This is a genomic window from Brevundimonas sp. NPDC058933, from assembly GCF_049315965.1.
GTDB lineage: Bacteria > Pseudomonadota > Alphaproteobacteria > Caulobacterales > Caulobacteraceae > Brevundimonas.
In genome coordinates this window covers 717,985-826,860 of the sequence record NZ_JBMOSL010000001.1, presented here as the reverse complement: position 1 = coordinate 826,860, position 108,876 = coordinate 717,985, and the positions used below count along the sequence as shown (strand labels likewise).

The 108,876-nt window shown below is 66.8% G+C and carries 116 protein-coding genes and 4 tRNA genes (1 of these 120 only partly in view); 78 read left to right on the top strand and 42 right to left on the bottom strand.

What is annotated here, in order from left to right; genetic code table 11:
- A protein-coding gene (locus ACOZBP_RS04015; protein ID WP_422675152.1) for a YjfI family protein crosses the window boundary here: on the bottom strand, window positions 1-207 show its 5' end (the start). It extends 489 nt beyond the left edge of the window; only the first 207 of its 696 coding nucleotides appear in the window; the start codon lies at window positions 205-207; its stop codon lies off the left edge, out of view.
- Between the two features lie 135 nt (window positions 208-342).
- Here ACOZBP_RS04015 and ACOZBP_RS04010 point away from each other — a divergent pair, with 135 nt between their 5' ends.
- From ACOZBP_RS04010 to ACOZBP_RS04000, 3 genes are read left to right on the top strand one after another with little or no spacing between them, the layout of a single operon-like run.
- Entirely contained in the window at window positions 343-990 is a 648-nt protein-coding gene (locus tag ACOZBP_RS04010; protein ID WP_422675151.1) for a DUF2491 family protein, read from the top strand.
- Between the two features lie 23 nt (window positions 991-1,013).
- Window positions 1,014-1,427 carry a DUF350 domain-containing protein gene (locus ACOZBP_RS04005; RefSeq protein WP_114816733.1) on the top strand — a complete coding sequence of 138 codons (414 nt, stop codon included), beginning with the start codon at window positions 1,014-1,016 and terminating at the stop codon, window positions 1,425-1,427.
- A 5-nt stretch (window positions 1,428-1,432) separates the two neighbouring features.
- On the top strand, window positions 1,433-2,050 hold the full coding sequence (locus tag ACOZBP_RS04000; protein WP_422675150.1) for a DUF1190 domain-containing protein: 618 nt from the start codon (window positions 1,433-1,435) through the stop codon (window positions 2,048-2,050).
- A 6-nt stretch (window positions 2,051-2,056) separates the two neighbouring features.
- Here the strand turns inward: ACOZBP_RS04000 and ACOZBP_RS03995 are convergent, their stop codons facing one another.
- From ACOZBP_RS03995 to ACOZBP_RS03980, 4 genes are all read right to left on the bottom strand, one after another.
- Window positions 2,057-3,826 carry an amidohydrolase gene (locus ACOZBP_RS03995; RefSeq protein ID WP_422675149.1) on the bottom strand — a complete coding sequence of 590 codons (1,770 nt, stop codon included), beginning with the start codon at window positions 3,824-3,826 and terminating at the stop codon, window positions 2,057-2,059.
- Between the two features lie 94 nt (window positions 3,827-3,920).
- A tRNA-Val gene (locus ACOZBP_RS03990) sits at window positions 3,921-3,995 on the bottom strand.
- An 85-nt stretch (window positions 3,996-4,080) separates the two neighbouring features.
- The gene (locus tag ACOZBP_RS03985; RefSeq protein WP_422675148.1) at window positions 4,081-5,370 is read right to left on the bottom strand and encodes a dicarboxylate/amino acid:cation symporter; all 1,290 of its coding nucleotides are present in this window, start codon (window positions 5,368-5,370) and stop codon (window positions 4,081-4,083) included.
- Window positions 5,371-6,575: 1,205 nt separating this feature from the next.
- Window positions 6,576-7,262 carry an HAD-IA family hydrolase gene (locus tag ACOZBP_RS03980; protein ID WP_422675147.1) on the bottom strand — a complete coding sequence of 229 codons (687 nt, stop codon included), beginning with the start codon at window positions 7,260-7,262 and terminating at the stop codon, window positions 6,576-6,578.
- A 73-nt stretch (window positions 7,263-7,335) separates the two neighbouring features.
- Between ACOZBP_RS03980 and glmU the strand changes: the two genes are divergently transcribed.
- The gene (gene glmU, locus ACOZBP_RS03975; RefSeq protein ID WP_422675146.1) at window positions 7,336-8,703 is read left to right on the top strand and encodes a bifunctional UDP-N-acetylglucosamine diphosphorylase/glucosamine-1-phosphate N-acetyltransferase GlmU; all 1,368 of its coding nucleotides are present in this window, start codon (window positions 7,336-7,338) and stop codon (window positions 8,701-8,703) included.
- The gene (gene rpiA, locus ACOZBP_RS03970; RefSeq protein ID WP_422675145.1) at window positions 8,700-9,383 is read left to right on the top strand and encodes a ribose-5-phosphate isomerase RpiA; all 684 of its coding nucleotides are present in this window, start codon (window positions 8,700-8,702) and stop codon (window positions 9,381-9,383) included. Before glmU ends, rpiA begins: the two co-directional genes overlap by 4 nt.
- 50 nt (window positions 9,384-9,433) lie before the next feature.
- Here rpiA and ACOZBP_RS03965 read toward each other — a convergent pair whose 3' ends face one another.
- Complete coding sequence (locus ACOZBP_RS03965; protein ID WP_422675144.1) at window positions 9,434-10,387, bottom strand: hypothetical protein; 954 nt, start codon at window positions 10,385-10,387, stop codon at window positions 9,434-9,436.
- Between the two features lie 80 nt (window positions 10,388-10,467).
- Window positions 10,468-11,406 (bottom strand): hypothetical protein, encoded by a 939-nt coding sequence (locus tag ACOZBP_RS03960; protein ID WP_422675143.1) that lies wholly within the window; start codon window positions 11,404-11,406, stop codon window positions 10,468-10,470.
- Between the two features lie 180 nt (window positions 11,407-11,586).
- On the opposite strand from ACOZBP_RS03960, the gene gor reads away from it, so the two are divergent.
- From gor to ACOZBP_RS03880, 16 genes are all read left to right on the top strand, one after another.
- The gene (gor, locus tag ACOZBP_RS03955; RefSeq protein ID WP_422675142.1) at window positions 11,587-12,975 is read left to right on the top strand and encodes a glutathione-disulfide reductase; all 1,389 of its coding nucleotides are present in this window, start codon (window positions 11,587-11,589) and stop codon (window positions 12,973-12,975) included.
- A 75-nt stretch (window positions 12,976-13,050) separates the two neighbouring features.
- Complete coding sequence (locus tag ACOZBP_RS03950; RefSeq protein ID WP_422675141.1) at window positions 13,051-13,794, top strand: class I SAM-dependent methyltransferase; 744 nt, start codon at window positions 13,051-13,053, stop codon at window positions 13,792-13,794.
- 74 nt (window positions 13,795-13,868) lie between these two features.
- Entirely contained in the window at window positions 13,869-14,768 is a 900-nt protein-coding gene (mmsB, locus tag ACOZBP_RS03945; RefSeq protein WP_422675140.1) for a 3-hydroxyisobutyrate dehydrogenase, read from the top strand.
- Window positions 14,765-15,943, top strand: coding sequence for a sialidase family protein (locus ACOZBP_RS03940; RefSeq protein ID WP_422675139.1), 1,179 nt, complete (start codon window positions 14,765-14,767; stop codon window positions 15,941-15,943). The genes mmsB and ACOZBP_RS03940 overlap by 4 nt, the downstream gene beginning before the upstream one ends.
- Before the next feature lie 133 nt (window positions 15,944-16,076).
- Window positions 16,077-17,303, top strand: coding sequence for a 5-aminolevulinate synthase (gene hemA, locus ACOZBP_RS03935; RefSeq protein ID WP_422675138.1), 1,227 nt, complete (start codon window positions 16,077-16,079; stop codon window positions 17,301-17,303).
- Window positions 17,261-17,485: a DUF6898 family protein gene (locus ACOZBP_RS03930; protein ID WP_422675137.1), complete on the top strand. Its 225-nt coding sequence runs from the start codon at window positions 17,261-17,263 to the stop codon at window positions 17,483-17,485. The genes hemA and ACOZBP_RS03930 overlap by 43 nt, the downstream gene beginning before the upstream one ends.
- 81 nt (window positions 17,486-17,566) lie before the next feature.
- A complete protein-coding gene (gene glyA, locus ACOZBP_RS03925) occupies window positions 17,567-18,850 on the top strand; it encodes a serine hydroxymethyltransferase (RefSeq protein WP_422675136.1) in 1,284 nt (427 codons plus the stop codon).
- A 12-nt stretch (window positions 18,851-18,862) separates the two neighbouring features.
- Window positions 18,863-19,342 (top strand): transcriptional regulator NrdR, encoded by a 480-nt coding sequence (gene nrdR, locus ACOZBP_RS03920; protein ID WP_422675135.1) that lies wholly within the window; start codon window positions 18,863-18,865, stop codon window positions 19,340-19,342.
- Entirely contained in the window at window positions 19,342-19,974 is a 633-nt protein-coding gene (gene ribD / locus ACOZBP_RS03915; protein ID WP_422675134.1) for a bifunctional diaminohydroxyphosphoribosylaminopyrimidine deaminase/5-amino-6-(5-phosphoribosylamino)uracil reductase RibD, read from the top strand. The genes nrdR and ribD overlap by 1 nt, the downstream gene beginning before the upstream one ends.
- A 60-nt stretch (window positions 19,975-20,034) precedes the next feature.
- Entirely contained in the window at window positions 20,035-20,637 is a 603-nt protein-coding gene (locus tag ACOZBP_RS03910) for a riboflavin synthase (RefSeq protein ID WP_422675133.1), read from the top strand.
- Window positions 20,637-21,770, top strand: coding sequence for a 3,4-dihydroxy-2-butanone-4-phosphate synthase (gene ribB / locus ACOZBP_RS03905; RefSeq protein ID WP_422675132.1), 1,134 nt, complete (start codon window positions 20,637-20,639; stop codon window positions 21,768-21,770). The genes ACOZBP_RS03910 and ribB overlap by 1 nt, the downstream gene beginning before the upstream one ends.
- Window positions 21,764-22,228 (top strand): 6,7-dimethyl-8-ribityllumazine synthase, encoded by a 465-nt coding sequence (gene ribH, locus ACOZBP_RS03900; RefSeq protein WP_409360106.1) that lies wholly within the window; start codon window positions 21,764-21,766, stop codon window positions 22,226-22,228. Before ribB ends, ribH begins: the two co-directional genes overlap by 7 nt.
- Before the next feature lie 41 nt (window positions 22,229-22,269).
- Window positions 22,270-22,764, top strand: a complete 495-nt coding sequence (gene nusB / locus ACOZBP_RS03895) for a transcription antitermination factor NusB (RefSeq protein ID WP_422675486.1) — start codon at window positions 22,270-22,272, stop codon at window positions 22,762-22,764.
- Entirely contained in the window at window positions 22,751-23,740 is a 990-nt protein-coding gene (gene thiL, locus ACOZBP_RS03890) for a thiamine-phosphate kinase (protein WP_422675131.1), read from the top strand. Before nusB ends, thiL begins: the two co-directional genes overlap by 14 nt.
- Before the next feature lie 38 nt (window positions 23,741-23,778).
- Window positions 23,779-24,204 (top strand): hypothetical protein, encoded by a 426-nt coding sequence (locus tag ACOZBP_RS03885; RefSeq protein WP_422675130.1) that lies wholly within the window; start codon window positions 23,779-23,781, stop codon window positions 24,202-24,204.
- 180 nt (window positions 24,205-24,384) lie between these two features.
- A complete protein-coding gene (locus ACOZBP_RS03880) occupies window positions 24,385-26,535 on the top strand; it encodes a sodium-translocating pyrophosphatase (RefSeq protein WP_422675129.1) in 2,151 nt (716 codons plus the stop codon).
- A gap of 109 nt (window positions 26,536-26,644) precedes the next feature.
- Here ACOZBP_RS03880 and bamE read toward each other — a convergent pair whose 3' ends face one another.
- On the bottom strand, window positions 26,645-27,124 hold the full coding sequence (gene bamE, locus ACOZBP_RS03875; RefSeq protein WP_422675128.1) for an outer membrane protein assembly factor BamE domain-containing protein: 480 nt from the start codon (window positions 27,122-27,124) through the stop codon (window positions 26,645-26,647).
- A gap of 87 nt (window positions 27,125-27,211) precedes the next feature.
- On the opposite strand from bamE, the gene ACOZBP_RS03870 reads away from it, so the two are divergent.
- The 7 genes from ACOZBP_RS03870 (at window position 27,212) to ACOZBP_RS03840 (ending at window position 31,360) form a co-directional block, all read left to right on the top strand.
- Window positions 27,212-27,739 (top strand): ubiquinol-cytochrome C chaperone family protein, encoded by a 528-nt coding sequence (locus ACOZBP_RS03870; protein WP_422675127.1) that lies wholly within the window; start codon window positions 27,212-27,214, stop codon window positions 27,737-27,739.
- Window positions 27,736-28,269 carry a YceD family protein gene (locus tag ACOZBP_RS03865; RefSeq protein ID WP_422675126.1) on the top strand — a complete coding sequence of 178 codons (534 nt, stop codon included), beginning with the start codon at window positions 27,736-27,738 and terminating at the stop codon, window positions 28,267-28,269. The genes ACOZBP_RS03870 and ACOZBP_RS03865 overlap by 4 nt, the downstream gene beginning before the upstream one ends.
- Before the next feature lie 96 nt (window positions 28,270-28,365).
- Window positions 28,366-29,439, top strand: a complete 1,074-nt coding sequence (gene plsX, locus ACOZBP_RS03860) for a phosphate acyltransferase PlsX (RefSeq protein WP_422675125.1) — start codon at window positions 28,366-28,368, stop codon at window positions 29,437-29,439.
- A complete protein-coding gene (locus ACOZBP_RS03855; protein WP_422675124.1) occupies window positions 29,436-30,413 on the top strand; it encodes a beta-ketoacyl-ACP synthase III in 978 nt (325 codons plus the stop codon). The genes plsX and ACOZBP_RS03855 overlap by 4 nt, the downstream gene beginning before the upstream one ends.
- Window positions 30,414-30,484: 71 nt before the next feature.
- Window positions 30,485-30,793 carry an integration host factor subunit alpha gene (locus ACOZBP_RS03850; RefSeq protein WP_292033855.1) on the top strand — a complete coding sequence of 103 codons (309 nt, stop codon included), beginning with the start codon at window positions 30,485-30,487 and terminating at the stop codon, window positions 30,791-30,793.
- Between the two features lie 5 nt (window positions 30,794-30,798).
- Window positions 30,799-31,212: a MerR family transcriptional regulator gene (locus ACOZBP_RS03845; protein ID WP_422675123.1), complete on the top strand. Its 414-nt coding sequence runs from the start codon at window positions 30,799-30,801 to the stop codon at window positions 31,210-31,212.
- A 71-nt stretch (window positions 31,213-31,283) separates the two neighbouring features.
- Window positions 31,284-31,360: transfer RNA gene (locus ACOZBP_RS03840), tRNA-Pro, on the top strand.
- A gap of 64 nt (window positions 31,361-31,424) precedes the next feature.
- On the opposite strand, the gene ACOZBP_RS03835 is transcribed toward ACOZBP_RS03840, so the two are convergent.
- Both ACOZBP_RS03835 and ACOZBP_RS03830 read right to left on the bottom strand, forming a co-directional pair.
- The gene (locus ACOZBP_RS03835) at window positions 31,425-31,631 is read right to left on the bottom strand and encodes a DUF2842 domain-containing protein (protein WP_422675122.1); all 207 of its coding nucleotides are present in this window, start codon (window positions 31,629-31,631) and stop codon (window positions 31,425-31,427) included.
- Window positions 31,631-31,885 carry a transglycosylase gene (locus tag ACOZBP_RS03830; protein ID WP_422675121.1) on the bottom strand — a complete coding sequence of 85 codons (255 nt, stop codon included), beginning with the start codon at window positions 31,883-31,885 and terminating at the stop codon, window positions 31,631-31,633. Before ACOZBP_RS03830 ends, ACOZBP_RS03835 begins: the two co-directional genes overlap by 1 nt.
- A 131-nt stretch (window positions 31,886-32,016) precedes the next feature.
- Between ACOZBP_RS03830 and ACOZBP_RS03825 the strand changes: the two genes are divergently transcribed.
- Complete coding sequence (locus ACOZBP_RS03825) at window positions 32,017-33,084, top strand: COX15/CtaA family protein (protein WP_422675120.1); 1,068 nt, start codon at window positions 32,017-32,019, stop codon at window positions 33,082-33,084.
- Here the strand turns inward: ACOZBP_RS03825 and ACOZBP_RS03820 are convergent.
- From ACOZBP_RS03820 to ACOZBP_RS03810, 3 genes are all read right to left on the bottom strand, one after another.
- A complete protein-coding gene (locus tag ACOZBP_RS03820; RefSeq protein WP_422675119.1) occupies window positions 33,053-34,462 on the bottom strand; it encodes an alkaline phosphatase PhoX in 1,410 nt (469 codons plus the stop codon). The genes ACOZBP_RS03825 and ACOZBP_RS03820 overlap by 32 nt on opposite strands.
- A gap of 112 nt (window positions 34,463-34,574) precedes the next feature.
- A complete protein-coding gene (cobS, locus tag ACOZBP_RS03815) occupies window positions 34,575-35,579 on the bottom strand; it encodes a cobaltochelatase subunit CobS (protein WP_422675118.1) in 1,005 nt (334 codons plus the stop codon).
- A gap of 59 nt (window positions 35,580-35,638) precedes the next feature.
- Complete coding sequence (locus tag ACOZBP_RS03810; RefSeq protein ID WP_422675117.1) at window positions 35,639-36,067, bottom strand: organic hydroperoxide resistance protein; 429 nt, start codon at window positions 36,065-36,067, stop codon at window positions 35,639-35,641.
- Between the two features lie 132 nt (window positions 36,068-36,199).
- On the opposite strand from ACOZBP_RS03810, the gene ACOZBP_RS03805 reads away from it, so the two are divergent.
- Window positions 36,200-36,463, top strand: coding sequence for a hypothetical protein (locus tag ACOZBP_RS03805; RefSeq protein ID WP_422675116.1), 264 nt, complete (start codon window positions 36,200-36,202; stop codon window positions 36,461-36,463).
- On the opposite strand, the gene ACOZBP_RS03800 is transcribed toward ACOZBP_RS03805, so the two are convergent.
- Entirely contained in the window at window positions 36,423-37,094 is a 672-nt protein-coding gene (locus tag ACOZBP_RS03800; protein ID WP_422675115.1) for a J domain-containing protein, read from the bottom strand. The genes ACOZBP_RS03805 and ACOZBP_RS03800 overlap by 41 nt on opposite strands.
- 45 nt (window positions 37,095-37,139) lie before the next feature.
- Here ACOZBP_RS03800 and ACOZBP_RS03795 point away from each other — a divergent pair, with 45 nt between their 5' ends.
- From ACOZBP_RS03795 to ACOZBP_RS03775, 5 genes are all read left to right on the top strand, one after another.
- Window positions 37,140-37,442, top strand: coding sequence for a BolA family protein (locus ACOZBP_RS03795; RefSeq protein ID WP_422675485.1), 303 nt, complete (start codon window positions 37,140-37,142; stop codon window positions 37,440-37,442).
- A gap of 102 nt (window positions 37,443-37,544) precedes the next feature.
- Entirely contained in the window at window positions 37,545-39,353 is a 1,809-nt protein-coding gene (locus ACOZBP_RS03790) for an ATP-binding protein (protein WP_422675114.1), read from the top strand.
- 72 nt (window positions 39,354-39,425) lie between these two features.
- On the top strand, window positions 39,426-40,349 hold the full coding sequence (locus ACOZBP_RS03785) for a mechanosensitive ion channel family protein (protein WP_422675113.1): 924 nt from the start codon (window positions 39,426-39,428) through the stop codon (window positions 40,347-40,349).
- 3 nt (window positions 40,350-40,352) lie between these two features.
- Window positions 40,353-41,369: a threonine aldolase family protein gene (locus ACOZBP_RS03780; protein ID WP_422675112.1), complete on the top strand. Its 1,017-nt coding sequence runs from the start codon at window positions 40,353-40,355 to the stop codon at window positions 41,367-41,369.
- A 49-nt stretch (window positions 41,370-41,418) separates the two neighbouring features.
- Complete coding sequence (locus ACOZBP_RS03775; protein ID WP_422675111.1) at window positions 41,419-43,305, top strand: ABCB family ABC transporter ATP-binding protein/permease; 1,887 nt, start codon at window positions 41,419-41,421, stop codon at window positions 43,303-43,305.
- Here the strand turns inward: ACOZBP_RS03775 and ACOZBP_RS03770 are convergent.
- The 6 genes from ACOZBP_RS03770 to ACOZBP_RS03745 all read right to left on the bottom strand — a co-directional run bounded on the left by ACOZBP_RS03770 (window position 43,293) and on the right by ACOZBP_RS03745 (window position 46,874).
- The gene (locus tag ACOZBP_RS03770) at window positions 43,293-43,775 is read right to left on the bottom strand and encodes a chemotaxis protein CheE (RefSeq protein WP_422675110.1); all 483 of its coding nucleotides are present in this window, start codon (window positions 43,773-43,775) and stop codon (window positions 43,293-43,295) included. The two genes, ACOZBP_RS03775 and ACOZBP_RS03770, sit on opposite strands and share 13 nt — an antisense overlap.
- A complete protein-coding gene (locus tag ACOZBP_RS03765; RefSeq protein ID WP_422675109.1) occupies window positions 43,772-44,347 on the bottom strand; it encodes a response regulator in 576 nt (191 codons plus the stop codon). Before ACOZBP_RS03765 ends, ACOZBP_RS03770 begins: the two co-directional genes overlap by 4 nt.
- Window positions 44,348-44,435: 88 nt before the next feature.
- Entirely contained in the window at window positions 44,436-45,386 is a 951-nt protein-coding gene (locus ACOZBP_RS03760; protein ID WP_422675108.1) for an acetyl-CoA carboxylase carboxyltransferase subunit alpha, read from the bottom strand.
- 83 nt (window positions 45,387-45,469) lie between these two features.
- Window positions 45,470-45,664: a type II toxin-antitoxin system HicA family toxin gene (locus tag ACOZBP_RS03755; RefSeq protein WP_422675107.1), complete on the bottom strand. Its 195-nt coding sequence runs from the start codon at window positions 45,662-45,664 to the stop codon at window positions 45,470-45,472.
- Between the two features lie 65 nt (window positions 45,665-45,729).
- On the bottom strand, window positions 45,730-45,954 hold the full coding sequence (locus ACOZBP_RS03750) for a DUF1902 domain-containing protein (protein WP_422675106.1): 225 nt from the start codon (window positions 45,952-45,954) through the stop codon (window positions 45,730-45,732).
- A 17-nt stretch (window positions 45,955-45,971) separates the two neighbouring features.
- A complete protein-coding gene (locus ACOZBP_RS03745; RefSeq protein ID WP_422675105.1) occupies window positions 45,972-46,874 on the bottom strand; it encodes a site-specific tyrosine recombinase XerD in 903 nt (300 codons plus the stop codon).
- A gap of 60 nt (window positions 46,875-46,934) precedes the next feature.
- Between ACOZBP_RS03745 and ACOZBP_RS03740 the strand changes: the two genes are divergently transcribed.
- The 3 genes from ACOZBP_RS03740 to ACOZBP_RS03730 are packed head-to-tail and all read left to right on the top strand — an operon-like array spanning window position 46,935 to window position 49,209.
- Window positions 46,935-47,516: a shikimate kinase gene (locus ACOZBP_RS03740; RefSeq protein WP_422675104.1), complete on the top strand. Its 582-nt coding sequence runs from the start codon at window positions 46,935-46,937 to the stop codon at window positions 47,514-47,516.
- Window positions 47,513-48,631, top strand: coding sequence for a 3-dehydroquinate synthase (gene aroB / locus ACOZBP_RS03735; RefSeq protein ID WP_422675103.1), 1,119 nt, complete (start codon window positions 47,513-47,515; stop codon window positions 48,629-48,631). The genes ACOZBP_RS03740 and aroB overlap by 4 nt, the downstream gene beginning before the upstream one ends.
- Entirely contained in the window at window positions 48,628-49,209 is a 582-nt protein-coding gene (locus ACOZBP_RS03730; RefSeq protein WP_422675102.1) for a GNAT family N-acetyltransferase, read from the top strand. The genes aroB and ACOZBP_RS03730 overlap by 4 nt, the downstream gene beginning before the upstream one ends.
- On the opposite strand, the gene ACOZBP_RS03725 is transcribed toward ACOZBP_RS03730, so the two are convergent.
- Window positions 49,206-49,622, bottom strand: a complete 417-nt coding sequence (locus tag ACOZBP_RS03725) for an MliC family protein (RefSeq protein ID WP_422675101.1) — start codon at window positions 49,620-49,622, stop codon at window positions 49,206-49,208. The two genes, ACOZBP_RS03730 and ACOZBP_RS03725, sit on opposite strands and share 4 nt — an antisense overlap.
- A 30-nt stretch (window positions 49,623-49,652) precedes the next feature.
- Window positions 49,653-50,111: a tRNA adenosine(34) deaminase TadA gene (gene tadA, locus ACOZBP_RS03720; protein WP_422675100.1), complete on the bottom strand. Its 459-nt coding sequence runs from the start codon at window positions 50,109-50,111 to the stop codon at window positions 49,653-49,655.
- A gap of 12 nt (window positions 50,112-50,123) precedes the next feature.
- Between tadA and ACOZBP_RS03715 the strand changes: the two genes are divergently transcribed.
- From ACOZBP_RS03715 to ACOZBP_RS03705, 3 genes are read left to right on the top strand one after another with little or no spacing between them, the layout of a single operon-like run.
- Window positions 50,124-51,926 carry a pseudouridine synthase gene (locus ACOZBP_RS03715; protein ID WP_422675099.1) on the top strand — a complete coding sequence of 601 codons (1,803 nt, stop codon included), beginning with the start codon at window positions 50,124-50,126 and terminating at the stop codon, window positions 51,924-51,926.
- A 21-nt stretch (window positions 51,927-51,947) separates the two neighbouring features.
- On the top strand, window positions 51,948-52,520 hold the full coding sequence (rsmD, locus tag ACOZBP_RS03710; protein WP_422675098.1) for a 16S rRNA (guanine(966)-N(2))-methyltransferase RsmD: 573 nt from the start codon (window positions 51,948-51,950) through the stop codon (window positions 52,518-52,520).
- 18 nt (window positions 52,521-52,538) lie between these two features.
- Window positions 52,539-53,558 carry a Kelch repeat-containing protein gene (locus tag ACOZBP_RS03705; RefSeq protein WP_422675097.1) on the top strand — a complete coding sequence of 340 codons (1,020 nt, stop codon included), beginning with the start codon at window positions 52,539-52,541 and terminating at the stop codon, window positions 53,556-53,558.
- On the opposite strand, the gene ACOZBP_RS03700 is transcribed toward ACOZBP_RS03705, so the two are convergent.
- Window positions 53,548-54,018: a low molecular weight protein-tyrosine-phosphatase gene (locus ACOZBP_RS03700; RefSeq protein ID WP_422675096.1), complete on the bottom strand. Its 471-nt coding sequence runs from the start codon at window positions 54,016-54,018 to the stop codon at window positions 53,548-53,550. The genes ACOZBP_RS03705 and ACOZBP_RS03700 overlap by 11 nt on opposite strands.
- 171 nt (window positions 54,019-54,189) lie before the next feature.
- Entirely contained in the window at window positions 54,190-56,103 is a 1,914-nt protein-coding gene (gene mutL / locus ACOZBP_RS03695) for a DNA mismatch repair endonuclease MutL (protein WP_422675095.1), read from the bottom strand.
- A 180-nt stretch (window positions 56,104-56,283) separates the two neighbouring features.
- On the opposite strand from mutL, the gene ACOZBP_RS03690 reads away from it, so the two are divergent.
- The 12 genes from ACOZBP_RS03690 (at window position 56,284) to ACOZBP_RS03635 (ending at window position 67,645) form a co-directional block, all read left to right on the top strand.
- The gene (locus ACOZBP_RS03690; protein ID WP_422675094.1) at window positions 56,284-56,991 is read left to right on the top strand and encodes a YceI family protein; all 708 of its coding nucleotides are present in this window, start codon (window positions 56,284-56,286) and stop codon (window positions 56,989-56,991) included.
- 157 nt (window positions 56,992-57,148) lie between these two features.
- Entirely contained in the window at window positions 57,149-58,438 is a 1,290-nt protein-coding gene (locus ACOZBP_RS03685) for a YceI family protein (protein WP_422675093.1), read from the top strand.
- Between the two features lie 227 nt (window positions 58,439-58,665).
- The gene (gene serS, locus ACOZBP_RS03680) at window positions 58,666-60,123 is read left to right on the top strand and encodes a serine--tRNA ligase (protein WP_422675092.1); all 1,458 of its coding nucleotides are present in this window, start codon (window positions 58,666-58,668) and stop codon (window positions 60,121-60,123) included.
- Window positions 60,123-60,911, top strand: a complete 789-nt coding sequence (surE, locus tag ACOZBP_RS03675; protein ID WP_422675091.1) for a 5'/3'-nucleotidase SurE — start codon at window positions 60,123-60,125, stop codon at window positions 60,909-60,911. The genes serS and surE overlap by 1 nt, the downstream gene beginning before the upstream one ends.
- On the top strand, window positions 60,908-61,552 hold the full coding sequence (locus ACOZBP_RS03670; RefSeq protein ID WP_178827828.1) for a protein-L-isoaspartate(D-aspartate) O-methyltransferase: 645 nt from the start codon (window positions 60,908-60,910) through the stop codon (window positions 61,550-61,552). The genes surE and ACOZBP_RS03670 overlap by 4 nt, the downstream gene beginning before the upstream one ends.
- An 80-nt stretch (window positions 61,553-61,632) precedes the next feature.
- A complete protein-coding gene (locus ACOZBP_RS03665; RefSeq protein WP_422675090.1) occupies window positions 61,633-61,962 on the top strand; it encodes a GIY-YIG nuclease family protein in 330 nt (109 codons plus the stop codon).
- Window positions 61,963-62,112: 150 nt separating this feature from the next.
- Window positions 62,113-63,189 carry a peptidoglycan DD-metalloendopeptidase family protein gene (locus ACOZBP_RS03660; protein ID WP_422675089.1) on the top strand — a complete coding sequence of 359 codons (1,077 nt, stop codon included), beginning with the start codon at window positions 62,113-62,115 and terminating at the stop codon, window positions 63,187-63,189.
- Between the two features lie 148 nt (window positions 63,190-63,337).
- Window positions 63,338-63,652: a preprotein translocase subunit YajC gene (yajC, locus tag ACOZBP_RS03655; protein ID WP_422675088.1), complete on the top strand. Its 315-nt coding sequence runs from the start codon at window positions 63,338-63,340 to the stop codon at window positions 63,650-63,652.
- 41 nt (window positions 63,653-63,693) lie between these two features.
- Window positions 63,694-65,292, top strand: a complete 1,599-nt coding sequence (secD, locus tag ACOZBP_RS03650; protein ID WP_422675087.1) for a protein translocase subunit SecD — start codon at window positions 63,694-63,696, stop codon at window positions 65,290-65,292.
- Window positions 65,292-66,263, top strand: a complete 972-nt coding sequence (gene secF / locus ACOZBP_RS03645; protein WP_422675086.1) for a protein translocase subunit SecF — start codon at window positions 65,292-65,294, stop codon at window positions 66,261-66,263. The genes secD and secF overlap by 1 nt, the downstream gene beginning before the upstream one ends.
- A 94-nt stretch (window positions 66,264-66,357) precedes the next feature.
- Window positions 66,358-66,978: a hypothetical protein gene (locus ACOZBP_RS03640; RefSeq protein WP_422675085.1), complete on the top strand. Its 621-nt coding sequence runs from the start codon at window positions 66,358-66,360 to the stop codon at window positions 66,976-66,978.
- A 40-nt stretch (window positions 66,979-67,018) separates the two neighbouring features.
- Window positions 67,019-67,645 carry a squalene/phytoene synthase family protein gene (locus tag ACOZBP_RS03635; protein WP_422675084.1) on the top strand — a complete coding sequence of 209 codons (627 nt, stop codon included), beginning with the start codon at window positions 67,019-67,021 and terminating at the stop codon, window positions 67,643-67,645.
- Here ACOZBP_RS03635 and ACOZBP_RS03630 read toward each other — a convergent pair.
- The gene (locus ACOZBP_RS03630; protein ID WP_422675083.1) at window positions 67,642-68,133 is read right to left on the bottom strand and encodes a MarR family winged helix-turn-helix transcriptional regulator; all 492 of its coding nucleotides are present in this window, start codon (window positions 68,131-68,133) and stop codon (window positions 67,642-67,644) included. The two genes, ACOZBP_RS03635 and ACOZBP_RS03630, sit on opposite strands and share 4 nt — an antisense overlap.
- 68 nt (window positions 68,134-68,201) lie before the next feature.
- Here ACOZBP_RS03630 and ACOZBP_RS03625 point away from each other — a divergent pair, with 68 nt between their 5' ends.
- Window positions 68,202-69,407, top strand: a complete 1,206-nt coding sequence (locus ACOZBP_RS03625) for an MFS transporter (RefSeq protein WP_422675082.1) — start codon at window positions 68,202-68,204, stop codon at window positions 69,405-69,407.
- Between the two features lie 19 nt (window positions 69,408-69,426).
- Here ACOZBP_RS03625 and trmFO read toward each other — a convergent pair whose 3' ends face one another.
- Entirely contained in the window at window positions 69,427-70,824 is a 1,398-nt protein-coding gene (gene trmFO / locus ACOZBP_RS03620; RefSeq protein WP_422675081.1) for a methylenetetrahydrofolate--tRNA-(uracil(54)-C(5))-methyltransferase (FADH(2)-oxidizing) TrmFO, read from the bottom strand.
- 104 nt (window positions 70,825-70,928) lie between these two features.
- On the opposite strand from trmFO, the gene ACOZBP_RS03615 reads away from it, so the two are divergent.
- Both ACOZBP_RS03615 and ACOZBP_RS03610 read left to right on the top strand, forming a co-directional pair.
- Window positions 70,929-71,855 carry a hypothetical protein gene (locus ACOZBP_RS03615; RefSeq protein WP_422675080.1) on the top strand — a complete coding sequence of 309 codons (927 nt, stop codon included), beginning with the start codon at window positions 70,929-70,931 and terminating at the stop codon, window positions 71,853-71,855.
- 21 nt (window positions 71,856-71,876) lie between these two features.
- The gene (locus ACOZBP_RS03610) at window positions 71,877-72,764 is read left to right on the top strand and encodes a hypothetical protein (RefSeq protein ID WP_422675079.1); all 888 of its coding nucleotides are present in this window, start codon (window positions 71,877-71,879) and stop codon (window positions 72,762-72,764) included.
- Window positions 72,765-72,788: 24 nt separating this feature from the next.
- Here the strand turns inward: ACOZBP_RS03610 and uvrA are convergent, their stop codons facing one another.
- Window positions 72,789-75,728 carry an excinuclease ABC subunit UvrA gene (gene uvrA, locus ACOZBP_RS03605; protein ID WP_422675078.1) on the bottom strand — a complete coding sequence of 980 codons (2,940 nt, stop codon included), beginning with the start codon at window positions 75,726-75,728 and terminating at the stop codon, window positions 72,789-72,791.
- 100 nt (window positions 75,729-75,828) lie between these two features.
- A complete protein-coding gene (locus tag ACOZBP_RS03600) occupies window positions 75,829-76,353 on the bottom strand; it encodes a group III truncated hemoglobin (protein ID WP_422675077.1) in 525 nt (174 codons plus the stop codon).
- A 125-nt stretch (window positions 76,354-76,478) separates the two neighbouring features.
- Here ACOZBP_RS03600 and ACOZBP_RS03595 point away from each other — a divergent pair, with 125 nt between their 5' ends.
- Both ACOZBP_RS03595 and ACOZBP_RS03590 read left to right on the top strand, forming a co-directional pair.
- Entirely contained in the window at window positions 76,479-76,616 is a 138-nt protein-coding gene (locus ACOZBP_RS03595) for a hypothetical protein (protein WP_422675075.1), read from the top strand.
- Window positions 76,582-78,183 (top strand): ABC-F family ATP-binding cassette domain-containing protein, encoded by a 1,602-nt coding sequence (locus tag ACOZBP_RS03590; protein ID WP_422675074.1) that lies wholly within the window; start codon window positions 76,582-76,584, stop codon window positions 78,181-78,183. The genes ACOZBP_RS03595 and ACOZBP_RS03590 overlap by 35 nt, the downstream gene beginning before the upstream one ends.
- A 71-nt stretch (window positions 78,184-78,254) precedes the next feature.
- On the opposite strand, the gene ACOZBP_RS03585 is transcribed toward ACOZBP_RS03590, so the two are convergent.
- From ACOZBP_RS03585 to ACOZBP_RS03570, 4 genes are read right to left on the bottom strand one after another with little or no spacing between them, the layout of a single operon-like run.
- Window positions 78,255-79,844, bottom strand: coding sequence for an EAL domain-containing protein (locus tag ACOZBP_RS03585; RefSeq protein ID WP_422675073.1), 1,590 nt, complete (start codon window positions 79,842-79,844; stop codon window positions 78,255-78,257).
- Window positions 79,845-79,891: 47 nt separating this feature from the next.
- Window positions 79,892-80,332: a flagellar basal-body protein FlbY gene (locus ACOZBP_RS03580; RefSeq protein ID WP_422675072.1), complete on the bottom strand. Its 441-nt coding sequence runs from the start codon at window positions 80,330-80,332 to the stop codon at window positions 79,892-79,894.
- Entirely contained in the window at window positions 80,329-80,628 is a 300-nt protein-coding gene (locus tag ACOZBP_RS03575) for a rod-binding protein (protein WP_422675071.1), read from the bottom strand. Before ACOZBP_RS03575 ends, ACOZBP_RS03580 begins: the two co-directional genes overlap by 4 nt.
- The gene (locus tag ACOZBP_RS03570; RefSeq protein ID WP_422675070.1) at window positions 80,628-81,746 is read right to left on the bottom strand and encodes a flagellar basal body P-ring protein FlgI; all 1,119 of its coding nucleotides are present in this window, start codon (window positions 81,744-81,746) and stop codon (window positions 80,628-80,630) included. Before ACOZBP_RS03570 ends, ACOZBP_RS03575 begins: the two co-directional genes overlap by 1 nt.
- Before the next feature lie 181 nt (window positions 81,747-81,927).
- On the opposite strand from ACOZBP_RS03570, the gene ACOZBP_RS03565 reads away from it, so the two are divergent.
- From ACOZBP_RS03565 to gltX, 3 genes are all read left to right on the top strand, one after another.
- Window positions 81,928-82,353 (top strand): flagellar assembly protein FliX, encoded by a 426-nt coding sequence (locus ACOZBP_RS03565; RefSeq protein ID WP_422675069.1) that lies wholly within the window; start codon window positions 81,928-81,930, stop codon window positions 82,351-82,353.
- A 186-nt stretch (window positions 82,354-82,539) separates the two neighbouring features.
- Window positions 82,540-82,974, top strand: coding sequence for an RNA polymerase-binding protein DksA (dksA, locus tag ACOZBP_RS03560; protein WP_292037571.1), 435 nt, complete (start codon window positions 82,540-82,542; stop codon window positions 82,972-82,974).
- Between the two features lie 84 nt (window positions 82,975-83,058).
- Window positions 83,059-84,393 carry a glutamate--tRNA ligase gene (gene gltX, locus ACOZBP_RS03555; RefSeq protein ID WP_422675068.1) on the top strand — a complete coding sequence of 445 codons (1,335 nt, stop codon included), beginning with the start codon at window positions 83,059-83,061 and terminating at the stop codon, window positions 84,391-84,393.
- Between the two features lie 81 nt (window positions 84,394-84,474).
- Here the strand turns inward: gltX and ACOZBP_RS03550 are convergent, their stop codons facing one another.
- Both ACOZBP_RS03550 and ACOZBP_RS03545 read right to left on the bottom strand, forming a co-directional pair.
- Window positions 84,475-84,771 (bottom strand): CC_3452 family protein, encoded by a 297-nt coding sequence (locus tag ACOZBP_RS03550; RefSeq protein ID WP_422675067.1) that lies wholly within the window; start codon window positions 84,769-84,771, stop codon window positions 84,475-84,477.
- A 115-nt stretch (window positions 84,772-84,886) separates the two neighbouring features.
- Window positions 84,887-85,492 (bottom strand): TIGR00730 family Rossman fold protein, encoded by a 606-nt coding sequence (locus ACOZBP_RS03545; RefSeq protein WP_422675066.1) that lies wholly within the window; start codon window positions 85,490-85,492, stop codon window positions 84,887-84,889.
- A gap of 81 nt (window positions 85,493-85,573) precedes the next feature.
- Here ACOZBP_RS03545 and ACOZBP_RS03540 point away from each other — a divergent pair, with 81 nt between their 5' ends.
- A complete protein-coding gene (locus ACOZBP_RS03540) occupies window positions 85,574-86,314 on the top strand; it encodes a hypothetical protein (RefSeq protein ID WP_422675065.1) in 741 nt (246 codons plus the stop codon).
- A gap of 151 nt (window positions 86,315-86,465) precedes the next feature.
- On the opposite strand, the gene ACOZBP_RS03535 is transcribed toward ACOZBP_RS03540, so the two are convergent.
- Window positions 86,466-87,254, bottom strand: a complete 789-nt coding sequence (locus ACOZBP_RS03535) for a TSUP family transporter (protein ID WP_422675064.1) — start codon at window positions 87,252-87,254, stop codon at window positions 86,466-86,468.
- A 172-nt stretch (window positions 87,255-87,426) separates the two neighbouring features.
- Window positions 87,427-87,501, bottom strand: a tRNA-Asn gene (locus tag ACOZBP_RS03530).
- 110 nt (window positions 87,502-87,611) lie between these two features.
- Between ACOZBP_RS03530 and ACOZBP_RS03525 the strand changes: the two genes are divergently transcribed.
- Together ACOZBP_RS03525 and ACOZBP_RS03520 are read left to right on the top strand one after the other, a co-directional pair.
- Window positions 87,612-88,421: a TrmH family RNA methyltransferase gene (locus ACOZBP_RS03525; RefSeq protein ID WP_422675063.1), complete on the top strand. Its 810-nt coding sequence runs from the start codon at window positions 87,612-87,614 to the stop codon at window positions 88,419-88,421.
- A 66-nt stretch (window positions 88,422-88,487) separates the two neighbouring features.
- Window positions 88,488-88,667 (top strand): hypothetical protein, encoded by a 180-nt coding sequence (locus ACOZBP_RS03520; protein WP_422675062.1) that lies wholly within the window; start codon window positions 88,488-88,490, stop codon window positions 88,665-88,667.
- Between the two features lie 65 nt (window positions 88,668-88,732).
- Here ACOZBP_RS03520 and ACOZBP_RS03515 read toward each other — a convergent pair.
- Window positions 88,733-88,806, bottom strand: a tRNA-Cys gene (locus ACOZBP_RS03515).
- 134 nt (window positions 88,807-88,940) lie between these two features.
- On the opposite strand from ACOZBP_RS03515, the gene ACOZBP_RS03510 reads away from it, so the two are divergent.
- The 5 genes from ACOZBP_RS03510 (at window position 88,941) to ACOZBP_RS03490 (ending at window position 95,597) form a co-directional block, all read left to right on the top strand.
- Window positions 88,941-89,570 (top strand): protein-L-isoaspartate O-methyltransferase family protein, encoded by a 630-nt coding sequence (locus tag ACOZBP_RS03510; protein WP_422675061.1) that lies wholly within the window; start codon window positions 88,941-88,943, stop codon window positions 89,568-89,570.
- A gap of 134 nt (window positions 89,571-89,704) precedes the next feature.
- On the top strand, window positions 89,705-91,237 hold the full coding sequence (locus ACOZBP_RS03505; RefSeq protein WP_422675060.1) for a TolC family outer membrane protein: 1,533 nt from the start codon (window positions 89,705-89,707) through the stop codon (window positions 91,235-91,237).
- A gap of 170 nt (window positions 91,238-91,407) precedes the next feature.
- On the top strand, window positions 91,408-91,977 hold the full coding sequence (locus ACOZBP_RS03500; protein WP_422675059.1) for a DUF2497 domain-containing protein: 570 nt from the start codon (window positions 91,408-91,410) through the stop codon (window positions 91,975-91,977).
- A 126-nt stretch (window positions 91,978-92,103) separates the two neighbouring features.
- Window positions 92,104-94,866: a valine--tRNA ligase gene (locus tag ACOZBP_RS03495; RefSeq protein WP_422675058.1), complete on the top strand. Its 2,763-nt coding sequence runs from the start codon at window positions 92,104-92,106 to the stop codon at window positions 94,864-94,866.
- The gene (locus ACOZBP_RS03490) at window positions 94,863-95,597 is read left to right on the top strand and encodes a TlyA family RNA methyltransferase (RefSeq protein WP_422675057.1); all 735 of its coding nucleotides are present in this window, start codon (window positions 94,863-94,865) and stop codon (window positions 95,595-95,597) included. The genes ACOZBP_RS03495 and ACOZBP_RS03490 overlap by 4 nt, the downstream gene beginning before the upstream one ends.
- A 73-nt stretch (window positions 95,598-95,670) precedes the next feature.
- Here the strand turns inward: ACOZBP_RS03490 and ACOZBP_RS03485 are convergent, their stop codons facing one another.
- Window positions 95,671-96,309 carry a glycine zipper 2TM domain-containing protein gene (locus tag ACOZBP_RS03485; protein WP_422675056.1) on the bottom strand — a complete coding sequence of 213 codons (639 nt, stop codon included), beginning with the start codon at window positions 96,307-96,309 and terminating at the stop codon, window positions 95,671-95,673.
- Between the two features lie 156 nt (window positions 96,310-96,465).
- On the opposite strand from ACOZBP_RS03485, the gene ACOZBP_RS03480 reads away from it, so the two are divergent.
- Together ACOZBP_RS03480 and ACOZBP_RS03475 are read left to right on the top strand one after the other, a co-directional pair.
- Window positions 96,466-97,710, top strand: coding sequence for a class I SAM-dependent RNA methyltransferase (locus ACOZBP_RS03480; RefSeq protein WP_422675055.1), 1,245 nt, complete (start codon window positions 96,466-96,468; stop codon window positions 97,708-97,710).
- Between the two features lie 14 nt (window positions 97,711-97,724).
- Window positions 97,725-98,888: a M24 family metallopeptidase gene (locus ACOZBP_RS03475; protein ID WP_422675054.1), complete on the top strand. Its 1,164-nt coding sequence runs from the start codon at window positions 97,725-97,727 to the stop codon at window positions 98,886-98,888.
- Here ACOZBP_RS03475 and ACOZBP_RS03470 read toward each other — a convergent pair.
- Window positions 98,885-99,952 (bottom strand): PA0069 family radical SAM protein, encoded by a 1,068-nt coding sequence (locus ACOZBP_RS03470; protein WP_422675053.1) that lies wholly within the window; start codon window positions 99,950-99,952, stop codon window positions 98,885-98,887. The genes ACOZBP_RS03475 and ACOZBP_RS03470 overlap by 4 nt on opposite strands.
- 327 nt (window positions 99,953-100,279) lie before the next feature.
- On the opposite strand from ACOZBP_RS03470, the gene rplM reads away from it, so the two are divergent.
- The 5 genes from rplM (at window position 100,280) to msrB (ending at window position 103,230) form a co-directional block, all read left to right on the top strand.
- Window positions 100,280-100,756 (top strand): 50S ribosomal protein L13, encoded by a 477-nt coding sequence (gene rplM, locus ACOZBP_RS03465; protein ID WP_178827784.1) that lies wholly within the window; start codon window positions 100,280-100,282, stop codon window positions 100,754-100,756.
- 2 nt (window positions 100,757-100,758) lie between these two features.
- Window positions 100,759-101,244, top strand: a complete 486-nt coding sequence (rpsI, locus tag ACOZBP_RS03460; RefSeq protein WP_422675052.1) for a 30S ribosomal protein S9 — start codon at window positions 100,759-100,761, stop codon at window positions 101,242-101,244.
- 75 nt (window positions 101,245-101,319) lie between these two features.
- Complete coding sequence (locus ACOZBP_RS03455; RefSeq protein WP_422675051.1) at window positions 101,320-101,754, top strand: hypothetical protein; 435 nt, start codon at window positions 101,320-101,322, stop codon at window positions 101,752-101,754.
- A gap of 11 nt (window positions 101,755-101,765) precedes the next feature.
- A complete protein-coding gene (gene argC / locus ACOZBP_RS03450; RefSeq protein WP_422675050.1) occupies window positions 101,766-102,701 on the top strand; it encodes an N-acetyl-gamma-glutamyl-phosphate reductase in 936 nt (311 codons plus the stop codon).
- Between the two features lie 31 nt (window positions 102,702-102,732).
- Complete coding sequence (gene msrB, locus ACOZBP_RS03445) at window positions 102,733-103,230, top strand: peptide-methionine (R)-S-oxide reductase MsrB (protein WP_422675049.1); 498 nt, start codon at window positions 102,733-102,735, stop codon at window positions 103,228-103,230.
- Window positions 103,231-103,236: 6 nt separating this feature from the next.
- On the opposite strand, the gene ACOZBP_RS03440 is transcribed toward msrB, so the two are convergent.
- The 3 genes from ACOZBP_RS03440 to phaC are packed head-to-tail and all read right to left on the bottom strand — an operon-like array spanning window position 103,237 to window position 106,381.
- On the bottom strand, window positions 103,237-104,046 hold the full coding sequence (locus tag ACOZBP_RS03440; protein ID WP_422675048.1) for a rhamnogalacturonan acetylesterase: 810 nt from the start codon (window positions 104,044-104,046) through the stop codon (window positions 103,237-103,239).
- On the bottom strand, window positions 104,043-104,420 hold the full coding sequence (locus ACOZBP_RS03435) for a hypothetical protein (protein WP_422675047.1): 378 nt from the start codon (window positions 104,418-104,420) through the stop codon (window positions 104,043-104,045). The genes ACOZBP_RS03440 and ACOZBP_RS03435 overlap by 4 nt, the downstream gene beginning before the upstream one ends.
- Window positions 104,417-106,381 (bottom strand): class I poly(R)-hydroxyalkanoic acid synthase, encoded by a 1,965-nt coding sequence (phaC, locus tag ACOZBP_RS03430; protein ID WP_422675046.1) that lies wholly within the window; start codon window positions 106,379-106,381, stop codon window positions 104,417-104,419. Before phaC ends, ACOZBP_RS03435 begins: the two co-directional genes overlap by 4 nt.
- Window positions 106,382-106,445: 64 nt before the next feature.
- On the opposite strand from phaC, the gene ACOZBP_RS03425 reads away from it, so the two are divergent.
- Both ACOZBP_RS03425 and recJ read left to right on the top strand, forming a co-directional pair.
- Entirely contained in the window at window positions 106,446-106,910 is a 465-nt protein-coding gene (locus ACOZBP_RS03425; protein ID WP_422675045.1) for a hypothetical protein, read from the top strand.
- Between the two features lie 65 nt (window positions 106,911-106,975).
- Complete coding sequence (recJ, locus tag ACOZBP_RS03420; RefSeq protein WP_422675044.1) at window positions 106,976-108,778, top strand: single-stranded-DNA-specific exonuclease RecJ; 1,803 nt, start codon at window positions 106,976-106,978, stop codon at window positions 108,776-108,778.
- Window positions 108,779-108,876: the final 98 nt, after the last annotated feature.

Here is a 108,876-nt window from a genome sequence, read left to right as displayed (position 1 = left end):
GCGCGCCCGGCCGGCAAGGTCTCGTCCGGCGAGATGGGGGCCGCGGGTCGAATCGGTGATGATGGCGCGGACGGCCGCCTTGACGTCGTCGCGTGCGGCCTCGGGCACCCAGAGCTCCAGCTTGACCAGTCCGGCCTCGCGACGCGCCTGACGCCACGCACGAATGCGATCGGTCGCGGCGGAGGGAGGGGCGGGGGGCTTGGTCATGTTTCATGTAACGCGTAACATGAACGCTTGACATCGAGCAATGCAGGACGGAATTTCAGACCATGACCCGCATCATTCGGTCGCACCGTCTGTGTTCGCTCGCAGTCGGCTCGCGGCAGGCCTAGATAGTCGCCCATGTTCAAGAAGCTTTTCGGACAGTCGGACAAGGCCGCGCCCGCATCGCGGCTGGCGACGGTGCGCAACATCACCGTGGGCCGCACCGTGGCGCTGGACCCGCTGGCCTGGCGTCGGCTGGGCGACGAGACCCATTTCACCCTGGATCGCGACGTCCTGGATATCACGGCCCAGGGTCTGGTCACGCTGGACGGTGGGCAGTTCGTCCACCGCTTCTATACCGACGACCACGTCATGCTTCAGGCCATGAGCGACGACGAGGCGGGGGCCGAAAGCTACGACTTCAGCCTGTTCATCCCCTGGACCTCGGCCTATCCGCCGGGCGAGCGCGAACGCCGTATCTGGCGCGACCGCCTGTCGGCGCCGGTGTTTCATGGCGCGGCCGAGGAACTGCCCGACTATCCGCGCTTCTGGTTCGCCGAGAGCGACGCCGTCCAGCCGCCCGTCACTCTGTGGGAGACCATCTGGGACGACCGCACGGCGGTTACGCCCTATGCGAAGATCTTCCAGACCTGCATGCTGTACGGCCGTGATCTGGCGGGCGGACGCGAACTGATGATCGCCCTGGAGCAGCAGCCCGAGGGCGGCGAGACGACACACGAAATCATCATCGGCATTCCGCTGGAAATGGCCGAGTTTCGCGCCTGACGGCGCCTGGGGAGATGCAGCAGATGTTCGACTGGTTCACGTTTCAGCAGGGGGCGATCGCCTTCCTGATCGCCTTCGCCATGGCCGGGGTCTTCACCCTGGCGTTCAAGCTGATCTACCAGTGGGTCACGCCCTATCACGAGCATACGCTGATCCGGGAAGGCAACACCGCCGCTTCCATTGCTCTCGGGGGCGCCCTGATCGGATATGTCCTGCCCTTGGCCTCGGCCCTGTCGCACACCGTCAGCCTGATGGAGTTCGCCGCCTGGGCCCTGCTGGCGGGTGTCATCCAGATCCTGGTCTTCGTCACCATCAGCCGCATGGCCTTCCGCAACCTGGTCGTCCGCATCGAGGCGGGCGAGATCGCCGCTGCCGTCTATCTGGCCGCCATCTCTATCTGCGTGGGCTTGCTCAACGCCGCCTGCATGACGGCGTGACCGCGATGACCGATCCCAAGGACCTGCCGAAGACCGCAACGATGCGCCGGATGAAGCGCTCGCGCGTCCTGCACGTCAGCAGCCTGATGGCCACCGCCAGCTTCTCTCTGGCCGCCTGCGGGTCGCCCCAGCGCGTGGCCGGCCCCGAGCCTGAGCCCACCCCGGTCTATACCTCGCTGGACGAGTGCCGCGCCGCCAACGACATTTCGGACGCCGAATGCGACGCCGCCCAGGCCGCCGCCCAGAAAGCCGCCGCCGAGACCGCGCCGCGCTACGCCACCCAGTCCGAATGTGAAGGCCAGTGGGGCCCGTCCCAGTGCCAGCCGAACAACAGCGGCGGCGGCTCCTTCTTCACGCCGCTGCTGGCCGGCTTCGTCGTCGGCCAGATGCTGAACGGCGGCGGCTATCGCGGCGGCGGCCCGGTGTACCGCGACCGCGACAACCAGTATTCCAACGGCTACGGCGGCGGTTACGCCTATCGCGACTATCGCACGGGCAAGACCCTGACCAACGGCCGGGAATATGGCGACGTGGCCCGTCAGGCGCCCAGCCGGGTGCAGAGCCGCACCACGGTCGTTTCGCGCGGCGGCTTCGGCGGCGGCGGACGCGGCTACGGCGGCTAGGCCAGTCTAGCGGCGCCAGACCTCGCGGCCTTCTTTCCAGGTGGCCTGGACCTTGATCCCGGCCAGCCTGTCGGGATCGATGGTCATGGGGTTGTCGCCTAGCAGGGTCAGATCGGCCAGCTTGCCGACGGCCAGCGACCCCTTCCGGTCGTCCTCAAAGTGCTGCCAGGCGGCCCACAGGGTCATGGCCTTCAGGGCGACGTCGACCGGCACGCGCTCGTCGGGACCGAGAATATCGCCAGAGCGGGTGCGGCGGGTGACGGTGGCCGACAACACCCGCATGGCGTCCGGATTGGCCACCGGCGCGTCGTGGTGGGTGGTGAAGCGCATCCCGCGACGGATGGCGGAATGGCAGGGCGAGATGATCTCGGCACGGCGCGGTCCCAGCACCGAGTCCCTGTGGTAGTCGCCCCAGTAGAAGGTGTGCATGGGGAACAGCGACGGCACGATGCCCAGCGTCTTCAGCGCGTCCAACTGGTCCATCCGCGTGGTCTGACCGTGGATCAGGACCGGGCGGCGGTCCTTGACGCCAAGCTTGTTCGTCGCCTCGCGCACCGCGCCGATCAGCAGGTCGATGGCGGCGTCGCCGTTGGCGTGGACCTCGATCTGCCAGTCGTTTCTGAAGGCCAGTTCGACGGCGTCCAGAGCCTGTTGCTCGGACACGGCGGGATAGCCGCGATAGGAGGCGGGCTTGCCTTCGGGCGGGATGTAGTAGGGCTGCGACAGCCAGGCCGTCTTGCCCTGGGGCGAGCCGTCCAGCGTCAGCTTGACCCCGCCGATGCGGAACTTGCCGACATAGGTCTTGCGATACAGCGGCGTCGCCATGACGTCGGTGGAGGTCAGGATGTCGGGAAAGGACAGGATGTCGATGGGCAACTCGCCGCGCTCGGCCATGCCGGCCATCAGCTGACAGGTTCCGGTCGAGGACCGCCCGTCCTGGGCTGTGGTGTAGCCGAAGCTGGAATAGAAGCGGGCGCCTTCGCGGACCATCTCCATATTGGCCTGGGCGTCGAGGCGGGTGAATAGGGCGCCCATGACCGCAAACAGGGCGGTTTCCTCCATCACGCCGTCGGGCTGTTGCGAGCCGTCTTCCCGGCGAAAGGCGCCGCCGTCGGGATTGGGCGTCGAGGCGGTCACGCCCGCCGCCGCCAGCGCCGCGCTGTTGGCTGAACCCAGATGGCCGGACTGGTGCAGGAACAAGATCGGCACGCTGTCGGAGATGGCGTCCAGTTCTTTGCCGGTCGGGTGGCGACGCTCCTTCAACTGCGAGTCGTCATAGCCGAAGCCGATGACCAGCTGGGTCTCGCGGACCAGTTGCTCGTGCGCCTTCATCCAGCCGCGCGTGATGCCTTGCAGGGCCGGGATGTCGTCGCCCTGACCGTCAGGCGCGGGCAGCAGGTTGGCGTAGCGCGCCTGCAGCCCGACCATGGAGACATGGCCGTGCGGATCGAAGAAACCCGGCAGTAGTGTGCGCCCGTCCAGGTTCACCGTCTGGGCGCCACGGCCCACCGCAGCGCGTGCCGCATCCAGCGAGCCGACAGCGACGATGACGCCGTTCCGCACCGCCACCGCCTCGGCGGTCGGGGCGGCGTCCTCCATCGTCAGGATCGGCCCGCCGGTGAAGATGATGTCCTGGGACGCCTGCGTGGTCTGGGCCATGACGCTGCGGCCACCCAGCAAGGCGGCGCCGGCCGCCATGCCTGCTCCGGAAAGCAGGTGGCGACGACTGGTGGTCGAGCGGTCGATCAGACCCGCCCTGAGAACGCCAGAACCCATGGTCCGCTCCTCTCCTGCGCGCAGGCTACGCCGAAACCGCGAGGCCCGATAGCGCAGTCGCCGAGAGCGGCGCTGTTCAGTAGAAGGGAAGGGATGGTGGACGCGACAGGGATTGAACCTGTGACCCCCTCGGTGTGAACGAGGTGCTCTCCCGCTGAGCTACGCGTCCAGCGCAGAACGGCCAAATCGAAAAGGCTTGGGCCGTCGGGAGGCGCGATGTAGCCCGCGATTCCGACGACGGCAAGCCCATTCGATCAAATACCGGCGGCGCGCACCCCTTCCGGCGTTTCCGCCTCGGGATCGCCCGGCAGCCAGGCGACGTGCCCGTTATAGATGTCCTCGTTCAGGATGCCTTCCTCCTTGGCGACCAGGACGGGGACCAGCATCTGGCCGGTGACATTGGTGGCCGTACGCATCATGTCGATGATCCGGTCGATGGCGACGATATAGCCGATGCCCTCCAGCGGCAGGCCTGCCGTCGACAGGGTCAGGGTCAGCATGACGATACTGGTTCCCGGGACCCCCGCCGTCCCCAGCGACCCCAGCACCGCCGTCAGGCCGATCAGGACATACTGGGTCAGGCTCAGGTCGATGCTGAAATACTGGGCGATGAAGATCGAGGCGATGGCCGGATAGATGGCCCCGCAGCCGTCCATCTTCACATTGGCCCCCAGAGGCACGGCGAAGGCGGCATAGGCCTGCGGCACGCCCAGACGCTCGACCGTCTGGCGCAGGGTGATGGGCAGGGTGCCCAGCGACGAAGAGGTGGCGAAGGCCGTCTGCTGGGCCGCAAACGCTCCGCGGAAGAAGCTGGTGATCTTCAGCCCGTGCAGCTTCAGCAGCCCCGAATAGACGATCAGGATGTGGAACAGGCAGGCCGCGTAGATGGCGAAGATGAACTTGCCCAGCGGCAGCAGCGCCTCCCAGCCATAGCCGCCGACGACCGAGCCGATCAGGCCGAACACCCCGAAGGGCGTCAACTGGATCACCCAGCGGGTGATGCGAAACACCAGGGCCGCGCCTTCATCGATCAGCCGTCGCGCCGTCTGCGCCCGGTCGCCCAGCGCCACCAAGGCCGCGCCCATCAGGGCCGAGAAGAAGATGATCTGCAGCACCTTGCCTTCGCTCAGCGCTGCAAAGGGGTTGGTCGGCACTATGCCCAGCAGGACGTCCAGCGGCGTCGGGATCACCCGCTCCTTCACCTCGCCCAGCGGCAGGTTGGACAGGCCCACCCCCGGATTGATCAGATGCCCGAACGCAAAGCCGACCAGCACCGCCAGCAGCGAGGTTATGGCGAACCAGACCAGGGTCCGCACCCCCAGCCGCACCGCGCCGACCCCTTCGCCCAGCTTGGCGATCGAACTGGCGATGGTGAACAGCACCAGGGGCGCCACCACCATGCGGATCAGGTTCAGATAGACATCGCCGATCGGCTGCAGCCAGACCGTCGCCTGCTCCCGCAGGATCAGGCCGGCGATGATGCCCAGGGCGAAACCGGCGGCGGTCCGCTGCCAGAGCGGGATAGCGAAGAAGCGACGAAGCATGACGACCTTTGGGGAGGAGCGGTCAATCTATGTGTTTCGCGGGCAGGCGGACGGCAACCGCGACGGGCGCGATTGAAGGTTAGAAGTTCTGGTCGGTCATTTAGTTTTTCTGTTGCCTCAACCCGATCATCCCGGCGACGGCCGGGATCCAGATTATAGGACGCTGCGTCAGAACGCTGTCGCGGTTGGACGATTTCAAAGCCGCCGGTTGAGCTTGCTTTTTTGCCGTCTGAAAAACGTCTGGAAGGCACGCGGAAGGCAAAGGCTGCTCAGCCAGTGTCGGAACTATAGATGGGTAGGACTAGGCACCCTAACCCACACGACAACGGATCATTTTCGTGCAAGCGTCAGCGATCTGTCGGTATGCACGACGATAATGGGGTGGGAGAGGTCGGTGGCTTACTGGCTTGGCGTCCTTGTGGGCGCGATGATTTTCGTCTTCTTGTGGACCCGTCTTTGGCTCTGGCTCTTCAAGAAGTTCAGAAAAGCGCCTGAGTCGAAACGCGTCTTGCAAGCCTATGCGGTCGCGTATGTCACGGCTATAATCCTAGGCGGGGCAGGTTTCGCCGACGGTGGTCCTTGGGACGGTGGAACGGCCTTCCTGCATTATACTCCAGCCTTCATATTATGGGCGATCTTTGATCTGATCCGTCTGGGGCAACGTCGATGAACTGGCGTGAAGGGTTGCGTCGGATCGTAAAGGCTATCGGAATTGTCTATTGGGCAGGCGCTGCTTTGGTAGCGGGTATGATCTGGTACGACGAGATGCAGACATACTACCTGACCCGAGGATCAGTCTGGGAGTGGAACAACTTCTCCGACGCATTCAGGGCAGGATGTGTTGTTCTGGCTTGGGCGTTCGTTTGGTATCTCGTCGGCGTAGCTATAGTTCGCGGCGCTCGATGGATCAGCCAGGGCTTTGCAAAGGAGCCCTAAACGCCGCCAGTTTCTGGTTGAATTCACGCCGAACTACTTCGGTAATCTGGGCGACCTGCGTTGCTAGGGTCCTATCAATCTTGGGCCCCGGCGAGAACCGCGCAGCCAGCCAGCAGGGGCGTCTTGAGCTAAGGGTCAATTATTCGGGCCTGAGCCCCAAAGTGCCCTAAACACCCCCAGCCGAACTTCAGAGCGTCCGCTTCCGGGCCGCGTTCGGCATCTGGCCCGGTCTTCGCCGGGATGAGCGATGGAGGGGCGGGCGAGGGGCCTTAGCCCATCACCTGAGCCAACGCCGCCTCGAACCCGTCGTAGTGGTCGATCACCACGTCCCCGCCCAGCTGTTCGCGCGGCACGTCGTTGTAGCCAAAGCCGACGACGATGCAGGCCACGCCCGCGTCCTTGGCCGCCTTGGTGTCGGTGGTGCTGTCGCCGACCATGACGCAGCGGACCGGATCCCCGCCCGCCTTCTGCACCGCCTCATGAATATGCGCCCCGCTCGGCTTTCGCGCCGACACCGCGTCCGGCCCGGCGACGAAGGCAAAGTACCGCGTCAGGTCCAGCGCCTCGATCAGGGCGACCGAAAGGTCGGTGCGCTTGTTGGTCGCCACGCACAGGATGGCCCCGCGCGCGGCCAGCCGCTCCAGCGCCGGGACCACGCCGTCGAACACGGTGCTCTCGTCGGCGATGTGGGCCAGATAGTCCTCGATGAAACGCTCGAACAGGCCGGGCGCATGGGCCTCGTCCCAGGCCGCGCCCGCCTCCATGAAGCCATGACGCAGCAGGGCCATGGCCCCATGTCCGACCAGATGACGGGCCGAGGACAGGGGCACGGGCGGCAATTCATACTGGGCCAGCATCCGGTTCAGCGTGCCGATCAGATCGGGCGCCGAGTCCACCAGGGTCCCGTCCAGGTCGAAGGCGATGGTCCAGCCTTCCAGATCGCGTTCGATGCTCACTCTTGTCTCCCGGCTCGCGCAGACCCCGGCAATGGGCTAGATCGCGCAGGACGACAAGCCGCCGGATCGATTCATGACCGCACCACATCCCCAGACTCATCCCAGGGCCGCCATCATCCTCGCCGCAGGCCAAGGCACGCGGATGAAGTCGCCCCTGCCCAAGGTGCTGCATCCGGTGGGCCAGCGCGCCATGCTGGATCACGCCATCGACGCCGCCGAGGCCCTGGGCTGCGAGCGCATCGTCGTCGTCGTCGGTTCTCATTCGCCGGAAGTCCGCGACCACGTCGTCCGCCGTCTGGGCGAAGACTCCATCGCCGTTCAGGACCCGCCGCTGGGCACCGGCCACGCCGTGCGCGCCGCCGAGACCGTGCTGGGCGACTTCATCGGCCATGTGGTCGTGACCTATGGCGACGTGCCGTTGCTGAAGGCCGCCGACATCGAGCCGGTCTTCGCTGACATACACGAAGGCGTCACCGTCATCGGCTTCGAGGCCCGCGATCCCGGCGCCTATGGCCGTCTGATCCTGCAAGGCGACGACCTTCTGGCCATCACCGAGGCCAAGGAGGCTTCAGCCGAGGTTCTGGCTATCACCGCCTGCAACTCCGGCGTCATGGCCGCGCCGGTCGGCCTGCTCTTCGACCTGCTGGCCGAGGTGAAGAACGACAACGCCAAGGGCGAATACTACCTGACCGACGTGGTCGAGCTGGCCCGCAAGCGCGGCGCCCCGACCCGCGCCGTCTTCGCCGCCGAGGACTCTGTCATGGGCGTGAACGCGCAAGGCGAACTGGCGCAGGCCGAGGCCTTGTTCCAGCAAACCCAGCGCGAGCACTTCCTCGCGGCGGGCGTGACCATGTCGGCTCCCGACACCGTCCATTTCGCCTGGGACACGCAAGTCGGCGCCGGCACGACCATCGAGCCCTTCGTCGTCTTCGGCCCCGACGCCGTCGTGGCCGAGGGCGCGCGTATCCGCAGCTTCAGCCATATCGAGGGCGCCAAGATCGCCAGCGGCGCCGAGATCGGCCCCTACGCCCGCCTGCGCCCCGGCGCGGACCTGGGCGAGGGCGTCAAGATCGGCAACTTCGTCGAGGTCAAGAACGTCCGCATGGACGCCGGCGCCAAGGCCAACCACCTGGCCTACCTCGGCGACGGCCATGTGGGGGCCAAGGCCAACATCGGCGCCGGCACGATCTTCTGTAACTACGACGGCTTCTTCAAACACCGCACCTCGGTGGGCGAGGGGGCCTTCGTCGGCTCCAACTCGGCGCTGGTCGCGCCTGTGACCATCGGCGCGGGCGCCATGGTCGGCTCCGGCTCGGTGGTGACCAAGGACGTGGCGCCCGGCGATCTGGCGCTCGGCCGCGCCGAACAGACGACCAAGCCGGGCTGGGCCGCCCGTTTCATGGACACGATGCGCGCAAAGAAGGCGGCGAAATCCCAATGAGCGACCTGCAGAAGAAGAACGCCGGCGAAGCCGCCGCCGCCCATGTCGAGGCCGGCATGGTGGTCGGTCTGGGCACCGGCTCCACCGCCGCCTGGTTCGTCAAGGCGCTGGCGGCGCGCAACCTGCCGGACCTGCGCTGCGTCCCGACGTCCGAGCGCACGGCTGATCTGGCGCGCGAGCTGGGTCTGACCCTGTCGACGCTGGAGGACACCCCCCGTATCGACCTGACCGTCGACGGCGCCGACGAGATCGGTCCAGGTCTGGCCCTGATCAAGGGCGGCGGCGCGGCCCTGCTGCGCGAGAAGCTGGTGTGGGAGGCGTCTGAACGCTGCATCTGCATCGCCGACGCGGCCAAGGTCGTGCCGGTGCTGGGGACCTTCCCCCTGCCGATCGAGGTCGTCGCCTTCGGCCACAAGACCACCGCCAACCGCATCGCCGACGTCCTGGCCGACCACGACATCCCCATGCCCGCCCGCGTCCGTCAGGCCGACCGCGGCCTGATCCGCACCGACGGCGGCAACCTCATCTACGACGCGGCCTGCAAGGTCATCGCCGATCCGGCCCGCCTCGCCGCCGACCTGAAAAGCCTGACCGGCGTGGTCGAACACGGCCTGTTCCTCGACCTCACCGACCTGGCCATTATCGGCACGGACGAGGGGTTCGAGACGCTGAATCCCTGACCCGGGGCCTGCTCACCGACGACCGAAGCCGTCGGTGAGCGCGTTGGACCTCAGTCCTCGGTGTCCGAGGTCAGGCGGCCATGGGTGCGATGGATCGACGCGGCGATTTCGGTGTGCCCGGCGCGCACGCTCCTCAGGGTGCGCTGTGCGTCGTAGAGGCCGCCGAGATAGGCCTTGTCCCATTCTGTGAGCCCAGTCGATGCCGCCTGCGGGTCAGCGAACAGGTTGAGGATCGACGTGTAGCGGCTGGTGTCGGCCCTAGGGTCGATCTGGGCGAACGACACCATGGCGATGTAATCCGCGAGTTGGTCAATCGTGAGACCGTTCATCTTGTTGAGATCGACCAACACGAAGGTACGGAAGAGGTTGTCATGGACCTGGGTCGTCAGGCGAGATCCACTACGCATTTGCGTGTGGGGCGCATAGTTGACGCTTTGACCGCCCGCTCCATTGTCGTGACCGTCTCCGGGAAGACGGGTGGCTCGCATGCCGGTCACAGAATCGAAGGCCATGCTAACCTGCCACCAGCGGACCGGCATGTCTGACTGCGCGAAGCGTTGCAGTTCCGCACCGCCGCGATCCATGCCAGCGCCGTTCATGCGGAAGGCCCGGGGGCTTCGGTCGATCATGGCCTGGGCGAGTTGATCGGCATCATCCGTAGCGACAATGATGATGTTGGGCGCGCAGCCTGGCGTCCCGGGCCTGAGTCCGAGATCGTCGGCGACGGTGGACACGCGGTCCACCAGATATTGGGCGGCGTCATTCGAAAGATTGGCCGCTCCCACGCATACCGACCCTGACCAGCGTGCCAGCCCGCGGTTCCGGTTTGGCGCCGCCACCTCGTCGATAAAGCTGCGGATCATGGTGTCGAGACGGCGGCCGGTGACCTCGACGTCTTCAAGGCGAACCGCGCTCTCGACTTCCGGCGATGACGGCGGGGTGACGGTCAGCGGAGTCTGGCTGGGCGTGGACGCCAGCATGGCGGCGAGAGCAAAGGCCAACATTTCGAACACCTTTCCATATCTTCGTTACACGACGTTGGCCGCGCTGATCTGAAACGTCAGGTTTTCTGAATTTTCCGGCGTCAATCCGGCTGATCGGATTGCGATTGTTCGTGGGCCCGATGGATCGAGGCTGCGATCTCTGACTTGCCGGCGCGCAGGCTTTTCCGGGTTCGTTCCGCGTCATAGAGGCCGGCGAGATAGGCCCGGTCCCAGTCGGTCAGCCAGGCTGCGCCGTCCGGTTCGGCGAAGACGTTCAGAATCGAGGCGTAGGCGCTGGTGTCCGCGTCTGGGTTGATCTGCGCCAGCGACACCATGGCGATATAGTCCGCCAACTGGTTGATGTTCACGTCGCCCGTCTGGCTCACGTCCACGATGACGATGGTGCGGAAGATGTTGTCGACGATCTGGGTGGACAGGCGCGAAGCGGCGAAGACATTGATGGTTGGCGCAAAGTCAGACAGCGTCGTGCAGGCGTTGGTGCACTCACCCGGAATCCGGGTCGCTCGCATGCCGGTCTCAGAATCAATCGGCATGCTGACCTGCCACCAGCGCACCGGCCGATCCGTTTCCTGAAACCGGCGCAGGGCGGCGCCGCCTTGATCCATGCCCGATCCGCCCATGCGAAGCGCGCCCTTGTGCTGCTGGACCAGTTCCGCGGCCAGGGCACCGCCGTCTTCCGTGGCGATGATCATCAGGTTGGGCTTGCAGCCCGGCGCGCCCGGGGTAAGGCCGACGTCCTCGGCCACTGTCGAGACCCGGTCGACGAGATACTGCGCCGCCTCGCCGCGAAGATTGGCGACGCCCACGCAAAGACGCGTGTCCCACCGCGCGATGCCCCGGTTCGGATTGGGCGCGGCGACTTCATCGACGAAGGAGCGGATCAGCGAGTCCAGCCGACGTCCGGTCACTTCGACGTCTTCAAGCCGCACGGCGTCGGATGTTTGATCGGGCGTGACGGCGGCCGTCTGTTCCTGCGGAGCGACGGCGATCGCGAGGGCGGCGAGCAGCGAGGCGAACATGAACGCCTCCTTTCGTGAAATGTTGTTCGCCGAGGTTGAGCGTAATCGAGGGGCAGGTCAAATCCGCTTCGGCTTGCGCGGCGCGGCGCTCCTGCCTAACTGCGATGCTTGTGCGGGCGCGCCGATGCCTGGATGCGCCCCTTTGACTGACGCGCCGACGCGGCGCCCGGAGCTTGCGGAATGGCCGACGCTTACGACTACGACCTCTTCGTCATCGGCGCCGGTTCGGGCGGGGTGCGCGCGGCGCGCCTGACCGCTCTGGGCGGCAAGAAGGTGGCTGTGGCCGAGGAGTATCGGGTCGGGGGCACCTGCGTCATCCGCGGCTGCGTGCCCAAGAAGTTCATGGTCATGGCCTCCGAGGTCAGCCACGCGCTGGAGATCGCAGAGGGCTACGGCTGGTCCTTCGATAATGCGAAATTCGACTGGCCGACCTTCCTGGAGGCCAAGGACGTCGAGATCGCCCGCCTGTCGGGCATCTACGCCGCCAACCTGGGCAAGGCGGGCGTTGATCTGGTCCACGGCCGCGCCGTGATGAAGGACGCTCACACCGTCGAGATCGTCGGCAAGAACCAGACCTTCACCGCCGAGAAGATCCTGATCGCCACCGGCGGCCGCCCGTGGAAGCCCGAGGACCTGCCCGGCGTCGAACACGCCATCACCTCGGAAGAAGCCTTCCACCTGCCGGAACTGCCCAAGCGCATCATGATCGCGGGCGGCGGCTATATCGCGGTCGAGTTCGCAGGCATCTTTGCAGGGCTCGGCGTCGAAACCACCCTGATCTATCGCGGCCCGAACATCCTGCGCGGCTTCGACGACGACGTGCGCGCCCATCTGGCGGGCGAGATCGAAAAGCGGGGCATCAAGGTCATCCTGGGCTGCCAGCATACCTCGATCGAGAAGACCGAAACCGGTCTGGTCAGCCACCTCGGCAACGGCATGACGCTGGAGCATGACGTGATCATGTTCGCCACCGGCCGCGTCCCCCACGTCAAGGGACTGGGGCTGGAGAAGGCGGGCGTCGAGCTGAACGACGAGGGCGCCATCGCCGTCGATCCCTTCTCGAAGACCTCGGCGGACAACATCTGGGCCATCGGCGACGTGACCGACCGGATGAACCTGACCCCGGTCGCCATCCGCGAGGCCGTCGCCTTCCATGAGACGGTCTACAAGAACAACCCGCAGCATTTCGACTACGAGGCCGTCGCGACCGCCGTCTTCAGCCAGCCGCCGGTCGGCGTCGTCGGCCTGTCCGAGCATGACGCGCGTCGCGCCTGTTCGAACGGCGTCGATGTCTATGTCACTCGCTTCCGGCCGATGAAGTACGCCTTCACTGGCTCGGACGAGCGGGTGCTGATGAAGCTGGTGGTCGACGCCGAAAGCCAGCGCGTCGTCGGCGTCCACATCGTCGGCCCCGAAAGCCCGGAGATGATCCAGCTGGCCGCTATCGCCGTGAAGGCCGGCCTGACCAAGGCCCAGTGGGACGCCACCTGCGCCGTCCACCCGACCATGGCCGAGGAACTGGTGACGCTGAAGGAGAAGCAGTCCCCGGCGTCGATGTCGGCGGGCTGATCTTTACGGCAAGAGGCGGCTTGTCAGTCGCCTCTTGCACGCGCCTTATGCAGCCAGCTTTTCGGAGGTCGCCCCATGAAGTCCTGCCTGCTCGCCGCCGCCCTGTCGGCCCTGATGCTTGCCGGTTCGCCGGCCCTCGCACAGACCGCGCCGTCGTCTCTGGTCCAGAGCGCCGTCGCCGACACCCTGCGCCCTGCTGATGAGGTCGCCCGCGACCCCCTGCGTCATCCCGCCGAAATCCTGGCCTTCGCCCAGGTTCAGCCGGGCCAGCGCGTGGCCGACATCCGCCCGGGCGCCGGCTATTTCACCCGCCTGTTCTCGCGCGTGGTGGGCGAGGGCGGCCACGTCTACGCCTTCGTGCCGAACAAGACCGCCGAACGCGAGAACCCGCGCGCCGACGCCCTGGTCGCCGCCTATCCCAACGTCAGCCGCGTCAACGGCGACCTGGACGCCATGACCTTCGATGCGCCGCTGGACCTGGTCTTCATGAGCCAGGAATACCACGACTTCCACATCCCCCGTTTCGGCGTGGACGTGACCAAGATGAACGCGGACATCTTCAAGGCGCTGAAGCCCGGCGGCCTGTTCGTGGTCATCGACCATCAGGCCGCGCCCGGCGCCGGCAACACCGCCGTCGAGACCCTGCACCGCATCGAGGGCGCGCAACTGCGCCGTGAGGTCGAGGCCGCCGGCTTCGTCTTCGACGGCGAAACGTCGGCTGTCGCCAACCCGGCCGACGATCACAGCCTGAACGTCTTCGACGAGGCCATTCGCGGCAAGACCGACCAGTTCGTCTATCGCTTCAAAAAGCCGGGCTGAGTGTCGAACTGGTGACTGGCGAAGCGGGGCAGGGGGCGCTAACCCTGCCGCAAAATCCATAAGGGAACGCTCAGATGACTCGCATCGCCTTCATCGGTCTCGGCAACATGGGCGGGGGCATGGCCGCCAATCAGGCTAAGGCCGGGCATGACGTCGCCGCCTTCGACCTGTCGCCCGCCGCGCTGGAACGCGCCGCCGATGCCGGGTGCCGTGCCGTCAGCTCGGTCGCCGAGGCGGTCAAGGACGCCGAGATCGTCATCACCATGCTGCCCGCCGGACCGCACGTGCTGAGCGTCTATTCCGATCAGATCATCGGCGCGGCGCCCTCCAGCGCCCTGCTGCTGGACTGCTCGACCATCGACGTAGAGACGGCGCGCAAGGTCGCAGGCCTCGCCAAGGAGGCCGGCTACGCCTTCGCCGACGCCCCCGTCTCGGGCGGCACCGCCGCCGCCGACGCCGGCACCCTGGCCTTCATGGTCGGCTGCGACGAGGCCGACTTCGCCCGCGTCGAACCGGCCCTCGATCCCATGAGCCGCATCACCATCCGCGCGGGCGGCCACGGCGCCGGTCAGGCGGCCAAGATCTGCAACAACATGTTGCTCGGCATCTCCATGGTCGGCACCTGCGAAGCCATCGCCCTGGCCGAGAAACTCGGTCTGGACCCGGAGCGCTTCTTCGAGATCGCCTCCAAGTCCTCGGGCCAGTGCTGGAGCGTCAGCAGCTACTATCCGTGGGCCGGGCCGGTCCCGGCCGCCCCGTCGAACCGCGACTACGAAGGCGGCTTCGCCACCGCCATGATGCTGAAGGACCTGAAGCTGGCCCAGGACGCCGCCGCCAAGGCGGGCGCCACGACCCCGCTGGGCGCCCAGGCCGAGGCCCTCTACGCCCTGTTCAACGGCCTCGGCTATGGCGGCAAGGACTTCTCGGCCATGGTCCAGATGCTTCGCGGCCGTCTGGATACGCTGGCCCAGTGAGGCGGCTTTCGCTGCTGGTTGGTCTGGCGGCGGTCGGTCTGATCGCGGCCGCTCCGGCTGATCCGCCCTATCGTATAGCCCCGGGCCTGTTCCAGGCGGATGCGCCGGATCTGGGTCTCCAGCCCGCTGCCGGAACCCAGACCTTCACCGTCTTTGCCCCCAACGAAGCAACCGACCGGTTCAGCAACGGCGTGGTGCTGATGCCCTTCAAGGGGCGGCTCTACGCCCAGTGGCAAAGCTCCGCCCGCGACGAGGATGCGCCCGATACCTGGGTCGCCTGGAGCGTCAGCGACGACGGCGCGACCTGGTCTGCGCCGACCGTTCTTGCCCGTGCGGGCGAGGGCGGGCTGATGCGTTCCAGCGGCGGCTGGTGGACGGACGGCGAGACGCTGGTCGCCTACGTCAACGTCTGGCCCGACGGCTTCCAGTCGGGAGCCGGCGGCTATGCCGAATACCGCCTGAGCCGCGACGGCGAGACCTGGAGCGAGCCGCAACGCGTCATGGGCGCCGACGGCCGACCCGTCGAAGGCGTCATCGAACAGGACCCGCATCTGATCGACGGGCGGCTGATGACCGGCTTCCACATGCGGCCGGGCATGATCGCGGGACCGTTTTACACTGACGACCCGCTGGGCTTGTCGGGATGGACCGCCGGGCGGATGCAGAACCTGCCGCGCGACGCCAGCGGCGCGGCGGCCGAGCACGAAAAGCGCCTCAGCCGCGAGATCGAGCCCAGCCTGTTTCAGCGCGGCGACTGCGCCGTCATGGTCTTCCGCGACGAGGAGCTGAGCTTCCGCCAACTGGCGTCCGAAAGCTGCGACCAGGGCGTCACCTGGACCACGCCGGTCCTGACCGACATGCCAGACGCCCGCGCCAAGCAGAGCGCGGGCAATCTGCCCGATGGAACCGCCTATCTGGTCAATGCCCCGAACTCGGCTCGCCCAAGGATGCCGCTGGCCGTGACGCTCGGCCGCGACGGGACCATGTTCGACCGCAGCTTCCTGTTGCGCGGGGCGGGGGACCTACAGCCCTTGCGCTACGAAGGCCAGTACAAGCGGCCCGGCTATCACTATCCGAAGAGCATCCTGTGGAACGGCTGGCTCTACGTCGGCTATGCGACCAACAAGGAGGATGTGCAGGTGACGCGCGTCCCACTGTCGTCTCTGGTTCCATAACTAGCGGGTGTCGTTTCTGAGAACCGTTATCAATTAAGGGGTTGAGACGTTTTGTCCGGCTCTGAACATGGACAAGGCTGAGCGGCGAGCGCAATTAGGCCCGGAAAGCTGTATAAGCGAAAGAACTACCGTCTTGTTCGACTATAAGTCCGCCTTTCAGAGCTCGGTAGAGCAGGTCCGCAGCGAAGGCCGCTATCGCGTCTTCGCCGATCTGAAACGCGTGCGCGGCCAGTTCCCGCAGGCGGTCCGCCGCCGCGAGGACGGCTCCGAACAGGACGTCGTGGTCTGGTGCTCCAACGACTATCTGGGCATGGGTCAGCATCCCCTGGTGCTGGACGCCATGAAGGCCGAGATCGACGCCGTGGGCGCCGGGGCCGGCGGCACGCGCAACATTTCCGGCACCACCCGTTCGGCGGTCGATCTGGAAGCCGAGCTGGCCAGCTGGCACCAGAAGGAAGCGGCTTTGCTGTTCACCTCGGGCTATGTGGCCAATGAGGCGACGCTGGCGACGTTGCAGAAGATCCTGCCGGGCCTGATCATCTTCTCGGACGCCCTGAACCACGCCTCCATGATCGAGGGCATCCGCCACGGCGGCGGCCCGCGTCACATCTTCCGCCACAACGATCTGGAACACCTCGAGGAACTGCTGGCCGCCGCGCCGTTGGCCGCGCCCAAGCTCGTCGCCTTCGAGAGCGTCTATTCGATGGACGGCGACATTGCCGACATCGCCGGCACCATCGCCCTGGCCAAGAAGTATGGCGCCATGACCTATCTGGACGAGGTCCACGCGGTCGGCCTGTATGGTCCGACCGGCGCGGGCGTGGCCGAGCGCGACGGCCTGCTGGCCGGCGTCGACATCGTCGAATGCACCCTGGGCAAGGCCATCGGCGTCATGGGCGGCTACATCGCCGCCGACGCGGTGATCGTGGACGCGGTCCGCAGTTGGGCCTCGGGCTTCATCTTCACCACCAGCCTGCCGCCGGCGCTGACCGCCGGGGCCCTGGCCTCGGTCCGTCATCTGAAGGCCCACCCCGAACTGCGCGACGCCCATCAGGAGCGCGCCGAAACCCTGAAGCGCCGCCTGACCCAGGCCGGCATCCCGGTCCTGCCCAGCGTCAGCCACATCGTGCCGGTGCACGTCGGCGATCCGGTGCACTGCAAGATGATCTCGGACATGCTGCTGGAAGACTTCGGCATCTACGTCCAGCCGATCAACTACCCCACCGTGCCCAAGGGCACCGAGCGCCTCCGCTTCACCCCTTCGCCCAACCATGACGACGGCATGATCGACGCGCTGGTCGACGCGATGGACAAGCTGTGGTCGCACTGCAACGTGGCCCGGCAGCCGGTCGCCGCCTGATGCAGGACGCCGAGCTGGGTGAGGTGATCATCGAGCTCGTTCGCAACGGGACCTATGTGAAGTGCTCGGCCATCCATACGGCTACTGGCGTCGAGGTCTCGGCCATGGGCCCGGCGCTGGAGCCGCGGGCCGTCGAACGGGTGGCGATCGCCAAACTGAAACGAGCGTTATCACAGCGCTGACCCCCTAGATGTTGTGGTGTTCGGCGACGCGGCCTAGATAGGTCCCGCCGTTTCAGCCTCCAGCCTTCGGGATGCCCGCCAGTGACCGCCTTCACCCACGACTCCTACTTTTCCAAGAGCCTCGCCGATGCTGATCCGGCGATTTTCAAGGGCATCCAGGGCGAGCTTGGCCGCCAGAAGGAGCAGATCGAGCTGATCGCTTCCGAGAACATCGTCTCCCAGGCGGTGCTGGACGCGCAGGGCTCGGTCCTGACCAACAAGTACGCCGAGGGCTATCCCGGCCGTCGCTACTACGGCGGCTGCGAGTTCGTGGATGTGACCGAGGACCTGGCCCGCGAGCGCGCCAAGGAACTCTTCGGCGCCGCCTTCGCCAACGTCCAGCCCCACTCGGGCGCCCAGGCCAACCAGGCGGTCTTCTTCACCCTGCTGCAGCCCGGTGACACCTTCCTGGGCATGGACCTGGCCTGCGGCGGCCACCTGACCCACGGTTCGCCCGCCAACCAGTCGGGCAAGTGGTTCCGCCCCGTGACCTACAAGGTCCGCGAAGACACCCACCTGATCGACTATGACCACGTCGCCGAAATGGCCGAGAAGGAGAAGCCCAAGCTGATCCTGGCCGGCGCCTCGGCCTACAGCCGCCACATCGACTTCAAGCGTTTCCGCGAGATCGCCGACAGCGTAGGCGCCTATCTGATGGTCGACATGGCCCACTATGCCGGCCTGATCGCTGGCGGCGCCTATCCTGACCCGGTGCCGCACGCCCACGTCGTCACCACCACGACGCACAAGACCCTGCGCGGTCCGCGCGGCGGCATGATCCTGACCAACGACGGCGACATCGCCAAGAAGATCAACTCGGCCGTCTTCCCCGGCCTCCAGGGCGGCCCGCTGGAGCACGTCATCGCCGCCAAGGCCGTGGCCTTCGGCGAGGCGCTGAAGCCCGAGTTCAAGGGCTACGCCCAACAGGTGGTCAAGAACGCCCAGGCCCTGTCCGGCGTCCTGATCGAGCGCGGCCTGGCCATCGTCTCGGGCGGCACCGACAGCCACCTGATGCTGGTCGACCTGCGTCCCAAGGGCGTGACCGGCAAGGCCACCGAGCATGAGCTCGAGAAGGCGCTGATGACCTGCAACAAGAACGGCGTGCCGTTCGACACCGCCCCCTTCACCGTGACCTCGGGCGTCCGTCTGGGCACCCCGGCCGGCACCACGCGCGGCTTCGGCGAGGACGAGTTCAAGCAGATCGGCCACTGGATCGCCGACGTCGTCTCGTCGATGAATGGCGGGGATGAAGCCGATCCGGCCGTGGTCGCGGGCGTGGCCGCCCAGGTGCGGGAACTGACCGCACGCTTCCCGATCTACGGCTAAGAGGTCTGCGGGATGAAGTGCCCCTTCTGCGGAAACGCCGACACCCAGGTCAAGGACAGCCGCCCGTCTGACGACGGCGCGGCCATCCGGCGCCGTCGGTCCTGTCCGCAGTGCAACGGGCGCTTCACCACCTTCGAGCGGGTGCAGCTGCGCGAACTGGTCATCCTGAAACGGAACGGCCGTCGCACCCCCTTCGACCGCGACAAGCTGGAACGCTCGCTGGGCATCGCCCTGCGCAAGCGCCCGGTCCAGCCTGAACAGGTCGAGCTCCTGGTCAGCCGCATCGTGCGTCAGCTGGAAAGCCTGGGCGAGACCGAGATCCCGTCCAGCATCGTCGGCGACTTCATCATGAAGGCGCTGAAGTCGGTCGATGAGGTCGCCTACGTTCGCTACGCCTCCGTCTACAAGGACTTCCGCCACACCGGAGACTTCGCCAAATTCCTCGGCGCCGAAGGGCTGGATGAGGGCAGCGACGACACCGGCAAGGCCTGATGCGCCCGCGCGTCACCCTGAAGCTGGCGACGTCGCTCGACGGCCGCATCGCCACGGCATTGGGCGAGAGCCAATGGATCACAGGGCCTGAAGCGCGCCAGCAGGGCCATCGCCTGCGCGCGACCCATGACGCCATCCTGGTCGGCGTCGAGACGGTGCTGGCTGACGATCCCGAACTGACGGTTCGCCTACCTGACTATGCCGGGCCGCATCCGTTGCGCGTCGTCCTCGACAGCCGCCTGCGCACCTCCGCGACGGCCAAGGTCGCATCTGCCAACACCCTGATTCTGACGACCGCCGCGCCTCACGCCATCGGCCAGGCCGAGGTCGTCGCCGTCGCCTCCGAGGACGGCCGTCCCGCCATCGCCGCCGTGCTGGAGGCCTTGGCCTCACGGGACGTCACGTCGTTGCTGATCGAGGGCGGAGGCCGCGTCGCCGCCTCCTTCCTGCAAGCAGGCGTGGTGGATGCGATCGAATGGTTTCGCGCGCCGATCCTGCTGGGCGGGGAGGGGCGGCCCTGCGTGGCGTCGCTGGCGCTTGCAAAGCTGGCCGACGCCCCCAAGTTCCGTCGTCTGGGCGTCGAGCCTGTCGGAGACGACCTGTGGGAACGCTACGCGCGCTCCGACGGCTGATTTCAGACGATTCAGACTAATTAGACTCTGTTTTTTGGGTCCAAAGGGACCGGAGCTTTCATGTTCACCGGCATCGTCACCGACATCGGCCGCGTCCGCAGCGTCCGCCGCACCGAGCGCGACCGTCGCTATGAGATTGAAACTGTGTGGGATACGGCGACCATCGACCTGGGCGCCTCCATCAGTCACGCCGGCTGCTGCCTGACGGTGACGGAGAAGGGCCATGACGAGCGGGGAGGCTGGTTCGCGGTCGAAGTCTCGGGCGAGACCCTGTCGAAGACGAAGCTGGGCGACTGGGCCGAGGGCGACCGCGTCAATCTGGAGCGCGCCGCCAGGCTGGGCGACGAACTGGGCGGCCATATCGTCTCGGGCCACGTCGACGGTCTGGGCGAGGTCGTGTCCATCACCCCCGAGGGCGGATCGCACCGCATCGTGGTCGAGGCGCCCGCGCCTCTGCACCGTTTTATCGCGCCCAAGGGCTCAATCACCGTCGATGGGGTTTCCCTGACCGTGAATGGGGTGCAAGAGCGCCGCTTCGACTTGAACATCATTCCGCATACGTGGAATGCGACGACGCTTGGCGCCCTGAAGGCGGGCGACAAGGTCAATCTGGAGATCGACATGCTGGCGCGCTATCTCGCGCGCTGGCAGGAGACGGCGTGATGCAACTGGCGGCAAACATGAACGACAGCCCGATCAGCCCGATCGAGGACATTCTCGAGGACGCCCGCAACGGCCGTCCCTACATCCTGGTGGACGCCGAGGATCGCGAGAACGAGGGCGACATCATCATTCCGGCCCAGTTCGCCACGCCGGATCAGATCAACTTCATGATCAAGCACGCGCGCGGCCTGGTCTGCCTGGCCGTGACGGCGGAACGCGCGCGCCAGCTGCGTCTGCCGCCGATGGCTGCTGAAAACCGCGAGAGCATGGGCACGGCCTTCACGGTCTCGATCGAGGCCCGGGAAGGCGTCACGACCGGCATTTCCGCCGCCGACCGCGCCCGCACGGTTCAGATCGCCGCCGACCCGACCAAGGGCGCCGACGACATCGTCTCGCCCGGCCACATCTTTCCCCTGGTCGCCCGCGACGGCGGCGTCCTGGTCCGCACCGGCCATACCGAAGCCGCCGTGGACATCAGCCGCATGGCCGGCCTGACCCCTGCCGGGGTGATCTGCGAGATCATCAAGGACGACGGCGAGATGGCGCGGATGCCTGATCTGATCGCCTTCGCCCAGTTGCACGGCCTGAAGATCGGCACCATCGCCGACCTGATCGCCTACCGTCGCCGCACCGAGCGCTTTGTCGAGCGCGTGCTGGAGACGCCGTTCGAAAGCGTCCACGGCGGACCGTTCAAGCTCATCCTGTACCGCAACACCATCGAGGGCGCCGAACACATCGCTCTGGTGCGCGGCGACATCGACCCGACCAGGCCGACGGTGGTGCGGATGCACCAGATCGACTTCGCCGCCGACCTGCTGGGCCATGTCGAGGCGCGACAGGACTATATTCCCAAGGCGATGCAGGCCCTGACGGCCAACGACGGTCCCGGCGTCGTCGTCTTCCTGCGTGATCCGGGGCTGCACGGGCTGGCCGAGCGCCTGGGCGGGGCGGACAAGCCGACCGCGGTGGATCGTTCGCTGAAAGCCTATGGCGTCGGGGCGCAGATTCTGCTCGACCTCGGCGTCAAAGACATGATCGTGATGAGCTCGACGCGGCCCAATCCGACGGCGCTTGAAGGCTACGGCCTGCGCATCGTGGGCTGGCGCGATATGGACGGAGAAGACCAATCCTGAACGACCCCACCCGCGTCCTGATCGTCGAGGCGCGCTACTATGACGATCTGGCCGACGCCCTTCTGGAAGGGGCCAAGGACGCCCTGCGCGCGCAAGGCGTGCAGTTCGACGTCGTCACCGTGCCCGGCGCCCTGGAGGTTCCGACCGCCATCGCCCTGGCCGAGGAGGCTGGTCGGTATCCGACCGCGCCGCGGTATGACGGCTATGTCGCTCTGGGCTGCATCATTCGCGGCGAGACCTATCACTTCGAGATCGTCTCGGATCAGTCGGCCGCCGGCATCATGCATCTGGGCCTCAAGGGTCTGGCCATCGGCAACGGCATCCTGACGACCGAGGACGAAGAGCAAACCTGGGCGCGCGCCCGGATGAGCGAGGGCGACAAGGGCGGCGGCGCCGCCCGCGCCTGTCTGGACCTGATCGCGCTGCGCAAGCGCCTGCGCGGAGGACTGGCCTCGTGACCGAGCCGACCAACACAACCCCGGCCACCGTGGCCGAAGTCATGGCCCAGCTGGCCGAGGCCGACAAGGCCCGCGCCGAGCCGCAGCTGACCAGCCGTCAGCGACGCGCCCGCACGGTCGCCCGTCTGGCCGCCGTCCAGGCCCTGTATCAGATGGAGCTGGCGGGCGAGGGCGTGGACGTCATCGTCAAGGAATTCCGCGATCACCGCTTCGACGCCGACATCGACGGCGCGCCGTTGGCCGAGGCGGACGAGGACTGGTTCTCCGAGGTTGTCCACGGCGTGGTCGAGGATCAGCGGGCCATTGATGACGCGGTCAAGGCGCGTCTGGCCTCCAACTGGCGGATGGAGCGTCTGGACGCCACCCTGCGCGCCCTGCTGCGCTGCGGCGCCTGGGAGCTGAAGTCCAAGCCTGACGTGCCGCGCGAAATCGTCATCGACGAGTATGTCGAGCTGGCCAAGGCCTTCTTCGATGAAGCAGAGGCGAAGTTCGTGAACGCGGCGCTCGACGGCGTGGCGCGCGATGCCCGCGATTGACGTCGCTGGCGAGTTCGAGACGATCCAGCGGCTGCTGAAGCCGCTGGCCCACCCGGAATGGGCGAGGGGACTGGCCGACGACGTGGCCGTGCTGCCCTCGCGTCCGGGACATGATCTGATCCTGACCAAGGACGCCATCATCGAGGGCGTCCACTTCCTGCCCGACGACCCGCTGGACACGGTGGCGCAGAAGCTGCTGCGCGTGAACCTGTCCGACCTGGCCGCCAAGGGGGCCGAGCCATTCGGCTACCTGCTGGCCTGCCACTGGTCCGAGCGCTGCGGCTGGCCCGAGCGGGAGGCCTTCGTCGCCGGGCTGCGGCGCGATCAGGCCATCTTCGACATTTCCCTGCTGGGCGGCGACACGGTCAAGACGCCGGGACCAGCAAGTTTCTCCGCCGCCCTGCTGGGCTGGGCGCCGTCCTCCTCGACCGTCAGCCGGGGCGGGGCGAGGCCGGGCGACCTGGTCTTCGTCACCGGCACGATCGGCGACGGATGGCTGGGGCTTCAGGCGGCGCAGGGCATGCTGTCGCTGGAGCCCGAGCGCATGGATGCGCTGGAGGCCGCCTACCGTACCCCCATGCCTCGCGTCGAGTTCGCCCCGGTCGTTCGGGGCCTGGCCACGGCCAGCGCCGATGTCTCCGACGGCCTCCTGGCGGACGCAGGCCACATAGCCGAGGCCAGCAAGGTCAGTATCGAAATGGACCTGGAGGTTCTGCCCCTGTCGGCGGCCGCCCAGGCCTGGCTGGACGGCCGCGTCGATCCGCAAGGCGCCCTGGAGCTTCTGGCGACCGGCGGTGACGACTACGAGATCATCCTGACCGTGCCCGCAGGGGCCGAGAACGCCTTGCGCCGCGAGGCGGAGCGCCGCCATCTGCGTCTGACCCGCATCGGCCGCGTGGTCGAAGGGCAGGGCGTGGTCGTGCGTCACCTGGGTGCGGAAATCACCCCGACGCGCGTGGGCTGGACCCACGACTAGGCAACGGAATCCTAACCGGGGCGGGCTAGCCTGTGATCATGCAACGTCGCGCTTTGATCAAGGCTGGAGCCATTCTGACCGCCTCTGCGGTCGCCGGGGCCGTGCAGGCGAGCGAGAAGGCCGCGCCCGCCGCCGCTGTCCTCAACCTGCCCGGCATGGGGTTGCCCGTCATCACGGACGGCCGGGTGAGGAACTACGTCTTCATCGTCCTGAAGCTGCATCTGGGGCCGGCGCATACGGTAGAGGCTGTCCGAGCCAAGGAGGCCCATCTGCGCGACGCCCTGGTCCGCGCGGGGCACCGCACGCCCTTTGTCCTGCCCGACACCTGGTTGGCTTTGGATACAACCGCCCTGAGCGCCAGCCTGATCCGTTCCGCCTCGACCCTGGTCGGACGAGGGGCGGTGACCCGCGTCGAGGTCGTAAGCCAGTCCCCCCGCCGCCGTACGGGAATGCAGGGCGTCTAGAACCTGGTCGAGAAACCGCTGTTGCTTCACAGCGATCCTTTTGACACTGTTAAGCCGCAATTCCCGGGGGACGTGAACATGCGTCCGTAGGCGCACGGGGGGACCGGAAGGCGGAGAGAGGCGAAACGCCCGCCCGCGCCAAGGATCCGTGTGCTTGTTGCACAAGGGCTTGGAAACGCCATGACGAACTATCTATGGCTGGTCATAGCGGCCGGCGCACTGGGGGTGCTTTACGGCGCTGTCCAGACCGCCGTCCTGATGAAGGCCGGAACCGGCAATGACAGGATGCGAGAAATCGCGGCGGCGATTCAGGAAGGGGCGTCCGCCTATCTGAAGCGTCAGTACACAACGATTGGTGTGGTGGGGGTCGTGATCTTGGTCGCGGCCTTTTTGCTTATCGGGCCCTGGGCTGCGCTCGGGTTCCTGATCGGCGCGGTGCTGTCGGGCGCGGCGGGCTTCGCCGGGATGCTGATCTCGGTGCGGGCTAACGTGCGTACGGCGCAGGCTGCGTCTGAAAGCCTGGCCAAGGGGCTGGATCTGGCCTTCCGCTCTGGCGCCATCACCGGCATGTTCGTGGCGGGGGGCGCCCTGCTGGGCGTGTCCGGCTACTACGCCTTCATGACCGAGGGCATGGGCTTTGAGAGCACCAGCCGCGAAGTCGTCGACGGCCTGGTGGCCCTGGGCTTCGGGGCCTCGCTGATCTCCATCTTCGCGCGGCTGGGCGGCGGCATCTTCACCAAGGGCGCGGACGTGGGCGGCGATATGGTGGGCAAGGTCGAGGCGGGCATCCCCGAGGACGATCCCCGCAACGCCGCCACCATCGCCGACAATGTGGGCGACAACGTCGGCGACTGCGCCGGCATGGCCGCCGACCTGTTCGAAACCTATGCCGTCACGACCGTGGCGACCATGGTGCTGGCGGCCATCTTCTTCCGCGACCAGTCCTATGTCGAAGTGATGATGCTGCTGCCGCTGGCGATCTGCGGCATCTGTATCGTGACCTCCATCATCGGGTCGTTCTTTGTTCGACTGGGCAAGAGCGGCAACATCATGGGGGCCCTGTATCAGGGCCTGATCGTCACCGGCGTCCTGTCGGTGATCGCCGTCTGGTGGGTCATCCATCAGCTTGTTCCCGCTGGCGGGGTCGAGGTGCAGGGTCTGCTGATCCAGCCCATGAACCTGTTCTGGGCCGGCGTCGTCGGCCTGCTGGTCACGGCGGCCATCGTGGTCATCACCGAATACTATACCGGCACGGGCTTCCGTCCGGTGAAGTCGGTGGCTAACGCCTCCGTGTCGGGGCACGGCACCAATGTGATTCAGGGCCTGGCCGTCTCGCTCGAATCGACGGCCCTGCCGGCGCTGACCATCATCGTCGGCATCGTCGCGGCCTTCCAGCTGGCAGGCCTGTTCGGCATCGCCATCGCCACCACGACCATGCTGGGCGTGGCGGGCATGATCGTGGCGCTGGACGCCTTTGGCCCTGTCACCGACAACGCCGGCGGCATCGCCGAGATGGCGGGCCTGCCGCCGGAAGTTCGCGTATCTACCGACGCACTGGACGCCGTGGGCAACACCACCAAGGCTGTGACCAAGGGCTACGCCATCGGTTCGGCGGGGCTGGGCGCTCTGGTCCTGTTCGCGGCCTACGTGGAGGACCTCAAGTTCTTCGCGGCCGAGGCGCAGCCGGGCAGCTTCTTCTACGGTCTGGGCACGGTCGCGTTTGACCTGTCGAACCCCTATGTCGTGGTCGGCCTTCTGTTCGGGGGGCTGTTGCCCTTCCTGTTCGGCGGGATGTCGATGACGGCGGTGGGGCGCGCCGCCGAGGCCGTCGTGGCCGAGGTGCGTCGTCAGTTCCGTGAAAACCCAGGCATCATGACGTTCCAGACCAAACCCGAGTACGGCAAGGCTGTGGACATCCTGACCAGCGCGGCCATCCGCGAGATGATCGTGCCCAGCCTGCTGCCGGTGCTGTCGCCCATCGTCCTGTTTGTCGTCGTGCTGTTCATCCAGCCGGAGAAGGCCAACGCCTTCGCCGCACTGGGGGCCATGTTGATGGGGGTGATCGTGACGGGCCTGTTCGTGGCCATCTCGATGACCTCCGGCGGCGGCGCCTGGGACAACGCCAAGAAGCTGATCGAGGAAGGCTTCACCGACAAGAACGGCGTGGTCCACGGCAAGGGCTCCGAGGCGCACAAGGCCGCGGTCACCGGCGACACCGTGGGCGACCCCTACAAGGACACCTCCGGCCCGGCGGTGAACCCGATGATCAAGATCACCAATATCGTAGCCCTGCTGCTGCTGGCGGTGCTGGCGAGCGGGAAGATCGTCTGAGGTGTGAACCCCGTTTCTCGAACGAAAGGCGCCCCGGAGAGCAATCTCCGGGGCGTTTGTCGTTTGAGCCTGAAACTCGACGTAGCGGTCGCGACGTGAGGCTGGACGCCTAGTCCGGACGGCGCTGGCCGGGCACGTCTTCTTCGGTGCGCGGCAACTGGCCGCGGCCGACGTTGCCCAGAAGTTGCTCGAGGATCGTCAGCTGACGGCCGCGAGTCGGGGTCTCGCGACGCTGCATGGCGATCTGACGACCGTCCTCCAGGCCTAGCGTGCGCACCGCCGCGACCTTGTCGTCGGCCTTGTTGAAGGTGATTTCGGTCACCGTTCGCTGCGACACCTGCGGCGTGTTGTAGGTGTAGCGCTCGGTCATCTGGGTCATGTAGTACCAGACGGTGTCAGGCTCGAACGTCGAGGTCGTCGAGGGCGAACCCAGGCGCGCCAGGACGGTTTCCTTGGTGTCGGTGCCGGCCACGACGTCCTGAGGCTTGGCGTCGACCGCCTGGAAGCCCTGGGTGGCGACGACGGGCGCACAGGCGCCGGCGGCGGCGGCCAGTGAAATGGCGGCGAAGATCGGAGTAAATCGGGGCATCAGCGTCGGCCTCAGCAGAACAAGGTCTTTGACCTAACCGTCGCTGCGTCCTAGTGCAACGGCGCGGCGAAAAAGGGGCTGTTGCTCATGCTTAGAAATCTATTCCGACGACGACCCGATGAGCGCCAGGGCGACGCCCTGTACGCCCTGGCCGTCGAACAGGCGCGCCAGCCAGCCTTTTACGCCTCCCTCGGGGTGGCGGACCGGATCGACGCCCGGTTTGAGCTCTACACCCTGCACGTGCTGATTCTATTCCTTCGACTCAAGCAGGACGGCGAGCGTGGCGAGGTCGCGGCCCAGAAGCTGTTCGACACCTACATCTCTTCGCTGGACAACACCTTGCGGGAACTCGGCGTCGGCGACGTCTCGGTCGGCAAGAAGATGCGCAAGCTGGGCGAGTCGCTGTACGGTCGCATGAGCGCTTATGAGGGACCGTTGCGCGCAGAAGACGTGGACGCCCTGGCCCAGTCCCTTGCCAAGAATATCTATGAAAGCCCTGATGCCGACACCGGACGCGCGCTGGCGCGTTACGCCGTGACGTCGCGTCAGAACCTGGCGACCCAGTCGTTTGAAGCCGTGTCCAGCGTTCCGGCCTGGGCGGAGATCGCCGCATGAACGATATTCCTGCCCTGGCCTATAGCGAACCGCTGAGGCTGCATCACATCGGTGCCGGCGTGCAGCGTCGCCTGACGCCGGATGCGGAGGCCCTCAAGCGGATCGCACGCGTCCTGGACCTTCAATCGCTGGAGGCGTTCGAGGTCGACATCAACCTGGTCCCGACCGTGTCCGGCTGGCGCCTGGAAGGGCGAGTGGTCGCTGACGCCGTCCAGACCTGTGGTCTGACCCTGGAGCCTCTGCCCGTTCACGTCGATCGCAAGTTCTCGGTGCAGATGGTCGAGGCCACCGAGCGCGAGCAGGACGAGGATAGCGAAATCGATCTGGAACTGGATGACGATTCGCCAGATCAGATCGAGGGCGGCAGTCTGGACCTGGGTCAGTACGCTGTGGAACAACTGGCCCTCAGCCTCGATCCCTTCCCGCGCAAGCCCGGCGCTGTTTTTGAACAGCCCAAGGAGCCGGGAGAAATCTCGCCCTTTGCGGTGTTGAAGGGCCTGCAACCGAGAGACGGTTCCAGCGAAGGTTGACCTGACGTCGGGCCGGTAGCATCCCAAGGGTGCGACATTTGCGTTCTGCATCCCTATATCACGCCGCGACAAGACGGCGACGGAGTCCATTTCCACTTGGCATCCCCAACACTGATCTCGCTCGACGCCATGGGGGGGGACCACGGTCCCTCGGTCGTGGTCGGCGGCGTGAAGGACTATCTCGCGCGTCATGACGGCGACGGCGTGCGTTTCCTGCTGCATGGCGACGAGGCGGCGATTCGCGCCGAGCTGACGCGCTGCGGCCTGACCGACGCCGTCTGCGACGTGCGCCACACGGACAAGGTCGTGGCCATGGACGAAAAACCGGCCCAGGCCATGCGCCGGGGCAAGGGCTCCAGCCTGTGGAACGCCATCGAGGCGGTGAAGACGGGCGAGGCCAAGGCCGCGGTCTCCGCCGGCAACACCGGGGCCCTGATGGCTATCTCCAAGCTGCTGCTGCGTATGGCTGCGCCGGGACTGGAGCGCCCGGCCATCGTCGCCAGCTGGCCGACGGCGCGCGGCTATACGGCCGTTCTGGACGTGGGCGCCAATATCGGCAGCGACGCCAAGCAACTGATCGAATTCGCCATCATGGGCGAGGCCTTCCAGGCGGCGGTCCACGGCGTGGCCAAGCCGACTGTGGGTCTGCTGAACGTCGGTTCCGAGGACATGAAGGGCCACGATGAGGTCCGCGAAGCCCACGCCATCCTGCGCGAGGGCGGCATCCCGCTGAACTATCACGGCTTCGTCGAAGGCGACGACATCGCCAAGGGCACGGTGGACGTGATCGTCACCGACGGCTTCACTGGCAATATCGCCCTGAAGACGGCCGAGGGCACGGCGCGGTTCATCTCTGGCCTGCTGAAAGAGGCGCTGACCTCTGGCCCTATCGCCAAGCTGGGCGCCCTGATCGCCATGCCGGCGCTTAAGCGCATGGCGGCGAAGATCGACCCCAACGCCATCAACGGCGGGCCTCTGTTGGGCCTGAACGGAATTGTCGTGAAAAGCCACGGCGGCGCCACGCCGCGCGGTTATGGAAACGCCATCCGCATCGCCGTCGATCTGGCGCGTAGCGACTACATGGCCAAGGTCGGGGCCAATCTGGGACGGCTCGCCGCCCTGGATCAGCCTGCGCCCGTCGCCAAAACCATCGGGGAGACCCACCAGTGAGCGTTATCCGCAGCGCCGTGACCGGCGTCGGTTCCTTCCTGCCGGAGAAGGTCGTCACCAACGCCGACCTGGCCAAGTTCGTCGACACCTCGGACGAGTGGATCGTCGAGCGCACCGGCATCCATCAGCGGCATCAGGCCCGCGACGACGAGCCGACCAGCGACCTGGCCGTCGAGGCCGCGCGTCGCGCCCTGGCCGACGCCGGCAAGACTGCGGCTGACGTCGACTTGATCATTGTCGCCACCACGACCCCGGACAAGACCTTCCCCGCCACCGCCGCCATCGTGCAGGCCAAGCTGGGCGCGCCGGTGGGCATCGCCTTTGACGTTCAGGCCGTCTGCTCGGGCTTCGTCTACGCCATGAGCGTGGCCGACGGCTTCGTCGCGCGCGGCATGGCCAAGTGCGCCCTGGTCATCGGCGCCGAGGAAATGACCCGGCTGATGGACTGGAACGATCGGACCACCTGCGTCCTGTTCGGCGACGGCGCTGGAGCCTTTGTCGTCGAACCGCGCGAAGGGCAGGGGACCAAGGCCGATCAGGGCGTGCTGGGCTTCGCTCTGCGCTGCGACGGCACCAAGTCGGACATGCTCTATGTCGACGGCGGTCCCTCCACGACCGGCACGGTGGGCCATCTGAAGATGCTGGGCAATCAGGTCTTCCGCCACGCCGTGGTCAACATCGCCGAAGCCATCGTCGGCGCGGCCGAAGCGGCTGGCGTCGAAATCCCCGAGATCGACTGGTTCGTGCCGCACCAGGCCAACCAGCGCATCCTCAAGGGCGTCGGCGATCGTCTGGGCCTGGACGAGAACAAGGTCATCTCGACCGTGGCCATGCACGCCAACACCTCGGCGGCGTCGATCCCTCTGGCGATGGATGCGGCTATCAAGGACGGGCGCATCAAGCGCGGCGATCTGGTGCTGATCGAGGCGATGGGCGGCGGTCTGACCTGGGGCGCCTGCGCCTTCCGTCTCTGATTTGCATTCAGGGCTTTGATTCGGGGCGACTTTGCCCTTCTATGCGTGCGGATTGGCAGCGGAGAGACGCAGTGACGGGACAACAGACCCTGACCCGGGCGGATTTGTGCGAGGCGGTGCATGACGAGGTGGGCCTGTCTCGCCAGGAATGTTCCGGCCTGGTCGAGCGCACGCTCGAACTGGTCGTCGAATCGCTTGAGCGAGGCGAGATGGTGAAACTGTCCGGATTCGGCGTGTTTCAGGTGCGAGAGAAGCGCGCCCGGATGGGCCGCAACCCCAAGACGGGTGAACCTGCGGCGATCAATCCTCGCCGGGTCATCAGCTTCCGCGCCTCGCAGATCATGAAGAGCCGCGTCCACGGCGCCGTCGTCGAGGACTAGTTAGCGTGGCCAAAAGCCCAAACGCCTTTCGCACCATTTCAGAGGCCGCCGATGAAGTCGGCGCGCCGCAACACGTCCTGCGTTTCTGGGAGACGAAGTTCGACTTCGTCGCCCCGGTCAAGCGTGCGGGCGGACGTCGCTTCTATCGGCCTGAGGACGTCACGCTGCTGAAAGGCGTTCGCCGGCTGCTCCACGACGAAGGGCTGACGATTCGCGGGGTTCAGCGTCTGCATAAAGAGCAGGGGCTGGCGCGACTGGCGGCCTATGGCGATCCGACGACGACGCTGGAAATCGACGCGGATGTGGAGCGGGAGGCGCCCGCGCCCATCGCCGCGCCTTTCGAGCCTGCCCGCCTCGGCGCCATTCTGGCCGACCTGGAGTCGGCGAAGGCGCGTCTGGAAGCCGTTCTGCAGCGCTAGCGAGAACTTGTTGTTCGAAGAGCGTTTTAGCGTTTGCGGACTGCGGAATCGCCGTCTATACGGAGCGCCTTCGGAGCGTGGCGCAGCCTGGTAGCGCACTTGACTGGGGGTCAAGGGGTCGCAGGTTCGAATCCTGTCGCTCCGACCATTTCCCAAGGGAAATCGGTTGGTTAAAGGGGTCGCTTTCGGGCGGCCCCTTTTGCAATTCTGGACTATTTCGCGTCGGGTTCGCGCTCGGCCCAGCGCAGCAGCGGGATCAGGGGAATGCCCCAGCCGATGCCGGCGACGGCGAAGAAGATCAGGTCCAGCCACCAGATGTCCGGCAGGCGGTCATTGATCGCCACCGCGCCCCAGACCCAGAAGGCCAGAAAGAACAGGACGCCGAGGGTGGCGACGAATCGGCGGGCGCGCGGCGGCATCAGCGCTTGCTCCTGAACAGGAAGAAGGCGACCAGGCAGACCACTGCGGCGACCATCGACCAGATGACCCAGATCCAGTCGCCCAGCGCCGCCACAGCGAAGACGCGGATGGCCAGAAAGGCGCCGCAGCCTGCGCCGATCGCCGCGACCAGACTGGTCCCGCCCAGGCCGCGACGGCCGGTCAACAGATCGGCGATCCAGGCCAGGGCCAGGGCGCCGACGACGGCGACGGCGATATCCGCATATGGCGCCACGGGCGCTCCTTCAGAATGGTGCGACGCCGTGGCGTCGAAAGCGACTCGATCTTGCCGCGCTTGGGGGGCATACCGCCCCGGTCGCCCGGTGGGTTTGGCGACAGTGTATCGGGGCGAACGGCAGGCGTCGAATGAACCGTTTTGTAAATCAGGATCGCAGCCGCGCGGTGGCGTTGTGGCTGTTCTTCAGTGCGGCCATGGTCTTCGCCATGGTGGTCATTGGCGGCGTGACGCGCCTGACGGGCTCGGGCCTGTCGATCACCGAGTGGAAGCCCATCATGGGGGCCATCCCGCCGTTGAGCGACGCCCAGTGGGCGGACGCCTTCGAGAAGTACAAGACCATTCCGCAGTACGCCCAGGTCAACGCCGGCATGAGCCTGGGCGAGTTTCAGGGCATCTTCTGGTGGGAATGGCTGCACCGGCTGGTCGGGCGTCTGATCGGCTTGGTCTTCGCGGTGCCTTTCGCCATCTTCTTGCTGCTGCGGCGGATGCCGAAGCGGTTGATCGTGCGCTGCCTGATCCTGCTGGGACTGGGCGGGCTTCAGGGCCTGATCGGCTGGTGGATGGTGTCCAGCGGTCTGTCGGAGCGGGTCGATGTGGCCCCGGAACGTCTGGCGACCCACCTGGGTCTGGCCTTCCTGATCTTCGCCGGTCTGATCTGGACCGGGCTGGAGGCCTGGAGCGGATCAGACCATTCGCGGTCGCCGCGCGGCTGGACCTGGGGCGCAGGGCTGCTGGTAGGCGCGATCTTCGTTCAGTGCCTGCTGGGCGGGCTGGTGGCCGGGGCCAAGGCGGGGCTGATCTATACCGACTGGCCGATGATGAACGGTGCGGTGTTTCCGCCGGTCGAGTGGGGCAAGGGGGCGATCGCCTTCCTGCACGATCAGGGACTGGTGCAGTTCAATCACCGCATCGGCGCCTATCTGCTGCTGGCGGGCGGCACGGCCTATGCGATCCACGCCTGGCGTTGGCGGCTGGCCGAGGGGCTGGGTCTGTCGGCCTTCGTCATGGCGGGATTGCTGTGGCTTCAGGCGGGACTGGGCGTTTTGACACTGATGCACGCCGTGCCCATCGCTCTGGGGACGTTGCACCAGGCGGTTGCGGCGCTGGTGCTTGGCGCGGCGACGGTCAACCTGTGGCTGGTTCGCCGCTCGCGCCCGCGCCTGTTCATGAGCGGACCGCGTTCCACGGGCCTCTGATCGCCAGGGTCAGGCCGGGGTACATGATGTTCACGAACAGGACGTCTCCGTCCGGCGAGAACACGGCCCCGGCGAACTCCGAGTTCCCGGTGAAGACGTTGCGGGCGATGGTGTAGAGGCGGCCGTCGGGGGTTACGCCCTTGATATGGTTGCGCACCTCGTCGGAATAGTTGTCCTCGCAGACGATCAGGTGGCCCCAGGGTGCGATGCACAGGTTGTCGCCCATGTTCATGGTGCGCAGGTCGGTGCTTTCGACGAACAGCTGGATGCGGCCCGGCGTACGGGCCTCGTCCGCGCCGCCTTCGTCGGGCGAGGGGACGTAGCGCATGATCTGGCCGCGGCGTAGCGGCCCGCCCGAGGTGGCGGTCAGGTAGAGCTCGTTCTCGCCCCAGAAGACGCCTTCGCCCCGCGCCACCTTGACGGCGCCCGCCGCATGGCCGCGTAGGCGCAGGTCGCCGGCCGGATCCTCGACGTCGTCCATGTCGATCCACTCGACCTCGCGCCAGTCGTTGACCGACCAGATGCGAGCGTCGTGGTTGGAACTGTCGGCGCCGGCCTGCCCCTTGAAGGCCATGGCTTGCAGCCGACCGCCACGCGCCAACTGGCCTGGAACCGTGGGGATGAAGCGATAGAAGAGGCCGTCGCCCTGATCCTCGGTCAGGTAGGCGATGCCGGTGCGCGGGTCGATGCAGACGGCTTCGTGATCGAAGCGGCCCATGGCCTTCAGCGGCACGGGATCGACCAGGCCGGTCGCATTGGCGGGGACCTCGAACACCCAGCCGTGGGCCTTGGTCACGTCGGCGTCGGCGGGGGTCTCGACCGTCTCCTCGCAGGTCAGCCAACTGCCCCAGGGGGTGTGGCCGCCGCAGCAGTTGGTCGAGGTGCCGATCAGCGACAGGTGCTGGCGCACCGTCTGGCGGGTCTCGAGGTCATAGACCAGGGTCGTAGTGCCGCCGGGCAGGGCGCGGCCGTCCTTGTAGGTGTCGTAGGCCTTGGAGGCGTCCAGCAGGCCAAGGCGCTCATGATGAAAGCCGCCGGGTCCCATGTTGCGATGAAGCGCCTTGGAGCCTTTCAGCTCATGGTTACGGACCAGGGCGACCGTGGTCGGGCTCAGGGGGAAGCAGCCCATGCCGTCCGGCTGACCGGGGACCAGCAGGCCGTCGTCCATCGTCTCGCCGCTCTGGGAGATGACCTGATAGGAAAAGCCCTCGGGCAGATCGAGCAGGCCGTTGGGGTCGGCCTTCAGCGGGCCATAGCCCTCGACCTGATTGACGTAGCTTTCTTCGCCCGCCGATTGGGCGTGGACGTTGCGAGCAAAGCCGGCGAAGGCGAAGGCCGCAGCCCCGGTCGAGATCAGTTGACGGCGCTGCAGACGCATAAGACGACTCCGATTGGTTCGAGGCCGCTTAGAGCGGGCGCAGACGACAACGCCGTCAAGCTAATGTGACGGTTACGCGGCTGCGGCCTTCGGTCGCCGGAACAATCAGTAATCAGCCGATTTTCACGCGCGTCGCGGCTTCGGGCAGGTCCTCGCCGAAGGCGCGTTGGTAGAACTCGGCGATGGTGGGGCGTTCCAGCTCGTCGCACTTGTTCAGGAAGGTCAGGCGGAAGGAGAGCGCCAGATCGCCGCCGAAGATAATGGCGTTCTGGGCCCAGGTGATGACCGTGCGGGGCGACATGACGGTCGAGATGTCGCCGTTCATGAAGGCGTTGCGGGTCATGTCGGCGACCCGGACCATGGCGGCGATGCGGCGTTTGCCCTCAGTATCGTTCCACTCGGGAATCTTGGCGGCGACGATCTCGGCTTCGACGTCGTGGTCGAGGTAGTTCAGCGTCGTGACAATATTCCAGCGATCCATCTGACCCTGATTGATCTGCTGGGTGCCGTGATACAGGCCCGAGGTGTCGCCCAGACCGATGGTGTTGGTGGTCGAGAACAGGCGGAACCAGCGGTTCGGACGGATGACGCGGTTCTGGTCCAGCAGGGTCAGGCGGCCCTGGGCCTCCAGCACGCGCTGGATCACGAACATGACGTCAGGACGGCCGGCGTCGTATTCGTCGAAGACCAGGGCGACCGGGCGTTGCAGCGACCAAGGCAGGATGCCTTCGCGGAACTCTGTGATCTGCTTGCCGTCCTTGAGGACGATGGCGTCCTTGCCGATCAGGTCGATGCGGCTGATGTGGCTGTCCAGGTTCACGCGGACCAGGGGCCAGTTCAGGCGGGCGGCGACCTGCTCGATGTGGGTCGACTTGCCGGTGCCGTGATAGCCCTGAACCATGACGCGGCGGTCGAAGGCGAAGCCGGCGCAGATGGCCAGAGTGGTCTGCGGATCGAAGCGATAGGATTCGTCGATCTCGGGCACATGGCTGTCGCGCGTGTCGAAGGCGGGCACGACCATGTCGGAATCGACGCCGAACGCCTCCCTGACCGTCACCTTGCGGTGCGGCTCCAGCGTGACCAGGGGATCGGGCGAGGCGTCGAGAGGAGAGGTCATGGACCTCATCTAGTGCCCTCACGCGCGCGGCTCAACACGCGCGAGGGCGGTAGTGTCGCTTATTCAGCGGAAAGCGCTACGTCGACATTGCCGCGCGTGGCGTTGGAGTAGGGGCAGACCTGATGCGCCTTGTGGATCAGGTCGTCGATCACCGCCTGATCGAGGCCGTGGTCGGTGATCGTGAGGGAGACGTCGAGGTTGAAGCCTTCGCCCCGCGTGTTCTTGCCGAAGCCGACGCCGGCCTGAACCTTGGTGTCTGGTCCCACGGGTGTGCCAGCCTTGCCCGAGACCAGGCGCAGGGCGCCGAGGTAGCAGGCGGCGTAGCCGGTGGCGAAGAGCTGTTCGGGATTGGTCCCATCGCCGCCCTTGCCCCCCATCTCGGTGGGGACCGACAGGCGGACATCGATCTTGCCGTCGTCGGTGGCGGAGCGGCCCTCGTCGCGGCCGCCTCCCGATGCCGTGGCGTGGGCGCGGTACAAGACTTCCATGAGGCGGCTCCTTTGGTGATCCAAGGTCCCGGATATGGGTGTCAGTCGTTCAGAAACAACGGTTCTGTGATTCGTGTAATCCACAAGTGGGTGTTAATAGTTTGTCCATAGCTTCCGTCGGGGAAGAGGGCCATGCATACGAACGTGCAGTACTTCTGCTATGTTTATGACGCACCTGAGGGCACGCCTCACATGTTCGCTCTGGATGCGGACAGTTGGCCGGAAGCCGTCAGCGAAACGCGACGCATGATGCTGGACGAGGCCGGCAGCGCCTTTGCTGAGATCTGGGACGGCGCGGGCGAGAACGTGACGCGCATCGACGGACCACAAAAGCCGGGGGGCCTGCTGAGAAGTCTCAGGCGTGCCCGGCCTTCTTCAAAACCTTCCAGGCCTTGATCACGCTCTGAAGCTTGGCCTCGGCGCCGCGGTCGCCGCCGTTGGTGTCAGGGTGAAAGCGTTTCAGCATCTCGTGATAGCGCGCCTTGATCGCGGCCTTGTCCGCGCCGGGCTTGAGGTCCAGGTCGGTCAGGGCTGCGAGTTCTATCTTGCCGATGCGATGGACTTCGGCTGCAGCCGGGCCAGCCTGCTCTTGGGTGCGGCGGCCGAACAAGCCGAAGCTGTCGCGCCATGAGCCGGCGCCCTGGTTGTTGGCCGTGCCCATCTTGGCGGCGAAGGCGGCGGCTTCGCGCGTGTTCTTGCCGGCCTTCATCTCCCAGGTGGGGCGGCCGCCGGTCATGGCCTCATTTTCCTGCGCGGCGCGAATCTGGCCCTCGCTCATGCCGGCGTAGAAGTTCCAGCCCTTGTTGTACTGGCCTGCATGGGCCTGACAAAACTCGTAGAAGTCGGCGAGCTGCTCACGCGATTTGGGCGCCTTGGCGGTGGCGGGGCGGCTGCAGTCAGGCCACTCGCACGACTTCTCACCCTTTTTCCGATGCAGGACGTCGGCCTCGGCCTTCTCCTCGTCGGGCTTGGGCGGCTTCACTCGAATGTCGGTGAAGCGAGGTTTGTATTCAAATGACGCGGACATCGGCCCGAGTGTAAGCTTGATTTGGACAGCTTCAAGGAACGACCGATGCCAGATGGCCCTATTGCCGCACTTATCCGCGAAAAATTGACGGCGGCCTTCGCCCCTGAGCGAATTGACCTGGAAGACGACAGCTGGAAACACGCGGGCCACCATCACGAAGGCGGCATGGACGCCCGCGACGGCGGCGAAAGCCATTTCCAGCTTACCATTGTGGCAGACGCCTTCGATGGCCAGGGCCGTGTCGCTCGCCAGCGTGCGATCAACGCCGTTCTGAGCCAGGAGCTGGCCGGTCCGGTGCACGCCCTCTCGGTACGCGCCCTGACGAAATCCGAGGCGAACGGCGACTGAGCTTCTGCCGTTACGCTACGTAAACCAACGTATTCACTTCGTCTTAGAACCTTCAACCTAGCGTCCGCTCCCAGACTTATTTGCAAGGGCGGGGGCGTGCGAATGGTGGGTGACGGGATCAAGGGGCTGGACGGGCAAGCGCCGGGCGAGGCCGCGCAGGCGCTGACCGCGATCCTGCAGACTCATTACCTGCGCTATCTGATCATCGTCAGCTGGGCCATAGGCGTCATCGTGACCGTCGGGCTACTGCCGGGCCTGACCTGGTTTGTGGCCACCCTGGCCGCCGGCGCGCTGCGCGGCGAAGTCGAAAAACGCGTCAGCCAGCGTGTCGGCGTCGGCTGGGGCATGGTCTTTCCGGCCGTTGCAACCGTGACCACGGCGGTCTGGGCCGTAGCGCCGCTCATGGCCTGGTTCTCGCCCTCCGCCTTTGGACATGAGTTGGCCATCGCCCTGCTGGTGTCGGGCTATGTGCTGGTTTTCGCCCAGCTTCGCAGTTCGCCGCGTCAGGCCATCATGATCTCGTCGCCCTATGGCGTCGCGGCCGCAGCCATCGCCGCCAGCCTGGCGGGCGGACCCCTGTTCTGGCCATTCATCGCCCTGGTGCCCTTCACCGCCGCCAGCCTGTTCGTTCTGGTCACCATGACGATGCTCCGCGAGGAGCGGATCCGGGTGTTTCAGGAGCATCAGGCCCACCTGATCGAGGAACTGGAGGCCGCCCGCGACAAGGCCGACGCGGCCAATGAGGCCAAGTCCAGCTTCCTCGGGGTTATTTCGCATGAGCTTCGTACGCCGATGAATGGCGTCTTGGGGGCCGCCCAGCTTCTGAGCGCCACCCGGCTGGAAGGCACGCAGCGGGAATATCTGTCGATCATCCGCAACTCGGGCGACAATCTCCTGAGCCTGCTGAACGACATCCTGGACATGACCAAGATCGAAGCCGGAAAGATGAGCTTTGACGTGGTGGATATTCATGTCGATGACCTGCACCGCCGCATCACCGGGCCGTTCGAGGCCCAGGCCGAAGCCAAGGGGCTGACCCTGATCTCGACGTTCGAGGGAGAGATGCCGGCCCTGGTGCGCGGCGATCCCCTTCGGGTATGCCAGGTGGTGCAGAACCTGCTTTCGAACGCCGTCAAATTTACGGACAAGGGCGAAATTCGCTACAAGGTCAAGGCGCGACGCATCTCGGATCGTCGGGTCGGTTTCGAGTTCTCTGTCACCGACAGCGGCTCGGGGATTTCGCGTGACGACCTGGAGCGGCTGTTCCAGCCGTTTACCCAGGTGGACAATTCCTCAACGCGCAAATTCGGCGGCACAGGGCTGGGTCTGACGATCGCCCGGCGCATGGCTCACATCATGGGCGGCGACATCACGGTGACCTCCAGCCTGGGGGAAGGCTCGACCTTCACGCTGTCGATCGAAGGCGAAGTGGTGGAATGGGCCCACGCCGAGGAAGCCCGGGAGATCGACGCCGCTGTCGAGGGCGGTGATCATCTGGACGTGCTGGTGGTCGAGGATCACCCCGTCAATCGTATGATCCTGGAGGCCTGGATGGGCTCGGCAGGGCACCGCACCAGCACGGCCGAGAACGGCCAACTGGCGGTCGATATGGCGATGAACCAACGGTTCGACCTGATCATCATGGACGTGAACATGCCCATTATGGACGGGCTGACGGCGACACGAATGATCCGCGAAGGGGCGGGCGCGAATGTCGACACCCCCATCGTCGTTCTGTCGGCGTCGGCGCGGAACGAGGATCATGAGGCCGGCATGAGCGCCGGAGCCGACGCCTATCTGAACAAGCCGATCGATTTCCGGAGCCTGGCCGGCCTGATGGCTCAGGCGCCGGGGGGGCGCATCGCTCTGCATCAGATTTCCGTCGCATTGGAATCGGCGGAGGCCGCCTGACGCGGATGCCCATCTGAGAATGCCTGACCGGCGGGGCTTCCATTCGCGGGGACAGGCGTTAGACCCTCGAGCATGTCTTCCCTGCACGAAACCCTGACCCAAGCTGTAGTCGTCGGCGAGAAGCGACTGACAGTCGACGCCGCCATTGTGGCCAAGCTGGCGGACATGGCCGGCGATCTGGCGATCAATCTGACCATCGCGACGCTGATTTTCGTCGCCACCCTGTTCGTCGCGCGATGGGCTTCCGGCGCAACGCGGCGGGTGCTGGGGCGGATGCGCGCCTTCCGTCATGACCAGACGGTGCTCAGCTTCGCCGCCCAGGTCGTGCGGGTCGTGGTCATCATCATCGGCCTGATCGCGGTGTTGCAGCGGCTGGGCGTGCAGACGACCTCGATCATTGCGGTGCTGGGTGCAGCCTCGCTGGCGGTTGGTCTGGCCTTGCAGGGGACGCTGTCGAACGTGGCGGCGGGGGTCATGCTGCTGATGCTGCGGCCCTATCGCGTGGGCGAGGTGATCGACGTCGGCGGGGCCTCGGGCACGGTGCAGAAGCTGGACCTGTTCACGACCCAGTTGTCGAACGCCAACAACCACAAGATCGTCATCCCGAACTCCAAGGTGCTGAGCGACGTCATCATCAACCTGACCGGTCAAAAAACGCGCCGCGTGGAGATCAAATTCACGGTTGGTTATGGCGAGAATCTGAAGGACGCCTGTGATGTGCTGGCGGGCGTCGGCGTCGCCCACGCCAAGGTGCTGAAGGACCCGACGCCGTGGACGGGGGTGACGGCGTTGCTGGACAGCTCCGTCGAGATCACGCTGCACGCCTGGGTCAACGTCAATGACTGGTGGCAGACGCAGGCTGACCTGATGCAGGGCGGCAAGGAGGCGCTGGACGCCGCCGGAATCGAGATACCCTTCCCGCACCAGGTCGAGGTCCCGGCCAAGGACGCCCAATTCGCTCGCGTCGTCATGGCGCCGGCAGAACAGGAAGAATGACGCGTGCGCTACGACTTTGGATCCGACAACACCGCCGGCATGGCGCCGGACGCACTGAAGGCGCTGGTCGCGGCCAATAGCGGGTTTGCACGGGCCTATGGCGCGGACGAGACGACGGCGCGCGCCGCGGACCAGATCCGTCAGCGCCTCGACGCGGACGCCGAGATTCGGTTCGTGTTCAGCGGCACGGCGGCGAACGCCATCGCCGTCTCCATGCTGGCCCAGCCCTACGAGGCGGTGCTGACGCATCACGCCGCCCATATCTGCACCGACGAGACGGGAGCGCCGGGCTTCTTTGGCCAGGGCGTCGGCCTGATCGGCCTGCCGGGCTATTCGGGCAAGATCGATGGCATGGCCCTGCACGCCGCGCTGGAAGAACCCGTTGTCGGCCACCGCCAGCCGGCTGCCGCGCTGAGCGTGACCCAGGCCACGGAATACGGGGCAGTCTATTCCGAGGAAGAGCTGCGCCACCTGATAGAGCCAGCCAAACTGGCGGGCCTGGGCGTCCACATGGACGGCGCGCGGCTGGCCAATGCGGTCGCGGCGGGTTTCGATCCGAAGGACATTCCGCGTCTGGGCGTGGACGTTCTGGTGTTCGGCGGGGCCAAGGCCGGGGCGAACTGCGCTGAGGCCCTGGTGATCTTCAACAAGAGCCTGACGCGGCGGATCGACAATCGCTTGAAGCAGGCAGGGCAGACGGCGTCCAAGGCTCGGTTCCTGGCTGCGCCGATCCTGGGGCTGCTGGAGTCGGGGGCCTGGGAAGAGGGCGCGGCCCACGCCAATCTGATGGCCCAGCGACTGGCGGACGGAATCGAGGAGCGCTCGCCCTTTGTCCTGGCCCATCCTGTCGAGTCCAACACTGTGTTTGTGCGAATGCCGGACGAGGCGCATCAGCGGCTCAACGCCCTGGGATGGGCCTGCTATCAATTTGATGATGGCTCTGTGCGGTTTGTCTGCTCGTGGGCGACGACCGAGGGCGCGGTGGATGAGCTGCTGGAAGCCATCGTGAGCCTGAACTGAATGTTGCTTTCGCTCCGGCAAGGCGCGGCCCATATGCTGGAGCATGAGCATGCGCGGTGAACGATCCGGCCGACGGGGCGACTCCACCGTCAAGGCCATGGCTGCCGGCCAGGCTGAATTGAAGCAGGAGGCGCCGCCCACCTGGCAGGCGCTGACGGACCTGCTGCGCGTGGTCGGGCGCTCCGGCGCGCCGCAACTGCCGTGGCGCATCACCGGAGCCATCGGGCTGACGCTGGCGGGCAAGGGCCTGGGCGTGCTGGCGCCGTTGATCCTGGGCGCGGCGGTCAACCATCTGGCGGCGGGGCAGGGCGCCGCCGCGGCCGTGGGCTGGGGCTTCGCCGCCTTCGCTGTGGGCTGGGCTGTGGTGCGGTTTCTGTCGGCGGCGACGCCGCAACTCTCCGACGTCGTGTTCGCGCCGGCCCGGGCGGCGGCGCAGCGGAGGACGGCGGCGGAAACGTTTGCGCACGCGCTCAGCCTGTCTCTGGACTTCCATCAGACCAAGCGCTCGGGCGCCCTGTCGCGGACCATGGATCGCGGCTCGCGGGCCGTGGACTTCCTCCTGCGGATTCTGGTGTTCAACCTGGGACCGACGGTGGTCGAGCTTGTGCTGGCGGCGGCGGTGCTGAGCGGCAAGTACGACTGGCGCTTTGGGGCGGTGGCGATCGGGGTGGTTGCCGTCTATGCGGTAACGACCTTCGCCATGGCCAACTGGCGGCTGGAGCATCGCCGCGCCATGAACGCCGCCGACAGCGAGGCGGCGGGCCTGTCGGTCGACGCCCTGCTGAACTATGAGACGGTCAAGTCGTTCGGGGCCGAGGGCCGGGCGGCCGAGGCCTATGACCGCTCGCTGTCGACCTATGTAGACGCGGCGTTGAAGGCCAACACCTCGCTGGCGACGCTGAACCTGGTTCAGGGGCTGATCATGAACGTCGGCCTGGGGATCATGGCTGTCATGGCCGGGTTCGAGGCGGCGGCAGGACGGATGGGGCCGGGCGACGTGACGGCGGCGGTACTGATCATGATTTCGCTTTATGCGCCGCTGAACATTCTGGGCTTCGCCTATCGGGAAATCCGTCAATCCTTCATCGACATGGAAGAGATGCTGAAGGTGACGCGGCAGGCGCCCCAGGTGGCGGATGCGCCCGACGCGGTGACCCTGCCGCGTCCGACCGGCGGCTGCGGGGCGGAGATCGTGTTCGATCACGTGGGCTTCCGGCATGACGCCAGGGCGGCGGGTCTGGACGACGTCAGCTTTGTCACGCCGGCGGGAACGACCACGGCTCTGGTCGGGCCTTCGGGCGCTGGCAAGTCGACGATCGTCAAACTGGCGCTGCGCCTGCTGGACCCCCAGGAAGGCCGGGTGCTGATCGACGGGCTGGACGCGCGGGCTGTCACCCAGACCTCGCTGCGGGCGGCGGTGGCCCTGGTGCCGCAGGATGTCGCCCTGTTCAACGACAGCATCCGCGCCAACATCGCCTTTGCGCGGCCTGACGCGGATGACGCAGCCATCTGGGCGGCGGCCGAGGCGGCGGAGCTGAGCGACTTCATTCGCGGCTTGCCCGAAGGCATGGAGACGCGGGTCGGCGAACGAGGGCTGAAGCTGTCAGGTGGCGAGCGTCAACGAGTAGGCATAGCCCGGGCGCTTCTTGCGGACCCGTGCATCCTGATCCTGGACGAGGCGACCAGCGCTCTGGACAGCCGCACGGAGGCCGCCATCCAGAAGACTCTGAGGAAGGCGCGCACGGGGCGCACGACCCTGGTGGTGGCCCACCGTCTGTCGACGGTGGTCGACGCCGAGCAGATCCTGGTGCTCAAGGCCGGGCGCATCGTCGAGCGTGGCGCGCACCATGAGCTGGTGGCGCGTCAGGGCGGGGAATACGCCAGTCTGTGGCGCAAGCAGACGCGCGGCGCGAAAGCCCAGACTCAGGCTGACTGAGGTCCGCCGGGCGCCTTGGCCTTCAGCACGTCCTTGAGGCTGGCCAGCACCTGGGTTCGGGCCTCGGCGGCTTCGGCTGGAAGCGTCAGCAGCAGACGCAGGGCTTGGGCGTGTACGGTGACGATGCGCCAGTCGAAGGGCCTGTCCTCGGGCGCCGCGTCGATCAGGTCGCACAGGTTGGCGGCAGCGGCGCACAGGTCCTTCAACTCGAACGGGCCTGCAGCGTCGATGACGGCGCTGGAATGGTCGTAGGCCCGATCCAGCAGGCGAGCCGCTTCTTCAAGCGTCGGAGCAGGCTGAAGCGCGGCAAGGGCGGCGACCTGTTCCTCAATCACGGCGCGGCTGCGTGCCTCCATTTCGGCCAGGTTGGCCTTGGCCTGGGCCAGGGCGACGCCGGCGCTGACGCCGCCGGGCTGGTCGATCAGGGTCGACAGGCGGGATTTGCGGCGATTGTGCGTGATGACGGTCATAGTTCGATCGACGCTCTGCGTTGGGCCTCGAATTCAGCCTTGCGGATTTCCTCTGAACGACGCTCCAGCCCCTCCCATGGTTCCGATCGGAAGCGGCGGTCGGGGCCGAAATAGTCGCCGACCTCGAGGAAGGGGCGGGCGTCCCGGGCCACCCAGACGATGCGTTCCAGCAGAACGCCGGCGCTGAAGGGCTTGGTGATCAGGAAGTTGGCTCCGCAGTCACGGGCCTCGGACACCTTGGAGCGGCGGACGTGGGCGGCGGTCATAATGACAGGCGCGAAGGCGTTGGGTTCCAGCCCCGAACGGCGCAGCCAGCGCACGAACTCATAGCCGCTCATGCCCGGCATCTCGCAATCGACCAGGATCAGATCGACGGGATGGTCGCGCAGGACGGCGATGGCCTCGGCGGCGCTGCTGCAGGAATGGCGCACCTTGATGCCGAAGCCGAGCACGGCCTGGGCCGTCAGTTCCAGCGCAAACGGCGAGTCGTCGATGACCATGGTCACCGCGCCGTTGAAATTGAACACCGCGCTTTCACGCAGCGACTCGCCGACCCCGTTCATGCCGCGCATGAAGAAGCCCTGACGTGCAGGAGGGGCGAGAGACCGAATCGCATGGCGTCAGCTTCGACGGCCAGCGGCCCTCGTGCAATGCGAAGGATCAGCCCAGACGACCAATGGCGTAGAAGCGGTCGGCGCGGGCCTTGCGGATTTCGTCAGCCGAGAGCGTGGACAGGGTCTTGAGCTCGTCTTCCAGCACATCGCCGACCGATTGGATGGCCGTCTCGCGCGCGGTGTGGGCGCCGCCCATGGGCTCTGGAATGACGCGATCGACGATCTTCATCGCCATGAGGTCGGGGGCGGTGATCTTCATGGCCATGGCGGCGTCCTTGGCGCGAGCGCCGTCGCGCCAAAGGATGCCGGCCGCGCCCTCGGGCGAGATGACCGAATAGATGGAGTGCTCAAGCATCAGCACGCGGCTGGCGGCGGCGATGGCGATGGCGCCGCCCGAACCGCCTTCGCCCGTCACTGTGGCGATGGAGGGGACGCCCAGGGTCAGACCGCGCTCGGTCGAGCGGGCGATGGCCTCGGCCTGGCCACGTTCTTCGGCGCCCAGGCCCGGATAGGCGCCGGCGGTGTCGACGAAGGTCAGGACCGGCAGGCCGAATTGCTCGGCCATGTCCATCAGGCGCACGGCCTTCCGATAGCCCTCCGGCCGAGCCATGCCGAAGTTGTGGGTGATGCGGGTCTGGGTGTCGTGACCCTTTTCATGACCCATGACCACGACTGGCTGACCGCGGAAACGAGCCAGACCGCCAATGATCGCCTGATCGTCGCCGAACTGACGGTCGCCGTGCAGTTCGACGAAGTCGGTGAACAGGCCTTCGAGGTAGTCGACAAGGTGCGGGCGCTGCGGGTGACGCGCGACCTGGGTGCGCATCCAGGGGTCGAGATTGGCGTAGGTCTTGACGCGCAGGGCGTCGGCCTTCTTGCGCAGGGCGGCGATCTCGGTCTCGAACGAGCCGCTGGTCGGGGCCAGATGCGACAGCTCCGCGATCTTGGCTTCCAGCTCGGCGATGGGCTTTTCGAATTCGAGGTAGTGCGTGGCCATAAGGCGTCCGTGAGGAGAAGCGCGGTTGGCGCTACGGAAAGCGGCGGAAACTAGAGCGGTGAACGCCGCGGGGCAAGCGGGGTTCAGAAAGCCTTGGGCAGACCGGCTTGTTTAAGCACGGTGTTGGCGGTGTGACGGCTCTTGGAACGCGGGACGATGACGGTATGGGCTACCTCGGGATGACGCCATTTCTCGTGGCTGCCCTTGGCGTTCTCCAGACGTCGCCAGCCGGCGGCGTGGAGGAGGGCGGTCAGTTCGGGATAGAAGTCCTTGGGCATGGCCTGACCTAGATGGGACCGACTCTCGCATCGATCTTAGTAGGTCGGGTTATACGCCAGCATAGTTAAGCTGCATTAACCTCAAAGCCACCTACAGCTTCAAATCGCAGAGCTGTCGAGCCATGGATGTCGAGGTTTTCCGCCAGAAGTTCGGACGCGAACTGACGCGCCAAGCTTTCGAATTCGGCCAGGGTCGCGGTTTCAAGCACCAGACCGGGGATGTCGGATTCGCTGCACCAGACCTGTGCGTCCGGGTCCCAGATCGCCTTGACGTAGAAGGTGCGTGCCATGGGTGAACTATGGGCTTTCAGTCGTCCTTCGCCAAGGGGTGCTTGGAATGGACGACCTGGGACAGCCGGTCGGTGGCGACGTGGGTGTAGATCTGGGTGGTCGAGATGTCGGCGTGGCCCAGCAGGGTCTGGACGACGCGCAGGTCGGCGCCGCCTTCCAGCAGGTGGGTGGCGAAGGCGTGGCGCAGGACGTGGGGGCTGACGCGGGCCGGGTCGATATTGGCGGTGATCGCCGCCTGATCCAGCAACTGGGCGAAGCGACGGGGCGTCAGGTGGCCGGTCTTGCCGTGCGAGGGAAACAGCCAGACGCTGTCGGGCGCCTTGGGTTTGCGCGCAGCGTCGCGGGCGGTCAGCCAAGCCTTGATGGATGCGCGAGCGGCGGCGTTGAGGGGGGCCAGGCGTTCCTTGCCGCCCTTGCCGCGCACGATCAGATAGGCGGGATCGCGGCGCACGGCCTCGACTCGAAGCCCCAGCAGTTCGGAAACGCGCAGGCCCGAGGCGTAGGCCATCTCGACCAGGGCGACGAGGCGGAGGCCCGCCGCGCTGTCGGCAGCGCCGGCGGCGAGCAGAAGCGCTTCGATCTCGTCGCGGCTGAGGATCTTGGGCAGGCTGCGGCCCTGTTTCGGCGCGTCGATGCGGCGGGAGGGGTCATCGGTCCGCCAGCCTTCGCCCAGGGCGAAGCGGTAGAACTGACGCACGGAAGAGCGACGACGGGCGGCTGTGGCGGCCGACAGGCCGCGCCGTGACAGGTCGGCGAACCAGGCCTCCAGCGCGGCTTCGTTCGCGCCCATCAGCCCGCCCGCGTCGCCCAGCCAGACCTCGGCGTCGGCCAGGTCGCGGCCATAGGCGGACAGGGTGTGTGGCGAGGCGTCGCGCTCGACCGCCATCATCTCCAGAAAGGCCTCGACCTGGGGCGTCATGCGCCAAGCTCAACAGAGGTGTGGAGCGAACGGCCGTGTCGTGTAGAGAATGTAGGAACCATGCCTGCCGACGCCTCGCCCGATTCCTCGCCCTTGTCGCCTCATCTGGCGCTTGACCGCACCATAACCCTGGTGGGGCTGATGGGCGTGGGTAAATCGACCGTAGGGCGCCGACTGGCGCAGCGGCTGGGTCTGTCCTTCTTCGACGGCGATCACGAGATCGAGTCCGCTGCGGGAATGAGCGTCAGCGAGATCTTCGCCAGTCGGGGCGAGGCCGAGTTCCGGGCGGGCGAGGCGCGCATCATGCGCCGCCTGCTGGAAGGGCCGCCCATCGTGCTGGCGACTGGCGGCGGGGCCATGCTGAACCCCGAGACGCGCGCCCTGATGAAAGAACATTCGGTCAGCGTCTGGATGCGCGCCGACCTGAAGGTGATCGCCGAACGGGTGCAACGCCGCGACACCCGGCCCCTGCTGCGCGGACGCGATCCGCTGGAAGCTCTGACCCTGTTGGCCGAGGCCCGCTATCCCATCTACGCCGAGGCCGACCTGACGGTGGATGTCGGCGGCGGCTCGCACGGCCAGGCGGTCGAGGCGATTTATAAGGAATTGCGGCGCCACGCCCGCGAGGAGAGCAAGCGATGACGACGACGATCCGGGTCGGGGGCGATGGCTTCGCCGCCTATGAGGTCGTGGTCGGACGGGGGCTGCTAAAGGAAGCGGGCGCGCGGGTCGCCGCCCTGAAGCCGACCAAGGCCTTTATCGTCAGCGACGAGACGGTGGCCTCCATTCACGGCCAGACGGTGCGCACGGCGCTGGAAGGCGCGGGCCTGACGACCGGGATCGTCACGGTTCCGGCGGGCGAGGCGTCCAAATCCTTTGAGCAGCTTGAGGCCGTGCTGGACCGGCTGCTGGCCGAGGGGCTGGACCGCAAGAGCATGGTCGTGGCCCTGGGCGGCGGGGTCGTGGGCGATCTGGCCGGGCTGGCGGCGGCCCTGTTCATGCGCGGCATCGACTTCGTGCAGGTGCCGACGACCCTGCTGGCCCAGGTGGATTCCTCGGTCGGCGGCAAGACGGCCATCGACACGCCGCGCGGCAAGAACCTGATCGGCGCCTTCCATCAGCCGCGGCTGGTGCTGGCCGACATCGAGGCCCTGGCCAGCCTGCCAGTGCGGCAGTTGCGTTCGGGCTGGGCCGAGGTGCTGAAGCATGGCTTGATCTGCGACGCCGATTTTTTCGACTGGCTGGGCGACACTTCGCCTTCTGGGGGCGCTTGCGGCGCCGAGGGCGATCCCGACGCGTTGGAGCGGGCGGTGATCCGTTCGGTCGAGATCAAGTCCCAGATCGTTAGCGAGGACGAGAAGGAAGCCGGGCGGCGCGCCCTGCTGAACCTGGGGCATACCTTTGGCCACGCCCTGGAGGCCGAACTGGGCTTTGGCGACACCCTGACCCACGGCGAGGCGGTGGCCCTGGGCTGCGCCATGGCGTTCCGGTTCTCGGCGCGTCAGGGGCTGTGCGCGGCGACGGACGCCGACAAGGCCGAGGCGGGGATCAAGGCGGCGGGCCTGCCGACACGGCTGGCCGACGTGGATCAGGTCTTCAACGCTGAGGCCCTGATCGGGCGGATGGCCTGGGACAAGAAGGCCGAAGGCGGGCGTCTGACGCTGATCCTGGCCCGGGCCATAGGCGACGCCTTCACCGACAAGAACGTGGACGCCGAAGCGGTGCGCGCCTTCCTGATCGAGGAAGGCGCGGCGTGAAGCTGAGCCCTGTCGTCCTCGAGAACCGCTTCGTTCGGCTGGAGCCGTTCACGGCGGGGCTGGAGGGCGAGGTGAGGGCGGCGCTGGACTGCGACCCTGAGGCCTGGAACGGCATGGTCAGCGCGGCCTATGGCGAACATTTTGATCTCTGGTGGGCGGCGGCGCTGAAGGCGACCGGCGCACGCCTCGCCTTCGCCGTGCGGCGTCTCAGCGACGGCGCGGTGGTCGGCACGACCAGTCTGTATGAGATCAAGCCCGAGCATCGGCGCTGCGAGGTCGGTTCGACCTTTTATCGGCCCGACGTGCGGGGCGGGCCGGTCAATCCGGCATGCAAGCGGCTGTTGCTGGGCCATACCTTCGAGGCGGGCGCGGTGCGGGTCGAGATCTTGACCGACGCCCTCAACGCCGCCAGCGCCGCCGCCATCCGCAAGTTGGGCGCGCGCGACGAGGGCGTGCTGAAGAAGCACAAGATCACCTGGACCGGGCGGGTGCGCGACACGGCCCAGTTCGCGGTTCTCGATGACGACTGGCCGGAGGTGCGGCGCAGGCTGGACGAGCGCTTGGCGGCGTTCGCCTAATCCACCGCCCGGCATTCGGTCGGCTCACGTCCGTCGGAGGTCCAGGTCGCCTGAACGCCCTTGCCGCGCAACTCATAGCCGCTGGCGCGATACCAGATGCCGTCCGCGGCGCGCTCCTGGAACAGGTCGACCGCCTCTCCGGACGAGTTCCGCACGGTCGCCATCTGGCGCGGATTGTCGAAATCGACCGACAGGCGCTCACTGTTGTTGCATAGGTAGACGGTGCGAATCACACGGTTCAGGGCGCGGTCCTGAACCTCAGCCCCGGTGCGACGGCGAGCGGTCTGCGCCTCGATGGCGCGTTCGCGGACTTCGTCGCCGTCGGTCGGCGCGTCGCGCGGTTCCGGCCCGCACGATGCCAGCAGGGTGGTCAGAAGCAGGGCGGGGGCGGCGCGAAAGATCAGGTGCTGCAAGTGAAGCGCCTCCAAGGTCAAGCTTGGACCTCAACGCTCCGTGGCGGCGCGCGTTCCGCGACGCGCCCGGAAGAAGGCACGCAAATTCTCGGCGGCGGGTTCGGCCATGACTCCGCCCTCGGTCGCCGGTCGCCAGTGGCAGGTCGGCTGATCGAAGAAGCGACCGCCGTGGATCACCGCGCCGCCCTTGGGATCATCAGCTCCCCAGACCACGCGACCGATGCGGGCGTGGCTGATGGCGCCGGCGCACATGGCGCAGGGTTCCAGCGTGACATAAAGAGTGAGGTCCGTGAGGCGGTAATTCTGCAACGTTGCCGCAGCATCGCGCAAAGCCACGATCTCGGCATGGGCTGTCGGATCATGGGCCGTTATGGGGCCGTTTTGCCCACGGCCAAGCACTTTGCCGGTCGGTTCATCGACAATTACAGCGCCCACAGGCACTTCGCCCGCTTGCGCCGCCGCTTGCGCCAAGTCGAGCGCCATGCTCATGAACCGCTCATCATGGATCGCCATCCCAAAGACAACGACAAGAAGCCCCGCTCCCGTCAAGACGACGGCCCGCGCGGCCCCCGTAAATTCGCCGACGCGCGCCCGGACAAGGGCGGTTTCGGAGATCGGAAAGGCCCGCCACGCGGCGACCGCAAGAACGATCGCGGCGACAAGCCGTTTGTGAAGGGCGCTGGCAAGGGCGGCCCGAAAGGCGGTCCCGCAGGCAAGGAAGCGGCAGCGCCTGCCCGTAGCGAGCGAATCGCCAAGGCCATGGCTCGCGCGGGCATCGCCTCGCGCCGCGAAGTCGAGCGTCTGATCGGTCTGGGCAAGGTGGCGGTCAACGGCCGCATCCTGGACACGCCCGCGACCCTGGTGACGCGCGACGATGTCATCACCGTCAACGGCAAGCCCATGGGCTCGGCCCAGGCGACGCGCGTCTGGCGCTATCACAAGCCGGCCGGCCTGCTGACCAGCCACAACGACCCGGCGGGCCGTCCGACCGTGTTCGACGCCCTGCCCAGCGGCCTGCCGCGCGTGATCTCGGTCGGCCGACTGGACATGAACACCGAAGGCCTGCTGCTGCTGACCAATGACGGCGAGCTGAGTCGGGCGCTGGAAATGCCCGACACGGCCCTGGTGCGCCACTATCGCGCCCGCGCTCGCGGCAGGATTACCCAGGCCGAGCTGGACAAGCTGAAGACCGGCTGCACCGTTGACGGCATCCACTACGGCCCGATGGAAGCGACCATCGATAAGGCCAAGGAAAAAGAGGACGGCGAGCGCAGCTCGGCCAATCTGTGGATCAGCGTCTCGATCACCGAAGGCAAGAACCGCGAGGTCCGCAAGGTTCTGGAGTCCATCGGCCTGACCGTGAACCGCCTGATCCGTCTGGCCTATGGCCCGTTCCAGCTGGGCACTCTGCCCGTCGGGGCGGTCGAGGAAGTCGGCCCGCGCGTGATCCGCGAAATGCTGGCCGAACACATCCGACCCGAGAACCTGCCGACCGGCAATACGGTCTCGACGCCTGCGCCCATTCCGGGCCGCCGCACCTCTTCGCCCATCGTGGCGGGGCGTTCGGGTTCGGCCATGTCGGACCCCTCGCGCAAGCCCAGCCGCGTCCGCGCGGCCACCGAGGCGACCGAGAACGCCGTCGACCGTCGCGACCGTCCGGCCAAGAAGGAAGGCTGGGCCAAGTCCGCGCCCAAGTTCGAGCACACCAAGACCTTCAAGCCGCGCGCCCGGCCGGAAGCCGCCCAGGGCGGCGAGTGGTCGGATCGCCCGCGCAAGCCCTTCAACCGCTCCGAGCCGCAACTGATTGATGATCGTCGCGGATCCCGTGACGGCGCCAAGGGCGGCTTCGGCGACCGTCCGAAGCGCGACTTCCAGCCGCGCGACGGCGCCCGTTCAGGCGGTGACCGTCCGCAACGCGATTTCAAGCCGCGCGAGGGCGGCGCGTTCGGCGATCGTCCAAAACGCGACTTCCAGCCTCGCGATGGCGCACCGCGCCCGGGTGGAGACCGTCCGCAACGCGATTTTAAACCACGCGAAGGCAGCGCGTTCGGCGACCGTCCGCAACGCGATTTCCAACCTCGCGACGGCGCGCCCCGTTCGGGCGGGGATCGTCCCCAGCGCGATTTCAAGCCGCGCGAAGGCGGTTCCAGCGACCGACCGCAGCGTGACTTCAAGCCGCGCGACGGCGCACCGCGTTCGGGCGGCAAGCCTGGCGGCTTCGGCGGCAAGCCGGGCGGTTCGCGTCCGACGGGGGGCGGCAAACCGTTCGGCGGCAAGCCGGGTGGTCCACGCGGCCGCAGCTAAGGTCTGGATGGGGAACTGACCATGCGGATCGTTGCGGGCAGCCTGAAGGGGCGCGCCATTCTCGCGCCTGAGGGCCAGAACACGCGCCCGACCTCGGATCGGGCGCGTCAGGCCATCTTCAACGTTCTGGAACACGCGTCCTGGGCCGAGGGCCTGCGCGAGGCGCGGGTCATGGACATCTACGCCGGATCGGGCGCCTTGGGCTTTGAAGCGCTGTCGCGCGGGGCGGCCTTCGCCCTGTTCGTCGAGATCGACGACGGCGCGCGCGGCGTGATCCGCGAGAACATGGACGCCTATGGCCTGTTCGGCCGGGCGCGCGTGCATCGCCGCAGCGCCATCGATCTGGGCGAGCGTCCCGGCTCGGTAGGCGAGGCCTTTGACCTGGCCTTTCTTGACCCGCCCTACGCCAAGGGGCTGGGGGAACAGACGTTGCAGCGGCTGCTGGACGGTCAGTGGCTGAAGCCCGGCGCCGTGGTGGTGTTCGAGCGCGGCTCGGACGAACCCGACATCGACACGCCGGGCTATGAGCGTCTCGACACGCGAGACTATGGCGCGGCGCGGGTGCTGTTTCTCAGAGTCGCTCCGGCCGCCTGATACGGCTAGGCTGGCCTCATGAGCCAGATGGATCGCCGCGCCTTTCTCGCCACGACCGCCGCAGCGGCGGTTGTTCCTTCCGTTAGCCGGGCCGAGGCGGGTTGGACGTCTCGATCCTCCATGCCGTGGGTGACGCAGGAGATCTATTGCGCAGCTCACGACGGCGCCATCACGGTCGCGGGCGGGTTGGTGCGTTCGGCCACGGGCGGGCTGCACATCAACGACCGGACAGCGACCTATGACGTAGCGGCGGACACGTGGAGCGAAGGGCCGCGCCTGCCGCAGCCGCGCCACCACCCGATGCTGGCTGCAGCCGCCGGGCGCGTCTGGGCCTTGGGCGGCTATGACCGTCGCGACAGCGGCGAATGGACCGCCATGACGGACGTCTGGGCTATCGACCGAGGCGTCTGGGCGCTGGTCGGCCAGATGCCGGAGCGGTTGTGCGAGACGGTAGGTCTGTCGCTGGGCGACCGGGTGCATCTGGTCACGGGTCGCTCGCCCAAGGGCGCGGCGAACGGCCAGTGGAACGATCAGGGCGATGTGGCGACCCATCTGGTCTTCGACGCCGCCGCCAATCACTGGGACAAGGCGCGACCGGCGCCGATGGCTCGCAACAGCGCGGCCGGGGCCGTGCTGGACGGCAAGCTGTTCGTGGCCGGAGGGCGCACGGTCGAGGGCGGCGGGACGGGGCGACTGGACCGCTATGATCCGGCCGGAGACCTCTGGGACACGTTGGCGCCCATTCCGGCATCGCCAGCCACGGGGCGGCAGGTGGGCGGGGGTCTGGCCATGGCCGAGGCGGACGGCAAGCTGGTCGCCTTTGGCGGCGAATGGTTCGAGGGTCGCGGGGGCGGCGTCTTCGCCGAGACCTGGATCTATGACCCGGCGCGCGATGTCTGGTCGGCAGGGGCGGCGATGAGGGCCCCGCGTCACGGATTGGCGGCGGCCAGCGTGAGCGGAACGGTTTACGCCATCGGCGGCGGCGAGGTGGCGTCAGGCGGCAAGGCCAGCGGAATCGTCGAGGCGCTCAGTCTCTAAAGCGACGAAGCGTGGCCGCGAGGCCCTGTGCGCCGGCCGTCACGTCGGCCCAGGTGAAGTCGAAGCCGTCGTCGTCGCCGAAATAGGGATCGGCGACGGGCTGGCCTTCGCGGCCCTCGACGTGATCCAGCAGCAGGCTGAGCTCGGCCGTCGCGTCCACAGGCGCGAGGCGGCGCAGGTTGGCGAGATTGTCCTCGTCCAGGGCGACGATATGGGTGAAGCGGCGGAAGTCGGCGGGGTTCACCTGGCGCCCGCGCAGGACGGAGATGTCGACGCCGTTCTTTCGCGCCACGGCCTGGGCGCGTGGGTCGGGCGGAGAGCCGACGTGCCAATCGCCGGTGCCGGCGGAATCGACGAGAACGTCCAGCTTCACGCGACGGGCCTCTTCGCGGAAGGCCGCCTCGGCCAGCGGCGAGCGACAGATGTTGCCGAGGCAGACGAAGAGGACGGAGGGTGTCATGAGGTCAGGGTAACTGAACAGCGAGGACTGTGAATGCCCCTTTGCTCCGCTCATCCCGGCGGACGCCGGGATCCAGTTCTTTGGCCAAGTCTGCGGCGGGGAGATTGAAAGCCCTTTGGCGCCATTCCTCACTGGATCCCGGCGTCCGCCGGGATGAGCGGGAAGGGGGGATCACCTACGCCCGAACAGCTTTTCGAGGTCGTTGAGCTTCAGCTCCACGTAGGTGGGGCGGCCGTGGTTGCACTGGCCGGAGTGGGGCGTGGCCTCCATCTGGCGCAGCAGGGCGTTCATCTCGGGGGCGCTGAGGACGCGGCCGGCGCGGACGCTGCCGTGGCAGGCCATGGTGCCGCAGACCTCGGCCATGCGCTCTTTCAGCGACAGAGCCGCGCCGTGTTCGGACAGGTCGTCGGCGATGTCGCGGATCAGGCCCTGAACATCGGTGTCGCCCAGAAGCGCGGGGGTTTCGCGCACCAGAACCGCGCCGACGCCGAAGGCTTCGACGATCAGGCCCATCTCGGCCAGTTCCTCGGCCTTGGCGGCGACACGCTCGGCCTCGGCGGAGTCCAGTTCGACCACCTCGGGCGTCAGCAGGGCCTGACGGGTTACGGCGCCGGTCGCCATCTGCGCCTTCATCCGCTCATAGACGAGGCGTTCGTGGGCCGCGTGCTGATCCACCACGACCAGACCGTCGCGCGTCTGGGCGACGATATAGGTGCCGTGCAGCTGGGCGCGGGCGGCGCCGAGCGGATAGTCGATCAGGTCCGGCGGCGTCTGGGCGCCAGGCGCGATCTGGCCCGCATGTTCGGCCTGGATCTCGCCCAGGGTGCGGAAGCTGGGGGCGGAGGCTTCGCCGCTCCAGGTGTGCTCGACGCGGGCCGAGCGTTCGTTCAGGCCAGGCAGGTTCTGAGCGGCGGCAGCCGGTTGCGACCAGCCCTGCCAGCCGCTCCAGCCGGGCGCGGCGGCGCCGAACGACTGGGCCGAGGGGGAGGTGGGGCTGTAGAGGGCCTCGCCGGTATGCGGGCGGAACCCTGACAGGGCGTCGGCGGCGACCGTGGTCGAGGCGCGGTGGCCCGCCGCGTGCAGGGCGTGACGCAGGGCGCCGACGATCAGGCCGCGCACCAGGGCCGGATCGCGGAAGCGGACCTCGGCCTTGGCGGGATGGACGTTCACGTCGACGTAGAGGGGGTCGATGTCGAGGAACAGCGCCGCCGCCGGGTGCCGGTCACGAGGCTGGAAGTCGGCGTAGGCGCCGCGCAGGGCGCCTTGCAGCAGGCGGTCGCGCACCGGGCGGCCGTTGACGAACAGGAACTGGTGCGCCGCATTGCCGCGCGAATAGGTGGGCAGGCCCGCATAGCCGGACAGGCGCACGCCGTCGCGTTCCTGATCGATCAGCAGGGCGTTGGCTTCGAAGTCGCGACCCAGCAGGGCGCCGAGGCGTTTCAGGCGGCCTTCGAAGCCCGGATGCTCGGCGGGCAGGCGCAGGGTGACCTTGCCGTCCAGCGACAGGGTGAAGGCGACGGCTTCGTGGGCCATGGCCTGACGCTTGATCTCCTCCGAGATGGCCATGGCCTCGGATCGTTCGGACTTCATGAACTTGAGGCGGGCGGGGGTGGCGTAGAAGAGGTCGCGGACCTCGACGCGAGCGCCGTGCGGGCCGGGGAAGCCGGCGGGGGCCGTCGGGCGCTGATCGCCGCCGTCCACAGTCACGGCCCAGGCGTCGGCCTCGTCGCGGGCGCGGGTCGTGATGGTCAGGCGGGCCACCGAGCCGATGGAGGGCAGGGCCTCGCCGCGAAAGCCGAGGGTATGGATGCGCAGCAGGTCCACGTCGCCCGCGTCGTCGGGCTCCAGCTTGGACGTGGCGTGGCGTTCGACCGCCAGCGGCAGCTCGTCTTTCGGGATGCCCTTGCCGTCGTCGGCGATCAGGATGCGGGTCAGGCCGCCGCCGTCCGCCTGGATCTCGACGCGTGAAGCCCCCGCGTCCAGCGCGTTTTCGACCAATTCCTTGATGGCGCTGGCGGGGCGTTCGACCACCTCGCCGGCGGCGATGCGGTTGACGGTTTCGGGGGGGAGGCGGCGAATGGGCATGTGAGTCGCAAGATAGGCGGGCGGCGCACGCGGCGCACCTCAATCCGCATTTTTGCACGAACAGGGCTTGAAGGACCGCAATAGCAACTTATACTGTTGCAGTCCGAGCGGCACGCCGACGGACAGACGAACCGTATCTGGGCCTCGTGTCCAGTCCTGAACATCAACGAGGTCCTTTCCATGAAGATGCAGCACATCCTGGCGGTTTCCGCCTTCGCCCTGCTGGCCGCCTGCGGTCAGCCCGCCGACAAGTCCGCCGCCCCCGCCGTTGACGCTGCCTCGACCGCTCCGGTCGCGCTGAAGGCCCCGGCCGGCGTCTATGTGATGGACCCGACCCACGCCTCGCTGCAGTGGTCGATCCCGCACAACACCGTCTCGAACTACACGGCGCGCTTCAACAAATTCGACGCCAAGATCACGCTGGACCCGGCCAACCTGGCCAACAGCGCCGTCGAGGTCAGCATCGACCCGACCTCGGTCGACGCCAACTATCCCGGCGACTACACCGGCACCCACGCGGGCTCGGGCTTCAAGAGCTGGAGCGAGGACATCGCCAAGAACAAGAACTTCCTGAACGCCGGCGCCTTCCCGCAGATCACCTTCAAGTCGACCCAGGTCGAGCTGACCGGCCCGCGCACGGCCAAGGTGACGGGCGACCTGACCTTCCTGGGCGTGACCAAGCCGGTGACGCTGGACGCGACCTTCGGCGGCGAGATCGAGAAGCACCCCTTCATGCAGGTCCCGACCCTCGGCTTCGCGGCTGAAGGCAAGTTCAAGCGCTCGGACTTCGGCATGCCGGTCGGTCCGGTGGGCGATGAGGCCACCATCCGCTTTGACGGCGAGTTCTTGCAGCAGGTGGCTCCGGCCGCCGCGGCCCCGGCCGCCTGATAGCTGACCCTATGCCGTCATCCCGGACAGCCGACAGGCTGATCCGGGACCCAGGCGTCGGATATAGACTGGAGGCTACGGCGTCTGGTTCTGCCGCCTGGGTCCCGGATCGCTCCTGCGGAGCGTCCGGGATGACGGATGTTTTTGCGAGTCCGTGATGTCCCCCAGCCGTTACACCCCCGTCGCCATCGCCCTGCACTGGGCCATCGCGCTCGCCATCTTCGCCATGATCCCGATGGGCTGGTGGATGAGCGAGGCGATCAATGAGCCGGGCAGCCAGGCGCTGGCCTATCGCGTGTTCCAGATCCACAAGTCGGTGGGGTTTCTGATTCTGGCGCTGACGGCCTTGCGTCTGGTCTGGCGGCTGACGCACCGGACGCCGGGGATGCCGGCCGAGATGAAGACCTGGGAGACGTTCGCGGCACGGGCGACCCACGCGGCCTTCTATGGCCTGATGCTGGCCCTGCCTTTGACGGGGTGGCTCTATGTCTCGACCGGCTGGGCCGTGGCGACGGATCAGCCGCTGGCCGTGGCGACCAGCTGGTTCGGCCTGTTCACCGTGCCGCACCTGCCCTTTATCGGCGAGGCGGCGGCGGGCGTTCGTCGCGCTGTGGCTTACCAAGCCATGGGGGCGCACAGCCTGATGGCCTGGGGCGCGGTGGTGCTGATCGCCCTGCACGTCGGGGCGGCGCTGAAGCACCAGTTCATCAATCGCGACGAGGTTCTGGCCCACATGATCCCGCTGTTGAAGCATTGCGAGGGGCGGACCGCGCCGGAGCCCAAGCCGCTGCTGCGTCGGGCCGAGCGTCTGGCCGGGCTGGGTTTCATCGCCGCTCTGGCCTTGGCGGGCGGCATTGCGGCCAAGCCTGCGCCTCTGGAAAATGGGGCAGGGGCCGAGGCCCCTGTCGCGGCGGCGTCCGCTCAGACCGAGGCGGCGGTGACGCCGGGCACGGCGGCGGCCTGGACCATCGACAAGGCGGCCTCGAGCATCGCGTTCACGGGAACACACGCGGGCAAGGCCTTCAAGGGGCGGTTCGAGCAGTGGGAGGGTCAGGTCTGGTTCGACCGGGCCGATCTGGCGGGCTCCAAGGCCGTGGTTCTGGTCCAGACCGGCACAGCCAGGACCGGCGACGCGACACAGGAGGGCTCGCTGTCCGGCGCGGAATGGTTCGACCCGACCGCCTATCCGACCGCACGGTTCGAGACGACTTCGTTCAAGGCCCTCGGCGGCGACCGCTATGAGGCGACCGGGACGCTGCGGATCAAGGCGACGACCGTGCCGGTGGTCCTGCCCTTCACCTTTGACGAGGTAGGCGGCGTGGCGACGGTGGCCGGCAAGCTGGAGCTGGACCGCACAGCGCTGGACCTCGGCATGATGTCTGACGCGGGCGGCGACTGGGTGTCCAAGGCGATCGGGGTGGAGATCAGGGTGAAGGCGAAGCGCTGACGCCAGCCGTCATCCCGGAAGCGGCGCAGCCGCTATCCGGGACCCAGAGGTCAAAGACATATGGGGCCTGTGTCGCATTTGAAATCCGCCGCCTGGGTCCCGGATCGCCTCTGCGAGGCGTCCGGGATGACGGCATCAGAGGGGCGAGAGGCGCTTAGGGGTTTGCCCGACTCCGCTCGGGGCGTTACAGCCTTCGGCTTCTTCCTGACCGTCCGAAGATTGACGCCATGCACGACATCAGAGCCATCCGCGACAACCCCGAAGCCTATATCGCGGGCTGGAAGTCGCGCGGCGTGGATGCGTCCGACAAGATTGTCGCCGATATTTTGCAGCTCGATAGAGACCTGCGCGCCGCCCAGACCAGGGGGCAAGAAGCCTTGGCCAAGCGCAACGCCGCCTCCAAGGCCATCGGCGCCGCCATGGCCAAGAAGGACATGGCCGAGGCCGACCGGCTGAAGGCCGAGGTCGAGGCGCTGAAGGCCGAGATCGCCGAGGCGGGCGAGGCCGAAGCCGCCAAGGGCGCCGAACTGCGCGACCTGCTGGCGGGGCTGAAGAATCTGGCCGCCGCTGACGTGCCGGATGGCGAAGACGAGAACGACAACGTCGAGGTCCTGAAGTGGGGCGAGCCGCGCACGACGGGCCCGGCCAAGGATCACGCCGACCTGGGCGAGGCCATGGGCCTGCTGGACTTCGAAGCCGCCGCCAAGATGTCCGGCTCGCGCTTCGCCGTGCTGAAGGGCCAACTGGCGCGTCTGGAACGCGCCATAGGCCAGTTCATGCTGGACCTGCAGACCGACAAGCACGGCTATCTGGAAGTCGCACCGCCGCTTCTCGTCAAGGATGAGGCGATGTTCGGCACCGGGCAGTTACCGAAGTTTGAGGAAGACCTATTTAAAGCAGTCGACCTAGATTGGTCTAAGGTGATGGGTCAAATCGATGCGGAGGATTGGTTTGATAATCTCGATACCGGAGCGAACATATTTCGCGATCTGAACGCTGTTGAAGCCGCAAAAGCGCTGATCGAGCGTGTTGCTAAATTTGATAGGGCTAACCGGTTCTTCGAGCGCCGCTGGCTGATCCCCACCGCCGAAGTCTCCCTGACCAACCTCGTGCGCGAGCAGATCCTGGCCGAGGATGAGGTGGCGGAGCCCATGCGGATGACGGCGCTGACGCCCTGTTTCCGGGCCGAGGCCGGGTCGGCGGGGCGCGATACGCGCGGCCTGATCCGTCAGCATCAGTTCTCGAAGGTCGAGATGGTCTCCATCTGCCGGCCCGAGGACTCCGAGGCCGAGCACGAACGCATGACCGGCTGCGCCGAAGCGGTGTTGCAGGCGCTGGAGCTGCCCTATCGCAAGGTGCTGCTGTGCAAGGGCGACATGGGCTTCTCGGCGCAGAAGACCTATGACCTTGAAGTCTGGCTGCCTTCGCAGAACACCTATCGCGAGATCAGCTCCTGCTCGAACTGCGGCGACTTCCAGGCCCGGCGCATGGACGCCCGGTTCAAGCGCGCGGGCGAGAAGAAAACCGAGTTCCTGCACACCCTGAACGGCTCGGGCCTGGCGGTCGGCCGCACCCTTGTCGCGGTGATGGAGAACTATCAGCAGGAGGACGGCGCCATCGCCGTGCCGAACGCGCTGCTGCCCTATATGGGCGGCCTGACCACGGTGGGTTCGGTTTCCAAGTAATGCGTATACTCCTCACCAATGACGACGGCATCGAGGCGGAAGGCCTTGAATGTCTTGAGAAGATCGCGTGCACCCTGTCGGACGACGTCTGGGTCGTCGCGCCCCAGACCGAGCAGTCGGCCAAGGGGCGGGGGATCACCCTGACCGAGCCGCTGCGGGTCAACCAGTTGGGCGACAAGCGCTTCGCCGTGACCGGCACGCCGACCGACTGCGTCATCCTGGCGGTCAACGACCTGATGCCGGAGAAGCCCGATCTGTTGCTGTCGGGCGTCAACCGCGGCCACAACGTCGGCGAGGACGTCAGCTATTCCGGCACGGTGGCCGGCGCCTTGCAGGGCATGGCCTTCGGCATCCGCTCCATCGCGCTGTCGCAGTCGCTGGAGCGCTTCCACGACGACGTGGTGGCGCACTGGGAGACGGCCGAAGCCTTCGCCCCCGGCATCATCGCCCGGCTGCTGGAGCAGAAGTGGGAGGACGGCGTGGTCATGAACGTCAACTTCCCCAAGCTGCCGCCGGAACTGGTCAAGGCGGTCGAGGTGACGAAGCAGGGCTTCCGCGACATCGGCGAGATGCACGCCATCCGACGCACCGACCTGCGCGGTCGCGACTACTACTGGATGGCCTTCCGCGGCGCGCCGCAGGAACACGCCGAGGGCACCGACCTGCGGGCCATGGACGAGGGTCGAATCTCGGTCACGCCGCTGCATATCGACCTGACGCACATGCGCAGCGTCAACGACCTGAAGAAGGTTCTGGGCGGCGCCCCGCCGAAAGGACCCGCCGGATGAGCCTGTCGGACGACCGCGCGGGCCGGTTGATCCTGTCGCTGCGGCGGCAGGGGGTGACCGACGCGCGGGTGCTGAAGGCGATGGAATCCATCGACCGCTCGCTGTTCGTCCATGAGAAGTTTCTGGATCAGGCCTGGGAAGACCAGGCCCTGCCGATCGACTGCGCCCAGACGATCAGCCAGCCCTATATCGTCGGCCTGATGACCCAGGCGCTGGAGGTCGGCCCGCGCCACCGCGTCCTCGAGATCGGCACCGGCAGCGGCTATCAATGCGCGGTCCTCAGCCGACTGGCGCGGTTCGTCTATTCGGTGGAGCGCTACAAGAGCCTGCTGACCGAGGCCGAGGCCAAGCTGAAGCTGCTGGGCGTCGACAACGTCTTCACCCGCCACGGCGACGGCGGGCAGGGCTGGATGGAACAGGCGCCCTTTGACCGCATCATGGTGACGGCGGCGTCGCCGCACGAACCGACCGAACTGCTGAAGCAACTGAAGCCCGGCGGCGTTCTGGTCGCGCCGGTGGGGCGCGGATCGGTGCAGATGCTGAACCGCTATACGGGGCAAGAAGACGGCAGCTTCCGCCGCGAAAGCCTTTGCGAAGTGCGCTTCGTGCCCCTGGTCGAGGGGCTGGCCAAGGAGGGGTAGGGACGGCCCTCTCCCCTAATCGTCATCCCGGAAAGCCCGCAGGGCTTATCCGGGACCGCCAGAAGCGCTACCGTGCGCTCATGCGCGAAGACAAGCTCTTCACCGTTTATATCGTGACCAACACGACGCGCGGCGTGCTTTACGTCGGCGTAACGTCGGACCTGCTAGGTCGCGTCCAGCAACATCGGGATCGGACCTATTCGGGCTTCAGTAGCCAATGGGGTCTGCGACGGCTGGTCTGGTATCAGGTCTTTGACGATGCCGAATCCGCGATCAACTTTGAAAAGCGGCTGAAACGCTGGCGACGAGACTGGAAGTTTGGCCTGGTTGAGCGGATGAATCCCGAATGGCAGGATCTGTGGGAGGCGGCGTTCAAGTCTGAGGGTGGTGCTCTGGGCGGTCCCGGATAAACGCGGCGCGTTTTCCGGGATGACGGCGAGGCGAGATCGGCCCCGGTTAACCTTTCCGCCCCACTTTGGCGCTGTTTGGCGGGTTGGCTTGGCGGCGCTTACGGGGCACACCGTGAGCGAATGCAATTCAAGGTTAAGAAGGAGGGGCGCATGGGCGGCTTCACGAGCTGGATCAGGGCGGCGGTCGTTGTCGGCGGGGCGCTGACGGTCACCGCGTGTTCGACCTATCCGAGCGAGCCGCGCTATTCGACACGTCCGACCGGAATCACCGCCACTCAGCCAGCCTATCCCCAAGGGCCGGCGCAGGCGCAGAATCCCTATTACGGTCAGCCGACGCCTCAGCCTCAGCCTCAGCCCCAACCGGCGCGGCCGTACGACGAGCAGGGCGTGCGAGCGCCGACCGGAGCAGTCGAGGGCGGCGGTCTGCCGCCCGCCGGCGGCCCGGCCTATCCTTCTACGGGGGCTCCCGTGACGGTGACCCCGTCGCAGCCGAGCAGCGGTTCGGTCATGCCAGGCGCCGCCTATGTGATCCAGCCGGGCGATACGATCTCGGGCGTGGGGCGTCGCTTCCAGACCCCGGTCCAGACGCTGATCGACCTGAATAACCTGGGACCCCGCGGCGCCATCAGCCAAGGCCAGCGGATTGTTCTGCCTGACAGCGCCGTGGACACGGGCTCTGATCCCTATGCGACCGGTCCGTCGCCGGTCGGGGTGCGGACGCCTAACAATGGCGTGATCCCGCCGCCCCCGCCTCCGCCCAGCGGCAATGCGGCTTTGCCGCCGCCGACTCGCTCGCCGGCCGTCACCGCAGCACCCGCCGGGGCGGCCGTGGGCCAAGCCCTGGCCCTGCAATGGCCGGTACGGGGCGATATCCTGCGTCGTTTTGGCCCGGTCGGCATGGGCGAGCGGAACAATGGCGTCAATATCGGCGCGGCCGCCGGGACCGAGGTCAAGGCGGCGGCCGACGGGCGCGTGGCCTATGTCGGCGATGATCTGGTGGGGCAGGGGCTGACGGTCCTCATCGTCCACCGCGACGGCTGGCGCACGGTCTACGGCCATCTGGGTTCGGCCACGGTGCGTGACGGCGCCGAGGTCCGCGCCGGCCAGGCCATAGGCACGGTCGGTCTGACGGCCGGGGATGGCCGCCCCTCGATCCACTTCGAGACGCGCCAGATGCGCGGCGACGATCCGGTCGCGGTAGACCCTCTCAGCGTCCTGCCGCGCTGACCTGCGGCCGTCCGGCGTGTCCGGGCGGCATCGCCTGTGAGCAAGAGACGTCAGGCCGCGTTGCAAATCGGCACGGCGCGCCCTAGGTTCCGCGCCTCAATTTAATGGGGCCCCCGTTTTCGAGGTCGGCCCGGTTCGGGGAGTTTCCATGCCTACTGGTTCCGAAGGCGGCCTGATGGCCATCGTGGTGCAGATCGCGCCGATCGTCGCGATCTTCATCCTGTTCTACTTCCTGATGATCCGTCCGCAGCAAAAGCGGATGAAGGCGCATCAGGCCCTGATTTCCAGCGTCAAGCGCGGCGACGAAGTCGTCCTGTCGAACGGCATGGTCGGCAAGGTGACCCGCGTGGAAGACGCCGAGGCCATGGTCGAGATTTCGCAGGGCGTGAACGTCCGCGTGGTCAAGTCGATGATCGCCGAAGTGCGCAACCGCACCGCCATCGCCGCCAACGACAAGGGCTGAGCGGCTCGCGCCGCTGAAGCCCGCCCGAAAAGAGCTCTGACATGGTTCAGCTTTCACGCTGGAAAATCGTTCTGGTCGTGCTGTCGCTCGTTATCGGGTTGCTGCTGGCCTTCCCGAGCATGCTTAGCCATGCCCAGCGCGACGCGCTGCCCGCCTGGCTGCCCAAGAACGGCCTGAATCTGGGCCTGGACCTGCAAGGGGGGTCATACCTTCTGCTCGAGGTCGATGTGCCGGAGATGCGCAACAAGCGCGTCACCAATCTGATGGAAGACGTGCGGGTCGCCCTGCGCGAACAGCAGATCAACATCGGCGCCATGCAGCGTGAAGCGGGCGGCGTCGTCGTCACCATTGCTGATCCGGGTCAGTTTGACGTGGCCCTGACCGAGCTGCGCACCCTGGCGCAGACCGGGGCTGCTGCGACGGGCCAGCCCGACCGCACGGCCACGCGCCTGAGCGGCAACCGCATTCGCTTCGCCTTTACCGACGCCACCTTGAACGCCATGGGCGCAACGGCCGTGGATCAGTCCATCGAGGTCGTGCGTCGTCGTCTGGATAGCTCGGGCACCAAGGAAATCGCCATCACCCGTCAGGGCGCGGACCGCATCGTGGTTCAGGCCCCGGGGCAAAGCGATCCGGCGGAACTGGAACGCCTGGTGGGTCGCACGGCCCAGTTGACCTTCCAGATGGTCGACACCTCAAGCACGGGCTTGCAGGACGCGATGGCGGGTCGCGTGCCGCCCGACGCCGAACTGCTGACGGACGATCAGAACACGCCCTATCTGGTGAAGAAACGAATCCTGGTTTCGGGTGAAAATCTGACCCGCGCCGGTGTCGGTTCGGACCAGAACGGCCGCCCCGCCATCGATTTCCGCTTCGACGGTCAGGGCGCGCGTCGCTTTGGTGAAGCTACCGCCCAGAATATCGGCAAGCCCTTCGCCATCATCCTGGACGGCAAGGTGATTTCGGCCCCGACAATCCAGGGCGCGATCACCGGCGGCACGGGCCAGATCACCGGCAGCTTCTCCATTCAGTCGGCGGCCGAGCTGGTCAACCTGCTGAACGGCGGCGCCTTGCCGGCGCCCCTGAAGGTCGAGGAACGCCGCGTCGTCACTGCTGAACTGGGCGCTGACGCGGTTCAGGCGGGCATGGTCTCGACCATTATCGGCTTCCTGCTCATCTGCGTCTTCATGATCGGCGCCTACGGCCTGCTCTTCGGCGGGGTGTCGGTGCTGGGTCTGATCCTGAACGGCATTCTGATCATCGCCGCCATGTCGCTGTTCGGCGCGACCCTGACCCTGCCCGGCATCGCCGGCCTGGTGCTGACATTCGCCGTCGCGGTCGACGCCAATGTGCTGATCTATGAGCGGATGCGTGATGAAGCGCGGGCCGGTCGGTCGGCGATCGCCTCGATGGACGCCGGCTTCAACAAGGCGATGGGCACGATCGTCGACGCCAACCTGACCACCCTGGTCGCGGCCCTGATCATGTTCATGTTCGGCGCGGGACCTGTGCGAGGATTCGCCTGGACGCTGACCATCGGCGTGTTCACCTCCATGTTCTCCTCGGTGATGGTCGCCCAGGTGCTGCTCGGGTATTGGCTCAAGGTCGCCAAGCCCAAAAAACTGCCGATCGCGGAGTGATGGCGATGCGTGGATGGCCCCTCATCAAACTGCTTCCGCAGAAGACGAACTTCCAGTTCGTCAAGTATGCGCCCGCCGCCGGCGTGATCTCGCTGATCCTGTGCGTGGCGTCGATCGTCGGCTGCTTCTATCCCGGCCTCAACATGGGCATCGACTTCCGGGGCGGCGCCTCGATGGAGGTGTCCAAACCGGCCGGTCAGGTTCTGGAACTGGATCAGGTCCGCAGCGCCGTCAGTGATCTGGGTCTGGGCGATGTCCAGGTTCAGGGCATCGATAGCGACAGCAGCGCCATTGTCCGCTTCCAGATCCCGGAAGGCGAGGCCCAGGGCGCAATCGTCCAGAAGGTCGAACAGGCCATCGATCAGGCCGTGGGCGAGGTCCGGTATTCCGGCGTCAGCGTGGTGGGCTCCAAGGTGTCGGGAGAGCTGTTCGTCAACGGTCTGCTGGCGCTGGCGGCGGCGATCGCCCTGATGTTCGTCTATATCTGGTTCCGGTTCGAGCCGCAGTTCGGCTTCGGCGCCGTGGCGGGCCTGGTGCACGATCTGATCCTGACCTTTGGTCTGATCGCCCTGTTCCGGTTCGAGTTCAGCCTGAACACCGTGGCGGCCATCCTGACCGTTATCGGCTACTCGATGAACGATACGGTCGTGGTCTTCGATCGCCTCCGCGAGAACCTGCGCAAGTATAAGACCATGCCCTTGCGCGACGTGATCGATCTGTCGCTGAACGAAACCCTGTCGCGGACCATCATCACCGGCGTTACCGCCGTGGGCGTGTTGGCGGTTCTGGCCCTCTATGGCGGCGAGGCCCTGTTCGGCTTCTCCATCGTGCTGATGGTCGGCATCGTGATCGGCACCTATTCGTCGATCTATGTCGGGGCGCCGATCATCCTGCTTTGGGGCGTCAAGCGCGGCGGCTCCATCGACGAGGACGCCAAGCCGATCAAGCTCGGCATGGCCAGCCGCCCGTAAGGCTTGGTTCTACCAGAAGAATGCTCCTCCTTCCCCTGAGCGGGGAGGGGGGAGTAAGGTCACGCTTCCTGATTCCGACCCCGGGGAGGGGCGCATGGCCAGACTGCTTTCCAACTTCAGAACGACCTTCCTGCTCAGCATCCTGCTGGCGGGCGTCATGATCTTCGCCTTCGGCCGCATCGCGCCGGGCGGTTTCGATCTCGGCTTCGCTCAAGCGGTCCTGCGCTGGGTTCACGTCGTTGCGGGCATCCTATGGATCGGCCTGCTCTACTATTTCAACTTCGTGCAGATCCGGGTCATGCCCTCGATCCCGGCCGAGCTGAAGCCCGCCGTCAGCAAGCATATCGCGCCGGAAGCCCTGTTCTGGTTCCGCTGGTCGGCGCTGGTGACGGTCTTGGCCGGTCTGGCCGTGATGTTCACGCGTGGTCATGCCTATGCGATGGAAGTGCTCAGCTTCGGCCTGGCCGGCGGGCTGAACGCGGGCGACCAGCAGTTCACCCTGATGGGGATCGGCGTCTGGCTGGCCATCGTCATGTTCCTGAACGTCTGGGGCCTGATCTGGCCGAACCAGAAGCGGGCCCTGGGCATCGTCGTCGTGGATGATGACAAGAAGGCCAAGGCCGCGCGCGTCGCCATGCTGGGTAGCCGCACCAACCTGCTGCTGTCGCTGCCGATGCTGACCGCAATGGCCATGTATCAGACCCTGTTCGGCTGAGGCTTGCGCCATTCCGTGCAATGGCCGATGGCCTTGCGGAATGACTGTTGATCTTGATGCCCAGGTCCGCGCCGCCGACCCCGACCGCTGGCTGTCCAGCCGTTTTGTGGCCGACGAACAGGCGCGCGCGGACCTGATCGCCCTCTACGCCCTTGAGGCGGAGTTGCTGGCCATTCCCACTCGCGTCACCCAGCCCATGCTGGCCGAGATGCGCTACACGTGGTGGGCGGAGCAGATGGACGGAGTCTTCGCCAACACCCCGCGCGTCGGCCATCCGGTGCTGGAGGCCCTGACCGCCGCTGTTGCTCGTCATGGGCTGGACCGCGCCCCCTTCGACGCCCTGATCGAGGCTCACATCGGCAGAGTGCATGGGGAGGCGCACGATCTGGACGCCTTCTATGTCGCTCCCATGCAGGTTGCGGCGCGGATTCTGGCGGGTGTGGGGCATGACGCCGATGTCGCCGGAGCCGGGAGGCTCTGGGCGCTGTCGCAGACCGGTCGAACCGACGAGGCGAGGGCGCTACGGCCCGTCGCCAATACGGGGCTCGCGAAACTGCCGGCCGTCGCCTTCCCGGCGGTGGCCCACGCGGCGCTGGCGGGCTTCGACCACCCGGAGCCGGTCAAGCGCCTTCGCCTGTTCTGGGCGGTGCTGCGCGGCCGCGTCTAGTCGCAGAGGCCGCCGATCAAGCGGGCCAGCAGGGCGTTCAGGGTCTTCTGTTCGTCAAGCGAGAGCGGCGCCAGGATGTCTCGCGCCGTTTCTTCGTGGTGGGGCATGATGGATTCGATCAGGTCGAAGCCCTTGTCCGTCAGGCGGACCAGGGTGGCGCGGCGGTCGGTCGGGTGGGGGCGGCGCTCGACCAGACCGGCCTTCTCCAGCCGGTCGATGCGGGCGGTCATGCCGCCAGACGACATCATCGCCGCCTCGAACAGGGCGGTCGGCGTCAGGCCTTCGGGCACGCCCGAGCGGCGCAGGGTCGCCAGAGCATCGAACTCGCCGTGCTGCAGGCCATTGCGGGCGAACAGGGGCGTCTGACGCTCCCGGACCACCAGCTGCGAAGCTTCGTTCAGGCGGCCCAGCACCTCCATCGGCAGCATGTCGAGTTCGGGACGTTGGACGGCCCATTGGGCGGCGGCGCGTGCGGCTCTGTCGGGCATGTGTTATCTTGACATCGAGATACTTGGGGTCGAGAGAGTAGCGCGATTTTCGAGTGGAGTCCCCTGTCATGACCGTACGCTCCGAAGCTGAACCGGGACGCGGCGCGGCCTTGCTGCTGTTGGCGGCCATCTTCGCCCTGGCGCTGAACCTGCGCCCGGCGATGGCGACGGTGGGGCCTCTGCTGGATCTGATTGAGGGCGCGACGGGAATGGATTCCACCGCCGCCAGCCTGCTGACGACCTTGCCCGTGCTGATGATCGGTCTCGGCGCCCTGTCTATCCGGCCCTTGCGTCGTCGGCTGGGCGAGCGGCGCGGCATCCTGCTGGGCGCGTTGCTGATCGGCGGCGCTTGCCTGATCCGGGCGATACTGAGGGACACGGCGGGGCTGATCGCCAGTGCGGCGGTCGTCGGCGTCGGTGTCGCCCTGATTCAGGCCCTGGCGCCGGTCGTGATCAAGCGCGCCTTCCCGACGCGGTTCGGCACGGTGATGGCCCTCTACACCACGGGCATCATGGGCGGGGCGGCCATCGCGGCCGCCACGGCGGCGGGCCTGGCCGAGGCGGTGGGCTGGGCCTGGACCCTGGCGCTGTGGAGCGTGCCGGCCTTTGCCGCGGCGGTCGTCTGGCTGCTGGCCGCACGCGATCCGGCGGCGGAGGAGTCTGACCGAAACGCCGTGATTGAGGTGGTCCATCCCGAGATTCCCTTCTGGCGTCAGGGGCGGGCGTGGAGCCTGATCGTCATCATGGGGCTGGGCACCTCGGCCTATACGCTGGTCCTGGCCTGGCTGCCGCCCTTCTACGTCGATCTGGGCCAGGCGAGGGCGACGGCCGGCTATCTGCTCAGCGGCATGACCGGGGCCGAGGTCATGGCGGGCGTTCTGGTGTCGCTGCTGATCGGGCGCTTCCCCGACCGGCGCGGGCCGATCCTGACGGCGCTGGTTCTGGCCTTGATCGGTCTGGCGGGGTTGGTGTTCACCCCGGTGTCCATGGCCGTGCCGGTCGTGCTGGTCCTGGGCTTGGGCATCGGCGCGGTCTTCCCCCTGACCCTGATCCTGGCCATGGATCAGATCGACGACCCGGCGCGCTCCGGCGACCTGCTCGCCTTCGTCCAGGGCGGCGGCTACATCATCGCCAGCCTCTCGCCGCTGGCTGCCGGTCTGCTGCGCGACCACATGGCCGACCTGACGGGAGCCTGGGTGCTGATGGGCGTCGGCGTCGTGGTTCTGGGCGGGATGACACTGGCGTTCCGGCCGGGCCTGCCCAAGCTGCGCTGAGACGACCAAGCCCCATTAATTAACCCGCGTCGCGCCAGGCTTTCAGCGCGGCCATGGCGCGGATGCTTTGCAGGCGCTTCTTGGCGCGGCCGCGTTCCTTGGGATGGATGCGCTTGCCCTCGTCGTCGACCTTTGGGGCCTCCAACGGCGGCAACAGGCCGTAGTTGATGTTCATCGGCTGGAACTTGGAGCCGGCCATGTGGCCGCCGGTGATGTGCTCGACCAGGGCGCCCATGGCCGTTTCCGGCGGCGGGGCCGACAGGTCGCGGCCCAGGGCCTGAGCGGCCGCCAGACGGCCAGTCAGCAGGCCCATGGCGGCGCTTTCGACATAGCCCTCGACCCCCGTGACCTGACCGGCGAAGCGCAGGCGCGGCATGGATTTCATGCGCAGTTGCTTGTCCAGCAGTTGCGGGCTGTTGAGGTAGGTGTTGCGGTGCAGGCCGCCCAGGCGCGCGAACTGGGCGTTCTGCAAGCCAGGGATCATGCGGAAGGTCTCGGCCTGCGCCCCGTGTTTCAGCTTGGTCTGGAAGCCGACCATGTTGAACAGGGTGCCCAGCGCATTGTCCTGACGCAGTTGGACGATAGCGTAGGACTTGACCTTCGGGTCGCGCGGGTTGGTCAGGCCGACGGGCTTCATCGGGCCATGACGCAGGGTCTCGCGGCCGCGTTCGGCCATGACCTCGATCGGCAGGCAGCCGTCGAAATAGGGGACATTCTCCCACTCCTTGAACTCGGCCTTGGGACCGTCCAGCAGGGCGTCGATGAAGGCCTCGTACTGCGCCTTGTCCATCGGGCAGTTGACGTAGGCGGCGGCGTCGCCGCCCGGGCCTTCCTTGTCATAGCGCGACTGACGCCAGGCGATGTCGAAGTCGATCGAGTCAGCGTGGATGATGGGGGCGATGGCGTCGAAGAAGCTGAGGCTTTCCTCGCCGGTCAGCTTCAGGATGGCGTCGGCCAGGGCCGGCGAGGTCAGCGGCCCCGTGGCGACGATGACGTTGTCCCACTCCTCGGGCGGCAGGCCATTGATTTCCTCGCGCACGATGGTGACCAGAGGGTGGGCTTCCAGCCGCGCCGTCACGGATTGCGAGAAGCCGTCGCGATCGACGGCCAAGGCGCCGCCCGCCGGGACCTGATGGTCGCCCGCCGCCGCCATGATGATCGAACCCAGCTCGCGCATTTCCTGATGCAGCAGGCCGACGGCGTTGAACTCCCAGTCGTCCGAGCGGAAGGAGTTGGAGCAGACCAGTTCGGCCAGGCCGTCGGTATGGTGTGCGTCGGTCTTCACGCCCGGCACGCCGCGCATTTCGCGCAGGATGACGGGCACGCCGGCCTGGGCGATCTGCCAGGCCGCTTCCGAACCGGCGAGGCCGCCGCCGATGACGTGAATGGGTTGGGTGGAGGACGCTGCGTTCGACATGGCGGCCTTCTAGCCGCCCAGAACGCTTACGTCAGCCTGTCATTACGGTGGGGTGGCGAAGCGGCCGTTGTCTGGCGTATGACGAGGGTCGAGAGGGGCTCATCATGACTGCGGCGTTTTCCATAAGCGAGGCTTTGGCTTCCGGTTTCCGCCTGACCCGGCGCAGACCCCTCCATATTTGGCTGTGGGGCGTCGTATCTGTCGCGCCCTCACTGCTGGTCGGGGCCCTGATGCTGCATCTGTTCGGGGCCGTGGCCTTGATGGACATGGCGGCGAGCGAGCCCTCCGCCGCCTTTGTGAGGCAGATGATGCAGTTTCAGGCCTTGTCGGGGCTGGCGAACATTCTGCAGATGCTGATCTGGGTGGCGGTGACCGCTGCTATTTTCCGCGCGGTGCTGTTTCCCGAGCAACCGGTGCGTTTCGGCGGGCTCAGGGTCGGCATGGATGAGGTGCGCGTTGCGGTTGTGGCCTTGGCCGTGATCGTCGCCTTCTATGTCGCGGCCATCGTGATCGGCCTCGTCGCCTTCGCCATCGGCGCGGGCCTTTGGTTTGTGTCGGAGATGGCTGCGGTGGCGCTGGGTCTGCTGACGGCGCTTGCAGCGGGCGTTGCTGTCTGGATTGTGTTGCTGCGGGCCTGCCTGATCATGCCGGCGAGCATAGCGCTGGGCGACTTCGCCTTCGTGCCGGGCTGGAAATTGACGAAGGGGCAGGTGCTGCGACTGCTGGGGCTGAGCCTGGCGATTGTCGCGATCATTTTGGCGATCGAGTTGATCCTATTGGGTCTGATCGCTGTGATTCTGTTTCTGGGGGCAGGCATCAATATCTTCAGTCTGGCGGCCCTGATGGATCAAGGCGCGCCGCCGACAGTGGATTGGGGCGTGCTGATCCCATGGGCCCTGGCGGCTTTCGTGCCCCTGTCATGGCTGCAGGGATTTCTGACTACGGTGATGATGGCTCCCTATGCCGAGGCCTGTCGTTCTCTGTTGGCGCAAGCGCCGCAGGACGAACCGCGTCCGGTTGCGCTAGGCTGATCGGGAATCGAGGACGACTGTATGACTTTTTCCGCCACTGACTGCGCCTTTGAAGGGTTCCGCCTGACGCGCCGCGCGCCGGTCGCCGTGCTGTTGTGGGCGGCGGCCTACGCTGTCTTCTTCGGTCTCCTGTTCCTGGTCGCCGGGCCTCAAGTCGTGACCATACTGTCCCTGATTACCCAGATGGAGGGGCAGGCCGAGCCGCCTATGGAGGCGATCCAGCCCCTGATGCAGGCCTATGGCGTCATTATCGCCTGGGCGGCGCCGCTGGGCCTGTTGTTCAGCGCGGTGATCAGCACCGCCATCGCTCGCGCCGTCATTCGGCCTGGGGAGCGCAGGTTCGGCTACATGCGCTTGGGCAAGGATGAACTGCGGGTGCTTGGCGCCAGCCTGATCGTATCGCTGATCATGTTCGCCGTTGCGGCTGTCGGCTTTACGATTATCAGCCTGGCGGCGGCGGCCGCCATGGCTCTACCGGCGCTTTGGCTCGCTGTGGTTCTGCTCGCGCTGGCGATGGTCGCGCTGATCATCTGGCTTTCGGTACGGCTAAGCCTGGTGGCGCCGAGCACGGTCGCCGAGGGCCGAATCTCTGTGAAGCAAGCCTTCGCCATGACGGGCAACAAGGTGTTCTGGCCACTGCTGGGCATGGCGATCATCGCCTGGATCATGGCCATGCTGGTAGGTCTGCTGGGCTCGGCCGTGGCGGCGCCGCTCAGCCTGATGGTCGGCGGGGCGGAGCGCATGATCGGCATGGAGGGCGCGAGCGTTCCCCGTCTGCTCGGCGCGCTGGCGCCGATGCTGGCCGTGTCGCTGGTGGTCAACGCCATCATGACGGCGGCGCAGGTGGTCATCATGTATGCGCCGCTCTCAGCCGCATATCTGCAGATCAAGGGCGCGCCGCGCGCCTGATCGCGCAGCGCCTGACCGATCCGGTCAGGCGCTTTTGCGGGCGCGAGGCTTCTTTTCGGCCTTCTGCACTTCGGGCAGGGCGGCCACGCGCGCCTTGCGGCGCTCCTCATGGCGATCCAGCACTTCCTTGAGGTACTTGCCGGTCCAACTAGCGGCGTTGTCAGCCACCTGTTCGGGCGTGCCGACAGCCACGATTTCGCCGCCGCCGTCGCCGCCCTCGGGACCGAAGTCCAGCAGGTAGTCGGCGACCTTGATGACATCCAGGTTGTGCTCGATGACGACGATGGTGTTGCCGGCCTCGACCAGTTCCTGAAGCACCTCCAGAAGCTTGCGCGTGTCCTCGAAATGCAGGCCGGTTGTCGGCTCGTCGAGGATGTAGAGGGTCTTGCCCGTGGCCCGCTTGGCCAGTTCCTTGGACAGCTTGACCCGCTGCGCCTCGCCGCCAGATAGGGTGGTGGCCGACTGGCCAACCTTGACGTATCCAAGGCCGACGCGGGCCAGGGTCAGCATCTTGTCGCGGATCGGCGGCACGGCCTTGAAGAAGCTGGCCGCCTCCTCAACCGTCATGTCCAGAACGTCGGATATGCTCTTGCCCTTGAAGACAATTTCCAGGGTTTCGCGGTTGTAGCGTTTACCCTTGCAGACGTCGCAGGTGACATAGACGTCGGGCAGGAAGTGCATCTCGATCTTGATGACGCCGTCGCCCTGACAGGCCTCGCAGCGACCGCCCTTGACGTTGAAGCTGAAGCGGCCGGGACCGTAGCCGCGCGCCTTGGACTCCGGCAGCCCCGCATACCAGTCGCGGATCGGGCCAAAGGCGCCGGTGTAGGTCGCCGGGTTCGAACGCGGGGTGCGGCCGATGGGCGACTGGTCGATGTCGATGACCTTGTCGAACAGTTCCAGCCCTTCGATGCGGTCGAAGTTGGCGGGGGCGTCCGAGGCGTTGTGCAGGCGGCGCGCTGCGGCCTTGTACAGGGTCTCGATGGTAAAGGTGGACTTGCCGCCGCCGGACACGCCGGTGACGCAGGTGAACAGGCCGACGGGGATTTCGCCGGTCACGTTCTTCAGGTTGTTGCCGGTGGCGCCGCTGATCTTCAGCATCCGCTTGCGGTCGACCGGACGGCGGCCCTCCGGCGGCAGTTCGATCTCGCGGGTCCCGGTCAGGTACTGGCCGGTCAGCGAGGCGGGGTTGGCCATCACCTCGGCGGGGGTGCCCTGGGCGCAGATTTCGCCGCCGTGGACGCCGGCGGCCGGGCCCATGTCGATGACATAGTCGGCGGTCATGATCGCCTCCTCGTCATGCTCGACCACCAGGACCGAGTTGCCCAGGTCGCGCAGGCCTCTGAGGCTTTCCAGCAGGCGGGTGTTGTCGCGCTGGTGCAGGCCGATCGACGGCTCGTCCAGCACATAGAGGACGCCGGTCAGGCCCGAGCCGATCTGCGAGGCCAGGCGGATGCGCTGGCTCTCGCCGCCCGACAGGGTGCCGGAGCTGCGCGACAGACTGAGGTAGTCCAGGCCGACGTTGTTGAGGAAGCGCAGCCGGTCGGTGATCTCCTTGAGGATGCGGCGGCCGATCTCGACCTGCTTGTCGGTCAGGTTCTCTTCGAGAGTGGAGAACCAGAGGTAGGCTTTTGAAATTGAAAGCCAGCTGATGTCGGCGATGTCCGATCCGCCGACCTTGACCGCCAGGGCTTCGGGCTTCAGGCGCTTGCCGCCGCACACTTCGCACGGCGTCTCGGATTGATAGCGGCCCAGTTCCTCGCGGACCCAGGCGCTGTCGGTCTCGCGCCAGCGACGTTCCAGGTTGGGCAGGACGCCTTCGAAGGCCTTGGCGACTTCGTATTTGCGGGCGTTGTCATCATAGACGAACTTGATCTTTTCGCCGCCCGAGCCTTGCAGGATGACCTTCTGAGCCTGTTCCGGCAGGTCGCGCCAGGCCTTGTCCATCGAGAAGCCGTAGTGCTGGGCCAGCGACTGCAGGGTCTGAGTGTAGAGCGGCGAGGGGCCGCGCGCCCAGGGGGCTACCGCGCCCTTGTGCAGGGTCTTGTCCCGGTCGGGGATCACCAGATCGGCATCGAAGGCAAGCTTGACCCCCAGGCCGTCGCAGGTCGGGCAGGCGCCGAACGGGTTGTTGAACGAGAACAGCCGCGGCTCGATCTCGCTGATGGTGAAGCCCGAGACCGGACAGGCGAACTTCTCGGAAAAGACGATCCTGCGCGGCTCTTCGCCCTCAGGCTCATTGGCCCATTCGGCCGTCGCGATGCCGTCGGCCAGGTTCAGCGCGGTCTGGATGCTGTCAGCGTAACGCGATTCGAGACCTTCTTTGGTAACAATGCGGTCCACGACAATGTCGATGTCATGCTTGAACTTCTTGTCGAGCGCCGGGGCGTCCTCAATGGCGTAGAATTCGCCGTCGATCTTCAGCCGCTGGAAGCCGTTGCGCTGCCACTCGGCCATCTCCTTCTTGTATTCGCCCTTACGGCCGCGAACGACGGGGGCCAGCAGCAGGATGCGCTCGCCGTCGGGCAGGGCGTTCAGCTTGTCTACCATCTGGCTGACGGTCTGGCTCTCGATCGGCAGGCCGGTGGCGGGCGAATAGGGGACGCCTACCCGCGCCCAGAGCAGACGCATGTAGTCGTGGATTTCCGTGACCGTGCCGACGGTCGAGCGCGGGTTCTTGGACGTCGTCTTTTGCTCGATGGAGATGGCCGGGGACAGGCCCTCGATCAGGTCCACGTCCGGCTTGCCCATCAACTCCAGGAACTGGCGCGCATAGGCGCTCAGCGATTCCACATAGCGGCGCTGGCCTTCGGCATAGATGGTGTCGAACGCCAGCGAGGACTTGCCCGAGCCTGACAGCCCGGTCATCACGACCAGCTTCTCACGCGGGATATCGACGTCCACGCCCTTGAGGTTGTGCTCGCGGGCGCCGCGAACGCGGATGAAGTTGTGCTTTTCGGTCATGGAATCCGGGAACGCGGGAGACCCCGAAACGGTCCGGGGCGACGACGCTATATGGGGATCAATTCGCGCTTTTCAGCAAGAACAATGTGAGAACTTCCGTTCAGTTGTCGGGCGCCCAGGCGGGTTCAGGGCGGCGGTAGCGCTGGCCCGGGCCGACCAGGACGTTGTTGGCGTTTGCGACGCCGAGCTCGAGGCTTTCGGCGATGCGGCGGGCGCGGGTGACGAAATGTTCGGCGGCGACGGGCGGGCAGAGGTCGCGGGCGGTCGTCTCGAAGATCTGCAGCCAGCGGTCGAAGTGACGGGCGTCGATGGGCAGGGGCAGGTGTTTGGGCATGGGCCGGCCCTGATAGACCCCGGTGGACAGGGCGACCGAGGACCAGAAGAGCTTCATCTGTTCCAGGTGCGGACCCCATTCCGAGATGCGCTCGGCGAAGATAGGTCCGATCAGCGCGTCGTCGCGGACGCGGGCGTAGAATCCCTCGACCAGGGCGTCGATCATAGCCTCGTCGATGCCGGTCTCGGCGCGGATGCGAGCGACCGCTTCGGCGCGGCGGGCGGCGGCCTCGGCGCGGTCGGGGAAGGGCTTGTCGATGCGGAAGGCGACGGTTCGGTCAGACGCGGTCATGGCTGGAACATAGGCGCGCCGCGTTGCGTTGCAAAAGCGGAACGGGAGAATTGGGGTTGCGCTGCGAAAGATCAGCACCCATCCTTTCATCTAGCCAACGTATTTGACGAGGAGGCACGACGATCATGATCAGCGCTTTGGAAATCGGTATCGCCCTTTCCGCTCCGCTGCTGGTGCTCGCCCTTGTCCTCGCCCAACCCAAGCCACAACCCGTCCGCATCCGCGTTCGTGACGCTCAACAGCGTCGCGGCCCGCACGCCTGACGGACATTCCCTATTCGATAATCTGAGCCTCGCCTTCGGGCGCGAGCGCACGGCCGTCGTGGGCCGCAACGGCGTGGGTAAGACCACGCTGCTGCGCCTTGTCGCCGGTCTGGCCGAGCCCGCGGAGGGAACGGTGGCGCGCGCCGGGACGGCCGGCTGGCTGGCGCAGACCTATGAGCCCGCGCCGGGCGAGACCGTGGCCGACACCTTGGGCGCGGCGGAACCACTGGCCCTGCTGGCGCGGGTGCTGGCGGGCGAAGGCTCGGTCGAGGACATGGCCGAGGCGGACTGGACGCTGGAGGCGCGGCTGGATGAGGCTCTGGCCCCGGTCGGGCTGACGGGGCTGGCGCTGGATCGGCCCACGAGCAACCTGAGCGGGGGCGAGCAGACGCGGTTGCGGCTGGCGGGCCTGATGCTGGCGGCGCCCGACCTGATCGTGCTGGACGAGCCGACCAACCATCTGGACGCCGAGGCGCGGGCCCGGGTGGCCGAGGTCGTGGGGCGCTGGCCGGGCGGGGTGCTGACGGTCAGCCACGACCGGGGCCTGCTGCGGCGGATGGACCGGATCGTGGATCTGTCGAGCCTGGGCGCGCGCGTCTATGGCGGCGGCTGGGACCTCTATGTCGAGCGGCGCGACGCCGAGCGTGCGGCGGCGGAGCGCGATCTGGAGACGGCCGAGCGCGAGGTCGGTCGCGCCGCGCGCGAGGCGCAGACGGCTCTGGAGAAGAGGGCCAAGCGCGACAAGGCGGGACGGGCGCATCGGGCGGGAACCTCCGATCCCAAGATCCTGCTGGACGCCAAGGCGCAGCGGGCCGAGGAATCCGGGGCGCGGGAAGGTCGGCTGGCCGAACGCCGCCGCGCCGAGGTCGAGGCGCAACTGATTGAGGCGCGCGAGCGGGTCGAGCGGGCCCGGCTGCTGTCCGTGCCCATGCCTCCGACAGGTCTGGCGGCGGGCAGGGCCGTGCTGGCGCTGGACGGGGTGGAGTGGCGCAGTCCTGAGGGGCGGCTGATCGTCGGGCCGGTTTCGCTGCGGCTGACGGGGCCGGAGCGGGTGGCGATCACGGGGTCTAACGGTGCGGGCAAGACGACGCTGCTGAAGCTGATCTCGGGCGAACTGGAGCCCACGGCCGGGCGGATCGAACGCCCCGCGGCTGCAGCCTTGCTGGATCAGACCGCGGCGATCCTGAAGCCGGAGGAGACCCTGATCGCGGCCTGGCGGCGGCTGAACCCGGAGGGGACGCCGAACGAGGCCCATGCGGCGCTGGCGCGGTTCCTGTTCCGCAACACGGCGGCGCACCGGACGGTGGGGACGCTGTCAGGCGGCGAGCGGCTGAGGGCGGCGCTGGCCTGCGTCATGACGGGGGCGAAGCCGCCGCAGCTGCTGATCCTGGACGAGCCGACCAACCATCTGGATCTGGATTCGATTGCGGCCATAGAGGCGGCCTTGGCGACCTATGACGGGGCGCTGGTGATCGTGACCCATGATCGGGACTTCATGGACAATGTAGGGGTGGATCGGGAGGTTCGGCTGACGCGGCCGGATTCGTGCACTGCATTCAGGCTGTGACCCAGGCGGCGGACGAGGGTCTCGCAATCCCCGAAAATCATTGGGAGAGCCGCGTCGAATTAGGCAGGATGTCAGCCCCAGGCGTCGACCACGCCCTGGCGACGGGCGCGCTGGGCCACCGGAGCGATGGTGACGGGTTCAGCCTCGGCGCGGCCGAACAGCCAACCCTGGCCATAGCCGACACCCAGCGCCTGAACAGCCTGCGCCGCGTCTTCGGTTTCGATCATTTCGGCGATGGTGGTCATTTCCAGCGAGCCGCAAAGCTCGACCAGGTGCCCGATCATCGTGCGGGTGCGGGCATCGCCCTCGACGCCGCGAACAAGGGCGCCGTCGATCTTGACCGTGTCGACGGAAAGGCCCCGCAGATAGTCGAAGGCGGCGGATCCGGCCCCGAAGTCGTCGATGCAGACCTTGATCCCGGCGTCGCGCAGGGCGCCGATGCGGCGGTTGGCGGCGGCGATGTCGGCGAGGGCGGCGGTCTCGGTGATTTCGACGATGAGGCGGCGGCGGTTTTCCGGCTCTGTCGCCGTCATGCGCAGGAGGGCGGCGACGTAGGCGTCGTTCGCCAGTGAAGCGCCGGAGACGTTGATGGCGATCTTCAGCAGTCCGGAGCCCGGCTGCCGCAGCCGATGGACTATTTTTTCGGCCACGGCCAGGTCGAAGCTTTCGATCAGAGCCAGTTCCTCGGCCATGCGGATGGCAGGCGCCGGGCCACCGGCCTGTCCGAATCGGGCCAAGGCCTCGAAGTGGTGTACGGCGCGCGTCTTCAGATCGACGATGGGCTGATAGAAGAGAGCAAACTCGCGGTCGCGCACGATGCCGCGGAAACGATCGGCGTCCTTCAGCGTGCGCGACAGCGAGTCGGCGAAGCTGAGTTCGGGCTGAGCATTGTTGTCCTTCAAGCAGCCCTCGATGGCGAAGCGCATGGCGCGTAGGGCGCAGAGGGCGTCGGAACCGACGGCGACCTCGCTTGTGCGCGACGTCAGCGTCAGACCTTCGGCCAGCCCGGCTTCACGGACTTCGGCGTCGAGGTCGCGGCTGTCACCGGCGTCCCGGATCAGGGCGTAGCGGTTTGTGGTCAGTTTTCCGGCGCTGACGCCGTCGTGGGAAGCCAGTTGCAGGCGGGCGCCGATGCGGGCGGCGACCCGCTCGTTGGCGGCGTCATTGGCGGCGCTGAGACCCTGCACCTCGATGAAGGCCATGGCCAGGCGTTGCAAGGCGGCGCCGGTCTTGCCGCTGAGACTGTCGCGAGCAAGCGCGAGGAAACCCTCCGCATCGGAGAGCGCGGAAGCGGCATCCTCATGCAGGAGTTCGAACGCCGAACCGTCGTAGATCAGGGCGCAGGATACGGCAGGCGCAAGCTCCGGCAGGATAAAGGCGCGAAACACAGCGCGCCGAACGCGGCCGTCGCCGCAGTCGGCAAGAATTTCCAGCGGCTCGCTGCGACCGCCGGAACCGAGGGCGGCGAGCGCGTCCAGGACCAGGGGGCGGCTGGACGGGGCCAGCAACTCGATGAGGGGCCGCCCGATCCAATTGGCCGAAGTCTGCCCGGCGACGGGGCCTGCGCCCAAGGCGAAGGTGACCTGAGCCTTGTCGTCCACCTCGATCAGGGCGTCGGCGGCGGCGAAGGCCAGACCAAGGAGGCGGGATTTCAGGCTCATGAAAGCACGATGCAGCCTAGCCCGTTAAGAAAACCCAGCGACCCGGTTCAGGCTTTGCGATTCAGGGCCACGGCGCGGCCATCGCCCTCGGTGGCGCGACCGGAGGCGCCATAGCCGGCGCCCTGGGCGCGAGCGCCAGCGACCTCGGCGGCTATAGTGCGGACCAGGCCCTCGGACACCTGGCGAGCGGCGTCGACAGTCAGGGCGTGCTCGGCGAGGACGGCCTCGAAGACCTCCGTTGCGACGATCAGGGCGTCGCGCTCGGCCTCCGGGATGACGGACAGGAAGGCGGGGGCGGCCTTGGCCTGGGCTGACTCGCGGCGATAGAGGTTGGCCAGCTCCTGGGTCTCGGCCATGCCGTGCGCGACATCCTGGGCGCGATGGGCGCGGAAGGCGTCACGCTCGGCGCCGAGTCGTTCGGTCAGGGCCTGGGTCAGGTTGATCAGCTGACGGGCGCGAAGGGTGGAGGTCTCGATGTCGGGGGTCACGCAGCCTGTTCCTGCATCTTGAGCATTTCAGACATGACGGTGTCGGCCATGCCGATCCCACCGGCCTTGACGGCCTGCTTGGCCATGGCGTCGATCAGGAAGCTGCGCCAGGTGGACTCGCCTTCGCCGCCGCCAAACGGGCCGTCGGTCTGCAATCCTTCGAACATGGGCTTGAGCATCTGCGACAGGAAGCTGGCCTCGAAGGCTTCGGCGGTTTCGCGGATCTTTTCCGGGGACTGGCCGCGTTTGGCCGCGGCGTCCGTGGGAGCAAGGCTGGCGATGGGAAGGGCGTCCATTACATCACCTCGATGTCGGCTTGCAGGGCGCCGGCGGCCTTGATGGCTTGCAGGATGCTGATCATGTCGCGCGGGCTGACGCCGAGGGCGTTGAGGCCGTTGACCAGGGTGGAGAGCGAGGTTCCGCCGTTGACGATCCGCATCTGGCGGCCGGTTTCTTCCTCGATCGAGACATTCGACTGAGGCACCACGACGGTCTGGCCGCCGCGGCTGAAGGGCTCGGGCTGGCTGACCATGGGGTTTTCCTGGACCGAGACGGTCAGGTTGCCCTGGGCGATGGCGACGGTGGAGATGCGGACGGCGTCGCCCATGACGATGACGCCATTGACTTCGTCGATGATGACCTTGGCCGGGGCGTCGACGCGAACGGGCAGGTTCTCGACCTGGCTGACGAAGCCGGCCATGCCCATCGTTTGTGGGGCGCGGATGGCGACGACGGTGCCGTTCTCGGCCATGGCGCTGTTGGGATAGGACTGGTTGATGGCGGCGGCGACGCGCTGGGCCGTGGTGAAGTCGGGGTTGCGCAGGGTCAGGCGCACGATGGGCATGGCCGACAGGTCAAATCCGGTCTCACGCTCGACCACGCCGCCCGAGGCGATGCGGCCGGCGGTCGGCACGCCGCGCGTCACCGAGGAGCCCGAGCCGCCCGAGGCCGAGACGGAGCCGGTCTGAACCGAGCCTTGCGCCACCGCATAGATTTCGCCGTCTGCGCCTTGCAGGGCCGTGACCAGGAGGGTGCCGCCCAGCAGGCTCTTGGCGTCGCCCATGGCCGAGACGGCGACGTCCAGGCGCGAGCCCGGCGTGGCGAAGGGCGGCAGGTCGGCGGTGATCATGACCGCTGCGACGTTCTTGGTGTTCAGGTTGGCGCCGCGGATGTTGACGCCCTGACGCTCCATCATCCCCTCCAGCGACTGGCGAGTGAAGGGCGAGTTGCGCAGGCTGTCGCCCGTGCCGTTCAGGCCGACCACCAGGCCGTAGCCGACCAGCTGGTTGGTGCGAACCCCCTCGATCGAGACGATGTCCTTGATACGCGACTGTGCCTCGACCGCGCTCGGCGTCGCGGCGAGAATCAGCGCGACGGAAGCGGAGGCGAGGAGGGCGGTGAGCAACTTCTGCATACGACAGACGTCCTGTTGAGGCGTTCCCGATTAACCATGCGAAGTTCGTGCCGATAAAATTATTCATCGAATTCAAAGGTGATGGAGGTCGGGCAAGGTCGGTGGCGGCAGATTCTGCCGGGGCGTTAACCAAGCGGTGACGCTCCTGACGCATGGTCCGGTCTGATCGGGAGCATTGATCATGAAGGTCTCCGGCCCCTCGGGCGCTACATCGTCGCAAGGCTCGCGCTCCGCAAAGGCGGCGGGCGGTTTCAGCCTGCCGGCCAGCGGGGCGGCGTCCGGGCCGGTGTCGGCGGCTGCGACGTCGTCCGCATCCAGCGTATCGGGCGTGTCGGCGCTGATGGCCCTCCAAGGCGTGGAGGACGCCACCGAGCGTCGGCGTCGCGCGATTCGTCGCGGCGGCGGGCTGCTGGACCGGCTGGACGAGCTGAAGCTGGCGCTGCTGAACGGCCATGACGGCGCGCCCGCCCTGGAGCGGTTGGCCCGATCGTTGCGCGAGGAGCGGCCCGATGACGCCGATCCGGGTCTGAAAGGCGTGCTGGATCAGATTGACCTACGTGCGGCTGTCGAGATGGCCAAGGCGGAAGCGGCGCGGGCTCGCGCCTAGAAGCTGTGGGAAACGCTGGCGAAATGTCAGGTTTTCAACGGTAAGTGAGGGCAATTTGCCACACTGGCCGCAGGTTAATGCAGCTTAACAAGAACGCGGACTCGTGAACGCCATTGCCGCGACTCTCGACCTTGCCTATACGGCCTTTGCGCCGCAGGGGGGCGCAGATAGATGAGCGTGAGTGCGATGAACGCATTAGCGTCTGTGATCGAGGGGGACTCGGTCTTGTACCGTCCCACCGACGACGAGCCGTTTATGAACGAGCGGCAGTTGGCCTATTTCAAGGCCAAGCTTCTGGCGTGGAAGGATGACATCCTCCGCGAGTCCAAGGGCACTGTCGTTAATCTGAAAGCCGAAACCGAAAACCACCCGGATCTGGTGGACCGGGCCTCGTCGGAATCCGACCGGGCGCTGGAACTCCGGACTCGCGACCGGCAACGCAAGCTGATCTCCAAGATCGAGGATGCGCTGCGTCGGATCGAGGACGGGTCCTACGGCTATTGCGAGGACACCGGCGAACCGATCGGTCTGGGCCGACTGGAAGCGCGACCGACAGCGACCCTGTCGGTCGAGGCCCAGGAGCGGCATGAGCGTCGCGAACGGGTCCATCGCGACGACTGATCTGGACTGATTGGGCGGATCGACTTGACTTGAGCGGACGGCGGCGCGACCAAGCCGCCTTCCTATCGAGGTCGTTGATCCCCCATGTCCGTCAAGGTTCGTTTCGCCCCGTCGCCTACGGGTAAGCTGCACGTCGGCAATGTCCGCACCGCTCTGGTGAACTGGCTGTTCGCCAAGGGGCAGGGCGGTTCGTTCGTGCTGCGCATCGACGACACCGATCTGGCCCGCTCGACGCAGGAGTTCGAGGACGGAATCGAGACGGATCTCACCTGGCTGGGTCTGGTCTGGGACGAGCGCTACAACCAGTCCAAGCGGTTCGACCGCTATGAGGAGGCCGCCGCGCGCCTGAAGGCGTCGGGCCGGCTCTATCCCTGCTATGAAACCTCGGACGAGCTGGATCGCCGCCGCAAGGTGCAGTTGTCGCGCGGCCTGCCGCCGATCTACGACCGGGCCGCGCTGGACCTGAGCGAGGCCGAGAAGGCCGCCTATGAGGCCGAGGGTCGTCGTCCGCACTGGCGCTTCAAGCTGGACGGCAAGCGCGTCGCCTGGGAAGATCTGGCGCGCGGTCACGCCGAGGTGGACACCGCTTCGATGTCGGACCCGGTGCTGATCCGAGAGGACGGCCTGTTCCTCTATACGCTGCCGTCGGTCGTCGACGACATCGACATGGACATCACTCACATCATCCGGGGCGAGGATCACGTCACCAACACCGGAGCGCAGATCGAGATCTTCGAGGCGTTGGACGCCAAGGTTCCCGGCTTCGCTCACATGCCGCTGCTGGTCGGCGCCGACGGCGCGGCCCTGTCCAAGCGTCTGGGCTCACTGTCGATCAGCGACATGCGCGACCAGGGCTATGAGCCCATCGCCATCACCAGCCACCTGGGCAAGATCGGCACCTCGGACAATCTGGAGATCGCCGCCTCGGTCGAGGCTCTGGGGCAGTCCTTCGCCTTCTCCAAGATGGGCCGCTCGCCGGCGCGTTACGACACCGCCGATCTGGACCGCCTGAACGCTCAGGCCCTGCACGCCATGACCTATGCCGAGGCGCAGCCGCGTCTGGCGGCGCTGGGCGTCGATCTGGGCGAGACCTTCTGGGACACGGTGCGGGGCAACCTGAACAAGTTCGCGGACGTGGCCGACATGGCGAAGATCGTCACCGGACCGGTCACGCCGGTGATCGAGGACGCGGCCTTCGCGGCTGCGGCCCTGGAAGTTCTGCCCGACGTCATCGACGCCAACGCATGGTCGGCGTGGACGGCGGCGGTGAAGGAGAAGACCGGCGCCAAGGGCAAGGGCCTGTTCATGCCGCTGCGTCTGGCCCTGACCGGACAGGCGCATGGCCCGGATATGGCGGCCATGGCTCCGCTGATCGGTCGCGAGGCCATCGTGCGTCGTCTGAAGGGCGAGGCGGGCTAAGCCTTAGCCCTCATCGGATACAAGAAAGGCCGCCTTCTCGCGAAGGCGGCCTTTTTCGTTCTCAGCGCAATGGCGGCTGGATCAGCCGGCGTTGCAGGTCGCCAGGGCCTGTGCGTCCAGGGTCTCGCCCTTGTAGCTGAAGGCCGTGACCTGGCCGAGCTTGGCGACCACGCGGCGGCAGGCGCGTGCGGCGGGCTGGCTGGTTCCGCCCGAGGCGGTGCAGGCCGCGCCTTCGCAGCGCCAGGCGGCGCCGTCGACGATGACGCGGCCAGCCGGAGCCTTGGCTGCATCAGCGAGCGTCAGGCTGGTGGCCGGGGCGTCTGCGGCGAAGGCGGGGGCAGCGATGAACAGCGCTGCGGCGACGAGAAGAGCACGCATGGACAGGTCTCCGATAAGGGTAGGGCGCTCGCCCTTGTGGCGCCATAGTCCGTTTTCTTTGGAAACTGTCAATGCGGTTTCGATAACGGAACGACGTTTAGTAACCCACGTTTACTTACCGACGATCATGTTTCAAGTGCGGCGTTTCCTCGGCCATTTTCATGGCGGCGACCGCTTCCTCCACCGTATCGACGCTGACATAGGCGTCGAGGAAGCTGGCTGGCGTCATGCCTTCCTGCACGCTGTGGCGGATCAGGGCGAAGTAGTTTTCCCAGAAGCCGTTCAGGTTCAGGAAGATGACCGGCTTGGCGTGAAGGTCCAGACGCTTCCACGACAGCAGTTCGATGGCTTCTTCCAGGGTGCCGATGCCGCCGGGGGCGACGACAAAGACGTCGGATTGATCGTACATCAGCTGCTTGCGCTCGTGCATCGAGGTGACGACGATCGTCTCCACGTCGTCGAACAGGCGTTCGCGGCTGCGCAGGAAGGCCGGCATGATGCCGACGACCCGGCCGCCCGCCTCGTGCGCCGCCCGCGCAGAGGCGCCCATCAGGCCCACGCCGCCGCCACCATAGACCAGCCGCCAGCCCGCCTCGGCCGTCGCCTTGCCGAAGGCGCTGGCGGCCTCAACATACTGCGGGTCCGCGCCGTCTGACGAGCCGCAGAACAGGCAGACCGAGCGGCCGTCGAAGGAAGCGATGTTGGCAGGCGGCAAAGACATGGGGCCTCGATACAGGAAGGAAGACAGGGCGACGTCGGCCGCGCTATCTGAGAGGACAGGCATATCGCTACGCGGGTCAGGATGAAACGTCGGATTGTCGTCGCCGGGATCGGCGCCGCATTGGTGCTGGGGGGATGTAATGCTCCCGTCGAGCGGTCGAAGGGCGAAGAGGCCCGGCAGGACGGCGGCTGGACCGCTGCGCCGCGCATTCGCGCCGTTGAACGTCAGGGCGCGAATCTGATCGTCCGCGGCAATGCGCCGCCGGGAAGTCGCGTGGTGTTGCGCGGCGATCAGGACCGCGCCTTCGCCGCCGGGACGGATGACGCGGGGCGGTTCGAGCTGCGTGTCGGCGCGCTGCCGTCCGCCATGGTCCTGACCCCGGAAGTTCAGGTCGGGCAGTTTCCCGCGGCAGGGCCCGAGCAACTGATCCTGACGGGGGAGGACGCGCCGCTGGCCGCTCTGGTGACCAACGGCGGCGCGAGTCGCAGACTATCCGCTGGGCCGGCGCTGGACTCGGTCGACGGGGATGGGCAGGGGCTGGTGGTCACGGGCCGGGCGAGGCCGGGCGCGCGCCTGTCGGTGTCGGCCGACGGCGCGGCGGCCGTCGAGGTGGTTCCGGATTCCAGCGGGCGGTGGACGGCGGCGCTTTCACACGTCGGAGATGGGCCCGCGACGGTCGTCGTCGGGGGCGCCGCATTCTCCTATCCAGGGCCGGCCTCAAGCGACGGCGTTGGCCGGATCGAACGCTCGCCGGGCGGGTGGCGTCTGACGCGATTGCTGTCGTCGACCGCGCGGCAGACCAGTTGGTTCCCGGATGCGTGATGTGCCGATTCAGGACAATTCACGTTTGATTAACCAAACCGGTTGATCAACATCCTGTCTTCTTATCTTTCGAGGACACCCACCATCACCGAACGACTTCAGCCCGGCGCGCATGCGTCGGGCTTTTTTCTGGGGGATGCCTTGGCGGTTCTCAAAGACGGTTCGCGATCCACAGGTGGATCGGGTTGGAGTTGTCGGACAGCAGTTTCACCACCATCCCGAGGCAGATGATCACCAGCAAGGGGCGTATGAGCCTGGGTCCGAACCGCATCGCGGCGTGAGAGCCGAGCCAGCCTCCGAAGACCTGACCGGCGGCCATGATCAGGCCTGTCGCCCACAGGACGTGACCGCCCACGGCGAAGACCACCACGGAGACGATATTGCTCGCGAAGTTGAGCGCTTTTGTATGGGCGGTCGCGCGAGTCAGGCCCATGCCGAGCAGGGTGACAAGCGCCAGGGCGAAGAACGAGCCGGTCCCCGGTCCGAAGAAGCCGTCATAGAAACCGATACCGCCGGCGACGGCCCCGAACGCGAACGGCGTCAGACGAGCGCGGACGTCCTCGTCGCTGGCCTTCGGCCCGATCAGGAAATAGATCGCGATCCCGGCGAGGAGCACGGGAAGAAGAACCAGCAGCCAGGCTGTGTCGACAAAGGTTACGGCGACGGCGCCAAAGCCTGCGCCGACCACGGTTGCCATCAGCGGCCACTTCAGGAGCGCGAAATCGATCCGGCCTTTTCGCCAGAAGGTCCAGGTGGCGGCGGCCGTGCCGAAGCTGCCCTGGACCTTGTTGGTTGCGATGGCGGCTACGGGCGGGACGCCGGCGGCCAGAAGTGCGGGAACGGTTATCAGTCCGCCGCCGCCGGCTATCGCGTCGATGAAGCCTGCTGCGACGGCAGCGACGAAGAGGAAGGCCAGGACGTCCGGGGCAAGTTCGAGCATGATGCGCGGTTCAGCTTTTGAGGTTGTCACGGTGCTGGATGAGTCAAGGGAGCAGCGTCGCCGGGCGCCGGTCATCACGCGGGGTGAACTGTTTTTCTATGAAACGCGCATGGAAAAAGATCGCCGAAGCGGTGATCAAGCCTGACGATTTCATGGGCTTAATGCCCCCGAGTGGCTCCGCGGGTAGGATTCGAACCTACGACCAGCCGATTAACAGTCGGCTGCTCTACCACTGAGCTACCGCGGAACATCCCCTCGGGGGAGGCCGCCGTATAGCAGCGCCTTTTTGATTCATGCAACGGATAAAGTGCAGAAAACGCCGAAATTTATTCGGCAGGCTGGGCTAGAAGGTTCGGCATGAATTTGATCCGTGTCTCCGATCCCGCCGATCCCTGCGTCCTGGCCTTTCGAGACGTGAAAGAGCGTGACCTGACAGGCCGGCAGGGGCTGTTTGTCGCTGAGGGCGAGGTGGTGCTGCGCGTGCTGGCGTCCCCCGCGTCGCGCTGTGCGCCCGTAGCAGTCCTGATCGCAGAGAAGCGGCTGGAAGCGCTGGGTGACGCGCTGGAACGGCTGCCGGAGGGGACGCCCGTGCATGTGGCGCCGCAGCCGGTGCTGGATGCCATAGCCGGCTTTCATCTGCACAGGGGCATCCTGGCCCTGGGGCGCAAGCCGGAACCGCTGGGTCTGGAGGCCTTTCTGGATATGCTGCCCGAACACGCGGTCTTGGTCGGGGCCTGCGGCATCGGCAATCACGACAACATGGGCGGCCTGTTTCGCAATGCGGCGGCGTTCGGGGCGGCCGGCCTTCTGCTGGACGAGACCTGCTGTGATCCGTTCTACCGCAAGGCTATCCGGGTCTCCGTGGGGGCTGTTCTGCGCACGTCCTTCGTCGAGGGCGCGCAGGCGGCCACCATGGTCGAGGCCTTGCAAGCGAGAGGCTTCGAAGTCCTGGCGCTGACGCCATCGGCGAGCGAAAGCTTGTCGCAGCTGAAGCCCGCGCCGCGCACCGCCATCCTGCTGGGATCCGAAGGCCCCGGCCTGCCGGCCGAAGTGATCGCGCGCTGTCGGCCGCTGGCGATTCGCATGTCAGGCGGCTTTGATTCCCTCAACGTCGCGGCGACCAGCGCGGTGGCCCTGCATCATCTGACCACGGCCGCCTGCGTCTGAAACCCGCAGCGTCATGGGAGCGGAAGGGGAGGCAAGGCGTTGGCTTCATGACCTCCGGAGGTGACCATGAATACTTTGACGGCCTTGATCCTGATCGGTGTGCTGGCCCTTCTAGCGGCAGGAGCCGGGTTCGCCTTCGTCCAGCCCAGGCGGTTCGAGGACAAGGATGACGACGGCGCGCCCGACCCGACACCGGAAGACATCGCGAGGGCGCGTGAGGACGACGCCTGGGGCCGGGGCGACTAGCGACAACAAAAGGCGGGCCGGAAACAAGAAAGCCGCCCCGAAGGGCGGCTCACTGTTTGTCGCGATGGAGGCCTGACCGGGAATCGAACCCGGGTGCAAGGATTTGCAGTCCTCTGCGTCACCACTCCGCCATCAGGCCATATGAGTCTCGAAACCGAGACCCGAACCATCGCGAGGGGCGTCAGCTATCAGATCGGATTGTCGGCTGCAACGCGCGGACCTATAAGCGCCGCAGATTTCTTCGCTTACGCTGACCTAAAGGACCACGGAACCATGGATTTCGCCGCTGCACGCAAGGTCATGCTGGACTCGCAGGTCCGGGTGAACGACGTCACGGACCGTAACCTGCAGGCCGCTTTCGGCGCTGTCGAACGCGAGCGATTCTGCGCCGCCGACCGCGCCTTCTCCGCCTATGCCGATATCGAGCCGGAAATCGCGGGCGATCGTCGCCTGATGCTGCCGCGCGATCTGGGCAAGCTGATGCAGGCGCTGGATGCGCGCGCGGGGGAAAAGGCCTTGGTTCTGGCCGGCCCCTACGCCGCCGCCGTTCTGGCGCGCATGGGTCTGACGGTGACGGCGCAAGAATCAGACGACGCCGTGTTCGAGGTCACCGGCGCGGCCTTGGCCGATGAGGGCGTTTCTACAGTCGTGGCCCCGCTGAGCCAGCCGCAGGGCGAGGGCTATGACCTGATTGTCAGCGAGGCCGCTGTGCCGGAGCGTCCCGAATCATGGATCGCAGCCCTGCGTCCCGGCGGCCGGCTTGCGGTGGTCGAGCGCTCGGGCGCGGTAGGCAAGGCGGTCCTCTATGTCCGCGGTCGTGACGGCGTTTCGCGTCGCGAACTGTTCGACGCCATGCCGCCGATTCTGGCCGAACTGGTCCCGGCGCCCGCCTTCGCGCTCTAGTTCGCCAGGGGCGACGGACTTCGTCGTCGGCTGCGTGAAAAAAACTTAACTGGCGCAGGGCGAGCGGAGCCTCCAACTACGCCATTCAGGCATTACGGGGCGCGCCGTCGGGGGCGTCAGGCAGGAATAGGTTCATGTTGAAACGCTCGCGCGCGCTCGCTTCGGTCGGTCTGGTCGCCCTCGTTGTGGGGGGCGGCGTGGCTCCGGCGGCGGCTGAGACCCTGCAGGAAGCCATCGGCCTGGCCTATCGCACCAATCCGACGCTGCTGGCTCAGCGCGCCAATCAGCGCGCCCTGGACGAAACCATTGTTCAGGCGCGTGCAGGTTTGCGCCCGACCATCAGCGCCTCGGCCGGGGTGGACTATGTTCGTACGCGCGTTCAGGGCGGTCAGCTGATCGACACGGACGGCGACGGCATTCCGGACGAGGTTGCGCGGACGGGGACCACCGAAGACGACGGCGCCAGCGCCAGCGTCAGCCTGTCCCAGAATATCTGGACGGCAGGACGCACCGCCCGCGGCATCGACGCGGCGGAGGCCAACGTCCGCGCGGGGCGCGAAAACCTGCGCGACATCGAACAGCAGGTGATGACCTCGGTCGTCCAGGCCTATGCCGACGTCGTGCGTGACATGGAGATACTGCGCATCCGCCAGGAAAACATCACCGTCCTGCGTCGCCAGCTGGATGAATCCAACGCCCGCTTCGAGGTGGGCGAGATCACGCGCACCGACGTGGCTCAGTCGGAAGCCCGTCTGGCCCAGTCCGACGCCGACCTGGCCAACGCCCAGGCCCAGTTGTCGGTGTCGCGCGCCGCTTATGCCGCCGTCGTCGGCCAGGCGCCCGCCAATATGGAAACCCTGCCGGTCCTGCCGGGCCTGCCGACCGATTTCGATGGCGCGCTTGACGTGGCGCTGGTCGAAAACCCCGGCGTGCGGGCAGCCATCTATGCTCTGGAAGCGGCCGAGGCCAATGTGGCGGCGGCGCGTTCCGAATACCTGCCTTCGGCGCGTCTGCAAGCCTCCTATGGCGGGACGGCGAACGACCTGTCCGGCTTTGACCTGAGCGACCGCACCAGCTTCACGGCCGGCGCCAGCGTGTCTGTGCCGCTGTTCACAGGCGGTTTGAACCGGTCGCGCGTGGCGCAGGCGCTGGAGCGCGCCAACGCCGCACAAATCAGCGTCGAGGGCGAGCGTCGCGGGGTGTTGCAGAGCGTTAGCTCCGCCTATGCCCAGACTGTCGCCGCCAAATCGACCCTGCAAGCCGGTCAGGAAGCTGTGCGCGCCGCGTCGGTCGCCGCTGAAGGCGTGCGTCAGGAAGCCCAGGTCGGCCTGCGTACCACTCTCGACGTCCTGAACCAGGAGCTGGAGCTGCGCTCGGCCCAGGTCACCCTGGCCAGCGCAAACCGCAATCAGTATGTGGCCCAGGCGCAGCTTCTGGCCGCCATGGGGCGTCTGGGCGGACCGAACCTGGATCCCACGATCGACGCCTATGACGCCGAGGCCAACTACAACGCCGTGCGCAACCGCGGCGGTCTGCCGTGGGACGGCGTGGTCGAGGCCCTGGATCGCGTCGCCTCGCCGGGGATCACCCCGGCGACCGATGTCGAGGACGCGCCGATCGACGCCCAGTTGAAGGGCGAAGTCGTCCGCACCGCCCCCGGTAATTGAGCCGGGATTAGCCTGACAGGCGAAAAACGTTCGTTGATTCTGACGGGCGTTGGTGCGACGACAGAGACAAGGGGAGGGCGAGTCAGTTTGTCCGGCCCTGATCGTCGCGCGCCCACAGCGCCAGTCGGCGGTCCCTATCAGGTTCAGCCCCGCTCGCCCAAGGTTCTGCCATGACCGACCAGACCGCCCAAGAACCGACGATGGAAGAGATTCTGGCGTCGATTCGCCGGATCATCTCTGAAGACGACGCCCCGGCGGAAACCGCCGTCGCCGCGCCGGAACCCGTGGTCGAAGTCTCGCCGGAACCGGTCGAGGTGGCGGCCGAAGCGCCAGCGCCGGTCGAGGACGAGGTCTTGGAACTGACCGAGCGCTACGAAGCGCCGGCGGCCGAATCGATCGGCGATCTGGACGTCGCCGACGTGGCGCCTTTCCCGGGCGCACAGCCGGAGCCCGCGCCGGAGCCTGTCGCCACGTCGGATTATGATTCGCTGGTCGGCGAAAGCGCCGCCGCCAGCGCCGCCTCGGCCTTCGCCGGCCTGGCCGCGACCTTCCAGAAGCCGGAAGCCCCCGTCGCCGCCGCGCCGCAGGACCTGCCGTTCGTCAGCGGCAATACGGTGGAGGCCATGGTTCAGAACATGCTGCGCCCGATGCTGAAGGATTGGCTGGACGCCAACCTGCCCGGCATCGTCGAGGCCCAGGTACGCAAGGAAGTAGAACGCATCGCCCGCAACGCCGGCTAGCCCTTCGCTTCACCAGACACTAAGTCACTGAGGGCGGCTCCGGCGGGGCCGCCCTTTTGCATTCCAAGAAACCCACCCTCAAGCAGCGACGCGCCACGCGCGGAGCGCTAGGGAAAGAAGATGAATATGCTCGAGAAGACTTTCGAACCTCAGGCCGCCGAACCGCGCCTCTACGCCCAGTGGGAAGAGAGCGGTCTGTTCAAGCCGCGCGCCGCCAAGGCCACCGACGGCGCCGCCGACGCCTATTCGATCGTCATCCCGCCGCCGAACGTGACGGGCTCGCTCCACATCGGCCACGCGCTGAACAATACCCTGCAAGATATTTTGGCCCGCTATCACCGGATGAAGGGCAAGGCCGTGCTGTGGCTGCCCGGCACCGATCACGCCGGCATCGCCACGCAGATGGTGGTCGAGCGCCAACTGGCCGCCGCCGGAAATGTCGGGCGTCGCGACATGGGCCGCGACGCCTTCATCGAGAAGGTCTGGGAGTGGAAGGCGGAATCGGGCGGCACCATCGTGCGCCAGCTGCGCCGCCTGGGCGCCAGCTGCGACTGGTCGCGCGAACGCTTCACCCTGGACGAGGGGCTGAACGCCGCCGTGCGCAAGGTCTTCGTCAAGCTGCATCAGGACGGCCTGATCTATCGCGACAAACGTCTGGTCAACTGGGACCCGCATTTCCAGACCGCCATTTCGGACCTGGAAGTCGAGCAGCGCGAGCAGGACGGCCACTATTGGCACTTCGCCTATCCGCTGGCCCCTGATGAAGACGGAAAGCCCGTCACCTATGAGCACCCGGTCGCCTTCGACGAAGACGGCAAGGCCACCGAGTTCGAGACGCGCGACTTCATCGTCGTGGCGACGACGCGCCCTGAGACCATGCTGGGCGACACCGGCGTGGCGGTTCACCCCGAGGACGAGCGTTACGCGGGTCTGGTCGGCAAGGCCGTGATCCTGCCGATCACCGGCCGTCGCATCCCCATCGTCGCCGACGACTACGCCGATCCGACCAAGGGTTCGGGCGCGGTGAAGATCACCCCGGCGCACGACTTCAACGACTTCGGCGTCGGCAAACGCGCCGGTCTGGCCGCGCTGAACGTGATGGACGCCTTTGCGCGCATCACCAACGACGACGTGCCGGAAATCCCCGCCGATCTGGTCGGTCTGGACCGCTTCGCTGCGCGCAAGGCCATCGTCGCCCGCGCCGAGGAAGAGAACTGGCTGCGCGAGATCGAGAAGACCAAGCACGTCGTCCCGCACGGCGACCGCTCGGGCGTGGTCATCGAACCATGGCTGACGGACCAGTGGTACGTCGACGCCCATACACTCGCTCAACCGGCGCTGAAGGCGGTCGAGCAGGGCGACACGGTGTTCGAACCCAAGTCGTACGAGAAGATCTATTTCGAATGGCTGCGCAATATCGAGCCCTGGTGCATCTCACGCCAGCTCTGGTGGGGCCACCGCATCCCGGCCTGGTACGGCCCGAACGGCGAGATCTATGTCGCAGAAACGGAAGAGGACGCCCGCGAGCAGGCGATGTCGGACTATGATTCCGAGGTCGTGCTGACGCAGGACGAGGACGTTTTGGACACCTGGTTCAGCTCGGCCCTGTGGCCCTTCTCGACGATGGGCTGGCCCGAGAAGACCGAGGATCTGGAACGCTTCTATCCGACCAGCGATCTGGTGACGGCGGCGGACATCATCTTCTTCTGGGTCGCCCGGATGATGATGATGGGCCAACACTTCATGGGCGAGGTCCCGTTCAAGCGCGTCATCATCAATGGTCTGGTCCGCGACGAGAAGGGCCAGAAGATGTCGAAGTCCAAGGGCAACGTCATCGACCCCTTGGGCATCATCGACGAGCTGGGCGCCGACCCGCTGCGCTTCACCATGGCCATCCTGTCGGGCACGCGCGACATCAAGCTGTCGAAACAGCGCATTGAAGGTTATCGCAATTTCGGCACCAAGCTGTGGAACGCCGCCCGCTTCAGCCAGATGAACGAGGCCAAGCGGGTCGAGGGCTTCGATCCCGCGACCGTCGAGCAGACGATCAACCGCTGGATTCGCGGCGAACTGACCAAGGCCGAGCGTGCGGTGTCGGACGCCATCGAGGGCGGTCGTTTCGACGACGCCGCCAGCGGCCTGTATCGCTTTGTCTGGAACATCTTCTGCGACTGGTATCTGGAACTGGCCAAGCCGGTGTTCAACGGCGCCGATGAAGCCGCCAAGGCCGAGACGCGGGCCATGACGGCCTGGACCATCGACCAGACGCTGAAGCTGCTGCACCCGGTCATGCCCTTCATCACCGAAGAGCTGTGGGCCGAGCTGGGCAAGGAAGGGCCGGCGCGCGAGTCCTTGCTGATCGGCGCCGAATGGCCGGTCCTGCCGGACGCCTTCATCGACGGGGCCGCTGAGGCCGAGATCGGCTGGCTGGTTGATCTGGTCGGTGAAATTCGCGCCCTGCGGGCCGAGATGAACGTGCCGCCTTCGGCCAAGCCGCCGCTGGCCTTCGTCGCGCCGGACGCCGTGACCGCCGAGCGCATCGCCCGTCATCGCGATCTGCTGCTGACCCTAGGCCGCGTGTCCGAGGTCAACTCGGCTGACGCTGCGCCCGCCGGGGCGGTGACCTTCGTGTCGGGCTCGACGACGGCGGCGCTGTCGCTGGCCGGGATCATCGACCTGACCGCCGAACGCGCGCGTCTGGAGAAGGAGATCGCCGTCTTCGAGAGCGACATCGGCCACGTGAACAAGAAGCTGGGCAACCCCAATTTCGTGTCGCGCGCCGCGCCGGAAGTCGTGGACGAACAGCGCGCCAAGCTGGCCGAGGCCGAAGAAGGCAAGGTCAGGCTGCAGGCGGCCCTGGCGCGTCTGGACGCGATGGCGGGCGCATGAGGAAGGTCCGTCTGGACCAGCTTCTGGTCACGCGCGGCCTGACGGAAAGCCGCGCCAAGGCTAGAGCCGCGATCGAAGCCGGCGGCGTCACCGTGGACGGCGCGCCGGCCAAGTCGGCGTCGCAGGCCGTCAGCCATGACGCCGAGATCGGCTATGCCGCCGCCCACCGCTGGGTCGGGCGCGGGGCGCTGAAACTGGAGCACGCGCTGGACCTGTGGCCGGTCGCGGTCGAGGGACGGACGGTTCTGGATGTCGGCGCCTCGACCGGCGGCTTTACCGAGGTCTGTCTGGATCGCGGCGCGGCGCGGGTCTTTGCGGTGGATGTCGGCTTCGGTCAGATGCACCCCAGGGTCGCCGCCGATCCGCGCGTGGTCAATCTGGAGCGGACGGATGCGCGCGATCTGACGACTGCGATCGTTACCGAAGCGCCGTCGCTGATCGTCTGCGACGTCAGCTTCATTGGCCTGTCCAAGGTGTTGTTGGCGGCTCTGGACCTGGCGACGCCGGACGCGGACCTGATCACCCTGGTCAAGCCGCAGTTCGAAGGCGCTGGCCCCCAGGACGCGGGCAAGAAGGGGGTGGTCAAGGACCCTGCGGCCCATGCGGCGGCGGTCGAGGGGGCTCGGAGCTGGCTGGAACTCGTCGGCTGGACGGTTCAGGAAACGACTGAAAGCCCGATCACCGGCGGCGACGGCAACATCGAGTTTCTGATGTGGGCTCGCCGGGTCTAGACACAAAAGAATAGAGGGCCGCCGGATAACCGGCGGCCCTCTTCACGTCGTCGATCGACAGGGGGGCTGAAACTTAATCGACGACGCGATAACGGCCGTTCTGGTCGGGGCAGGTGCGCACATAGCGCGTCTCGCTGCGACCGTCGGGCAGACGAATGATGCTCTCGGCGAGCCGGCATCCGTCGTTGGTGTTCTGATAGCGATAATCCGGGGCGGGCTGGCTGTAGCCCTGATCGTACTCGCGATAATCGCGGCCATAACCGTCGTCGTAGCGACGATCATAGCCCGAGTTGTCGTAGCCATAGGCTGGCGGGACATATGTGCCGCCATAGGGCTGGTTGTAGCCGTAGCTGGACGATTGATAGCGGGTGTCGCAGTTGGCCGCGGAATTATTGCCCACTCCGGCGCCGATGGCCGCGCCGAGCACGCCGCCCAGGACGCTGCCTTCAGTGCGGCGCCCGCGGGCCGCCAGCTGCGAGCCAGCCACGGCGCCGAGGGTGGCCCCGACCAGGCCCCCCGTTGCGGTCCGCGTTCTCTGGTCGTTGACGCAGGGATCGTAATAGCCGCCCTGCGAGCTGTAGGTGTTGTATGCGGAGGGGTAGCCATAACCATAGGTCTGGGCGCTGACGACGCCCGGAATCATGAGCGAACCGGCCACGGCGACGGCGGCGAAAGCAGCGGGGGAAACCCTTTTTGACAGATGACCGATCATCGTTCGTGTTCCTGTGACAGATGCCGAAGCTGAACGGCTTCGCTGCGCTGTCTGTTGCATCCAGAAATAGGGGGGCGAAGCTGAACGGCTTTTGATCGGCGCGTTCATCTTCGTTCAGGTTTCAGTTTCGGCGCAGGAGAGGTTAGAAGCCGCGCCATGACGCAAACGCTGACCATCGCCCGCATGGGCCATCAGGGCGACGGGATCGCCGAGACGCCCAACGGCCTTGTCTTCGTGCCGGGCGCCCTGCCGGGCGAAGTGATCTCGGCCGAGGTGAAGGACGGACGGGCGGAGCAGTTCGACCTGATCGAAGCCAGCCCCGACCGCCTCCCTATCCATTCGGAGATCTATGCCGAGTGCGGCGTCGCGCCGATGCAGCACTGGGCGGACGAGCCCTATCTGGCGTGGAAGCGCGACGTCGTGATCCAGACGCTGGCGCGTGAAGGCATCGAAACCGAAGTCGAGGCGACCGTGGCCGTGCCGCAAGCCAGCCGCCGCCGTCTGGCGCTGCATGCGCGCAGCGGTCCGGGCGGGCGGGTCATGCTGGGCTTCAAGGCGCGGCGCTCGTGGCGGCTGGTCGAACTGAACGACTGTCCGGTGTCTGATCCGGCGCTGATCGCAGCCCTGCCGGGTCTGGCCAAGGTGGCGGCGCCTTTCCTGGGGCATCCGAAATCGGCGCCGACCCTGCATGTCACCCTGACTGACACCGGGCTGGATGTGGACGTGACCGGGGTCGAGAAGAAGTCGGGCGGACTGACGGCGGACGTGAGGGCGCGGGCGATCGCGGCCGCGCACGAGGCCGATCTGGCGCGGCTCAGCCTGGACGGCGACACTCTGGTGATGGCGCGCCAGCCGCGCATCACCTTTGGCCGCGCGACCGTGCCCCTGCCGCCCGGGGCCTTCTTGCAGGCCGCGCCCGCCGCCGAATCGGCCATGGTCAGCCGTGCGGTGGAAGCGGTGAGGGGGGCCAGGAAGGTCGCCGACCTGTTCTGCGGCGCCGGCACCTTCACCTTTCCCCTGGCCGAGGTGGCCAGCGTCATGGCGGCGGATTCTTCTGCCGCTTCCATCGCCGGGCTGAGGGCGGGGATTTCCACGGCTCAGGGCTTGAAGACCATCGACGCCCAGGCCCGGGATCTGTTTCGTCGACCGCTGTCGCCCTTCGATCTGAAGGGCTGCGACGCCATCGTGCTCGACCCGCCACGCGCGGGCGCGCTGGAACAGACCCAGCAGTTGCAGGGGACCAAGGCTGGCGTGGTCGTCGGAGTGTCCTGCAATCCCCAGACTTTCGCCCGCGACGCCCGCATCCTGATCGACACGGGTTTCCGGCTGGAGAAGGTGACGCCCATCGACCAGTTCCTGTGGTCGACCCACGTCGAACTGGTCGGCGTCTTCCGCCGCTGACACCGGAAACCTCCATGTCCTTCATCGCGCCTTTCGCGGACCCTATCAGCGCAGATGAGCGCCGTCGGCGCATCGAGGCCCTGGCGGTCCGACTGCAGGCCGAGGGTATGGCGGCCTTGCTGTTGGGATCGACCACGTCCCTGCGCTACTTCACGGGTCTCGACTGGCATGCGTCCGAACGTCTGCTCGGGGCATTGATCCACGCTGACGGCCGGGTGGAGTATGTCTGCCCGCGTTTTGAGCTGGACAAGGTCGGCGGACTGACCTCGGTCGAGGGAGCCGTTCCCGGTGAAATCCTGACTTGGGAAGAAGACGAAAGTCCATATGCTCTCGTCGCGGGCCGCCTTTCTGCCGGCGGACGACTGGCGGTGGACGAACTGGTCGCGACCTTCGTCTGGCTGGGTCTGGCGCGGGCGTTGGGTCAGGATCGTCTGGCGGACGGCGGTCCCCTGACGGTCAGGCAGCGCAGCATCAAATCGACGGCGGAGATCGCCCTGCTGACGCGCGCCAAGGCGATCACGCTCGAGGTCCAGCGTCGGACGCGCGACTGGTTGAAGGAGGGCGTCCTGACCTCCGAGGTCAAGCGCTTTATCGACGCCGAGCATCGCCAGCTGGGCGGAGAGGGCGGCTCCTGGTTCTGTCTGGTCTCGTTCGGCGACGACACCTGCCTGCCGCATGGCGGCGAGGGCGACCGGGCGTTACGGGCCGATGACGTGGTGCTGATCGACACCGGCACTCTGGTCGATGGCTATCACTCGGACATCACGCGGACCTATGTCTTCGGCGAGCCGACGGCCGAGTTCCGCCGGGTCTGGGATCACGAGAAGCAGGCGCAGGCCCTGGCCTTTGAAGCGGCGCAAATTGGGGCGACCTGCGAGGGGGTGGACGCCGCTGCACGCGACTACCTGACGGCGCAGGGCTATGGCCCCGACTATCGCTTGCCGGGGCTGCCGCATCGCACCGGCCACGGTATCGGTCTGGATATCCACGAGGCGCCCAATCTGGTGCGCGGCGATCGCACGGTCCTGCAAGCCGGGATGTGCTTCTCGAACGAGCCTATGTTGGTGATCCCGGGCAGGTTCGGCGTCCGGCTGGAAGATCACTTCTACACGACGGAAAAGGGGCCGGTCTGGTTCACTCGGCCGTCGCACAGCCTGGATGATCCGTTCGGCGTCTAGCCGAACAGCTCCAGTTGCGGCCTCATGTCGGCGGGAACGCGGAACTGGGTCACGTCCAGCGGCGTGCGAAGCGTATCAAGGCCGTAGCGCTTTATCGCCGCCTTGAAGCGGGCGGCGATCAGTTCTGCGACGGGACCGGTTCCCTTCATGCGCTGGGCCCAGTCGGGATCGTAATCCTTGCCGCCGCGTGTCTGACGAATGAGGGACATGACGCGGGCCGCCCGCTCGGGTCGGGCGTCGGCCAGCCATTCCCGGAACAGGTCCTTGATCTCCAGGGGCAGGCGCAGGGTCACATACATGGCCGAGGTGGCGCCGGCTTTCTGGGCCGCCTCAAGGATGGACTCCATCTCATGGTCGTTCAGGCCGGGAATGACGGGGGCGAAGCCGACGCCGACCGGCACGCCTGCGTCGGCCAGACGACTGATGGCCTCCAGCCGCTTGGCGGGGGTGGAGGCGCGCGGCTCCATCGCGCGGGCCAGGCCGCGATCCAGGGTGGTGATGGAGATCATGGCTGAGGCCAGCCCGTCCTGGCCCATGGGCCCCAGGATGTCGGCGTCGCGGGCGATCAGCACCGACTTGGTGATGATGCTGTAGGGCTGACGGAACCTTTGCATGACCTGCAGGATCGAGCGGGTGGACAGGGTCTCGCGCTCGACCGGCTGATAGGGGTCGGTATTGCCGCCTATGTGGATGCGTTTGCAGACGTATCGGGGCTTGGCGAGTTCCTGTTCCAGCAGACGCGCGGCTTCGGGCTTGAAGAATATCCGGCTCTCGAAATCCAGACCCGGGGATAGGCCCATCCAGGCATGGGACGGACGGGCGTAGCAGTAGATGCAACCATGTTCGCAGCCCTTGTAAGGGTTGATGGAGCGATCGAAGCCGACGTCAGGACTCGTGTTTTTGGCGATGATGGTGCGGGCGTGTTCCGGCGAGAGGGTGGTGCGGAGCGGGGCGGCCGCTTCGTCCAGATCCGTCCAGCCGTCGTCGAATTCCTCGCGCCGGTCGGCTTCATACCGGCCCGAGTCGTTGGAGCGTGCGCCGCGTCCTTTCATCGCTGTCTTCATGAAGGGAGTATGGGATGAATCCGGAACAAATCAAGAACAAATATGTTCTCACTGTGCGACCTTGCTATTTTAGTGTGTGGCGAGATTCCTCATCCCTCAGCCTTGGGTTGCCACCTTCCCCCCGCACGGGAAGAGGGGAAGGCGTTTGCGCTTGGCGCAGTTGGGTATTTTAATACCATATAGAATAAGTCGTTTTAAATCAATGCGATGACTTAATAGCGGGTCACGTTCGGGTGTTGACCTCCTGTGGATGACCCTCTATCAGCACGCCTTCCGCTCATTCCTGTATGGGAGTGGGCCGCACCGTTCGTCTTTAGGACCCTCAATATGCTGAAGAGCACTACGGCTTCGATGAAGCCGGCAGAGGTCGAAAAGAAGTGGATCCACATCGACGCCGAAGGCGTCGTGGTGGGCCGCCTCGCGACCTTCATCGCCAACCGTCTGCGCGGCAAGCACCTGCCGACCTACACCCCGCACGTTGACATGGGCGACTACGTTGTCGTCACCAACGTCGACAAGGTGGTGTTCACCGGCAAGAAGAACACCGACAAGGTCTACTATCGCCACACCGGCCACCCGGGCGGCATCAAGCAGACAACCCCGGAGAAGGTCCTGAACGGCCGCTTCCCCGAGCGCGTGCTCGAGAAGGCCGTTGAGCGCATGCTGCCGAAGGAAAGCCCGCTGGCTCGCAAGCAGATGACGCACCTGCGTCTGTTCGCCGGCGCCGCCCACGAGCATGAAGCCCAACAGCCGCTGACCATCGACTTCAAGTCGGCGTCGCCCAAGAACACCCGGAGCGCCTGAGCATGACCGACGTGACTGCTGAAGCCACCGGCTTCGACGCCCTGAAGAGCCTGGGCACTGTCGAAAACGACACGCCCGTCTACGAGCAAAAGCTGGACGCCCAAGGCCGCGCCTACTCGACCGGCAAGCGCAAGAACGCGATCGCTCGCGTCTGGATCAAGCCGGGCACCGGCAAGATCACCATCAACGGCCGCGACCAGGAAGTTTACTTCGCTCGTCCCGTGCTGCGCATGATGATCGCCCAGCCGCTGACCGTTTCGGACCGCGCCACGCAATACGACGTGATCTGCACCGTCGAAGGTTCGGGTCTGTCGGGTCAAGCCGGCGCCATCCGCCACGGCCTGTCGCACGCCCTGACTCACTTTGAGCCGGAACTGCGCAAGGTCCTGAAGCCGCACGGCTTCCTGACCCGCGACAGCCGCGTCGTCGAGCGTAAGAAGTACGGCCGCGCCAAGGCACGCCGCAGCTTCCAGTTCTCGAAGCGCTAACTCGCAACCGCGAGTGGGAATACAAGGGCGCTTCGGGGAAACCCGGAGCGCCTTTTCTTTTGCCGGGGAGAGATCATGCCGATCACTATCGAAAAGGGCATCGAGCACCCGCTCACGCATTGCGATTGCTGCGGCCGGGCCACGCGATCCCTCAACGGCTATGCCAGAGACGATCTCGGGGCTCTCGCTAGCTACTTCGTCCACTGGACTGAGGGGCATGTCGACGAGAATGGGGCCAACTTTGACTTTATCATCGGCGAATGGGGCGGAGCACCGTCGAGCGCGCGGGTAGCCGTCAGTCTCGAGTATCGCGTGGGCCGCACTGGTCCCGGCTTCGGGGTGATCGACGCGACTAATCGCCCGGTCTCGAAGAACTCCTTGGTCGGTAGGAGCCTCGGGAGAGAAGAGGTGGTCGGCACCCCATTGGCCGATCAGATATTCAGCATTGTTGACGCGATTTGGCTGCAGGATGATCGCATAGTCGACCTGCAGCCCAGTTCGGATTTTTGAGCAGTAGCGCCATGACCCACACCATCTTCATCGACGGCGAGGCCGGGACCACGGGGCTGGAGATCCGCGAGCGTCTGGAGGCGCGCACGGATCTAGAGCTGATCCTGCTGGGTGACCGCCGGCGCGACACCGCGGCGCGGCGCGAGGCGCTGAACAGCGCGGACGCTGTGATCCTGTGCCTGCCCGATGATGCGGCGAAGGAGGCCGTGTCGATGATCGAGAACCCGAGCGTGCGGGTCATCGACGCCTCGACGGCCTATCGGGTCGATCCGGTCTGGACCTATGGCTTTGCTGAAATGGACGCCGGTCAACGCGCGGCCATCGCCGCCTCGACGCGGGTGTCGAACCCCGGCTGCTATCCGACCGGCTTCATCGGCCTGATGCGGCCGTTGGTGCGGGCGGGTCTGGTGCCGAGCACGCATCCGGTCACGGTCAATGCGGTGTCGGGCTATTCCGGCGGCGGCAAGGCCATGATCGCCGAGTTTGAAGCGGCTGGCGCTGCCACCGCCTTCCGCGCCTATGGTCTGACCCAGAAGCACAAGCATGTGCCGGAAATGACCCTGCATACGGGGCTGGCGCTGCCGGTCCTGTTCGCGCCCGCCGTGGGGAACTATCGCCAGGGGATGCTGGTCGAAGTTCCGCTGCATCTTTCGGCCCTTCCGGAAACGCCCTCGGTCGAACGGCTGCACGGCGCCCTGGTCGAGGCCTACGAGGGGCAGCGCTTCGTCGAGGTCGCCGATCTGGACGAGACCGAGGCCATGACCGGCATCGAGCCGGAGGCCCTGAACGGCACCAACCGGATGCGTCTGCACGTCTTTGGCGATCGCGGCGGGGAGCAGGCGCGCCTGGTCGCCCTGCTCGACAACCTGGGCAAGGGCGCCTCGGGCGCGGCGGTGCAGAACCTCAACATCATGCTGGGTCTGGACGAAGCGACGGGCCTGATCTGAACCAAAAGCGCCCGGCCGCCGTATAGGGGGCATGGACGCTGTATTCGACCGTCGATACGTGCTGCTGGGCGGCGTCGCTGTCGCCTTGAGCGGCTGTGCGCCCGAGGCGGCGGACGCTTCGGAAGGGCAGTGGGCCTCTTCGCCGTTTCGCCGGATCCGCGATGCCGAATGGCGGCGGCGTCTTGGCGACGCCTCGTGGCGGGTGCTGCGGCATGAGGGCACCGAGCAGCCCTTTTCCAGTCGTCTGAACAACGAACATCGACGCGGGGTCTTTGTCTGTAAGGGCTGCGCTCTGCCGCTGTTTCAATCGGCGTGGAAGTTCGACAGCGGCACTGGCTGGCCCAGCTTCTTCCGCGTGATCGAGGCCAATATCGGGACCAAGACCGATCGCCGGATCGGCATCGCCCGCACCGAGTACCACTGCGCCCGGTGCCTGGGGCATCAGGGGCATCTGTTCATGGACGGGCCGCGGCCGACCGGGCGGCGCTATTGCAACAACGGCGTGGCGCTGCGCTTCCAGCCCGCCTGACGCTCCTCATGGGACGAGGCGCGGCGCCAGTTCCGGCGCAGCGACGATCAGATCGCGCGCGACCAGGGCGGCGATGACGGCCGCGCCCTCGGGACCGAGGTGGGTGTAGTCGAAATCCTCGACATGGCGGCCGTGCGTGGTCGCGGGCGGCGTCGCAGCGGGTGGCGTCGGCGGCGTGTTTCCGGCCAGCAGGGCCGGCGCAAAGTCGGATGGCGGGGCGCCGGGCGACAGGCGCGCGGCGTCCAGCGCGCCGAGACGCTGGACCAGTTCGGCGCTGCTGGCGTTCAGGTCGATCAGGGGCGTGTCAGTCTCGGCGGCGACATCGCGGACGGCGTCGGCCCAGGGAACGAGCGTGTTCTGAAGCTGACCGTCCTTGAAGTGGCGGCGGGTCAGCGGCGTCAGCAGGACCGGTCGAGCGCCGCGGGCGCGGGCCTCGGCCACATAGGCGCGCAGGTTGGCGGGGAACTGGGTCGCCAGATCGGTGGAACTGCGCTTGCCCGGCTGGTCGTTGTGGCCGAACTGGATCAGCACCCAGACCGACTGATAGCCGGGCGTCGCCATCTCGTTCAGCGCCAGATCCCACGATCCCTCGGCGCGATAGGTCGAGGTGCTGCGCCCCTGTCTGCCCAGGTTGACGCAGGCCAGCGCCGACAGGACGTGCCGGTCGCAAAAGGCGCCGCCCCAGCCGCTGCCGACCGCCGTGGTGGAATCGCCGACCAGGATGATCTTGTCGGCCTGGATCGGCGTGTCCTGAGCGGAGGCTGGGCTGGCAGCCAGCAGGAGACTCGCCACCACGCCGACGACCGGAAGCCTCATCCCGCCTGACGGGCCTTGATGGCCGACTCCACGGTCAGGCCGAACCACAGGCTGGCGATGATGACCAGCAGGCCGTAGTCGTGGCCGGGCCAGAAGACCGGAATAGCCGCCGACATGATCACCATCATGGGAAACAGGCTGGCCCAGGCGGCGGTGGAGGCCGCGCCTGCGTGGATCATCGGCGGGCGAGCCCAGCCCATCTTACGGGCGAGCAGGGCGTTCAGCGGGATGAAGGCGACGACGACCGCCAGGACGATGATCCCGTATTTCAACGCCCCGCCCGGCTGGCCGAAGACGCTGGCCGTCAGGATCAGCAACAGCAGGGCGATGCCGGTCGTGGTCGCCAGCAGCAGGTTGGGTTCGATACGCGTCAAGACTTCACTTTCACATAGGCGCCGGGCGCGGGCTCGATGGGTTTGAGCGGGCCGGTCTTCGGGTCACGCGCCGGGATCTGTTCGCCCGACTTGTCAGACAGCCAGGCGGACCAATGATTCCACCAACTGCCCGGATGCTGGTCCGCCTTCGCTTGCCACTCCGCAAGCGTCTCGGGAAGGGTGGGGTTGGTCCAGTGCTGGTACTTGTTGGCGCTGGGCGGGTTGATGACCCCGGCGATGTGGCCCGATCCGGCGAGGGTGTAGGTCACCGGTCCGCCAAACAGCCTGGCCGAACGATAGACCGAGTTCATCGGCGCGATGTGGTCCTCGCGACTGGCTTGGAAGTAGAGCGGAATGGTCACCTTCGACAGGTCGATACGCTGGCCCCCGATCTCGAACTCGCCCTTGGCCAAGGCGTTCTTGCCATACATCTGGCGCAGGTAGTCGAGGTGCAGGCGTTTGGGCATCCGCGTCTGGTCGGCGTTCCAGAACAGCAGGTCGAAGGCCGCCGGCGCCTTGCCCATCAGATAGTTGGACACGAAGAAGGACCAGATCAGGTCGTTGGCGCGCAGGGCGTTGAAGGTCTCGGCCATGGCGGAGCCGGGCAGGACGCCGCCCGCTGCGTCCATCTGTTGCTCGATCTCGGCCAGCCAGTGCTCGTCGGTGAACAGCAGCAGGTCGCCGGCCTCGGCGAAGTCGTGCTGGGCGGCGAAGAAGGTGGCGGAGGCGACGCGGGCGTCCTTGTTCGCAGTCATATGCGCCAGGGCCGCGCCGAGGAGGGTGCCGCCGATGCAGTAGCCGACGGTGTTGACCTGATCGGAGCCTGTCTGTTCCAGCGTCTTTTCGACGGCGCGATAGACGCCCTTGTTCAGGTATTCGTCGAAGCCGAACTCGGCCTTGTCCTTATCCGGGTTGACCCAGGAGCAGACGAAGACGGTGAAACCCTGGGCCGACAGCCAGCGGATCAGGGAGTTCGCCGGCTGCAGGTCCATGATGTAGAACTTGTTGATCCACGGCGGGAAGATCAGCAGCGGAATGGCGGCTTGCGTCTCGGTCGCGGCGTCGAACTGGATCAGCTCGAACAGTTCGTCGCGCCAGACGACCTGACCGGGGGCGGTGGCGACGTTCTCGCCGACCGTGAACTGGCCATAGTCGGCCTGGCTGATCTTCAGCTTGCCGTTGCCACGCTCCAGATCGGCGGCGAAATTCTGCATCCCCTTCACCAGCGACTCCCCGCCGGTCTCGGCCAAGGCCTTCAGCGCCGCCGGATTGGAGGCGAGGAAGTTGGACGGCGAGAAGGCGTCGGTCAGCAGCTTGGTGAAGAACTCGGCCCGGCGCTTCACGCGCGGATCGACATCCTCGACGCTGGACACCAGGCCGTTCATCCAGTCGGACGTGACCAGATAGGATTGACGCATGACGTCAAAGACGGGGTTCTCGCTCCAGGCCGCATCGCGGAACCGCTTGTCGGTCGAGGGGGCGGAGGCGACCTCTTCGCCCATGGCGCGGCGGGCGGTCGTGGACCACAGATCCATGTAACGGCCGAACAGGTCGGCCTGGGCCTGGAACAGCTTTTCAGGACGGGCGGCCAGGCTGGTCATGACCGAGGTCATGGCCGGGGCGACGTTGAACGGGTCCGGCGAAAGGGCGGCGGGGCGGTCGGCTTGGCTAAGCGCGGCCTCGGCGATGGCCGACTGGGCCGTCATGGCGGCCTTGGCCAGGTTTAGCGACAGGGTTTCCAGCAGATGGCGCTGATCGGCGCCGAAAGCGAAGGGATCGCCGGCTTCGGATTGGGGCGGCTGAGGCGGCGCGCTGGCGGGCCGGGCAGACGATTCGGGGGCGGGATCAGACGCCGGCGCCTTCTTTGGACGGGGCTTGGCCGAGGTCGGGCGCCCCGATTTGCGCGGCGCTGCGGCGACCGCCAGCGGGGCAGGGGGAGCCTGGGTCGGGCGCTTGGCCATGGGCGAACCTCCGGAACCGGCGCGCGTTCGGCCGCGAGCCTTCCTCCTGGGACGATGATGGCATATGACCGGGGTCGAAATGAACGTGTTCCTGTCGAAAAATACGATCCTGCCGGCGATGACCGGTCTTCTGCTGCTCACGGGCGGCTGCGTGGGGTCGTTCGACCCGCAGACGGACGCCGCCTCGCCTTTGGCCCCGCGCATTCAGCAGTTGGTGGATGCGAATCGGGAATATCCGCGCTGGGCCGACTTCCCGGCCGCGCCGACCGACCTGCCGCAACCGACGCAGGTGGCGGCGAACGTTCAGGCGCTGAATGCCGACAGCGGAGCATTGGCGACTCAGGTCGAAGGCATCGACTGGACCCTGGACAACGACCCGACGGCCTTTGTAGAATCGATCAGCCGCCGCTTTGACCCCGCGCGCATGGCCCCCATCGGCGCCCAGACGCCGGAGGAGGTCGAGGCCTTCGCTGCAAGCCTGCGCCGCCGCGCCGCCGCGCCGCCGCCGATCGACCGCCCGCGCCCCTGAAAAGCGCACACTGTCGTCTGACCGACAGAATCCCGGGATGATGCCCGGGCTGACAAGGATTCTACATGGCTGACGGTGGAAACAATCCCGCCTTTCTGGGGGTCTCGCGCTCCCTGTCCGGCCGCGCCTGGCGTCAGCGCCCGGCCGAGGCGGGGACGATTCGCGCCCACATGCAGGCGCTGGATCTGGATGAGCCGATGGCGCGGGCGCTGGCTGCACGCGGCGTGGCGGCGGATCAGGGCGAGAACTTCCTGAGGCCCACGCTGCGGGCGCTGTTTCCCGATCCGTCCAGCTTCATGGACATGGACACGGCGGCGACGGCCATCATCGATGCGCTGCAGGCGGGCAGCAGCATCCACATCTTTGCCGACTATGATGTGGACGGGGCGTCCAGCGCGGCGCTTCTGGTGCGCTGGTTCCGGACCCTGGATGCAGAGCTGCCCATCTATGTCCCCGACCGCCTGACCGAGGGTTATGGCCCCAGTGCGCGGGCGTTCGACACGCTGAAGGCGCGCGGCGCCGATCTGGTCATCACCGTGGACTGTGGAGCGGCGGCCAACGAGGCTGTGGCCCATGCGGCGGCCATTGGGCTGAAGGTCGTGGTCATCGACCACCATATGATGCGCGAGGAGCCGCCGGCCTGTCTGGCCGTGGTCAATCCGAACCGGCCGGGCTGCAACTCGGGTCAGGGCAATCTGGCGGCGGCAGGGGTGGTTTTCGTCCTGCTGGCGGCGTTGAATCGTGAGGCGCGGGCGAGGGGGCTGTTCGAGGGCAAGGTCGAGCCGGATATCCGCCAGTGGCTGGATCTGGCCGCCATGGGCGCCATCTGCGACGTGACCGGCCTGACGGGCTTCAACCGGGCCCTGACCAGTCTGGGTCTGAAGGTCATGTCGGACTGGAAGAATCCGGGGCTGAAGGCCCTGCTGGCGGCTGCGGGGGCGGAGCCGGGGCCGGCCAAGTCCAATCATGCGGGCTTTATCCTGGGGCCGCGCATCAATGCGGGCGGACGGATCGGCAAGTCGGATCTCGGCGCGCGCCTGCTGTCTACCGACGACCCTGACGAGGCGAAGGCGTTGGCGCAGGAACTGGACGCCCTGAACATCGCCCGGCGCGAGGTTGAGGCCAATGTGACCGAGCAGGCCGTGCGTCGGGTCGAGGCGACAGGCGCGCACAACGACGATTCCGCTATGGTGGTGATCGCGGGCGAGGATTGGCACCCTGGCGTGGTCGGCATCGTGGCCGGGCGTCTGCGCGAACGCTGGCGCAAGCCGGTCGTGGTCATCGGCGTCGACGCCATCAACGGTCTGGGCAAGGGTTCTGGCCGGTCGCAGCCGGGCATGAACCTGGGCCGGGCCGTGCAGGCGGCCTGGAACGACGGGGTGCTGATCGCCGGGGGCGGACACGCCATGGCGGCGGGACTGACGGTCGCCGCCGACCGGATCGACGAACTGCGCGCCTTCCTCAACGACCGGCTGTCGGGTGAGCGGGCGGAGGCTGTCGCTCAGGACTGGGTCGAGGTGGACGCCTTGATTGACCCTGGCGCGGCGACCCGGGATCTGTTCGACGCCTTCGAGCAGATGGCGCCTTTTGGTCCCGCCAATCCTGAACCCCTGTTCGCCCTGGAAGGCGTGCAGGCGCGCGAGCCCGCGGTTATGAACGGCGGCCACGTGCGATGCCGTCTGGTCGGGGCGGACGGGGCTTCGGTGCGGGCCATCGCCTGGCGTTGCGCTGACCTGCCTGGCGGCAAGGCGCTGCTGGCCGGGCAGGGTGGCCTGAACCTGGTCGGACGGCTGAAGGCGGACGACTGGAACGGTCGTCGAGGGGTGCAGTTCGAGATCGAGGACATCGCCGATCCACGCATGGCCTGAGGTTTTGGCGCTGCCGAGCGCAGGTCTTTGAAAAAGTCGCACAAACTGCGCAGCAAGCGCTTGCAAGCAGCGGAATCGGCGGCTATTACCCCGGTCCT

Bases quoted from the DNA above. Each gene is read 5' to 3' on its own strand.
- rpiA (WP_422675145.1), top strand. From the start codon at position 8,700: ATGAGCGACCTGCAGAAGAAGAACGCCGGCGAAGCCGCCGCCGCCCAT.
- recJ (WP_422675044.1), top strand. From the start codon at position 106,976: ATGGCTGACGGTGGAAACAATCCCGCCTTTCTGGGGGTCTCGCGCTCC.
- ACOZBP_RS03670 (WP_178827828.1), top strand. From the start codon at position 60,908: ATGAGCCTGTCGGACGACCGCGCGGGCCGGTTGATCCTGTCGCTGCGG.
- ACOZBP_RS03425 (WP_422675045.1), top strand. From the start codon at position 106,446: ATGACCGGGGTCGAAATGAACGTGTTCCTGTCGAAAAATACGATCCTG.
- ACOZBP_RS03960 (WP_422675143.1), bottom strand. From the start codon at position 11,406: ATGTTCGCCTCGCTGCTCGCCGCCCTCGCGATCGCCGTCGCTCCGCAG.
- ACOZBP_RS03775 (WP_422675111.1), top strand. From the start codon at position 41,419: ATGCGCGGTGAACGATCCGGCCGACGGGGCGACTCCACCGTCAAGGCC.
- ACOZBP_RS03745 (WP_422675105.1), bottom strand. From the start codon at position 46,874: ATGACGCCCCAGGTCGAGGCCTTTCTGGAGATGATGGCGGTCGAGCGC.
- ACOZBP_RS03835 (WP_422675122.1), bottom strand. From the start codon at position 31,631: ATGCCGCCGCGCGCCCGCCGATTCGTCGCCACCCTCGGCGTCCTGTTC.
- secD (WP_422675087.1), top strand. From the start codon at position 63,694: ATGGTTCAGCTTTCACGCTGGAAAATCGTTCTGGTCGTGCTGTCGCTC.
- rsmD (WP_422675098.1), top strand. From the start codon at position 51,948: ATGCGGATCGTTGCGGGCAGCCTGAAGGGGCGCGCCATTCTCGCGCCT.
- ACOZBP_RS03760 (WP_422675108.1), bottom strand. From the start codon at position 45,386: ATGGCCACGCACTACCTCGAATTCGAAAAGCCCATCGCCGAGCTGGAA.
- ACOZBP_RS03475 (WP_422675054.1), top strand. From the start codon at position 97,725: ATGTCCTTCATCGCGCCTTTCGCGGACCCTATCAGCGCAGATGAGCGC.
- dksA (WP_292037571.1), top strand. From the start codon at position 82,540: ATGAACGCATTAGCGTCTGTGATCGAGGGGGACTCGGTCTTGTACCGT.
- ACOZBP_RS03535 (WP_422675064.1), bottom strand. From the start codon at position 87,254: ATGCTCGAACTTGCCCCGGACGTCCTGGCCTTCCTCTTCGTCGCTGCC.
- surE (WP_422675091.1), top strand. From the start codon at position 60,123: ATGCGTATACTCCTCACCAATGACGACGGCATCGAGGCGGAAGGCCTT.
- ACOZBP_RS03950 (WP_422675141.1), top strand. From the start codon at position 13,051: ATGAAGTCCTGCCTGCTCGCCGCCGCCCTGTCGGCCCTGATGCTTGCC.
- ACOZBP_RS03880 (WP_422675129.1), top strand. From the start codon at position 24,385: ATGACGAACTATCTATGGCTGGTCATAGCGGCCGGCGCACTGGGGGTG.
- ACOZBP_RS03490 (WP_422675057.1), top strand. From the start codon at position 94,863: ATGAGGAAGGTCCGTCTGGACCAGCTTCTGGTCACGCGCGGCCTGACG.
- ACOZBP_RS04000 (WP_422675150.1), top strand. From the start codon at position 1,433: ATGACCGATCCCAAGGACCTGCCGAAGACCGCAACGATGCGCCGGATG.
- trmFO (WP_422675081.1), bottom strand. From the start codon at position 70,824: ATGTCGAACGCAGCGTCCTCCACCCAACCCATTCACGTCATCGGCGGC.
- ACOZBP_RS03985 (WP_422675148.1), bottom strand. From the start codon at position 5,370: ATGCTTCGTCGCTTCTTCGCTATCCCGCTCTGGCAGCGGACCGCCGCC.
- thiL (WP_422675131.1), top strand. From the start codon at position 22,751: ATGCCCGCGATTGACGTCGCTGGCGAGTTCGAGACGATCCAGCGGCTG.
- ACOZBP_RS03480 (WP_422675055.1), top strand. From the start codon at position 96,466: ATGACGCAAACGCTGACCATCGCCCGCATGGGCCATCAGGGCGACGGG.
- ribD (WP_422675134.1), top strand. From the start codon at position 19,342: ATGCGCCCGCGCGTCACCCTGAAGCTGGCGACGTCGCTCGACGGCCGC.
- ACOZBP_RS03740 (WP_422675104.1), top strand. From the start codon at position 46,935: ATGCCTGCCGACGCCTCGCCCGATTCCTCGCCCTTGTCGCCTCATCTG.
- ACOZBP_RS03790 (WP_422675114.1), top strand. From the start codon at position 37,545: ATGGTGGGTGACGGGATCAAGGGGCTGGACGGGCAAGCGCCGGGCGAG.
- ACOZBP_RS03885 (WP_422675130.1), top strand. From the start codon at position 23,779: ATGCAACGTCGCGCTTTGATCAAGGCTGGAGCCATTCTGACCGCCTCT.
- ACOZBP_RS03505 (WP_422675060.1), top strand. From the start codon at position 89,705: ATGTTGAAACGCTCGCGCGCGCTCGCTTCGGTCGGTCTGGTCGCCCTC.
- ACOZBP_RS03500 (WP_422675059.1), top strand. From the start codon at position 91,408: ATGACCGACCAGACCGCCCAAGAACCGACGATGGAAGAGATTCTGGCG.
- secF (WP_422675086.1), top strand. From the start codon at position 65,292: ATGGCGATGCGTGGATGGCCCCTCATCAAACTGCTTCCGCAGAAGACG.
- bamE (WP_422675128.1), bottom strand. From the start codon at position 27,124: ATGCCCCGATTTACTCCGATCTTCGCCGCCATTTCACTGGCCGCCGCC.
- ACOZBP_RS03625 (WP_422675082.1), top strand. From the start codon at position 68,202: ATGACCGTACGCTCCGAAGCTGAACCGGGACGCGGCGCGGCCTTGCTG.
- ACOZBP_RS03795 (WP_422675485.1), top strand. From the start codon at position 37,140: ATGCCAGATGGCCCTATTGCCGCACTTATCCGCGAAAAATTGACGGCG.
- ACOZBP_RS03570 (WP_422675070.1), bottom strand. From the start codon at position 81,746: ATGCAGAAGTTGCTCACCGCCCTCCTCGCCTCCGCTTCCGTCGCGCTG.
- ACOZBP_RS03685 (WP_422675093.1), top strand. From the start codon at position 57,149: ATGTCCCCCAGCCGTTACACCCCCGTCGCCATCGCCCTGCACTGGGCC.
- ACOZBP_RS03640 (WP_422675085.1), top strand. From the start codon at position 66,358: ATGGCCAGACTGCTTTCCAACTTCAGAACGACCTTCCTGCTCAGCATC.
- ACOZBP_RS03470 (WP_422675053.1), bottom strand. From the start codon at position 99,952: ATGAAGACAGCGATGAAAGGACGCGGCGCACGCTCCAACGACTCGGGC.
- ACOZBP_RS03765 (WP_422675109.1), bottom strand. From the start codon at position 44,347: ATGCGCGGCATGAACGGGGTCGGCGAGTCGCTGCGTGAAAGCGCGGTG.
- ACOZBP_RS03965 (WP_422675144.1), bottom strand. From the start codon at position 10,387: ATGTTGGCCTTTGCTCTCGCCGCCATGCTGGCGTCCACGCCCAGCCAG.
- ACOZBP_RS03565 (WP_422675069.1), top strand. From the start codon at position 81,928: ATGAAGGTCTCCGGCCCCTCGGGCGCTACATCGTCGCAAGGCTCGCGC.
- ACOZBP_RS03595 (WP_422675075.1), top strand. From the start codon at position 76,479: ATGATCAGCGCTTTGGAAATCGGTATCGCCCTTTCCGCTCCGCTGCTG.
- mutL (WP_422675095.1), bottom strand. From the start codon at position 56,103: ATGCCCATTCGCCGCCTCCCCCCCGAAACCGTCAACCGCATCGCCGCC.
- ACOZBP_RS03600 (WP_422675077.1), bottom strand. From the start codon at position 76,353: ATGACCGCGTCTGACCGAACCGTCGCCTTCCGCATCGACAAGCCCTTC.
- gltX (WP_422675068.1), top strand. From the start codon at position 83,059: ATGTCCGTCAAGGTTCGTTTCGCCCCGTCGCCTACGGGTAAGCTGCAC.
- serS (WP_422675092.1), top strand. From the start codon at position 58,666: ATGCACGACATCAGAGCCATCCGCGACAACCCCGAAGCCTATATCGCG.
- aroB (WP_422675103.1), top strand. From the start codon at position 47,513: ATGACGACGACGATCCGGGTCGGGGGCGATGGCTTCGCCGCCTATGAG.
- nrdR (WP_422675135.1), top strand. From the start codon at position 18,863: ATGAAGTGCCCCTTCTGCGGAAACGCCGACACCCAGGTCAAGGACAGC.
- ACOZBP_RS03615 (WP_422675080.1), top strand. From the start codon at position 70,929: ATGACTGCGGCGTTTTCCATAAGCGAGGCTTTGGCTTCCGGTTTCCGC.
- ACOZBP_RS03785 (WP_422675113.1), top strand. From the start codon at position 39,426: ATGTCTTCCCTGCACGAAACCCTGACCCAAGCTGTAGTCGTCGGCGAG.
- ACOZBP_RS03495 (WP_422675058.1), top strand. From the start codon at position 92,104: ATGCTCGAGAAGACTTTCGAACCTCAGGCCGCCGAACCGCGCCTCTAC.
- uvrA (WP_422675078.1), bottom strand. From the start codon at position 75,728: ATGACCGAAAAGCACAACTTCATCCGCGTTCGCGGCGCCCGCGAGCAC.
- ACOZBP_RS03545 (WP_422675066.1), bottom strand. From the start codon at position 85,492: ATGTCTTTGCCGCCTGCCAACATCGCTTCCTTCGACGGCCGCTCGGTC.
- ACOZBP_RS03800 (WP_422675115.1), bottom strand. From the start codon at position 37,094: ATGTCCGCGTCATTTGAATACAAACCTCGCTTCACCGACATTCGAGTG.
- ACOZBP_RS03825 (WP_422675120.1), top strand. From the start codon at position 32,017: ATGAACCGTTTTGTAAATCAGGATCGCAGCCGCGCGGTGGCGTTGTGG.
- ACOZBP_RS03510 (WP_422675061.1), top strand. From the start codon at position 88,941: ATGGATTTCGCCGCTGCACGCAAGGTCATGCTGGACTCGCAGGTCCGG.
- ACOZBP_RS03820 (WP_422675119.1), bottom strand. From the start codon at position 34,462: ATGCGTCTGCAGCGCCGTCAACTGATCTCGACCGGGGCTGCGGCCTTC.
- ACOZBP_RS03635 (WP_422675084.1), top strand. From the start codon at position 67,019: ATGACTGTTGATCTTGATGCCCAGGTCCGCGCCGCCGACCCCGACCGC.
- ACOZBP_RS03520 (WP_422675062.1), top strand. From the start codon at position 88,488: ATGAATACTTTGACGGCCTTGATCCTGATCGGTGTGCTGGCCCTTCTA.
- ACOZBP_RS03485 (WP_422675056.1), bottom strand. From the start codon at position 96,309: ATGATCGGTCATCTGTCAAAAAGGGTTTCCCCCGCTGCTTTCGCCGCC.
- yajC (WP_422675088.1), top strand. From the start codon at position 63,338: ATGCCTACTGGTTCCGAAGGCGGCCTGATGGCCATCGTGGTGCAGATC.
- ACOZBP_RS04010 (WP_422675151.1), top strand. From the start codon at position 343: ATGTTCAAGAAGCTTTTCGGACAGTCGGACAAGGCCGCGCCCGCATCG.
- ACOZBP_RS03540 (WP_422675065.1), top strand. From the start codon at position 85,574: ATGAAACGTCGGATTGTCGTCGCCGGGATCGGCGCCGCATTGGTGCTG.
- ACOZBP_RS03910 (WP_422675133.1), top strand. From the start codon at position 20,035: ATGTTCACCGGCATCGTCACCGACATCGGCCGCGTCCGCAGCGTCCGC.
- ACOZBP_RS03750 (WP_422675106.1), bottom strand. From the start codon at position 45,954: ATGGCACGCACCTTCTACGTCAAGGCGATCTGGGACCCGGACGCACAG.
- ACOZBP_RS03550 (WP_422675067.1), bottom strand. From the start codon at position 84,771: ATGCGTGCTCTTCTCGTCGCCGCAGCGCTGTTCATCGCTGCCCCCGCC.
- ACOZBP_RS03770 (WP_422675110.1), bottom strand. From the start codon at position 43,775: ATGACCGTCATCACGCACAATCGCCGCAAATCCCGCCTGTCGACCCTG.
- cobS (WP_422675118.1), bottom strand. From the start codon at position 35,579: ATGACCTCTCCTCTCGACGCCTCGCCCGATCCCCTGGTCACGCTGGAG.
- argC (WP_422675050.1), top strand. From the start codon at position 101,766: ATGACCCACACCATCTTCATCGACGGCGAGGCCGGGACCACGGGGCTG.
- ACOZBP_RS03440 (WP_422675048.1), bottom strand. From the start codon at position 104,046: ATGAGGCTTCCGGTCGTCGGCGTGGTGGCGAGTCTCCTGCTGGCTGCC.
- nusB (WP_422675486.1), top strand. From the start codon at position 22,270: ATGGCCCAGCTGGCCGAGGCCGACAAGGCCCGCGCCGAGCCGCAGCTG.
- rplM (WP_178827784.1), top strand. From the start codon at position 100,280: ATGCTGAAGAGCACTACGGCTTCGATGAAGCCGGCAGAGGTCGAAAAG.
- mmsB (WP_422675140.1), top strand. From the start codon at position 13,869: ATGACTCGCATCGCCTTCATCGGTCTCGGCAACATGGGCGGGGGCATG.
- ACOZBP_RS03610 (WP_422675079.1), top strand. From the start codon at position 71,877: ATGACTTTTTCCGCCACTGACTGCGCCTTTGAAGGGTTCCGCCTGACG.
- ACOZBP_RS03585 (WP_422675073.1), bottom strand. From the start codon at position 79,844: ATGAGCCTGAAATCCCGCCTCCTTGGTCTGGCCTTCGCCGCCGCCGAC.
- ACOZBP_RS03755 (WP_422675107.1), bottom strand. From the start codon at position 45,664: ATGCCCAAGGACTTCTATCCCGAACTGACCGCCCTCCTCCACGCCGCC.
- ACOZBP_RS03660 (WP_422675089.1), top strand. From the start codon at position 62,113: ATGGGCGGCTTCACGAGCTGGATCAGGGCGGCGGTCGTTGTCGGCGGG.
- ACOZBP_RS03690 (WP_422675094.1), top strand. From the start codon at position 56,284: ATGAAGATGCAGCACATCCTGGCGGTTTCCGCCTTCGCCCTGCTGGCC.
- ACOZBP_RS03995 (WP_422675149.1), bottom strand. From the start codon at position 3,826: ATGGGTTCTGGCGTTCTCAGGGCGGGTCTGATCGACCGCTCGACCACC.
- ACOZBP_RS03870 (WP_422675127.1), top strand. From the start codon at position 27,212: ATGCTTAGAAATCTATTCCGACGACGACCCGATGAGCGCCAGGGCGAC.
- ACOZBP_RS03630 (WP_422675083.1), bottom strand. From the start codon at position 68,133: ATGCCCGACAGAGCCGCACGCGCCGCCGCCCAATGGGCCGTCCAACGT.
- ACOZBP_RS03575 (WP_422675071.1), bottom strand. From the start codon at position 80,628: ATGGACGCCCTTCCCATCGCCAGCCTTGCTCCCACGGACGCCGCGGCC.
- ACOZBP_RS03715 (WP_422675099.1), top strand. From the start codon at position 50,124: ATGGATCGCCATCCCAAAGACAACGACAAGAAGCCCCGCTCCCGTCAA.
- ACOZBP_RS04005 (WP_114816733.1), top strand. From the start codon at position 1,014: ATGTTCGACTGGTTCACGTTTCAGCAGGGGGCGATCGCCTTCCTGATC.
- ACOZBP_RS03525 (WP_422675063.1), top strand. From the start codon at position 87,612: ATGAATTTGATCCGTGTCTCCGATCCCGCCGATCCCTGCGTCCTGGCC.
- ribB (WP_422675132.1), top strand. From the start codon at position 20,637: ATGCAACTGGCGGCAAACATGAACGACAGCCCGATCAGCCCGATCGAG.
- ACOZBP_RS03810 (WP_422675117.1), bottom strand. From the start codon at position 36,067: ATGGAAGTCTTGTACCGCGCCCACGCCACGGCATCGGGAGGCGGCCGC.
- phaC (WP_422675046.1), bottom strand. From the start codon at position 106,381: ATGGCCAAGCGCCCGACCCAGGCTCCCCCTGCCCCGCTGGCGGTCGCC.
- rpsI (WP_422675052.1), top strand. From the start codon at position 100,759: ATGACCGACGTGACTGCTGAAGCCACCGGCTTCGACGCCCTGAAGAGC.
- glmU (WP_422675146.1), top strand. From the start codon at position 7,336: ATGACCGCACCACATCCCCAGACTCATCCCAGGGCCGCCATCATCCTC.
- ACOZBP_RS03705 (WP_422675097.1), top strand. From the start codon at position 52,539: ATGAGCCAGATGGATCGCCGCGCCTTTCTCGCCACGACCGCCGCAGCG.
- ACOZBP_RS03455 (WP_422675051.1), top strand. From the start codon at position 101,320: ATGCCGATCACTATCGAAAAGGGCATCGAGCACCCGCTCACGCATTGC.
- tadA (WP_422675100.1), bottom strand. From the start codon at position 50,111: ATGAGCATGGCGCTCGACTTGGCGCAAGCGGCGGCGCAAGCGGGCGAA.
- msrB (WP_422675049.1), top strand. From the start codon at position 102,733: ATGGACGCTGTATTCGACCGTCGATACGTGCTGCTGGGCGGCGTCGCT.
- ACOZBP_RS03865 (WP_422675126.1), top strand. From the start codon at position 27,736: ATGAACGATATTCCTGCCCTGGCCTATAGCGAACCGCTGAGGCTGCAT.
- ACOZBP_RS03665 (WP_422675090.1), top strand. From the start codon at position 61,633: ATGCGCGAAGACAAGCTCTTCACCGTTTATATCGTGACCAACACGACG.
- ACOZBP_RS03700 (WP_422675096.1), bottom strand. From the start codon at position 54,018: ATGACACCCTCCGTCCTCTTCGTCTGCCTCGGCAACATCTGTCGCTCG.
- ACOZBP_RS03805 (WP_422675116.1), top strand. From the start codon at position 36,200: ATGCATACGAACGTGCAGTACTTCTGCTATGTTTATGACGCACCTGAG.
- gor (WP_422675142.1), top strand. From the start codon at position 11,587: ATGGCCGACGCTTACGACTACGACCTCTTCGTCATCGGCGCCGGTTCG.